The organism is Klebsiella sp. MISC125 (assembly GCF_051131775.1).
GTDB lineage: Bacteria > Pseudomonadota > Gammaproteobacteria > Enterobacterales > Enterobacteriaceae > Klebsiella.
The window spans coordinates 1887937-2003279 of sequence record NZ_CP180448.1 but is presented as its reverse complement, the minus strand read 5'-3'; the positions used below and the strand labels follow the sequence as shown (position 1 = coordinate 2003279).

Below are 115343 nucleotides of genomic sequence, written 5' to 3'. Positions count from 1 at the left end.
GTGTTGGGCACCGCCAAGTACTACCGCACCGGCGTCATCAATCAATATTATCGCTACCGAATTCAGGGCGCGCTGAACGCCTACAACAGCGGCAAGGTGAACTATCTGCTGCTGAGCGGCGATAACGCGTTGCAGAGCTATAACGAGCCAATGACCATGCGCCGCGATTTGATTAAAGCAGGCGTCGATCCGGCGGATATCGTGCTGGATTACGCCGGTTTCCGCACGCTCGATTCGATTGTGCGCACCCGTAAGGTCTTCGACACTAACGACTTTATTATTATTACTCAGCGTTTCCACTGCGAGCGGGCGCTGTTTATCGCCCTGCATATGGGGATTCAGGCGCAGTGCTATGCGGTGCCGTCACCGAAAGATATGTGGAGCGTGCGACTGCGCGAGTTCGGCGCTCGCTTCGGCGCGCTGGCGGACCTCTATCTTTTTAAACGCGAACCGCGCTTTTTAGGCCCACTGATCCCTATCCCCGCCCAGCAGGAAGTCCCGGAAGACGCGCAGTCTTATCCGGCGGTCACGCCGCAGCAGCTGCTGGAATTGCAGAAAAAAGAGAAGTGATGTTGCTATCCGATGAAATATCGACTCTCAATATGCAATAACAATGACCGATGCTGAAAAGCACATCGGTCATTTATAGAAAGCCCCTATTGCAAATCTTTACCGTATTTTGGCGAGCGAGGACCGTAGAGGATACCATCTGGTGCCCGTGGGGTGAGTAGGCGCGTGTCAGCAATGCCTGCAATCTTATAGCTTCTGTCAGTCATTGTATTCACTATCTGGTCAACCGCTGCCTGAATAAGCATGCCTAAAATCGAACCTCCGCTGCCATCATTTTCGGTGCTGGAAGCCACCGCACTACCATTCCATAGCAATTTTCCGGTACGAAGATCCACAAGCTCTCCAGAAACGGAGACTCGCGTATCACTATTGATGACCTGGTACGAAGTTCCATATTCCGTTACCTTAAGATAAAGCACCGCATCGGCACCAAATATCTCTCTAAGCTTTTGGTGGCTGACACTATGCATTTCCTCGCCATTTACAACCCCGTTTTGTTTAAAGGTGTTCTCTACCACAGCAACAGGAAAAACATAATATCCAGACTCAGCAAGCGGCAACGTAACCTGAGAAAGTACGCCATAGCCTGCTTTGACGTCTGGTGATTCGTTTTTCGGCAACAGCACCAGAATACTCTTCGGCTTACTTTGCCTGAATGCCGTGTAGTCATAGGATTTTTTAGGTGCACAGCCGCTCAGCAACAGGGACAACAATAGACCTGCGCACAAAACATATAACTTTTTCATACTTTGCCTCCCTGCATTTTCTTCAACAGAAAATCCATAAACTGGGTGGATTCAGGAAACAGCCGTTTCTCCTGTTCAAATTCTGTCTTCGCCAGTTCCGGATGGCCTGTATTGATATATAACATCCCAAGATGAGCATGCAGCCCTGGAGGTACAGGAAGGGCCTTCGCGCGCGCTTTCTCAATGTCTTTTTTTAATATCTCAATTTGCTCTTGTGGCCCCATATCCAGAGCGTAATATTCATAAACCACAGGCTGGTATTCATTCCAGCTATAGAGTGGCTTTGGTCCGCTGGCGCAGCCATTCAATATGGTTACTACAAGCAATATAAAAACAGAGCGAATCATATTCATCTTTAACATCCATATTATTGCTTACAGCGATATTTCACCGTGTAAAAACGAGAAATATCGCAATCAGAGCCGTTATTTTGCCGGCGTCCACGCACCGCTTTCAATACCCGCAACCAGGTTATTCACGGCTTCGCGAATCGCGAGATCCAACACTTTTCCATTGAGGGTCGAGTCATAGCTCGCAGTACCGCCAAATCCAATCACTTCACGGTTAGAAAGCTCAAACTCCCCTGCCCCCTGGGATGAAAAAACAACTTCGGAAGTCTGAACATTCACAATATTCAGATTCACTTTGGCATAAGCGATTTGGCTCTTTCCTCTCCCCAAAATACCAAACAGTTGATGATCGCCGACTTCTTTTCGCCCAAACTCAGTAACATCGCCGGTAACCACATAGTCAGCGCCTTTCAGCGTCTGGCTGGTTCCCTTGATACTGGCTTCATTCTGTAATTCGGCCATGTTGCTACGGTCCAGAACATTGAACCGGCCAGTTTGTTGCAAATGTGTTATGAGAATGGTTTTTGACTGATTGCCCAAACGGTCAACCCCATCGGAGAATATACCGTTCATATAGTTGGAACGGTTATCAAATTTACCGACAGAAATTGGGCTGCGAGCGCCATGGTAGGGGGTATTCCAGGTAGCAACTTTAGCGACTTCAAGAGAGCGGGATGATTCTTTCGCACAACCGCTTAATAAGATGAGGCTTCCCAAGCCTACCGCGGCTATCATTTTCTTTAACATTTATGAGGTCCTTTCCATCATCAATAAAACAAACGAGTATAATATCCCTAGCTTGAGGAAAAATATATAAACATATGTTTACATTTTGCCAAAAATATTAATGTATTTCTGAGATGAAAAAACCAATAGCTACTTTCACAGCAATATCATCTTTCGTGATCCAGACCCGCAAAAAGTAAAAAGCTGCCCAAAGGCAGCTTTCATCAGGCCAGGAACTTATTTCTTCCGCGCGTACTTCAGTGAATCCAGCGCCACTGCGAAGATAATAATCGCCCCTTTAATAATGTACTGCCAGTATGGGTTAACGCCGATATAGGTCAGACCGTAGTTGATGACGGTGAAGATGATGACCCCGGTCACCACGCCGAATACGGTGCCGACACCACCGCTGAACGAAACACCACCCACCACGCAGGCCGCAATCGCGTCCAGTTCGTACATAAAGCCGAGGTTGTTGGTCGCCGAGCCGATGCGTCCTGCCTCCAGTAATCCGCCGAACGCGTAGAACACGCCGGACAGGGCATAAATCATCAGCAGGTTCAGGGCGACGTTAACACCGGAAACTTTCGCTGCTTCCGGGTTGCCGCCGATAGCAAAGATGTTTTTACCAAAGCGGGTCTTGTTCCACAGGATCCACACGAAGAAAACGGCAATCAGCGCATAGAAGGTGATATACGACAGGCGGAAGGTCCCTAACGCGATAAATCCCTGGGCAAACTGTGAGAAGTGGCTATCGAAACCAGAAATCGGCGATGCGCCCACGAAGTCGTAATACAGTGAGTTGATACCATAAACGATGATCATCGTGCCAAGAGTGGTAATAAACGGCGTTACGTTCAGATACGCAATAATAATGCCGTTGATAAGGCCAATCACTGCGCCAATCGCACAGACCAGCAGGATAACCAGCGGAATCGGCATCGTGGCCATTTCCGGGAACACCTTGTTGGCATTGTCCACCGCCTGCAGCATCGTCGCAGCGATAACCGCCGCCAGCCCAACCTGACGCCCTGCGGAAAGGTCTGTCCCCTGGGTAACAATAAGCCCGGCAACGCCGAGGGCAATAATTATACGCACTGAAGACTGAGTCAGAATATTACTTAGGTTCAGCAAACTTAAGAAAGTCGGGTCCTGGAAAATAATAATAGCCAGTAACACTAAAAGAACTACATAAATCCCGCCATCTTTCAGATAGGTGAGAAAACTCTTTTTATTTAACGCACTCATGGGAAGCCCCTGATCTTAAAGATGCAACGACGCAAGACGGAGAATTTCGTTTTGCGTAGTGGTTTTAGTCTCAACAATTCCGGCAACAAGACCATTGCTCATTACCAGAATACGGTCAGTAATACCCAGCAGCTCCGGCATCTCGGAGGAAATAATAATGATCCCTTTTTCTTTTTTTGCCAGCTCAGCGATCAGCTGATAAATCTCGAACTTCGCACCAACATCAATTCCGCGCGTCGGCTCATCGAGCATCAGAATTTCCGGCTGAGTTAATAGCCAGCGACCGATAATCACCTTTTGTTGGTTACCACCGGACAACGAACCAATTTGCGTATGCTGCCCTGGGGTTTTCACGCGCATCGAGTCAATAACCCACTGGGTATCGCTTTTCATGCGCGAGTTATCCAGTAGTCCGACCTTATTTTTATATTTTTTAATATTGGAGATCAGCGAGTTAAAACCGATATCCAAATAGGCGTAAATTCCCGTTGAACGGCGTTCTTCGGTAACCAACGCAAAACCATGGTTAATCGCTTCATTGGCGCTATGGTTATTAATTTTCTTGCCGTGCAGTTTAATGGTGCCGCTGGCTTTCTCGCGAATACCAAATAAGGTCTCAACGATATCGGTACGCTTAGCGCCGACCAGTCCGGCGATACCCAGAATTTCGCCTTTGTGCAGGTCGAAAGAGATATCACGGATTGACGGCTGGCGTAGCGAGGTCAAATTACGCACCTCGAGAATCACCTCACCCGGCGTATTCTCACGGCTCGGGAAGCGCTGGTTCAGGGAGCGACCAACCATCATGGCGATGATCTTATCCATATCCAGCCCTTCCAGCGGCTGGGTGGCGATCCACTGACCATCGCGCAGAATAGTAATTTCATCGCACAGCTGAAAAATTTCTTCCATCTTGTGGGAAATATAAACAATACCGCAGCCGCGATCTTTCAGCTTACGGATAATTTTAAACAGATGATTGACCTCTTTTTCGGTCAACGAAGACGTCGGCTCGTCCATAATTACGATTTTAGCGTTATAGGAAAACGCCTTCGCAATTTCAATCATCTGCATTTGTGATACTGATAATGTCCCCACGCGCGCCCGCGGGTCGATATCAATATCCAGTTCATCAAAGATAGCCTTGGTATCGCGATACATTTTGTCCTGATCGACAAACATACCTTTGGTGGGATAGCGCCCCAGCCACATGTTATCCATCACCGAACGTTGCAATACCAGGTTTAATTCCTGGTGAACCATTGAAATCCCGTTTTCCAGGGCTTCTTTCGCCGAATGGAAATCGATCTCTTTTCCCTGAAAAAGAATACTACCGGAATCTTTTTGATAGATCCCAAAAAGGCATTTTAATAATGTGGATTTGCCCGCGCCGTTCTCCCCCATTAATGCATGAATAGAGTGGGGACGAACCTTGAGGTTCACATTATCGAGAGCCTTGACGCCAGGAAACGATTTGTTGATGTCGCTCATTTCCAACAAATATTCGCCTGACCGTTCGCTATTATTGCTGACCATAGTTATACCTGGCTGCGTGCGTGCATACCCCAGCCGACGAATTAACGGCGCGCAGGGACGAGTTCTGTATCAGGAATAATCGGGCGTACAACACGTACGCCCGCAATTTATTAATCTACTATTTGCTGGTGAATTCGCTCAGATTATCTTTATCAACACCGACGTACGGTACGCGGACAATCTTATTCTCAATTTTCCAGTTAGTACCAGCAGCCGGTTCTTTACCGTCCGCCAGGTTTTTCGCCAGATCGAAGGTTGCTTTCGCCTGGTTGTTAGCATCGTTCAGCACGGTACCGGCCATCGCGCCAGATTTAACCAGTGCCAGCGCTTCAGGCAGCGCATCGACGCCGAATACCGGAATGCTGCTCTTATTGTGGGCTTTCAGCGCTTCTACCGCGCCCATCGCCATCGCATCGTTGTTGGCGATAACGACTTCAATTTTGTTAGCATTCGGGCCAGACAGCCAGGCATCCATCTTATCTTTGGCCTGAGCGGTGTCCCACATTGCGGTATCTAACGCCAGTTGCTGAGTTTTAAAGCCCTTGTCGTTCAGCTCTTTAATCACGTAGGTGGTACGCGCTTCAGCATCCGGGTGGCCCGGCTCGCCTTTCAGCAGAACAAACTGAATCTGACCGTCTTTATTCAGATCCCAATTCGGATTTGCTTTCCAGTGTTTAGCAATCAGGTCGCCCTGAATCACGCCGGACTCTTTTGAGTCGGTACCGACGTAATACGCTTTATCGTAGCTATCCAGAGCCTTACGGGAAGGTTCTTTATTAAAGAATACCACCGGCACGTTCTGGCCACGGGCTTTATCAATAACCGTGCCTGCTGCTGCCGGGTCAACCAAGTTAATAGCCAGCGCTTTCACGCCTTTTGCCAGCAGGACATCAATCTGATCGTTCTGTTTGGACTGGTCGTTTTGCGAGTCATTCATCAGTAGCTGGACGTCTGGCGCTGATTTGCCGTCTTTTTCGATTGCCTTACGCACCACCGACATAAAGTTGTCGTCATATTTATAAATCGTCACGCCGATACGGGTATCTGCTGCGTGTGCCGCGGCGCCAAATAACATGCTAGCCATTACAGCAGACAGGGTTAACACCTTCTTATTCATGGAATCTCCGGTTTTATTATGCAGGGTCTTTGGTGTGAAAATGGCTGGCGGGAGTGTTACATTGATGTTACCGCACAGCGACATTCACGACTGTAATTCGGTCTTCCGTGTAGGGTAACGCTCCTGAAAAACGGCTTTATCTATCGTTTAACTGCCGATGACTACTGTAAAAGTGATTAATCACCGTGACATAGTATGTTCAGACTCGTAAACGCAGCAATCATAGTCAGCTTAATGTTAACAAACTGTGAAATCACTCACAGATTGAAAGCGGTTACATCAGGCAGATAATTAGTTAGTGATCGAACCCACAATTTGCCTCTGCGCCACCGAATGTCGACGCACCAACGTCGGCATAAAGCAGTGGCTAGCCTCACGATCAAGCTTTCCAGCCGCACCCTGGAGCGCCAGCTCGGTCGCCAGTTTCGCCATCGACATAATGGGGTAGCGCACCGTCGTCAGCTGCGGGTCGGTGTAACGGGAAATCGGGATATCATCAAAACCGATCAGCGAGAGATGCTGCGGCACAGCAATGCCATTGTCTTTCAGGGTAGTCAATGCACCAGCCGCCATGCTGTCGTTGTAGGCAAAGACGGCGGTCAAACCAAGATTACGCCCCAGCAGTTCAACCATTGCGGCTTCTCCGCCCTGCATATCCGGCGACCCCGAACCGACCCAGCTATCGGGAGCGGTAATGCCCTGCTCATGTAACGCCCTGAGCCACCCTTCCCGACGCATATCATCATCTTCAATACCGTGATTGGAAGAGAGGTAGCCAATGCGCTGGTGACCATGATTGAGCAGCATTCGGGTTGCCATCAACGCGCCGCTAACGTTATCCAGCCCGACGCAGCGATGGGCATATCCCGGCACAATGCGGTTAATCAGCACCATTCCCGGCATATGTTCCATAAAATCACCCAGTTCCGCGTCGCTCAGCGCTTTGGAGTGGACAATCAGCGCCGAGCAGCGCTGGCGAATCAGCACTTCAATGGCGTTGCGCTCTTTTTCCGCTTCATGGTAGCTATTGCCGATCAGCACATATTTCTGATGCTGCTGGGCGACGGTATCCACGGCTTTGACCAGTGCGCCAAAAAAGGCATCCGATACGTCCATTACCACCACGCCGATGGTATCGCTGACCTGCGTCGCCAGCGCCTGAGCGTTGGCATTGGGCCGATAACCCAACTGCGTGACCGCTTTCATTACCGCTTCTCGCGTATCCGGACTCACCAGCGCACTGTTATTGAGCACACGCGAGACCGTCGCGACGGAAACACCCGCCTGACGGGCGACATCACGAATGGTGATCATACTCACCGACCTTTAGAGAATTGCAGTACGTCACACTCACCTCCTGTGTTCAGCAAGGTGGCTATTCTGGCAGCGACGCGCTGCACGCTACGTGAGTGATGTCACAAGGATGGAAACGGTTACATCCATTTTGTTAATGATTGTGATCCAGATCGTTATCTTGATGTATCTTTTAATGATGTCCCTGACGCACGCAGGGTTAATTGACGCCATAGCCACTCAACGGGGCCCTGACGGAAATGACGCAGCCAAAGCCACGAGAAGATAAGATTTACCGCCCACACCGGCGGCACGAAGGCTAACAGCTGTAAGCGGTCAAACTTCATAAACAGGCCAAAGCGGTAAAACAGCGTAGTGCAAATCAGCGTTTGCAAAAGGTAATTGCTGAGCGCTATGCGCCCAACGCAGGCTATTGCCCCCACCAGCCGCAGTTTACACAGCTGCGGCCAAAAGCCCCAGACCAGCGCCGCGTAGCCAATGGTTTGCAGCGGCGCGCTCAGCTCGCGAGGCGCCTGTAACAAGAATGCACACCAGCGGTAGTCCCAGCCAAGATGCCACTGGGCAAGAATAGAGGGCAAATTGACCGCCATTCCGGCAGCAATCAACAGCGCGCCAGTACGACGGTAGTGACGAAGGCTGAACTGCCCTTTGAGCCAACCGCTGCGCATCAGCGCCGCCCCCATCAGCATCATGCCCGCCAGCTGCCAGCCGTACTGCGCACCCAGCGCCAGCAGGTTGTCCGACAGCATATCGGCACGGTTGCTCACCGCTTCAAAACCGCCCTTCAGCTTCCAGAACTGCTCATACTGCAAATTCGCGGCATCGGGCATCCACGAACGATTGGGCGTATTGCCGGAAATCAGTCCCAGCAGCAGAAGCACCGCAATGCCGATGACGTACAGCACCACGCCGGTATTAAAGAGGGATTTAACATCATGGGCGTCGCGCACCATCCGCCAGCTCACCAGTCCCACCAAAGCGTAGGCCAGCAGAATATCGCCGTCCCAGAAAAACAGACCATGGATGAAGCCGAGCAGCGCCAGCAGCGTCAGGCGCGATTGGATCCAGCGCTTGCCGCGCGGCAGCAGAAGCTGAAGGCCTGCGCCAAATAGCAGTGCGAACAGAGTCAGAAATTTAACCTGCGCAAACAGATCGAGAATTGCCCAGGTCCAGGCGTCACTAGCAGAAATGCTCCCGGACCACGCCGGGTTGAGGTAAGCGGCCTTCGGCAAACCGAAGGCGCTAATATTCAGTAGCAGGATACCGAGGATGGCGACGCCGCGGACAAAGTCCAGCGTGACATTTCTCTCCATGTACCCTGCTCCGTTTTAGTTGTGGTGGCGTACGGCGCGCAGGAACTCCTGGCGGGTATTCTGGCTGGATTTAAACAGGCCGCCCAGCGATGTGGTGGTGGTGGCGCTGGTCGCGTCGCGGATACCGCGCGCTTTTACACAGTAGTGAACCGCATCGATCGAGACCGCGACGTTGCTGGTGCCCAGCAGCGTTTGCAGCGCGGTGAGGATCTGCTGCGTCAGTCGCTCCTGCACCTGCGGGCGCTGGGAGAAAAACTGCACAATACGGTTGATTTTCGACAGGCCAATCACCGAATCTTTCGGGATATAGGCCACCGTCGCTTTACCGTCAATCGTCACAAAATGGTGTTCACAGGTACTGGTCAGGGTGATATCACGCACGGTCACCATTTCATCAACCTGCATCTTATTTTCGATGACGGTGATTTTGGGAAAGCGGGCGTAATCCAGGCCGGAGAAGATCTCATCAACGTACATTTTTGCGATGCGATGCGGCGTCTCCATCAGGCTGTCATCACTTAGATCAAGGTTTAACAGCTGCATAATCTCGGTCATGTGTCCGGCGATCAGACGTTTACGAGTTTCATTATCAATTTCTTGCACTGGCGGACGCAGCGGCGTCTCCAGCCCACGAGCGACCAGCGCTTCATGAACGAGTACGGCTTCTTTACTCAGTGATGACATTTTTGTTCTCCTGCAGGTGTGGCGCTCTTTGCTCTTCTGAGGGCAAAGTTTGTATTCATTGTGCGTGAGGTGACGCACAGAATCCAGTAGCCGCATCGATAATTGTTGAAATTGGCGTCACCTCTCGTTCCACGCCGCCAGACCGGCGTATTCCGATGCGTCACGCAACGCCTTACTCCCATTGCCGCAACCAACACAATACCAGGCACATAGCGCAATTCCTGACGCGATGGCAACTTCAGTATGTTGGTTAAAAGTTGCATTAATGATGCAATACGTTCCGAAAAGGAGAAAGTGAAAGTTACTCACGGGCGAATGAAATATCTGTATTATGGAAAATTACGCGCATAACCCATAAGGAGCCCTGCATGGAACTGCTCGAAGAGCACCGCTGTTATGAAGGTCGGCAGCAACGCTGGCGGCACGACTCCACGACGCTGAACTGCGCCATGACGTTCAGCATCTTTCTCCCCCCATCTCGCACAGATACGCCGCCGCCGGTTCTCTACTGGCTTTCCGGGCTGACCTGTAACGATGAAAACTTTACCACCAAAGCGGGCGCACAGCGGGTCGCCGCCGAACTGGGCATTGCGCTGGTGATGCCGGATACCAGCCCGCGTGGCGATAGCGTTGCTGACGATAGCGCCTACGATCTGGGCAAAGGCGCAGGCTTTTATCTCAATGCCACCCAGGCGCCGTGGTCCGCACATTTTCGCATGTACGATTATCTTCGCGACGAACTGCCGCAACTTATCGCCAGCGAGTTCAAAGTCAGCGAGCGCTGCGCTATCAGCGGGCATTCGATGGGTGGTCACGGCGCGCTGGTTATGGCGTTGAAAAACCCGGGTCGTTTCACCAGCGTGTCGGCTTTCGCGCCAATCGTTAACCCGACTCAGGTTCCATGGGGTAAAAAAGCGTTTACCGCTTATCTGGGAACCGATGAAGCAGCGTGGCAGGCGTGGGATAGCTGCGCCTTAATGCGAGCCAGCCAGGAAGAGAATGCTATCCCAACACTGATTGACCAAGGCGATAGCGATTCATTCCTCGCTGAGCAGTTGCAACCGGCAGTACTGGCGGAAACCGCGCGGCAGAAAAGCTGGCCGTTAACCCTGCGTATTCAGCCCGGTTACGATCACAGCTACTATTTTATTGCCTCATTTATTGAGGATCACCTGCGCTTCCATGCCCAACACCTCTTTAAATAATCTTTTCAATACGCCGTGAAAAACGTTCACGGCGTATTCATATGCAAGATCCCTCACCATCAAATAGTCATAAAAACTAATATATACAGAGAGATAGTGTATTTTCTGGATTCGAGGCGTATGATTTTTAGCGGCGCTTGAGGCTTTCGCCTCATGGCAATATTGAGCTTTATCGCTGTACTGAGGCAGAAAGAAGAAAGCCCCGAAGGTAATATACTCACCCACGAGGCTATCTGCATGCTTAGACAACATCAGGTTAGTCTCTTACCCGCCGAAAGGCAAGGAGAACAAGCCATGAAGGTGCCACACAACGCCCTGATCTGGTGTCTGCTAATCGTGTGTATCACGCTATTAGTTTTCACCCTGATGGTAAGAAAATCGCTCTGCGAAATTCGTTACCGTGATATGAACAGGGAGGTGGCTGCTTTTATGGCTTACGAACCCGGTAAGTAGCAACCTGGAGCGGTGGGATTTCCCACCGCTTTTCAGGCCTGAAGCTGTCCGGCTTCGCCACAAGCGCCTTTAGCGAGGGCTGACAGGGAAACTTGCCAGCCCTCTTTTATTGGCCTAATCAGAAGCGGTAATCGACGGCCATAAAGTAACGGCGGCCTTCTTCGGTGTAACTGTAATCGTCTCTGTTCAGATCTTTATCGCCGACGTTAAGCACGCCGGAGCGCAGTTTGACGTTTTTAGTCACGTTCCACGCCGCACCGATATCAAACATAGTGTAGCCACCCGGCGTTTTGCCCGTAGAGCTGACCGCACGCTGCTCGCCGGTATAGTTGGCGGTCACGTAGAAGGACCAGTCGTCCAGCGGTTTCCAGTCGAGGGTGCCGTTGGCAGTATGGAACGGCAGCGTTTGCAGCGGTTTATCGCCGCCGTTACTCAGGTCGCGACCATCGTTATAGGTGTAGTTCACCGTCAGCTTCCATTCGTCACCAAACGGCACTTTCACTTCGGTTTCAACCCCTTTGATACGGGCCTTATTGACGTTGAAGTAGCGGAAGACCGGCACCCGCTTGCCGTTGACCGTTTTCCAGCCGACAAAGTTCGGGTAGCCCGGCGCTTCGCTAGCGCTGGAGGTACGCAGGATATCAATCATATCATCAACGTTGTTCTGGAAAGTCGTGACGCTCCCTTCTACACCTTCCAGCAAGCCCTCTTCGCCACGGTAGTAAAGACCGAGCTCGAAGCTTTCGCTGGTTTCCGGTTTCAGATCCGGGTTACCGATAATACTGCATGAACCACGGCAGGAGTTGGTGGTCCAGTCTGGATTCAACTGCAGCAGGGATGGCGCTTTGAATGCCGTCGCCCAGCCGCCCTTCACGGTCACGGTATCGGTGGCGGTATAGACCAGGTAAGCACGCGGGCTCCAGTGATCGCCATAAGTCTGGTGATCGTCCATACGAATACCGGTGGTTAACGCCAGCGGCTCGATGATTCGCCATTCATCTTCAAGGAACAGTGCGTACTGGCTGGCGGAGGTAGATTTACCGCCGCTGCTCAGGTTAACCGGATCTTTGAGCTTGTCATGACGCCATTCACCACCGAAGGTCAGGAGCTGGTTAATCATTCCTAGCGGCAGGACGTATTTACCATCTACGGAGTTGCTTTCAGAAGTGATCGTCCCGGCCTGGCCTGGGTTTTTATTATCGACTTTCTCACCGTAGAATTTCAGCTCGCTGTTGCCAACATCCCAGCGGCCATTGTGGCTTAGGGAGTAGTTCTGCCGCTCAAGGCGGTTACGGTCAAGAGAGTCAGAGTCACGATCCTGGCGATCGAAACCGTAGCCCGCGGTAATATCCTGATTGTCCGTTGGGGTCCAGGCAAATTCGACGTTACCGTCGCGGCTGGTGAAGCCTTCAATGCGCGGCGTTTCGCCTGCAGCATTGCTGGAAGCCTGCTGATCGTCTTTGGCGCGTTTCGCCAGGCTGCCGTAAGCTTTCATACCCAGCACGCCGTCAATTAGCGGGCCGCTGGTGAAGAACTGACCGTTATAAGTATCACCGCGATCGCGATGTTCCTGAATGGTGGTGTCAGCGCTCAGGGTACCGGTCCACTGTTGGCCGACTTTTTTGGTGATGATGTTCACCACGCCGCCAAGGGCATCGGAGCCATAAAGTGAAGACATCGGTCCGCGCACAACTTCGATACGTTCAATCGCATCAACCGGGATCCAGTTGAGGTCGAAATCGTTGTGGCGGAACACGGCGTTGCGCGAGTTAACGCGTTTACCGTCAATGAGGATCAGCGTATAGCTGCTATCAAGACCGCGGATACTGACGCCTTTGCGGTTATCCCCTTCGTTAGTAAGCTGCACGCCGGGAACATCTCGCAGAACATCCTTCAGATTCTGAACCGGTTTACGCTGCAAATCCTGTTGGGTGATAACGCTAATACTGGCAGGAGCATCTTTTACGCTCTGTTCAGTTGCCGCAGCGGTGACGACCAGCGTTTCTTCGTTAACGGCGGCAAGCGCCGGAAACGCCAGTGATACGACGGACGCGCATAATCCGGCCCGGACAAAAGGGTTTAACCTGAACATTCCATATCTCCATGAGGTGTACTACAAAACAAACAAAAGGGTGCTGCTCACAGGTACTGTCGGCCTATCGCTCTATCGGCGATATGCGCGTAATTTTTTACAGTAGATGTGGCTGGTCGCCCCTTGTCAGTCTGACCGTCTGCAAGATATGGGGATTGGCTTCATCCTGAATTTGGTGTAAATGATAAGGATAATGATTCCAATTATCAATACAATTATGGAGAAATGTATCAATTTGTAATGGATTCAGACATAAAAAAACCCTCTTAAAAAGAGGGTTTTAACTATTATGGTCGCTCGCCTTAGCCCTTAAAACGCTCCGGGAACTTCATTTCGCTGTAGCGGACAAAACGCGTCCCCTTCGCCAGCTTGTAACCAAACCAGATAACCAGGAACAGCGGAATACCAATATAGGTTGCCGCGACGCCGCCCCAGTCGATGGTGTCTTTAAGGAACGCTTCATAGTTCTGGCCAAGCGTAATAATCAGGCACAGAACAAAGGCGAAGATCGGTCCCAGCGGGAAGAAACCTGAACGATACGGCAAATTATTCAGATCGTGCCCTTGCAGCACGTAGCCACGACGGAAACGATAGTGGCTAATGGCAATCCCCAGCCAGGCAATAAAACCGGTCATCCCGGAGGTGTTCAGCAACCACAGGTAAACGGTCTGATTACCGAACATCGAGCTCAGGAAACACAGTGCCGCAATCACGGTTGTGGCATACAGCGCATTACGCGGCACACCGCCTTTTGACAACTTAGAGAAAATGCGCGGCGCTTTGCCATCACAGGCCAGGGTGTAGAGCATACGCGTGGAGGCATACATCCCGGAGTTACCCGCTGACAGCACCGCCGTCAAAATAACCGCGTTCATAATCGCCGCCGCCGACAGCAGACCCGCATGCTGGAACACCAGCGTAAACGGACTCACGGAAATATCTTTCACGTCGTTACGCAGCAGGCTCGGATCGGTATACGGAATGATCAGGCTGATAATCAAAATCGCAAACACATAGAACAGCAAGATACGCCAGAATACCTGACGCACGGCGCGTGGAATATTCTTCTCCGGGTTTTCTGACTCGCCCGCCGCAATACCGATAAGCTCGGTTCCCTGGAACGAGAAGCCGACGATCATCGCCACGCCAATCATCGCCGAGAAACCACCGGCGAATGGCGCATCGTCAATACCCCAGTTGCTCCAACCTGCGGGCTGTGCCCCTTTAAAGATACCGAGGATCATCATCACGCCGACAATAATAAAGATAATGACGGTGGCGACTTTAATCAGCGAGAACCAGTATTCCGCTTCGCCGAACCCTTTTACCGAGATCCAGTTCAGCAGGAACATGATACCCAGGAACAGCGCGCTCCAGATCCAGCCGGGCGCATCAGGGAACCAGTAGGTCATCACCAGCTGTGAGGCGACGAGGTCAACGGCGATGGTTACCGCCCAGTTGTACCAGTAGTTCCAGCCCAGCGCGAAGCCGAAGCCTTCCTCGACATAATTTTGCCCATAGGTGGCAAAAGAGCCGGATACCGGCATAAACGCCGCCAACTCGCCGAGGCTGGTCATCAGGAAGTAGACCATCAGACCAATAAGAATATAAGAAAGCAGCGCGCCGCCTGGGCCCGCCTGAGATATGGTTGCGCCAGAGGCAACAAAAAGACCTGTACCGATGGAACCGCCAATAGCGATCATGGTCAAGTGGCGCGCCTTCAGTTCACGACGTAAACCGGGCGCTTCTGTGGTTTTAGTATCCGAAACCATGTGAAAATGCTATCCATCCAAAAAACGAGGCGAGATTGTAGCAGAGTGTCTGTGATCCATCCGATACAAATACAAAGTTATAAGAGAGCTTCATGATCGAGCATGGATTATTAGTAAAGCATTAAATCCAGGAAATGCCAGCGCTGGTTCTACACTTCGCAATAATGCAGAAAACGTTGTAATGCCTTAGAAATATGCTTCTGCCGGTGATGAATACGCCACAACGTTCGGGTCAGGCGCGGTAATGGGATAGACAGTTCCACCAGCGATCCCACCTCAAGCTGTTCCGCCACCACTCTTCGTGACAGGCAGCTAATCCCTAAACCATGACGCACCGCATGCTTAATGGCTTCAGAGTTGCCCAACTCCATCCCCAGATGAAACGCCGGTAAATGCGACAATAATAAGTAGTCGACAATTTCTCGGGTTCCGGATCCGTGTTCGCGCAAGATCCACGGCGCTTCCGCCAGCCATTGCAGCGTCACCTCTCCCTCAAGGAGCGGCGAATCTGGCGGTGCGAAAACCACCAGTTCATCTTCCAGCCACGGCTCGGCAATGATATCTGCTGCGTGACAAGGGCCTTCAATCAGCCCGATATCCACTCGCAGATCAGCCACCGCATTAATGACGTCCTGGCTATTCCCCACGCTTAGTTCCAGCGGTAAATCCGGGAGATCGCGTCGATAGCGCGCAATGATTTCCGGCAGAATATAGTTGCCGATGGTGCTGCTGGCGGAAACGCGAATCGCGCCGTTGTCGCCGCGAAACAGCTGTTCTATCTCCAGCGCGCGCTCCAGCAGCGCCAGCGCTCGCGGATAAAGCAGCCTGCCATGTTCATTAACTACCAGTCGCTTGCCGACACGATCAAACAACTGCACGCCCAACTGGCCTTCCAGATCGGTCAACGCCGCGCTGACTGCCGATTGCGAAAGCGCCAGCATTTGCGATGCCTGCGTTGTAGAGCCGCTCTTTAAAACTTCAGCAAAAACTTCCAGCTGTCGTAGCGTGATATGCATAGCCTTTCCTGCCTTCATTTATATACAGCGTGGCTCTCCGATAGCTCGATGTTTGTGGAACAACGCCCAAAACCACGAAACAGCTCGTATACCACTTATTTCGATTAATTATAAATATATAATCAATTTTATATTTAAACCAGCGAGTCGTATGCTTTTCCCAGACAAAGGAGAAGGTTATGACAGCACTCACTTTACCGACTAAACATCGCCCATTGTGGCACTTTGCACCTGGACTGGCGCTGACAGCCGTATTAACTGGCGCTGCACTGTGGGCCGGTAGTTTTCCGGCAATCTCTGGCGCAGGCTTCAGCGCACTCACGCTGGCTATTTTGTTCGGCATGGTGATCGGTAATACGATTTACCCCAAAATATGGCAGTCCTGTGACGGCGGCGTAATCTTTGCCAAACAGCATCTGCTGCGTCTGGGCATTATTTTATACGGCTTTCGCCTGACGTTCGCCCAGATTGCCGATGTTGGCGTGAGCGGTATCGTCATTGACGTTCTGACGCTTTCCAGCACCTTTTTTATCGCCTGTTTTTTAGGGCAAAAGGTTTTCGGCCTGGATAAACATACCAGTTGGCTGATTGGTGCCGGCAGCAGTATCTGCGGCGCAGCAGCGGTACTTGCCACCGAACCGGTGGTGAAAGCGGAAGCCAGTAAAGTCACGGTAGCCGTCGCGACGGTGGTGATTTTCGGGACCATTGCTATCTTCCTCTACCCGGCAATCTACCCTTTCCTAGCGCACTGGTTTACCCCGGAAGCCTACGGCATCTATATGGGTTCCACCATGCATGAAGTTGCCCAGGTTGTGGCAGCCGGTCATGCCGTCAGCCCGGATGCGGAAAACGCAGCGGTCATCGCCAAAATGCTGCGCGTCATGATGCTGGCTCCGTTCCTGCTGTTCCTGGCCGCTCGCGTTAAGCAGTTAACTCCGGCGGGAAGCGGTGAAAAAAGCAAAATCACCATTCCGTGGTTTGCGATCCTGTTTATTGTGGTGGCGGTGTTTAACTCTTTCCACCTGCTGCCGAAAGCGGTTGTCGATATGCTGGTGACTCTGGATACCGTGCTGCTGGCAATGGCGATGGCTGCCCTGGGCCTGACCACTCACGTCAGCGCGCTGAAAAAAGCCGGTGCCAAACCGCTGCTGATGGCGCTAATGCTCTTCGTCTGGCTGATTGTCGGCGGCGGTGCGATTAACCTGGCCATTCACAGCCTGCTGGCCTGACTCCCACTCAATACCGAAGCTTTATTAAGGATGATGTAACTCTCCGGCTAAGCCGCTATCATTACCCTCCAACCAGCGGCTTAACTGGAGTTTTTTATGAAATATATTGGAGCGCACGTCAGCGCCTCCGGCGGAGTGGCCAATGCCGCCATTCGCGCAGCCGAAATCGGCGCGACCGCCTTCGCCCTCTTTACCAAAAACCAGCGCCAGTGGCGCGCCGCTCCGCTGAGCGACGAGACCATTGCTGAATTTAAAGCCGCCTGCGAAAAGTATCATTTCGGACCCGGACAAATTCTGCCCCACGACAGCTATCTGATAAACCTCGGCCACCCGGTTGAGGACGCGCTGGAAAAATCCCGCGATGCCTTTATTGATGAACTCTCCCGTTGTCAGCAGTTGGGCTTGACGTTGCTCAACTTCCATCCGGGTAGTCATTTACAGCAGATCCCCGAAGACCAGTGCCTGGCGCGCATCGCTGAATCCATCAATATCGCGTTGGCAAAAACCGAAGGCGTGACGGCAGTGATTGAAAATACCGCCGGTCAGGGCAGCAATCTGGGCTTTAAGTTTGAGCATCTGGCCGCCATCATCGACGGCGTGGAAGATAAATCCCGCGTGGGCGTGTGCATTGATACCTGCCACGCTTTTGCCGCTGGTTACGACCTGCGTAGCGCCGAAGAGTGTGAGAAAACCTTCGCTGATTTCGAACGCATTGTCGGTTTTCAGTATCTGCGCGGTATGCACCTGAACGATGCGAAAAGCACCTTCGGCAGCCGCGTTGACCGTCACCATAGCCTGGGCGAAGGTAATATCGGTCACGATGCTTTCCGCTGGATAATGCAGGCCCCCCGTTTTGACGGCATCCCGCTAATTCTGGAAACCGTTAACCCGGATATCTGGGCAGAAGAAATCGCCTGGCTGCGGGCCCAGCAAACAGAAGAGGCCGTGGTCTGATATGAACGATAGGGAAAAGCAGATCCTTAAAATGTTGCGGCGTAACCCGCTCATTCAGCAGCACGAGATTGCCGACATTCTGCAGATTAGTCGTTCCCGCGTAGCCGCACACATCATGGATCTCACGCGCAAAGGGGCTATTAAGGGAAAAGGCTACATCCTGACCGAGCAGGAGTATTGCGTCTCTCTGGGTGCGGTCAATATGGATATTCGCGGGATTGCCGATATTCATTATCCGCAGCCGGTTTCAAACCCGGGTAATATCCAGTGTTCCGCTGGCGGCGTAGCGCGCAATATTGCACATAATCTGGCGCTGCTGGGCCGCGATGTGCATTTGATTTCCGCCGTTGGCAGCGATTTTTACGGTGAAACGTTGCTGGAACAAACCCGCCAGGCCGGGGTTAACGTGCAGAGTTGCATCCGCCTTCACGGTCATAATACCGCCACCTATTTATCCATCGCTAATCCACAGGAAGAGACGGTTCTGGCGATCAATGATACCCATATTTTACAGTCGCTTACCCCACAGCTACTCAATCAGTACCGGGATCTGCTGACCCATTCAGGCGTGGTTCTGGTGGACTGTAATTTAACGGAACAGGCGCTGGAGTGGGTATTTACTCTGGCCAACACTATTCCGGTATTTGTTGATACGGTGTCGGAATTTAAAGCGCACCGTATTCGCCCGTGGCTGGCAAAGATCCACACGCTGAAGCCCACGCTGCGTGAATTACAGATCCTCTGGGGACAGACGATCGCCAACGATGCGGATCGCGATCGTGCACTGTCGTGGCTGCACGAACAGGGGACTCAACGCGTTGTCCTTTATGCAGAAGATGACACCATTTTCTGTAGCGAGATCGGAGGTGAACGCTTCCGGATGGGTCTACCGAACCATACGATGGTCGACAGTTTCGGGGCCGATGATGGGTTAATGGCCGGGCTGCTGTATAGCTATCTTGATGGTAGCGATTTTAAAGAGAGCGCCGCTTTTGCCATGGCTTGCACCGCCCTCACCCGCGCCAGTGACAGTATCAACAACCCTTCTTTATCCGTCGATAACGCACTCAATTTACTTTCAGGCGTATAACGCCGTGCACCGCAGAGGCGATGCACGGTTAACGCTATGCGAGTCCAATAAAGAACCCGGCGATGGTCGCGCTCATCAGGTTAGAGAGCGTTGCCGCCGCCAGGGCGCGCATTCCGAGCTGAGCAATTTCTGGCGCGCGCTGAGGGGAAATGGCGGAGAACGCTCCGACCACCACGCCAATTGAGCCAAAGTTAGCAAACCCGCACAGCGCAAACGAGATAATCGCGATGGTCTTCACATCCAGCGTGCCGCCGGTTTGCAGGTAGGGCGAGAAGTTGAGATAGGCGACGAATTCGTTGATCGCCAGTTTCTGCCCAATCAGGCTGCCAGCCAGGGTCGCATCGCTCCAGTCAACGCCCATAATCCACGCCAGAGGCGCAAGGATATAACCGAAGATCCCCTCCAGAGTGGCGTGACCAAAACCAAACCAACCGCCAATTCCACCGATAATGCCGTTCAACAAGGCGATAATCGCCACAAACGCCATGACTACCGTTGCTACCCCTGCGGCAATTTTCAGCCCGGTCATCGCCCCGGATGCCGCCGCTTCGATAATGCTTTTCGGCGGCGTTTCGGTGAAAGAGAGATTCTCAAAAGTCACCTGCGACGCTTCGGTTGCCGGGCTGAGCATACGAGCAAACAGGATCCCACCGGGAATAGCCATCAACGATGCAGCCAACAGGTAGTCGATCGGTACGCCCATACCGGCATAACCAATCATCATCGACCCGGCGATTGAGGCCATCCCGCTACAAATCGCGGTAAACAGTTCGTTGCGGTTAAGCTTGTCGATAAACGGTTTGACGATCGCCGGGATCTCGTTCTGCCCCAGAAAAATGGTGGTCACGGCAACAAACGATTCAATTTTGCTGATATTCAGCGCTTTCTGGAAGATTCCTCCCAAAATGCGGATCAGCAACCCCATCACGCCGAGATAGTAAAGTAGGCTTATCAGCGCGGTAACGAAAATAATGGCCGGCAGAACGCGAAAGGCAAACACAAACCCCGCACCGTCAAACAGCACATCCATTTTCGGGCCAACCAGCGAGCCAAAAATAAACGCGCTCCCGGCATCGCTATAGGACATGACTTTATGTACCCCAAGCGCCGCCTGTTCGACCAGCCATTTACCCGGCGGAAAATAGAGCATCACCCCGCCGATGACGATTTGCAGCAACAGCGCTGCGCCTACTGTTCTGATACTGATGCGTTTTTTATTCACTGACAGCACAAAGGCAATGGCCAGTAACACCACCATCCCCAAAAGACTTCTCATGATGTCCATAATGATATCCTTACCTGGTGGAAAACCCGGCTTCAGGCCAGGTTTTCGGTACATTTGATATCGGGGCGGGCAACCGCAAACAGCCCGCAGTTATCGTTACGCGATCTGCTGATACTCTTTGGCAATCTCGCAGGCCAGGATGGCGTTGTTAAAGACCAGCTGAATATTGGATTTCAGGCTGTCTCCACCGGTCAGTTCCGCGACGCGGGCCAACAGGAACGGCGTACTCTCTTTGCCCACCACGCCCTGCTCTTCGGCTTCTCTTACTGCCTGATCAATGGCGGCGTTGATTTTCGCTTCCGGCATCGCGAACTGCTCAGGGATAGGATTCGCTACCACCATGCCGCCCTTCAGGCTCGACTGCCATTTCACCGCCATCGCTTTGGCGATTTCTTTGGCGCTGTTAAGCCGAATGCTGACGTCAAACGGGCTGGTACGGCAGAAGAATGCCGGGAGCACCGAGGTTTGATAACCAATAAGCGGAACACCGAAAGTTTCTAAATATTCGGTCGTCAGGCCCAGGTCGAGAATAGATTTCGCACCGGCACAAACTACGGTGACATTCGTATTTGCCAGTTCCTGAAGATCGGCGGAAATATCAAATGTTTGCTCCGCTCCACGATGCACACCGCCAATACCGCCGGTGGCAAAGACTTTAATTCCGGCCATCGCTGCGATGATCATGGTGGACGCTACGGTGGTCGCACCATTTAATCCCGCAGCAACCACAAACGGTAAGTCCCGACGGCTAACTTTAGTGACGTTATGCCCTTCACGGCCAAGAAGTTCTATTTCCTCTCGACTTAAACCGACCTTCATTACCCCATGGATAATCGCAATCGTTGCCGGAACGGCCCCCTGCCGACGAATAGTTTCTTCCACTTCCAGCGCCGTTTGCGCATTTTCAGGGAATGGCATACCGTGAGAAATAATGGTTGATTCAAGTGCCACGATTGGCTGGTTATTTTTCAATGCTTGCTGTACTTCCGCAGAGACCTGTAATAATTCAGAGGAAATATTTAATTCAGACATAATCTTTCTCCACTAACTTTTTTACGTTTGCGTAAGATAATTCAGGATTATTGGTAAATTCCGATGAGAGCGCGAGGGAAGAGCACCCTTGAGCGAACTGCACCGCTTGAGAAAATGAACAACCGTCCAGCCAACAGGAAGCAAGACCGGCCATCATGGCATCACCCGCGCCAGTCACATTCACTACCTGGGTTTTCAGCGGTGCCGACCAGCCGTGTTCGCCATCCTTTTCGCTGTAGTAAACGCCATCTCCACCCATGCTCAGTACCAGGCGCTTCAGGCCATGCTGGTGAAACCAATCGGCAACGCGAGCCACATCATCGGTGCCGGACAGCGAGATTCCGCTGAGGGTTTCCGCCTCGATGCGATTCGGTTTCAGGGTATGGATTCGCCCCAGATGTTGGCGAACTTTAACGCATTTCCAGGCGGAAACCGGGTCAACGAAAATGGGCGTTGAACCAGTATTTTCCATCAACCAGGCCAGCGCTGCCTCACTGATATTACAATCAACAACAATCACCGTGGCTTCACAGATAAAGGCCTGATGCTGGCTTAGAAATTCCGCCGTAATATGCTCAGTAATGCTCATATCATTTATCGCCACCAGCATTTCACCGGTATTATCAAGCAACGATAAATAGCTGGATGTGCCCTCCCCTTTGATGACCTGACATTTATCGACATGCACCCCTGATTGTGCAGTCTGAGCCAGCAAAGAATGGCCATAAAAATCATCGCCAACGACGGATAATAACCATGAAGATTTATTCAATAAGGCAATATTTTGCGCTATGTTTCTACCTACCCCACCGGGCGTATACTTTATTTTTCCAGGATTTGAATCAGCATAGTTCAGCGACATATTAGAATAACCAGCAACATCCATATTTGCTGAACCAATAATCACAACATAATCATTTTCAGGCATATAAATACCTCCAGCACAGGATGCTGTAAAAATAGAATTATTTAATACAAAGAAATAGGCCTTCCTCTATTCAGATTAACCCAACAAAACACATGTTTGGTTATGAACATGTGTTTATAATAAGCAATGAACTTTTAAAGTAAAGGGGATGTAAATAGGATTTTCATATGAACATGAACCCAATCACAGATTTCGGTCAGTATGGTTTTTAAACAGTTTAAAAATGCGAAGGAGAGCACATATGACGAGATTGACGCAAGGTCCCGGCTGTATACAGGAACGCTAACCGTTCACGCTATGAGGGGATTTTCTGATGAGAAAGGACCTGGGCTTAATTATTCTGCACTCCAAAGGTTGTCATTCGTTCCTGATGAGCGAGTAATCGCTTGCTTATAGCCCTGCGCCGCATCGCTATTATTTGGAGCCAGCCGCCAGGCGTTGGCATACGCCTGAGTCGCCATATCGACATTTCCTGATGCCATCCCGAGTCGACCAAGAATAACCCAGCCTTCTACACTACCAGGATCGCTATGCAAACGTGTACGTAAACCCAGAGCCAGGCGCGCCATCTCCTCTTGATTGAGCGGTTTTTCTTTCGGATACAGGACTCGTTTCAATAGCGTTGGCAGCTGCGCCGTCGCCTGCTGCCAGATTTTTACTTGCTTGTAGCTACCGGTCTGGTAATAGCTGAGGGTCGCGACGACCAGCGCAATAGCGATCCCCGGAATATAAATGGCAACTCCACCCTGTTTACCCTCCGTGTGAATGTCGTCAGGAAATGCTTCCTGCTTCAGCCGCACGCGGCGGTGCGAACGGGCAAAAATAATCCAGCCGCCAGTGGCGACAGCGGCAACCGGTAGCACCCACAGCAGAATAGTCAGCGGGGTTAATGGCGGATCGTAGGTGACGAAGTTGCCGTAGCGCGCCACCATATAATCGATGATCTCCTGCTTACTTTTCCCCTCCTGCATCAGCTCATAAACCTTCTGCCGCAGGTCAGTGGCAATCATCGAGCTGGAATCAGCGATACTGTTGTTCTGGCATTTTGGGCAGCGCAGCTGCTCAGTAAGCTGGCGAAACCGCTGCTCCTGAGCTTCATCCTTAAACGGCATGACGTCGATGGCGGCCAGCGCCGACCCGGAAACAATCAGCATCAGCACGCCCAGTAACACCCTCATTGCGCAGCCTCCCTGCTGTATTGCTCCCAAAGTGACCTGAATTCACACTCCCACACCCGCTCGTTGAGATCGCCCGCATGGCGATAACGAATAAATCCTTTTCCATCGATCAGGAAGGTTTCCGGTGCGCCGGAAACCCCCAGATCCAGCCCCATCCTCCCATCGCCATCAAACAGGCTCAACGCGTAAGGATTTCCCAATACTTTCAGCCAGGTCATCGCTTTCTGCCGCTCGTCTTTATAGTTCATCCCCACCACGCGGATCCCCTGCACCGCGAGCTGATTCAGATACTGATGCTCGGCGCGGCAGGTCGGGCACCAGGTCGCCCAGACGTTGAGCAGCAGCGGTTTGCCTTGGATTAGCGCATCTGCCTGATAGTACTGCCCGGGATTCTCCAGCGACTCAAGACGAAAGGTCGGCACCGGTTTACCGATCAACGCCGACTCCAGGATGATCGGGTCATCCCCTTCAGCATTGCGCGCCAGCTGCCACAGCATCAGCGCGGCGATGACCACAAAGATCATCAACGGGATCAACCGTAAACTGTGCTTCATGCGGCCTCCGGCACGGACTGGCGATAGCGTGGATCGCACAGACACAGCAGCCCACCCAGCGCCATTAATAAACCACCCGCCCAAATCCAGCGAATAAACGGTTTGTAATACAGCCGCACAGCCCACGCGCCGTTGTCCAGCTCTTCACCAAGGGCAGCATACAGATCACGAGTGAATCCACCGTCAACCGCCGCTTCGGTCATCACTGAGCGGGTACTGTTATAAAAACGTTTTTCTGCATGCAGTACCGCTTCCGCTTTGCCATTTCGCGTGACGCCAATCATAGCCACGCCGCCGCGATAGTTCGGCCCGGTCACCTTTTTGACTTCACGGAAGATGAAGCGATAATTATGAATTTCGATACTATCGCCAGCCTTCATTCGCACATTGCGCTCCACGCTGTAGTTCTGGCTGAAAGCAATACCGACAACCGTCACTGCCACACCGACATGACCGGCGACCATCCCCCAGTAACTGAGGGTCATCTTTGCGCCGCGTGAAATACGCAAAGCGACTTCCGCCATCGCCAGTACAAAGACCCAGCAGGCCATCGCCAGCCCGACCACCGTCATGGCGACAACCTTGCTTTCAAATAGCCACGGCAGGAGCAGAGACAGCGCCAGGGTGCTCCCCACGGCGATAATCAGTAGACGCTGCAGCTTGCGTGGACGATCGCGTCCCCAGCGCACCAACGGGCCGATGCCCAGCAGTAGCGCAAACGGTGCCATCAGCCAGCTGAACATGGTATTAAAGAACGGCTCACCAATGGAAATGCTGCCCATTCCCAACTGTTTATGCACCAGCGGCAGCAGCGTCCCCAACAGCACCACCAGCATGGCGGTAACCAACAGGACGTTGTTACCAAGCAGCAGCGACTCCCGTGACCAGAGAGCGTTATTCACTCGCGATCGCACCCTGTGCCCGCGGATAGCGAACAACAGCAGCGAGCCACCGATAACTAACACCATAAACGCAAGAATAAACATCCCGCGCGACGGATCAGAAGCAAAAGCGTGAACCGAAACCAGCACGCCGGAACGCACGAGGAAGGTTCCCAGCAGGCATAGCGAAAACGCGCAAATAGCGAGCAGTAGCGTCCAGGCTTTAAAACTGGCACGCTGCTCCGTTACAGCCAACGAATGCACCAGCGCGGTACCAACCAGCCACGGCATCAACGAGGCGTTTTCCACGGGATCCCAGAACCACCAGCCGCCCCAGCCCAGCTCGTAATAGGCCCAAACCGAGCCCAACACAATGCCCAGCGTCAGAAAGGCCCACGCCGCCAGCGTCCAGGGACGAGAAAAACGCACAAAGGTGCTGTCCAGCCGCCCGCTCAGTAGGGTAGCAATCGCAAAGGCAAAAGCCACCGAGAAGCCGACATAGCCCATATACAGCAGCGGCGGATGGAAAATTAGCCCCGGATCTTGCAACAGCGGATTCAGGTCGCGTCCTTCAATCGGGAACTCCGGCAGCGTGCGGGTAAACGGGTTGGAGGTAAACAGGATAAACAGCAGGAAGCCGACGCTTATCATCCCCATTATCGCCAGCACGCGGGCGACGATATCGAGCGGCATGCGCTGACTGAACAGCGCCACAGCGAACGTCCAGCCGCTCATCAACAGCATCCACAGCAGTAACGACCCTTCATGCGCGCCCCAGGCTGCCGCCACGCGATACCACACCGGTAACTGGGTGTGAGAATTGCTGGTAACGTAATTCAGCGTAAAGTCGTTCACCACGAAGGCGTTGATCAGCACCATAAAAGCGCCCATTACGAGGAAAAACAACAGCCAGGAGAAGAGCCGGGAAGATGCCATCATTCGCCTATCGCCACGCACAACGCCCCACAGCGGGTAGATGGAGAGCAATAGCGCGATGCCGAGCGCCATGCACAGCAGTCCGTTACCGATTTCAGGCATCATGATGACTTGCTCTCCGGGCGACGATGGTGCTCCTGAATCGCTTTTTTCACTTCCGGCGGGGTGTAGTTTTCATCATGCTTAGCGAGTACTTCTTTCGCCAGCAGATGATTTTTCTCGCCCAGTTCCCCCTGCACCACCACGCCCTGCCCTTCGCGGAACAGATCCGGCAGAATGCCTTCATAACTGACGTCCACCGAGCCTTCAGCGTCGTAGATGCTGAAATTAACCTTCAGTGAATTTGGGTCGCGCCTGACGCTGCCGGGCATCACCATTCCACCAACGCGCAGGCGCTGGCCCACCATCGGCCGTTGCTGTGTTTCGCGCTTGCCATAAAGGATTTCACCTGGCGTATAAAACAGGTCGATGCTAGAGCGCAGCGCGTAGAGCACCAGCGTGATGGTCAGCGTTAACCCCGCCAGTATCGCGAGGGCCACCCACAGACGGTTGTTAAGCCGAATATTCATACTGCCTCCCGCGCCGCGCGCATGCGGGCTTCGCGGGCTTGCTGTTGCGCCACGCTACGTAAAATCGAACGATGTTGTCTCGTCGTGTGTAGAACCAGCACCGCCAGCGGGATAACCGTCATCACTACTGCCAGCCAGATGTAAAAGGCATAACCGCCCATGGCGAAGAAATCACCCCAGGTTGCAAATGCATTGCTCATCGGCGACCTCTGTTTAAAATCAGCTCACCCACCCACGGGCGACGTTTTTCCATTAGCAAAATCAGGTTGCACATGCGCATCAGCGCCAGCGAAATAAACAGCAGCAGGTAGCCGATAATCGCCAGGCGCAGCGGCGTACGCATCGCCGGGTCAATGCTTTGCTGCATGTTGGTTGATCCCTGATGCAGAGTGTTCCACCACTCCACCGAGTAGTGAATAATCGGCAGGTTAACCACACCTATCAGCACCAGAATGCCCACCGCACGCCCGGCCAGACACCGATCGTTAAAGCCGTGCCACAGGGCAATCACGCCGACGTAAAGAAACAGCAGCACCAGTTCGGAAGTCAGCCTGGCGTCCCACACCCACCAGGTACCCCACATTGGTTTCCCCCACGCGGAACCGGTCGCCAGCGCAATAAAGGTAAAAACCGCGCCAACCGGTGCCATCGCCATCAGTGCCAGGTTGGCCATTTTCATCTGCCAGACCAGGCCTATAAACGCCGCAATTGCCATCAGCGCATAAATCCCCATCGACCACATCGCAGCCGGTACGTGCAGATAGATAATGCGGTAGCTGTCTCCCTGCTGGTAATCCGCAGGCGCAAAGCCGAATCCCCAGACCCAGCCCACAGTCAGCAACAGCGCACTGGCAATGCCCAGCCACGGGACCAGCCTGCCGCAGAGCAGATAAAGCTGCGGGGGATTCGCTAGTTGATAGAGTGTTTTCCACATAATTGAGTCACCAGAGCAGAAAATAATGAGTGCGTTGATAAAACTTTTACCGGATGGCGGCGCAAACGCCTTATCCGGCCTGCAAGCTAATACGTAGCGCAGCCGCCGTCGCAAAGGGGCTCAACGTTGCGCTGCCCGCCAGCAACGCGCCCAGAATCGCCATGTAATCCTTAACAGGCAGATGCATAGCAGCCGCCTCCATCGCGGCGGTCGCAAAAATCAGTAACGGAATGGTCAGCGGCAGCACCAGCACGCTCAGTAGCACGCCTCCGCGCTTTAGCCCGATGGTCAACCCAACGCCCGGCGCGCCGAGAAAACTCAGCGTCGGCGTTCCCAGCAGCAGGGTCAGTGCCATGATTTGCCAGCCGTAAACGTCCATTCCTAACAGCAGCGCCACCAGTGGTGAGAGGATAAGCAGCGGCAGGCCGGTCACCACCCAGTGGGCCATTACCTTCGCCAGCACCACCGCTGATAACGGCAGCGGCAGCAGCATCAGCTGTTCGAGGCTTCCGTCCTGTAAGTCGTCGCGAAACAGGCGCTCCAGCGCCAGCAGCGAGGAAAGCAGCGCGGCGACCCAGATAATCCCGGGGGCGATGCGCGCCAAAAGCTGCGGCTCAGAGCCAACACTCAGTGGGAACAACGTAATAACAATCAGGAAGAACCACAGCGGATTGGCGATTTCCGCACGATGGCGAAACGCCACCCGCAGCTCAAGACGAAAAATCCGCCACATCATCACCCAGCCTCCTCGCCGCTCAGCGCAATGCGGCGAATCTTATCGGTCGCCATGTTTATGGGCTGATGGGTGGTGAGAATGACAATGCCGCCCCGCTCGGTGTGCTGCGCCATTCGTTGCGTCAGGCGCTCCACGCCGTTCATATCAATGGCGGTAAAAGGTTCGTCGAGGATCCAGAGCGTAGCGCGCGTCAGCCAGAGTCGCGCCAGGGCAACCCGGCGCTGCTGCCCGGCGGAGAGTTGATTAACGGGAATATCTTCGTATCCGGCAAGACCCGCCTGAGCCAGCGCGTTCATACATTGAGCTGCGTCACCGTCATGATGGAAAAAACGCAGGTTCTCTAGCGCCGAAAGCCGGGTTTTAATCCCTGGCTGATGGCCAATCCACAGCAGGTTTTGTTGATAGCTGTCGCGCACACGGTGCAGCGGCTGCGCCTGCCAGTACACTCCCCCGACGTCAGGGCGAGCCAGTCCACTGAGCAACCGTAGCAAAGTCGTTTTCCCCACGCCGTTGCCCCCGGTAATTTGTATCCACTCCCCCGCTTTCACCTGGAATGATAAATCGCTAAACAAGATTCGTTCATCTCGCTCGCAGCGGAGCTGTCTGGCTTCAAGCATATTACCCACTCTCTCTCGCTTATTTCGGCGAACGTCTCTTCATTAGTCGTAAAACCCATAGCAATCCCAGCATCACGGAGAGGTAGCCCATGACGTAAATTCCCTGCTTTTTTCGCGCCCAGAGATCCGGGTCCGCAGCCCATGCCAGAAAGGCGGTGACATCCTGAGCATACTGCTCTTCTGTTTCGGCTATCTGTGACGCCGTTTGCCAATGAATTTCGCCATCCGTAAGCGGCTTTGGCATATTAATCACGCCACCAGGAAAGTAGCGATTAGCCTTCATTTCAGGATCATTGGGCCGGTAACCGGTTAATAGTGCGAAGACATAATCCGCCCCCTGTTCCGTGTAGGGTAAAAAGGCATCAAACAGGAATTGCGGAAATCCGCGATCATATGAGCGGGCCCGGACGATATAGCTCAGGTCAACGGGTTCGGCACCATTGTTAAGGTATCGCGCTTCCTGAACGTTAAGATATGGCGATATAAAACTGTCATTTAGCGTACCGTCCCGCTCGCCAACCTGGCCGTCATCCTGTATGTCAGGGAACTGATAGCCGCTGGCGATACTTTTTGCTTCTTCGAGCGTGAGTTCCGGGCCGCCGGGTCTGGTCAGGGTGCGAAAAGTGAGGTATTTCATACCGTGACAGGCGCGACACTTCTCTTCATAAACCTGCATGCCGCGCCGAAGCTGATCTTTATCATACTGGCCCGTGATGCCGCTAAAGCTCCAGTCCTGCCGCACAGGCGTGGGCTCTTTCGCCCAAGTAGAACCCAGCTCTAAAAGTGACAGACACAAAACGCTGAATTTCAATAATCGCGTCATCTTCAGTCCTGTTTTTCCAGAAAACGGCGGCAGGGCAGCACGATTAAAAACCAGGCAAACCAAATCAGCGTTGAAAGCTGCGACGCCGCGCGGATCCAGCCCTCTTGATTGCGGAAACCGTCAATAAGGTCAGGTCCCACCAGCGCTTTTGTTCCCAGCCAGCCTAAAAAGCAGGCATTGATAACCCACAGCCAAAAGCCGAACTTAACCAGCTTGCTGTAGTGGCGAAAACGGGCCCGAGAGGAATCAAGCCAGGGCAAGAAATAGAAAATCAATACCGAGCCGCACATCGCGACTAACCCGGCGAATTCATTCGGAAAACATCGAAGCATCGAGAAGAAAGGAAGAAAGTACCATTCAGGTGCCACAATCGCTGGCGTAACCGTTGGATCAGCTGGGATAAAGTTATCTGCGCTGCTCAGGTAGTGCGGCGCGAAGAATAAAAACCAGGCGAAGAGCATCAAAAACAGAGTGATTTTGATGGCATCAAGATCGGTGATTTTATAATCAAACAAAAGCTTTCTGGACTCTTTCTCACTAAAGGTCTTCTTCATCGCCTGCGCAAAAGCAGACTGGACACTACGAACGTGGAAGATCGTCGCGACAACAATTGCGAAGGGAAGCATAAAGTGCAGAACAAAAAAACGGCCAAGCATCGGGGTACCTGGCGTATAGCCGCCGACCAGAAACGCATACAACGTATCGCCCACCAGCGGGATCGCCTGTGCAAAACGGGTAATAACGGTTGCCGCCCAGTAGCTTTTTTGCCCCCAGATGAGGCTATAGCCAAGAAGTGCGGTAATCATCAGCAAGACGTATAGCGTTACGCTAATCATCCACATTGCAACCCACGGCTTGCGATATACGTTGTAGTACATGCCGCGAAAAATATGTAGATAGCAGGCGAAGAAAAAAAGCGATGCGCCAGTGGCGTGCAGATTACGCAGCAGTTCTCCGTGGCTTACCGTGCGCATAATATGCATGATGGAATCAAATGCCAGCTCAGCCGTCGGCACGTAAAACATCGCCAGTACAATACCGGTAAGGATCTGCACGCCGAGCATGACCAGCAGAATAGCGCCGATAGCAAATACCCAGAGTCCGGCAACCGATCGGGGAAAAGGGATACGCCAACGGAGCGAATAAGCACGCGCGGTCGTCATCTCAGACTTCCTTAGCGCCGATGCGCACGGTCAGACCATCGGGATGAAAAGTAAAGTCGGGAACGGCCAGATTCGCGGTCGCCGGTCCGCGGGTAACGCGTCCGGAGGCATCGAATTCAGACCCGTGGCACGGACAAACCCAGCCCTGTCCGCCAGCTCTGGCGTTTGGCACGCACCCGGCATGAGGGCAATATCCCTGAACAACAAGCCATTGGGGATAATCGGCATTAACCCTTTCGTTGTCTGCCTGTGGGTCAATGAGTTTATGGCTTTCGACATCCCGGGCGGCAGCTATCTCATCTGCAGTCCGATGGTGAATAAGAATGAGCTTGCCTTGCCAGACACGCCTAACGGTTTGACCGACAGCCACACCAGCAAGGGAGACATCGATCGGTTCATTTTCTCCGGCCGTCTTTTCATCCGGGCCCAGAGCGGATACCAGCGGCCAAACGGCAGCGGCAACGCCTGCAGCGCCAACGAATTTTGTCAGCCTGCACAAGCAGTCGCGGCGCTGCTCCTGAATTTCATCACCGGTATGTTTGTTATCCGCCACAGCGCAATTCTCCCTGAGTGTCGCGAGCTACTGCTTGTCGATACGTGAGTAGATATCCTGGAAGCGTTTATCGGCAATTCCCGGTGCTTTAAACGCGCGATAGCTGTCCGGCAGAGTGGCATCACCAACCTTAATCAACATCACCATGCCCTGCGCGTAGTGTGGTGTGCATTTGACGCCGTAAAATCCGGCATTGTCATATTTCACTTCGATCTCTTCATCAATTTTGCCCATAAACCCCGGATAATCCGCCGGAGACAGTTCCGCGATGGAGGCCGCGTTATGGCTTTTATGCTTACGGATAAACTTCACCGTATCACCAGGTTGGATCTCCAGGTAATCCGGCTCATAGATCATTGGCCCTGCCGTCCCGCGATTTTTCATTAATACTTCATGAGTTTGCGCGAAGACTGAAGAAGTGAAGGCCAGTAAACATAAAACTTTCAGGCTCTGTTTGAGGTATTTCATCGATTCTTCCTTAGAATTCATCAGGTCTCTGATAACGAATAAAGCAGCTTGTACCGCCTGGTTCGCGTTCAACAATGGCGTCAATGCCAAACCAGGTGCTGAGGTGTTCCCGGGTAAAAATGGTGCCTGGAGCGCCCTGCATCACCATGCGTCCAGACTTCATCACGATGATGCGATCGCAAAACATCGCGGCATGATTCAGGTCGTGCAGGGCGGCAATTACCGTGAGCTTTTCACGTTTAACCAGGCTAAGCAGGCCAATCTGATGTTGAATGTCGAGGTGGTTGGTAGGTTCATCCATTAGCAACAACTGCGGCTGCTGTGCCAGCGCCCGGGCGATATGCAGGCGCTGTTTCTCTCCCCCAGAAAAGGTATGCCAGCAACGGTGCTGTAATTCGCGGAGATCGACCTTCCTCAGCATCGTTTGCACGATATCGTCATCTTTAGCGGACCAGGGCGAGAGCAGGCTAAGCCAGGGGGTCCGTCCCAGCGAAACGGCCTGCAAAGCGGTAATACGTTCACCTGTCTCAGCCTGTTGTTCGACCAGCGCCACCTGCTGTGCAAGATGGCGACGTGAGTAATGATGGAGTGCTTTGTGCTGTAGCGTGATGCGTCCAGACGTGGGTTTCAACAAACCTGCTAACAACGAAATGAGTGATGTTTTACCCGACCCGTTGGGGCCAATAATTCCGACAAACTCGCCGGGAGCCACCCTGAGCGAGACATCATCAACGATCGCTTTGCCTTTTACCTTCCAGCGCAGGTTACACGCCTCGATAACGACTTCAGCCGAGGCTAAAGGAGGCAGTACAGGATTGACGGTCATTTGGCCTTATTTCCTCTGATCAGGATGATTGAAAACGCGGGCGCGCCGACCAGAGCCGTGATCACACCTATAGGTAATACCTGTCCGGGCAGTAATGTGCGGGAGATAACATCGGCAATGATGAGAAAAATCGCCCCAATCAGTGCGCTAACTGGCAACAGGCGATGGTGTTGGTTACCAACCAACATACGGGCAGCGTGGGGGATAACCAGACCAACAAAGCCAATGGCACCGACGATGGAGACCATAATCGCCGTCATACCGGTGACAGCGGCAATAAGTACCGCACGGGTGCGTTTGACAGGAATTCCTAACGATGCCGCAGACTCAGCGCCAAAGGAAAAAGCATCGAGATGGCGGGCATAACAGAAGCACAGCGCGACACCGACCAGGGCAGTAGGAATGGCTAATACAACATCGGGCCAGCGCACGCCGCTCAGGTTACCCAACAGCCAGAACATAATACCGCGCGCCTGTTCGGCGTTTGCTGAGCGGGTGATGATCAGTGAAGTAATAGCATTGAATAGCTGCGAACTGGCGATCCCAGCAAGAATGATTTGGGTTGTGATGCCACCACCTTGCCTGCCGCCTGCAGCCATCGCCAGCAGAGCGACGAACAGAAATGCCGCCAGCGCACCAATGAAAGCGCCAAATGACATACTGATGATCCCGGCCCCCAGACCGGTGAGTGCAACCAGTACTGCACCGGTAGAAGCCCCGGCGGAAATGCCCAGCAGATAGGGCTCAGCAAGCGCATTACGCAGTATCGACTGTAGCACTACCCCGGACACCGCGAGGCACGCGCCGCAGCAGGCAGAAACCAGGGCTCGCGTCAGGCGATAGTTCCAGATGATCCCGGCATCCAGCGCATCGACTGGATAGTCAGTATCAAGCAGACGATTTGCCAGCGTACTGAGTACATGCTGCCAGGGGATAAGCGTTTCGCCAATGGAGATCCCCGCCAGCAGTACGCAGCACATCAGCACACTAACCCAAATGGCATGTCCACCAACTCTTACCGCAAGCTGACCAACAGCGCGACGCATCCTGCGAGAATCACTCATGATTATATCTGCGTTCCTGAGTAACGGAGATGCGCTATGCCGGGCAAGGACATAGCGCAAAACGTAGATTAATGAGAGGCCTGCGGATGCGCTAAGCCATATTCAACCAGGGCATCAGCCAGTTTTTCTAGCCCATCAATAGTTCTGATGCCGGCGTTCATTGTTTGTACGTCAATGACAGGCAGATGATTTTCCTTCACTGCAGGAAGTAGTTTGGCGACTGGGTCGGACTTGAGGTAATCCATCTTGACCTGCCAGTCATCGGCCGGGAAGCGGCGACGACTCATCTCACCGAGTACAATGACCGAAGGATTGGCTTTGGCAATGGTCTCCCAGCCTACCGTTGGCCACTCTTCGGCTGAATCAATAACGTTTTTCACGCCTAGCTTCTGAGCAATCCATGCGGCTGGACCAAACTTCCCTGCCACATATGGATCAAGCTGCAGGTCGGCACTGGAGAACCAGAATACTGCTGAGACATTTTTATCCATGCCGGAAATTTTATTTATCGCTGCTGCTTCACGTGCTTTAAGACTGGCAATCAGCGCATCGCCTTTGTCCTGAACGTCGAAGATTTTTGCCAGATCAGCGACTTCCTGATACACCATGGCAATATCAAACATACCTTTACGGACGCCATCACCGCCATCTTCGTTATCTTTCGCGCAGTCGGCAGGTGCGGTGTAGACCGGAACGTTCAGTTCACTAAACTGCTCGTAAGAGGCAACCGTACCCGCAGGACCGATTTGCCACTCAAACTGGCTGGCAACCAGCTCCGGTTTTTTAGCAATAATCCCTTCGAAGCTGGGAATATTTTGCGCAATGACGTCTACTTTCTCGTTTGCCGCTTTATACGCATCAGGTACAGGACCAAACCACAGCGAAGTACCCACAACGCGATCGGCAAGCCCGAGCGAATAGAGAATTTCAGTGCTGTTCTGACCCACCGTCGCCACACGTTTAGGGGCCTGATTGAAGGTGATGTCGCGGCCGCAGTTTTTAATCGTTAAGGGATATTCAGTTTTTGCCGCACTGGCGACACTGGAGTTGAGTAGTAGAGTTGCGCCTGCAATAATCAGAAGCGTTTTTTTAGAAGTGAAAGAAGTAAAATTAGCGTGCATTATCATCGTCCCGTTGATGCCAGATCTGAAGGTCTGGTCATGGCTCATTTCGTTCCATATATCGGGAGGAGACATGAAGATAGATGACATTGAATCGTGAAATTTAAGAATAAAGATATGCAAAAAATGCAAATAAGCCTTACTTAGCCAAAATTTTATTCATAAATACACTACTGCCTGCGTCAAATAATTCATCCCATGGACCATCCCGTCCACTCAATGGTATACAACATTATTGACAGCAGGTCTCCTGACTCACGGTAACCAGAATATCAGCCTTCCCATAAAGACAAACTTTACAGTGACCAGCGGTTAATTAACCGCACAAGGATATTCTGCATCCGCCTACAGTTGCGGGGGCAGTTATGGCATTGAATTTAACAATTCGCACCATATTCCTATTCAAATACAAAAATGTAATGAAATGCTGTCGAAAGCGACTCTAGCGGCAATTGTAAACAAGGTCAACCGTATGACGAAACGATTAAAACGTCATACCAATATAAAAATAGCAATAAAATACAATTATTTACAACAAAATCACTTACCAGAAAGTTATGCTTGAAAATAATCATAAAAAGCTAAATGAGAATTAATTGACACTGATCAAACTATATACTCGGTTTGCTTACCTCAAATTAAATATATTGATCGCTATCAACAATGCGTCCAATTAGCGTTGGGTTCATTTATTAATGTGATCTCTCCATATGAACCAACTGCCATTTATCCTGCATATCCATCACAACGCTAAAATGATTACGCAACCAGAAATGATAGCCTCCAGGCAAAAAATGATGCGTGTGAAGATATAAGGTTTTATATTGTTGCTGCCGACAGAATTCCTCAGCAAAAGCGATCAACTGACTACCAATGCCCTGTCTGCGATAGCGCTTATCCACATAACAGCGGCAAATTTCTGCGGTTTCAGACAAATTATAACGCCCGCGCAACTCAGCGAGCCTGTCATCATATTGACATACTGCCAGTGTAGCGATTAACTCCTGTTTTTCATCCCATGCACAAAGCAGCAAATTCCTTTCCTGCGAAATATACTGCTGTTCGAGATTAAAAATATCCTCATCGGCAGAAGGTATTGATCTACCAGCGTTGAAGAACAGATTGAGGTGCTGAACAAGGAACGACTGAACTGCGGGAATATCAGCGTGAGTCATTTCACGAAGCGTAAATGGAAACATAGTATGGCTGGCCCAAACTAGACAAGGAAAAAGAATAATAACAATTCAGGCAGGGAAAACCACTAGCGTCAGAAACAATAAAAAAGGGCAGAGAAAACTCTGCCCTTAATGAAGATATTACAAGGTCTATCAGGCTGCTTTTTCTTCCACCTGAACTTCAGGACGTTTCAGCACCGCGTAGGAGAGACCTGCGACCAGCGTACCGACAACAATCGCCATCAGGTAGCCGAGAACCGGCGTAATCGCACCAGGAATCAGCAGAACAAACAGACCGCCATGCGGTGCCATCAATTTGGCGCCAACCCACATGGACATCGCGCCGGTCACCGCACCACCAACGATACAGCAAGGCAGGACGCGCATCGGGTCACGAGCAGCGAATGGAATCGCCCCTTCAGTGATAAAGCACAGACCGAGGACCAGCGCGGCTTTGCCACCTTCTTGCTGCGCTTTGTCGAACTTTTTACGCGCAACCAGCGTTGCCAGACCCAGCGCCAGCGGTGGAACCATACCCGCCGCCATAATCGCCGCCATCGGCGCATAGGTTTGGGTACTCAGCAGGCCAACACCAAACGCATAGGCTGCTTTATTCACCGGACCGCCCATATCGGTACACATCATACCGCCGAGGATCGCGCCGAGCAGAACCGCATTCGCCGTACCCATGGTTTGCAGCCAGTGGGTCAGACCTTCGAGGATCCCGGCAACAGGTTTACCAATCAGGTAAATCATCGCCAGACCGACGATCAGGCTGGAAACCAGCGGAATGATCAGAATCGGTTTCAGCGCTTCCATACTTTGCGGCAATTTCAGCTTCGTACTAATCGCTTTCGCCACATAACCAGCAAGGAAACCAGCGATAATACCGCCGATAAACCCAGACCCGGTGCTCACTGCCAGCATACCGCCGATAAGACCAGGGGTCAGGCCCGGACGGTCAGCAATAGAGAAGGCAATGAAGCCCGCCAGCACCGGAACCATCAGCGCAAAGGCTGAGCCACCGCCGATTTGCATCAGCGCCGCTGCCAGAGTATCCGGGACCTCAAAAGCTTTAATACCAAAGGCAAAGGAGAGCGCAATACACAGGCCGCCCGCAACAACCATTGGCAGCATATATGAAACGCCGGTCAGCAGGTGACGGTATGCCCCCGCAGACTCTTTTTTCCCCTCCGTTGCCGCCTGGGATTTACCTGAAGGCTGGTACGGTTTCGCCTCAACGACAGCTTTATCCAGCTCCTGAGCGGTTTTCTTCAGCGCCAGGCCGGTGGTGGTGCGATACATCGGCTTACCAGCAAATTTCGCCAGATCGACTTCGATATCAGCAGCAACCACCACCAGATCCGCTTGTTCCACTTCTTCTGGGGTGATCGCGTTGCCCGCGCCCACGGAGCCACGAGTTTCAACTTTCACCCACCAGCCGCGTTTTTTGGCTTCGGTTTCAATCGCTTCCGCCGCCATAAACGTATGCGCTACGCCAGTCGGACAAGCGGTTACCGCCACAATGCGTTTCGGGCCGTTGGTCGCAGCCGGTAAAGCAACCGCCGCCGGAGCGGTGTAAGGCGTCGCGTGGCTTTTGGCTTCACTGAGGAACAGTTCCGGGTGAGCCACGGCGCGGTTAATGTCGCCGAGATAAACCTTCTTGCCGTTCAGCGCGCTATCAGCAGGCAGCGTCGCGCCCAGCACGATCGCCAGTTCAGCGTCGTTCGGGTTATCAATCAGTTCGAGTTGCGCTTTTTGCGCCGCAGTGCTCAACAGGGTCTTCGCCATATAGGCGCGAGCCTGTCCAAGCCCGGCATCAATAATCAGCAGCGTTTTCATTATGCCTCTCCTGCTGTTAATTAAAGGGTTGTAAGTCGACGCGCGCCATCATTGCGGCCAACTGGGTACGATCGGTAATACCGACATTGCTTTGACTCACCGCCAGCGCGGCAACCGCCGTCGCCAGACGCAGCGTATGCTCGCTGGACTCGCGCATTAGCAGACCGTAAATCAGGCCGCCAACCATAGAGTCCCCCGCACCAACGGTGCTAATCACTTCGACTGAAGGCGGCTTAGCAATCCACTCTCCGGATGCGTTAACCCACAGAGCGCCTTCTTCGCCAAGGGAGATAACCACGTGGGCAATCCCCTGTTCACGCAGCGCGTGGGCGGCTTCAATCACATCTTTCATTTCAGGCAGCTTACGACCCGCCCAGATTTCCAGCTCGCGACGGTTAGGTTTCACCAACCATGGAGCCGCTTTCAGGCCAGCAACCAGTGCTTCGCGGCTGCTGTCAAAAATGATGCATGGGCACTGACTACGCAGACGGGTCATCCAGTCGGTGAACGCTTCCGGGCTCACACCGGATGGCAAGCTACCGCTCACGCAAACCATATCGAACTGACCTAACCAGCTCAGGGAATCATTAACAAAACGTTCCCAGTCGCCAGGCGTCACTTCAAAGCCAGAGAAGTTGAAATCGGTCACTTCACTGTCTTTTTCCGTCAGTTTGACGTTGATACGAGTACGACCCTGCACAACCTGAAAACGGTTCGCGATGCCCAGTTCGCTGAACAGCTGCTGAAATCCATCCTGGTTGTCTTTACCCAGGAAGCCACCCACGGTGACGTCGATGCCGAGATCTTTCAGCACTTTTGCAACGTTGATCCCTTTCCCGGCAGCATGTAAGCCGGTGGTACGCACGAGGTTAACCTCACCGCGTTCAATTTCCGGGGTAAACCCCACCAGGTCATAGGCCGGGTTTAAAGTAATCGTTGCGACACGTCTGCTCATTTATGCGCCCTCCCCAAGGCCTGCGGCGATAGCTTCGCCAATCGCATCCAGCGCCTGTTGCGCATCCTCACCTTGCGCGGTAAAGCGCAGACGGTGACCTTTCTTCACACCCAGCGCCACGACTTTCATCAGGCTGCGGCCATTGGCCGGTTTACCCGAACCATCAAGGTTGGTGACGGTAATGTCGCTGGAGAATTGTTTAATGGTATTAACCAGCATAGTGCCTGGACGCGCGTGCAGCCCGTGCTCATTGCGGATCACATATTCAGCGCTCAGCACGTCCTCAGCGATGGCATCATCGCTGGTCAGCAACGCCAGCAGCGTAGCGCCATCAGCTTTCAGCAAACGGTCAGCTTTTTTGTCGAGCAGTAAATTGGTCAGGCGATTAAGTACCGCTGTCGGCTGGTCATCAGCCATCGCTACGGTAATCAGCAGGGAAACCGGCTGCTCATCGCGGATAAAAGCGGTTGCTGCACGGCTGACCGCAACAGCGCTGCGCAGGTTACCTTCAGTGCTGTCGTTCAGCCAGATGCCCTGACCGAGGTTCAGCGGTTGTTCATTAATCGTTTTGCTGACAAAGGAAGCATCAACGGCACCAGCTTCTTTCAATCGCGCGGCGTTCAGCGCCTGCAGAGTCAGCAGATCGCTGGCGACAACGTCCAGGCTCAGCGTGTCATTGTCCAGCTTCAGCACTTCACTCTGCTTTTCACCCATCAGCAGAGCACGCAGTTCTTCAGCAGTGGTCGCGGATTTAAGCTGTTCAGCAACGGAATCATCGCTCAGTACATGGGTCAGCTGACGCAGCAGTCCCAGATGTTCATCCGAGCTGGCGGCGATACCGATGGCGACGTAAGCGGTCTGCCCTTCGCCCCAGGTCACGCCCTGCGGGAACTGATAAACCTGAACGCCGGTTTTCAGCACCTGGTCGCGGGTGTCGGTAGTGCCGTGCGGAATGGCAATGCCGTTACCCAGGAAAGTGGAGGTTTGCTGCTCGCGAGCCAGCATCCCGTTAATGTAGCCATCCGCCACGTTGCCCGCACTGACCAGCGCGGAAGCAACCTGACGAATTGCCTCTTCTTTATTACCGGCCTGCTGACCGGGATGAATATCCTGCACAGATAACTGGAACATGGTTCTCCTCTCCTGCTGAATTGAATCGTTTCAGCTACTTTGAGAAAAAATGCGTCATCTACCTGCTGGAGAATCTCCCGATGACGCTGAAACGTTTCAAGGAGTCTGTACCTTTATTAGTCATCGCGCAAGAAAACTTAGCAACCTGATAACAGAAGTTAGAGATACTGCACACTTTTGCTGAAGTGCAGGTGACGAATACCTTTCTGGTTCAGCTTTTTGCTGAAGTTGAAAATTTGAAACGTCTTTTTGATTTATTCGTGCCATGCCACTGTTCATTTTCTGACTGGCGGCGTAAACTCCGCGATTCCTGAAACCACAGAACATCGACATGCAAAACAGTAGCGCCGCCTTCCCACGACGCGGGTTTGATTTAACCTCCTCCGCCTTCCTGATCGTCGCCTTCCTGACGGGCATTGCCGGGGCGCTGCAAACGCCTACCCTGAGCCTGTTTTTAACTAACGAAGTGCATGTGCGACCGGCGATGGTCGGCTTCTTTTTTACTGGTAGCGCGGTGATCGGCATTCTGGTGAGCCAGTTTCTTGCCGGACGTTCGGATCGCAAAGGCGACCGCAAACAGCTGATTGTCTTTTGCTGTCTGATGGGCGTGCTGGCCTGCGTGCTATTCGCCTGGAACCGTAACTACTTTATTTTGCTGTTTGTCGGCGTGTTTCTAAGCAGCTTTGGTTCCACTGCGAACCCGCAAATGTTCGCCCTCGCCCGCGAACATGCGGACAAAACGGGCCGCGAGGCGGTCATGTTTAGCTCGATTCTGCGCGCACAGGTTTCGCTGGCGTGGGTTATCGGGCCACCGTTGGCTTATGCGTTAGCGATGGGATTTGGCTTTACGGTGATGTATCTCAGCGCGGCGATTGCCTTCGTGGTCTGCGGCGCGATGGTCTGGTTTTTCCTTCCCAGCATGCGTAAAGAGCCAAAAACGGCTACAGGCCATCTTCAAGCACCGCGAACCAACCGTCGCGATGCGCTGCTGCTGTTTATCATCTGTACGCTAATGTGGGGAATCAACAGCCTGTACATCATTAATATGCCGCTGTTCATTATTAATGAGCTGCATTTACCCGAGAAACTGGCTGGATTAATGATGGGGACCGCCGCCGGGCTGGAAATCCCGACCATGCTGATTGCAGGCTACTACGCCAAACGTTTCGGCAAGCGTTTCCTGATGCAGATCTCTGCAATTGCCGGAGTGCTGTTTTATGTCGGCATGCTAACCGTACACACCCCCGTGCTGCTGCTGGCCCTGCAGGTGCTGAATGCTATTTTTATCGGCATTCTGGCCGGTATCGGTATGCTCTATTTTCAGGACCTGATGCCAGGCCAGGCCGGGGCGGCCACGACCCTCTATACCAATACCATTCGCGTCGGCTGGATTATTGCCGGTTCGCTGGCGGGTGTTGTTGCAGAAGTCTGGAGCTATCACGCCGTATTCTGGATTGCGCTAGTCATGGGCGTGGCTACCCAGGCCTGCCTGTGGCGTATTAAAGACGTGTAAAGCAGCGGTGTGCCGCATCAGCGGCACACCAGAGTATTACGCCAGGCCAATAAAAAACCCGGCAATTGTTGCGCTCATTAAGTTTGACAGCGTTGCCGCAGCCAGCGCCCTCATCCCTAGTTGGGCAATTTCAGACGCACGCTGGGGTGCAATTGCCGAGAATGCGCCAACCACCACGCCAATGGAACCAAAGTTGGCGAAACCGCATAGCGCAAACGAAATAATGGCGATAGTTTTCACATCCAGCGATCCCGGCGTTTGCAGGAATGGCGAGAAGTTGAGGTAGGCCACGAACTCGTTAATCGCCAGCTTCTGGCCAATCAGGCTGCCCGCCAGCGTCGCATCACTCCAGTCAACGCCCATTAACCATGCCAGCGGTGCCAGGACATAACCAAAAATCCCCTCCAGAGTCGCGTGACCAAAACCGAACCAACCGCCGATACCGCCAATCACGCCGTTGATCAGAGCGATAATTGCCACAAACGCCATCACTACCGTCGCCACGCCCACGGCAATTTTCACCCCAGCCATCGCGCCGCTAGCCGCGGCTTCAATAAAACTTTTCGGCGGCGTTTCGGTGAAGGAGAGGTTTTCGAAAGTCACCTGCGATGCTTCAGTCGCCGGGCTAAGAAGACGGGCAAACAGAATACCGCCGGGAATCGCCATCAACGATGCCGCCAGCAGATAATCAATCGGCACGCCCAGCCCGGCATAGCCAATCATCGTCGACCCGGCGATAGAAGCCATCCCGCTGCAAATCGCGGTAAATAACTCATTACGATTTAGCTTGTTAATAAAGGGCTTAACGATCGCCGGGATCTCATTTTGCCCAAGGAAAATGGTGGTAACGGCAACAAATGACTCAATCTTGCTAATATTCAGCGCTTTCTGGAAAATTCCGCCAAGAATTCGGATCAGTATTCCCATTACGCCAATATAATAAAGCGGTGATGCTTCCAATTAGTAGAACATGTGTTTTTCAATAAACGTCCCGATGACTTTTTCGTGGATCTCTACTGAACGCGAGAAGCAGATTGTTTTACGAGCCAAGCGCTTAATGCGGGTGCGCAGCGTCAGGTTATTGCGCTCAATCCGTTGGGTGAATATTTTTCCGGTCAGATGCTTATCCTTCGGCACCTCCCGGCCATAGCTGCCCCAGTCGTCGCTGGTGATCATGCCGATGTTGAATGGCGTAAGCAGTGCCAGTAGTTCCCGGCAGGTTTCATCGGTACGGGGACCAAAAGTGTAGGCCAGTACACCCCCTGTTTTGGTGTTATACGCGTACCAGAGCCAGTGTTGCCGGGCTTTACTGCCAACGAAACTCCATTGCTCATCAAGTTCGCAGATAAGCGCCACATCAGCATGAGCAACGGGCGAAGACGTTATTCGCTTTGGCGTGAGTTTTTTAAAGTCCGGATGACGGTGTTAATGCCAATTTTCAGTGTTCTGGCGGTATCGCGAACCCCGGCGCCATTGAAGGCCATTTCAGTGATCAGCTCTTTAATGCCCGGCTTACGGGCCTCATAAGTGTAAGTGAGCTGAAAAACGCGGTGGCAGTCACGGCAGCGAAATCTGTCATGGCCTTTAGGGTTCTGACCATGGCGGTAGACCTGTGCAGACTGACAACGAGGACAATGAATGTTAACGCTGGCCATGAAAGAACCTCAAAAGCCCGCATTATACATCAGATTCAACTAATTAGAGGCATCACCATTATCGCAATAGCATCATCGTGACCTGGATCGCAGTCGAGTATAATTTTTCTTTTTTCCATTTTTATTTCCTCTTTTCGCTTTTACGCCATTTTTATGTTATTACAGCAGGATTAAACTGGTATCGGATTAACGTTTGCAGCATACCAGGCGAAAACTGATACTGAATATGAGAAATCTCATACCGGGAAGCGACCGTGAAAGAAATCCAAAATGAAAATCTCAAGCAGCAATTGATAAGCGACTCGGGGTACCTGGGAAAGTTTTCCGTCGATGTTGTGCGGGATACACGATTGTTCCACGTTGTGGCAGGGGATTATATTGTCAAAGAGGGGGCTCAACCTGCGCACCTTTTTTACCTCGCACGCGGCCGGGCTAAGCTTTACACCACATCAGCTAATGGTCGGGTCTCGCTGATCGACTTCTTTGGCGCGCCCTGCTTTATCGGCGAGATAGAACTCATTGATAAACATCACGATCCGCGTGGCGTTCAGGCCATCGAAGAGTGCTGGTGCCTGGCGCTGCCCATTGCTTCATTCCGCCCGTTGTTGCTGAACGACGTCATTTTCCTGCGTAATCTCTGTATCGCGTTAAGCCAAAAAAACTATCGTAACATCGTTTCGCTCACCCAAAATCAATCTTTTCCGCTGGTGAATCGTCTGGCAGCATTTATTTTATTAACTCAGCATTGTGATATTTATCACGAAAAACATACCCCGGCGGCGGAATATATGGGCGTGTCGTATCGTCATTTATTATATGTGATCGCACAATTCTGCCAGGAAGGCCTGCTGGTTAAACAAAAATCCGGCTACGCTCTTGGTAATAAGCAAAAACTGATCGCCCTCGCGCGGGAGATGGATCCGGATAATAATTTTGCTGATTTATTATATTGAGATCCCGAAAAGCAGTTCATGGCTTCAAGACGTGCTCTGTTCAAGATGAAGAAGCCAGGTCATCGCGTCATCGCGATTCGCCGCGCACATCTCCACTTCAGGCTTCAGGCTGCCGCACACTTTAGGCCTTAGCGGTGAACCAAAAATGTTGCACAGGTTGTTTTCCGAGAGCTGTATACAACGGGTGTTTGCCGGTTTACCGTGCGGCATTCCCGGGATGGGGCTGGAGATAGAAGGAGCGACACAGCAAGCTCCGCAGTCAGGGCGGCATTCCATAATCGACTCTTCTGATAACGCTTTTGGCGGCCCAGACTAAACGTTTTACCTGAAGATAGCAAAACACACGAATTCCACTTGCCTGAAAGGCCCGGCGCGAGTAGTTTTACGCGATATTTTTGACCCTTTATGTGACAGGATTACCGCAATGCCAAGAGCGAATGAAATTAAAAAAGGTATGGTGCTGAATTACAACGGCAAACTGCTGATTGTTAAAAACATTGATATTCAGTCACCCAGCGCCCGTGGCGCCGCAACGCTGTACAAAATGCGTTTCTCTGACGTACGTACCGGCCTGAAAGTGGAAGAGCGCTTTAAAGGCGATGATATCGTCGATACCGTGACCCTGACCCGTCGTTTCGTTGACTTCTCCTATATTGATGGCAACGAATACGTCTTTATGGATAAAGAAGACTACACCCCGTATATCTTTACTAAAGAGCAGATTGAAGAAGAACTGCTGTTTATTCCTGAAGGCGGGATGCCGGACATGCAGGTTCTGACCTGGGACGGTCAGCTGCTGGCCCTTGAACTACCGCAGACCGTTGACCTGGAAATCGTCGAAACGGCGCCGGGCATCAAAGGTGCATCCGCAAGCGCCCGTAACAAACCGGCGACCCTGAGCACCGGCCTGGTGGTTCAGGTTCCTGAATACCTGAGCGCAGGCGAGCGCATTCGTATCCATATCGAAGAGAGCCGCTATATGGGCCGCGCGGACTAAGTCCTGCTTTTTCTGCCAAAATGAAACACAGAGGACAGCGCCAGGCTGTCCTTTTTTGTTCGTACCTTATCCTTATCTGGTATCGCAGGTCATTTGGTTCATACCAACTCAAGGTTACAACCGTCGCGCTCCTCGCCAAAGTTATTATACCAATAATGTGTTATTTACTGCTACGCTATGGTCATCGCTCTCAAGCCTGACGAGATAGACCGCTTGGCTGATTGATCAAGTTCACACAAAGTGGATAAATTCGGCTCACCAATTTAATTTGTTGTCATATAACTTTACACTAATGAATGTTAATCGTCAGTTAATCAGGTGTATGAATAATGACTACCATTGCTACAGCTACGCTGCCGGAAGGCGTGCAGCTCCCTCAGTACGATCGCAACCAACTGCGTTCGCGTATTGTGCATTTCGGTTTCGGCGCGTTTCATCGCGCGCACCAGGCCCTACTCACCGACAGGGTGCTCAACGCCAGCGGTGGGGACTGGGGAATTTGCGAGATTAGCCTGTTCAGCGGCGATCGGCTTATGAGCCAGCTTCGCCAACAAGATCATCTGTTTACCGTGCTGGAGAAAGGGGCCGAGGGTAATCAGCCGATCGTTGTCGGCGCAGTGCATGAATGTCTGAACGCCAAACTTGATTCGCTGGCTGCCATTATTGAGAAATTTTGCGAACCGCAGGTCGCCATTGTTTCTCTAACCATTACCGAGAAAGGCTACTGCATTGACCCTGCCAGCGGCCTGCTGGACATGACGCAGCCACGCATTATTCATGACCTGGAAAACCCTACGCAGCCGCAATCGGTACCCGGTATTCTGGTCGAAACGCTGGCGCGCCGCCGCCAACGTGGACTGGCGCCGTTTACCGTTCTCTCCTGCGATAATATTCCCAACAATGGGCATGTGGTGAAAAACGCCGTGCTGGGAATGGCTGAAAAACGCGATTCGGAGCTGGCGCAGTGGATTGCTGAACACGTCAGCTTTCCCGGCACGATGGTGGACCGCATTGTGCCAGCCGCCACCGATGAGTCGCTGGCGGAGATTAGCGCCGTGCTGGGAGTGGAAGACCCCTGCGCGATTAGCTGCGAGCCGTTTATTCAATGGGTTGTCGAAGATAACTTTGTTGCCGGTCGCCCGGACTGGGAAGCGGCTGGCGTACAGATGACGGATGATGTACTGCCGTGGGAACAGATGAAGCTGCGGATGCTCAACGGCAGCCATTCGTTTCTCGCCTGGCTGGGCTATCTGGCGGGCCACGAACATGTCAGCGACTGTATGCAGGACCCGGTTTTCCGCAGCGCCGCTTACCGTTTGATGCTTGATGAACAGGCACCAACACTCTCAATCACCGGTGTCGACCTGACGGCCTATGCTGACAGCCTCATCGAGCGTTTCAGCAACCCCTCGCTGAAGCATCGCACCTGGCAAATTGCTATGGACGGTAGCCAGAAGCTGCCGCAGCGTATGCTTGACGGTATCCGTATCCACCTTGCTCGCGACAGCCAGTGGCCGCTGCTGGCGCTGGGTGTGGCGGGCTGGATGCGCTATGTCAGTGGCATTGACGATGCTGGAAATAAGATTGATATCCGCGACCCGCTGGCGGATAAAATTGGAAATATTGTATCCGCCAGCAATGAACAACAGCGCGTTAGCGCCCTACTCTCCCTGGAAGAAATTTTTGGCTGCGACCTTTCGCAAAATCCGCAGTTCGTCGCCAACGTCACCGCCGCATGGCATCAGCTAATGACCGCTGGCACTCGCCAGGCGATTAGCGCCGCACTGAATTCTTAACAATTTCTGCCTTTAAGCGGACAGAGAACCTTTCTGTCCGCGGTAAGACTTCTCTTTTCACTTTTTTTTCGTCAGGATAGTCTCAACTGTTACAACATTACATTTATCCTGGAGAAAAGGTGACCAAAACTAACTTGATCACGGGATTTCTCGGCAGTGGCAAAACGACCTCGATTTTGCATCTGCTGGCCCATAAGCCCGCGGATGAAAAATGGGCCGTGCTGGTCAACGAATTTGGCGAAGTGGGCATCGACGGCGCACTGCTGGCCGAGAGCGGAGCCCTGCTTAAAGAAATCCCCGGCGGCTGCATGTGCTGCGTCAACGGCCTGCCAATGCAGGTTGGGCTCAATACGCTGCTGCGCCAGGGAAAACCTGACCGCTTGTTAATAGAGCCAACCGGTCTTGGCCATCCCAAACAGATCCTCGATATTCTGACCGCCACCGTATACGAGCCGTGGATCGACCTGCGTGCGACGCTATGCGTGCTGGACCCGCGTCAGTTGCTCGACGAAAAGGTGGTGACCAACGAAAACTTTCGCGACCAGTTAGCCGCCGCCGATATTGTCATCACCAATAAAGCGGACCGCACGACCAGCGAAAGCCAACTGGCCTTTGCAACATGGTGGCAGACCTATGCCGGAGAGCGTCAGCACGTCAGCGCCACCCAGGGCAATATTGACCCGGTATGGCTTGATTTGCCGCGCCGCAACGTCACGCCGCTACCTGAAAGCGCTGAACACGCGCATAGCCACGGGCAAAAACCAGGTCTGGCGGCGCTTAATCTCCCTACCCACCAGCGCTGGCGCCGCAGTCTTAATAGCGGTCAGGGCTATCAGGCCTGCGGCTGGATTTTTGACGCCGAGACCATTTTTGACACCGTTGGCCTGCTCGAATGGGCGCGACTGGCGCCGGTCGGGCGCGTTAAAGGCGTGATGCGTATTGCCGAAGGACTGGTGCGTATCAATCGCCAGCAGCTTGACCTGCATATTGAGACGCAGAACGTTGCGCCGCCGGATAGCCGCATTGAGCTGATCGCTGATTCCGATACCGACTGGAACGCGCTACAGGCCTCCTTGTTGAAGCTTCGTTTAAGTTAAGGCGGCTATGGTTGCCGTCGTTTTACACAACACGCGATAATTATGATTAAAAATCGAATTCCCCTTATCCTGCTGCTGAACGCGGCGGGTATAGCGCTATTTTGCTCGTGGTACTTTCCTGTTAACCATGGTTTCTGGAATCCGCTGGATTCCGCTATCTTCTATTTTTTTAACCACCTGGTTGGAGTGAGCCCTGCTTACACCTGGCTGCTGGCAATTATCAACAACCGCGCATTCGACGCCTGCTCGCTGCTGGCAATGGGCAGCCTGATGCTGAGCTTCTGGTTTAAAGAACAGAGCGCCGGACGCCGCCGGGTGATTATCATCGGCCTGGTAATGCTGCTCGCCGCCGTCGTCATCAATCAGTTGGCTCAGCATCTGATGCCGGTCAAACGCGCCAGCCCCTCGCTCTCTTTCACCGACATTACTAAAGTGAGTGATGTGATCTCATTTCCCACTAAAGATGCCTCTAAGGATAGCTTCCCGGGCGATCACGGCATGATGCTGCTGATTTTTGCCGCCTTTATGTGGCGCTATTTTGGTCATCGCGCGTTGACTATTGCGCTGGTCATATTTGTGGTCTTCGCGTTCCCGCGCGTAATGATTGGCGCTCACTGGTTTACCGATATTGCCGTCGGTTCATTAACTGCCGTATTGATTGGCGCGCCCTGGGTGTTGATGACCCCACTGAGTGATAAAGTGATATCTTTATTTGAACGTTATCTACCCAGCGGAAAAACAAAAAATTAAACTCCGCCTTACAAATGATTAATATCATTCATAAGGGATCGTTCTGGGTCCCTTTTCTCTCAGCTCATTTTTTCTCATCCCTCCATCATCTTCCCGTCACATTAATCATTATAGAAATGAGTGGATTGCATATTTTTTACCCACAATTGACGCTATTTTACCCTTTCCCGATGATTCACTTTTTGTCGCAAAAATACTTATAAGAAATTGCGCAAAACCGCTCGCCATCCCTTGTTTGATCGGGTAATCTCGATCTCGTTTTGCCTTTCCAGCGACATCAATTCAGAGAATGAATAAATTTGTGCGTTAGGCCACAATTTTATGCTTACGGAATTGTCTCATTGCGACCAGGTAATTAGGCTCTAACACGTTTGGCATTTTTTATAACGACATTGTCGTTAAGGACAACAAGGGATAACACACAGCATGGTCAAATCTCAGCCGATTTTGAGATATATCTTGCGGGTCGCCCCCGCGATTGCAGTTGCGGTTCTGCTTTCCGCGTGTAGTTCAAATAGTACCGCCAGAAATATGCATTCTGAGACGCTTGCTGTGGGTAGTGGCGATTTATCATCACTGCAAGCCTCTCAGGATGAATTTGAAACAATGGTTCGCAATCTGGACGTTAAGTCCCGTTTGATGGATCAATATGCCAGCTGGAAGGGTGTGCGTTACCGCCTCGGCGGCAGCACTCGTAAAGGCATTGATTGTTCTGCCTTTGTGCAACGTACTTTCCGTGAACAGTTTGGTCTGGAACTGCCGCGCTCAACTTCTGAGCAGCAGGATTCAGGTAAATCCATTACGCGTTCTCAACTGCGTACTGGTGATTTAGTTCTGTTCCGTGCAGGTTCTACAGGTCGACATGTTGGCATCTATATCGGCAACAACCAGTTTGTTCATGCATCCACCAGCAGCGGTGTGACGATTTCAAGCATGGATGAGCCGTACTGGAAAAAGCGCTATAACGAAGCGCGACGAGTTCTGAGCCGCTCGTAAACTCTTCTGATATTGGTTATCCCTTGGCCAATGCCAGAAAAAGGAAAACACTGCCGAGGCAGTGTTTTTTTTTGCTCGTCAGCGAATGAACCTGGCAATATAAGCTATGTCTTTAAGTGGGGATGGAAAAAAACGACTTCTATGACCCCCTGGCGCAAATCAATAACACGGACTGATATAGCCTATGCCTACCCGTCACTTCTCTCCTCGGCGTAAAATCTGGCTAACCAGCTTATGTATCGGAATCGCCGTCGCCCTGCTGGCCGGTAGCATTCAGTTTATGGTGATTTATCACAATCGGGCAGAGCGTTTCGACGTCATCATTGATAATGTTCATGCGTATCTAAAGAGCTACTTCCACGATTTAAATCAGACCATTGATGGCCTGCAACCACTAGTCGATCAGCCCTGTGAAAATGTCGATTCTGGATTAACCGCCCATGCTGCATTCAGCCCAAACGTGCGTGCGCTCCTGCTGGTTAAAAATGGTTTCGCGTTTTGTTCTTCCGCCACCGGGGCAATGAATACGCCTTTAACCCAGCTCATCCCCCAGCTCGATATCTCTAAAGCGGTCGATATGGCCATTCTCCCCGGGACGCCCATGATGCCGCAAAGCGCCGCGCTGGCGATGTGGGTCCGCAGCCCGCACGGTGGAGAAGACGGTGTTTTTGTCTCGATTAATGCCAACCTGACGCCCTATATTCTCTACTCTGCCCGGCAGAACGATTTCAGCGGCCTTGCCCTGGCCATTAACCACACTGCCATCTCCACCTTCAGCAATAAACTTATCGACCCGCAAACGCTACTCTCGCCACCAATCCGCCAGGTGCAAATTGACGGTTTGCCGCTCAAAGTTTATCTCTACGCCAACAGCTGGCTGGCAGAAAATACCCAATTTGCCCTGCTGCTTGGCGTGGTATGCGGCCTGCTGGCAGGGTTTTTGAGCTATTACGTCCTGACTATCAAATCTGACCCGCGCAAAGAACTGCTGTTGGCGATCAAAAACGATCAGTTTTACGTGGTTTACCAACCGGTAGTGAAATCCGACACGCTGCAAATTAGCGGTATTGAGGTACTGATGCGCTGGCGGCACCCGACCGCCGGGGAGATCCCTCCCGACGTGTTTATCACCCTGGCTGAAGCCCAGCAGATGATTATCCCTCTCACCCGCCATCTGTTAAAACTGATAGCCCATGATGCGGTGACTCTGCAAAGCCTTCTGCCCGCCGGTAGCAAGCTTGGGATAAATATTTCACCCGCCCACCTGCATGCCGACAGTTTTCAGCAGGATCTTCAACATTTCGCGACAACTATGCCTTCTGGCCATTTTAGCGTGGTGCTGGAGATTACCGAGCGCGCGATGATCGATAAAAGCCGATCGTTGGAGAATTTCGATTGGCTACATGAGCAAGGCTTTGAAATTGCGATTGATGATTTTGGCACCGGGCATAGTGCGCTTATCTATCTGGAGCGCTATAACTTCGACTATCTGAAGATTGACCGCGGCTTCGTGCAAGCTATCGGCACCGAAACCGTGACATCACCGGTTCTGGATGCCGTGATCTCGCTGAGCCGCCGTCTGAAGCTCACCACGGTCGCCGAAGGTGTGGAAACGCAGGAACAGGCCGAATGGCTATGCCAGCACGGAGTGAACTATCTGCAGGGTTACTGGTTAAGCCGACCGCTGACCCTGGAAGCGCTGGTCGCCGCCTACAATGAACCCGCGAAATATTTCACAACCCGCTGAGTCTCCTTTATCATTCGCTATCAGAGGTCAGGCCACCTCAGGCCTGTCATTGGAGGACGATATCCTGGTTATGTTTGTACGCATCAGCCTGATACTGCTGACCTTATTTAGCCTGCAGAGCCAGGCGCAAGCGATTAAAGAGAGCAATACGTTCGCCATTATCGGCGAGCCTAAATACGTCGCTGGCTTTGACCACTACGATTATGCCAACCCCGCCGCGCCGAAAGGCGGTGCGATTACCCTTGCGGCCATTGGCACCTTTGATAACTTCAATCGCTACGCACTGCGCGGCAACCCGGGCATACGTACCGAAACGCTGTATGACTCCTTGTTTACTACCTCTGATGACGAACCCGGCAGCTACTATCCGCTGATTGCCGAAAGCGCTCGCTATGACGAAGCATTTTCGTGGATGGAGATAACCCTCAATCCACACGCCCGCTACCATGACGGCAGCCCAATAACCGCCAGCGATGTCGCGTTTACTTTTCAAAAGTTTATGACCGAAGGGGTGCCGCAATTTCGCCTCTATTATAAAGGCACCACCGTTAAAGCGATCGCCCCGCTAACCGTTCGCATTGAGCTGGCAAAACCGGGCAAAGAGAATATGCTCAGCCTGTTCTCCCTGCCAGTGATGCCGGAAAAATTCTGGCGTAACCATAAGCTCAGCGACCCGCTCTCTTCACCACCGTTAGCTAGCGGTCCGTACCGCGTAACCGCCTGGCGTATGGGTCAGTACATTACCTACTCGCGAGTAAAAGACTACTGGGCCGCTGATTTACCGGTTAATCGCGGGCGCTGGAATTTCGACACCTTGCGCTACGATTACTATCTGGATGACAACGTCGCCTTTGAAGCCTTCAAAGCCGGAGCCGTTGACCGACGCGAAGAGAATATCGCCAAGAACTGGGCCACCCGCTATGTGGGGCGCAATTTTACCCATGGCTACATCGTCAAAGATGAATATACCAACACCTCGGCGCAGAATACCCAGTGGCTGGCTTTCAACATCCAGCGCCCGGTATTTACCGACCGGCGGGTACGCGAAGCCATAACTCTCGCGTTTGATTTTGAATGGATGAATAAGGCGCTGTTTTATAACTCTTACAGCCGCGCCAATAGCTTTTTTCAGAATACCGAATACGCAGCGCGTGATTATCCAGATGCCGAAGAGCTTGCTCTGCTGACGCCGCTGAAAAAAGAGATCCCAGCCGAAGTTTTCACGCAGATCTACCTGCCCCCGGTCTCCAGCGGCGACGGTTTCGAGCGCGCAAACCTGCTCAAAGCAGATGCCATCCTTAACCAGGCGGGATGGGTGGTGAAAAACCAGCGGCGGGTTAACGCGAAAAGCGGCAAACCGTTACGCTTTGAGCTGCTACTTCCTTCCGGGAGCAGCGATCGCTGGGTTCTGCCCTTTCAGCACAACCTTCAGCGGCTCGGGATTGCGATGGATATTCGCCAGGTCGACAACTCCCAGTACAGCAACCGCAAGCGCAGCCGCGATTACGACATGATGCCCAACGTCTGGCGCGCCACGCCCTGGCCCGGTACTGACCTGCAAATCTCCTGGGACTCTGAATATATTGACTCCAGCTACAACGCTTCCGGTGTACAAAGCCCGGCCGTCGACCAGCTGATTGCCCAAATTATTCGCTGGCAGGGCAATAAGGAGAAGCTGCTGCCGCTGGGCCGGGCTCTCGACCGCGTGCTGACGTGGAACTATTACATGCTGCCGATGTGGTATATGGCGCAGGACCGAACCGCATACTGGGATAAATTCTCTTTCCCGCAGACCCGCGCGGTCTACTCTTCTGGTTTTGAAAACTGGTGGTACGACGCACGCAAAGCCGCCAGGCTCCCCGCGGACAGACGTTAAGGAATTAAGATGGGTGCATATCTGCTCCGCCGACTACTGCTGATCATCCCAACGCTATGGGCGATCATCACCATTAACTTTTTTATTGTGCAAATCGCGCCCGGCGGCCCGGTCGATCAGGCGATTGCAGCCATTGAGTTTGGCGATCGCGGCAGTTTGCCCGGGGCCGGAGAAAGCGGAATGAGCGCCAGCCATGCGCGTACCGGCGTCAGTAACATTAGCGACGGACACTATCGCGGCGGGCGCGGGCTCGACCCGGAGGTCATAGCTGAAATAACCCACCGCTACGGCTTTGATAAACCGCTGCACGAGCGCTATTTTAAAATGCTCGGCGATTATCTACGCTTTGATTTTGGCGATAGCCTGTTCCGCAGCTCGTCGGTACTACAGCTGATTAAAGACAGCCTGCCGGTCTCCATCACCCTCGGTTTGTGGAGCACGTTGATTATTTATCTGGTGTCGATTCCATTGGGGATCCGCAAAGCAGTCAGCAACGGCAGCCATTTTGACGTCTGGAGCAGCACGCTGATTATTATCGGCTATGCGATCCCGGCATTCCTGTTCGCGATTTTGCTGATCGTTATCTTTGCCGGAGGGAGCTATTTCGATCTCTTCCCGCTACGCGGGCTGGTTTCCGCCAACTTCGATAGCCTGCCGTGGTATCAAAAAATCCTCGACTATCTCTGGCACATTACGCTCCCCGTGCTGGCGACGGTGATCGGCGGTTTCGCGGCCCTCACCATGCTGACCAAAAACAGCTTTCTTGATGAGATCCGCAAGCAGTACGTGGTCACTGCCCGTGCCAAAGGAGTGAGTGAAAAGCAGATCCTCTGGGGTCATATTTTTCGCAACGCCATGCTGCTGGTGATTGCTGGCTTTCCGGCCACCTTTATCAGCATGTTCTTTACCGGCTCACTGCTCATTGAGGTGATGTTCTCGCTAAACGGACTGGGGCTGCTGGGCTATGAAGCCACCGTTTCCCGCGATTACCCGGTGATGTTCGGCACGCTGTATATTTTTACCCTGATTGGCCTGCTGCTGAATATCATCAGCGATATCAGCTATACGCTGGTCGATCCGCGTATCGATTTTGAGGGCCGCTAATGTCTTTTTTTAGTCCCGTCAATCAGGCCCGCTGGGCGCGCTTTCGCCACAACCGTCGCGGCTACTGGTCCCTGTGGATCTTTTTGGTGCTTTTCGCCTGTAGTCTGTGCGCCGAGCTTATCGCCAACGATAAACCTCTGCTGGTGCAGTACCGCGGCAGCCTCTACGTTCCACTATTAAAAAACTACAGCGAGACCACCTTCGGCGGCAGCTTTGCTACCGCCGCCGACTATCAGGATCCGTGGCTGCAAAAGCAGCTGGACGATAACGGCTGGGCCCTGTGGGCGCCGGTACGTTTTGGTGCGACGACCATTAACTTCGCCAGCGACAGCCCCTTTCCGTCTCCGCCGTCAAAGCTGAACTGGCTGGGCACCGATGCTAACGGCGGTGATGTGCTGGCGCGAATCCTCTATGGGACGCGAATTTCTATTCTCTTCGGTCTATTGCTGACCTTCTTCTCCAGCGTGCTGGGGGTAATGGCTGGCGCAATCCAGGGATATTACGGTGGAAAAGTCGACCTCTGGGGACAGCGATTCATCGAAGTGTGGTCAGGGATGCCAACTCTATTTCTGATTATCCTGCTCTCAAGCGTGGTCCAGGCCAATTTCTGGTGGCTGCTGGCGATTACCGTACTGTTCGGCTGGATGACGCTGGTGGGCGTCGTCCGCGCTGAATTCCTGCGCACCCGCAACTATGACTATATTCGCGCCGCGCAGGCGCTCGGCGTTAGCGATCGGGCGATTATTCTGCGCCATATGCTCCCTAATGCCATGGTCGCCACCCTCACCTTCCTGCCGTTTATTTTGTGTAGTTCGATAACCACCCTGACCTCGCTGGACTTTCTCGGCTTCGGTCTGCCGCTGGGCTCCCCGTCGCTGGGCGAGCTGCTGTTGCAGGGGAAAAACAACCTTCAGGCTCCGTGGCTGGGCATCGCCGCTTTTCTGTCGGTGGCAGTGCTGCTGACGTTGTTGATTTTTATCGGTGAAGCGGTTCGCGACGCCTTCGACCCAAGCAAGGCGGTGTAGCATGACGCAACCTCTGTTAGATATCGATAACCTCTCCATCGCCTTCCGCCAGCAGGGTGAAACCACCACCGTCGTCAGCGAGCTGTCGCTGCAAATCGCGGCGGGCGAAACCCTGGCGCTGGTGGGCGAATCCGGTTCCGGCAAAAGCGTTTCGGCGCTGTCGGTGCTACGCCTGCTGCCCTCTCCGCCGGTCAGCTATCCCAGCGGCGATATCCGTTTTCACGGCCAATCGCTGCTGCACGCTGATGAACACACCTTGCGCGGCGTGCGCGGTAACCGCATCGCGATGATCTTTCAGGAGCCGATGGTTTCGCTAAACCCGTTACATAACCTCGAAAAGCAGCTGTACGAAGTGCTCTCTTTGCACCGTGGTATGCGTAAAGAGGCGGCGCGCGGGGAGATCCTCGACTGTCTTGATCGCGTGGGGATCCGCAATGCGTCGCGGCGACTAGGCGATTATCCACATCAGCTTTCCGGCGGCGAGCGCCAGCGGGTGATGATAGCCATGGCGCTGCTGACGCGCCCTGAGTTGCTTATTGCCGATGAACCCACTACCGCGCTGGATGTGTCGGTTCAAGCGCAAATCCTCGCGCTGCTGCGCGAACTCAAGCAAGAACTCAACATGGGGCTGCTATTTATCACCCATAATCTGAGTATCGTGCGTCAGCTCGCCGATCGCGTGGCGGTGATGCAAAACGGCCGCTGCGTCGAGCAAAATAGCTGTCAGGCGCTATTCTCTGCGCCTGAGCATCCTTATACTCGCCGCCTGCTGGATAGCGAGCCGTCGGGCGATCCGGTGCCGCTGGCTCCCGATGCGCCGGAGCTGCTGCGGGCAGAAAACTTGAGTATCGCTTTTCCTATACGTAAGGGGCTCCTGCGCCGGGTCGTCGATCATAATCGGGTGGTTAACGCCCTCAGCTTTCATTTACGCGCCGGAGAAACCCTTGGTCTGGTCGGCGAATCTGGCTCTGGTAAAAGTACCACCGGGCTGGCGCTTCTGCGCCTGATTCACTCTGAGGGAACGATTAATTTTGATGGTGAGGCACTTCAGGGGCGCAATCGTCGTCAGATGCTGCCGCTACGCCGTCGTATGCAGGTTGTTTTTCAGGACCCTAACTCATCGCTGAATCCACGGCTCAATGTCCTGCAAATCATTGAAGAAGGGTTGCGCGTGCATCAGCCGACGCTCACCCCTGCCGAGAGGGAGCAGGCGGTGATACAGGCGATGCAGGAGGTAGGACTGGACCCGCAATCTCGTCATCGCTATCCAGCCGCCTTTTCCGGTGGTCAGCGTCAGCGCATCGCTATCGCCAGGGCATTAGTCGTTAAGCCTCAGCTCATCGTGCTGGATGAACCGACCTCGTCGCTGGATAAGACCGTACAGGCGCAAATTCTGGCCTTGCTGAAGGCGTTACAGCAAAAGCATCAGTTGGCCTATATTTTTATCAGCCACGACTTACGCGTAGTGCGGGCACTGTGTCATCAAGTCATGGTACTGCGGCAGGGAGAGGTTATCGAGCAGGGGGAGTGCGAGCGCGTTTTTACCGCTCCGCAACAGGAGTATACCCGCCAGCTGCTGGCGCTAAGCTGACGGTCAGAATGGATTATTACCAGAGAAAGGTTCAGCAATCGCCACGCCGAAATTTTTCAGGCGACAGGTTGCAGCAAACTCGTCCTGGCGATTAACAAACAGGCACGGTTCCCCTTCGCATTCAACAATAGAGCTATCTACTTCGATGTCGCTGAGCGCCTGGCTAAGCTTATGCATGACCGACCATGCATTTTGGCCATCCGGACTCAGCAATTTCAAAGCAACAAGGCTGTTTTCACTCTGCGCGCCGTTTTGCGGAATCGGTTCAACTCTTGAACCTGCAAAACCGGCCAGCCAGCGATAGCTCTGCGGCAGACGGTGTACGATAGAGAGTTGCAGTGTATTCACGTGTTTTCCCCGGAAGCAAAATACTTCACAATAATTTCACATCAATGCTAACACATTATTGACAAATAGTCCTGATTCCGCACGGAAAACGCTTACACCGGTATAATATCTGTGTTATTGGGTTGTAATGTAAAAGTTTAAAATCGTGCAGATGGAACATCTTCGGGCTATATGTACCCGTTTCTGTGATCTAAAACAACTTTTTTATCGCAACAATGCGACTTTTTAAGCGATCTGATTTTACATAAAAGAAACAAATTGCTAAACCGAGAAGCGAGTTTCGGTTGATATGCATCAAAAAAGGGGCGAAATCGCCCCCTCGATGTAGCTCAACGTGCGGCTTTTCGCCGTCGGCTGGCATAGAGATAAAAGAGAATGGAGCTGCTGGCACAGACGGCGATAGAAATCAGCATCGGCCAGGCGGTGGTAAAGGTCGCCATTGAGAGGAGTGCACCGACAATCGCCCCAATCCCGAAGCGGAAGGTTCCCGCCAGCGAAGAGGCCGTCCCTGCCATATGCGGAAATTCATCAAGAATAACCGCCATCGCGTTTGAAGAAACCATGGAAACGCAGCCGATAAACGCGGCAACGCCAAACACTAACGCCCAAAAACCAACATCAAACAGCGCACAGACCACCATCCACACGGCCATCGCGAACTGGATCCACAGCCCGGCGCGGAACATGTTTACCGCCCCAACCCGCCGCACAAACCGGCTATTGATAATGGTCATAACGAACAGGAAAACGACGTTCAGCGCAAAATAGTAGCCAAAGTGCTGCGGTGAAACGTGGTTGATATTGATATAGACAAACGGACCCGCACTCAAAAACGAGAACATCCCGGCAAAGCTAAAACCGCTCGCCAGCATATAGCTCAGCACTCGTTTGTGGCGGAATAGGGTAGCAAAATTGCCAAGCGTAGTGCGGATATGAAACTTTTGTCGCCGCTCTGGCGGCAGGGTTTCGCTAATGAAGAAAGCGATCATCGCCGACGCTAACAGCGCCGCCACCGCCAGGATCCAGAAAATCGCATGCCAGCTGAACCACACCAGCACCGCCCCGCCAACCATCGGCGCCACCAGCGGTGCAACGGTGGTCACCAGCATGACGAACGACATCATCCGCGAGAACTCTTCTTTTGGATAGATATCGCGCATCAGGGCGTTAATCACCACGCTTGCCGCCGCAGCCGCCAGGCCGTGGAAGAAGCGCATCGTAATCAACATATCGATAGTCTGCGACAGCGCGCAGGCCACCGCCGCCGCCGCGAAAACCAGCGTTCCGCCGAGAATAACCGGTTTACGCCCGATACTGTCAGCCATCGGGCCATATAAAAGCTGACCCACAGCAAAGCCCAGAATATAGGTGCTGAGCGTCATCTGCGCGCTGCCATCAGGCACATTAAACTGCGCCGAAATCACCGGTAGCGCCGGGAGATACATATCAATCGACAGCGGCATCAACATGGCCAGCAGGCCAAGAATAAACACAATTCCTAATGACGAATTCTTCTTTGCCGTCACGTTTTACTCCGCGCATGTTGGCCGCCGACGCTGGCTATTTCAGCTTCCGTCAGCGGACGATATTCACCAGGGGCCAGCGACTCATCAAGGGCAATGTCGCCAATACGTTCGCGGTGTAACTCCACTACGTGGTTACCGACAGCGGCAAACATCCGCTTAACCTGATGGTAACGCCCTTCGCTAATGGTCAGGCGGACTTCGGTCGGCGTTACCACTTCCAGCACCGCTGGTTTGGTCAGCTCTTTCTCATTGTGCAGTTGAACGCCTTTAGCAAACTGCTCGGCGGTGGTTTCATCAACCGGGTTTTCCAGCTCCACCAGATAGGTTTTTTCACAGTGATGGCGCGGGGAAGTAATGCGGTGAGACCACTGACCATCATCGGTCATCAGCACCAGGCCGGTGGTGTCGATATCCAGACGTCCTGCCGCGTGCAGCTTGTGGGCCACCGGCTCATCGAGGAAATAGAGTACCGTCGGATGATCCGGATCGTCGGTAGAACAAACGTACCCCTGCGGCTTGTTGAGCATAAAGTAGCGCGGGCCGTTTTGTTGAGTCAGCGTATTGCCGTCATACTCGACATCATGCTCCGGTAGAAGCTTGAAGGAAGAGTCTTTTACAATTTCGCCATCCACGGTAACGCGGCTGCCGCGGATTTCACGCCCGGCAATAGCCCGACTAACGCCAAGTTGCTGAGCGATAAACTTATCAAGTCGCATGAGATTTTTTTAGCCTGTAAAGAGTGCTGGAGCGGGCAACTCGCCCGAAAAAGAAGAATATCACGGGTTAGTATAACGAGCTCTTAACACCACTCAAGGGAAAAGATTCGTGGCATACTATTCGCGAGTTAATTAACCGCCATAAATTCATGACTTTTACATTACGCCCCTACCAAAAAGAGGCGGTCGACGCCACGCTCGCCTGGTTTCGCCGCCACCATGAACCTGCCGCCATCGTCTTACCGACCGGCGCAGGTAAAAGCCTGGTCATCGCCGAACTGGCGCGGCTGGCGCGCGGTCGCGTGCTGGTACTCGCACACGTCAAAGAGCTGGTGGCGCAGAACCACGCAAAGTATCGCGCACTCGGCCTGGAAGCGGATATCTTCGCCGCAGGCCTGAAGCGTAAAGAGAGCCACGGAAAAGTGGTGTTTGGCAGCGTGCAATCGGTGGCCCGTAATCTTGACCAGTTTCAGGGCGAGTTTTCGTTGCTGATCGTCGATGAGTGCCACCGCATCAGCGACGACGATGACAGCCAGTATCAGCAGATCATCAGCCACCTTCAGCAGGTCAATCCGCATCTACGTCTGCTCGGGCTAACCGCCACCCCTTTTCGTCTTGGTAAAGGCTGGATTTACCAGTTTCATTATCACGGCATGGTACGTGGCGATGAAAAAGCGCTGTTTCGCGACTGCATCTACGAGCTGCCGCTGCGCTATATGATTAAGAACGGCTACCTGACGCCACCAGAGCGGCTGGATATGCCGGTGGTGCAGTATGACTTCAGCCGCCTCCAGGCACAAAGTAACGGCCTGTTTAGCGAGGCCGACCTGAACGTTGAGCTGAAAAAACAGCAGCGCGTCACGCCGCATATCGTCAGCCAAATCGTTGAATTTGCCCAAACGCGCAAAGGGGTGATGATTTTCGCCGCCACCGTCGAACATGCAAGCGAAGTAACTGGCTTGCTCCCGAGCGGTGAAGCAGCATTGATCACCGGCGAAACGCCGGGACCGGAGCGTGACCGAATTATTGAAGCGTTTAAGGCCCAGCAGTATCGCTATCTGGTCAACGTCGCGGTCCTGACCACCGGCTTTGATGCGCCGCATGTCGATCTGATCGCCATTCTGCGCCCTACCGAGTCGGTGAGTCTTTACCAACAAATCGTCGGTCGCGGCCTGCGCCTGTCGCCGGGCAAAACCGACTGTCTGATTCTCGACTACGCTGGTAACCCGCATGACCTGTACGCGCCGGAAGTGGGCGCGCCTAAAGGGAAAAGCGATAACGTGCCGGTGCAAGTTTTCTGCCCAGCCTGCGGTTTCGCTAATACCTTCTGGGGAAAAACCACCGCCGATGGCACGCTGATTGAGCACTTTGGCCGCCGCTGCCAGGGCTGGTTTGAGGATGACGAAGGCCATCGCGAACAGTGCGACTTTCGTTTCCGCTTTAAAAACTGCCCGCAGTGTAATGCGGAAAACGATATCGCCGCCCGCCGCTGCCGCGAATGCGACACTATTCTGGTCGACCCGGATGACATGCTCAAAGCGGCGCTGAAGCTGAAGGATGCGCTGGTATTGCGCTGTAGCGGTATGGACCTTCAGCACGGAGCGGATGACAAAGGCGCGTGGTTGAAAATCACCTATCATGATGAGGATGGCGCGGACGTAAGTGAGCGCTTCCGTCTGCATACACCTGCCCAGCGCATGGCCTTTGAACAGCTATTTATCCGCCCCCACACCCGCACGCCTGGCGTGCCGCTGCGCTGGATAACGCCTGCTGACATCCTCACCCAGCAAGCACTTCTGCGCCATCCGGATTTTGTTGTGGCGCGTATGAAGGGGCAATACTGGCAGGTACGGGAAAAAGTGTTCGATTATCAAGGGCGCTTTCGCCGGGCCAATGAGCTGCGCTAATCGCCCTAATGGCTGAGGTTTTCATTGCCGTAAAAACGTTTGGCGGCTATAATGCCGCCCGCTTTTGTATTCGCAAAAGCAGATAATCTGCCTGCTGCTGGGTCGCCTGTGGCAGGATTTATATATAGAGAGACGTCAATGTTTACTATCAACGCAGAAGTACGTAAAGAGCAGGGTAAGGGTGCGAGCCGCCGCCTGCGTGCAGCTAACAAATTCCCAGCCATCATCTATGGCGGCGAAGCTGCTCCAGTAGCGATTGAAATGGATCAAGACAAAGTGTGGAACATGCAGACCAATGCTGAGTTCTACAGCGAAGTCCTGACCATCGTTATCGATGGCAAAGAAGAGAAAGTTAAAGCTCAGGCTGTTCAGCGTCACCCGTTCAAGCCAAAACTGTCTCACATCGACTTCGTTCGCGCTTAATCGCCGACTGAACGTTGTATGGCAAACGCCCCGGCCCGCAAGGTCCGGGGCGTTTTGTTTATAGAGTTAACAGCGTTGACGTATTCAGCGCCAGATGCTGCAACAGCATAATCGTTTTCGCATCGACGATCTCACCATTGCGGATAGCCTCCAGAGCCTGCTCAAGCGGCCACTCCAGCACCTCAATATCCTCCCCTTCCGCAGCCAGTCCCCCACCATCGCTACGCCTGTCGTCCGAGGAGTATTCCGCAATAAAAAAGTAGAGCTTTTCCGTCACCGACCCGGGGCTCATATAGGCCGTAAATACCGGTTCAATACGCGTGACGCGAAAACCGGTCTCCTCTTCAGCCTCGGCGATGATCCGCTCCTCTGGCGAGACATTATCCAGTAGTCCGGCGGCAGCTTCGATCAAAAAACCGTCATGACCGTTAATCCACACCGGAAAGCGAAACTGACGAACCAGCACCACCGTTTGCTTTTCCCGGTTGTAGAGCAAAATCACCGCGCCATTACCGCGATCGTAGGCTTCCCGACTCTGCTCCTGCCAGCGCCCGTCCCGGCGCAGTAACTCAAACGTGTAGGTTTTCAGCGTGTACCAGTTGTCCGATAATAGCGTTTCGCGGATATGGCGAACGCGCGGCGCATCAGCGTGCATGTTTTTCCCCTTTTAGGTGACAGCGAGCACCATAACATGCATAATCGTGCACAAACAAGATCACTCATGAAGGTATTTTCGATGCTTGCCAGCCAGAGAAAACAGCAGATTTTGCATATCCTCGCCGAGGAAAAACAGGTGATGTCAGGCGATCTCAGCCAGCGTTTTAGCGTTTCAGAGGACTCCATTCGCCGGGATCTGCGAGAACTGGCTGCGGAAGGTAAATTGCAGCGGGTGCACGGCGGCGCGCTGCCGGTTTCCGCGGCAATCGCGCCTATTGAAACAAGAAAAAACGTGCAAATCCCTTCAAAGCAGGTAATCGCTCAACGCGCAGTGGAGCTTATTCAACCCGGTCAGGTGGTGATTATCGACGGCGGAACCACGACCGGAGAGATGGCGCGCCTGCTGCCGAATGACCTGGCGTGTACAGTGGTGACTCATAGCCCGGGGATCGCCGTCGAACTGGTGGAAAAACCGCTGATAGAAGTGATTTTGATTGGCGGTCGGCTATTCAAACATTCGGTAGTTAGCGTGGGCGCAAACGCGCTGGAAAGTATTTCCCGCATCAATGCCGACCTGTTTTTTATGGGCGTCACAGGCGTACATCATCGAACCGGATTAACCACGGGTGACTATGAAGAAGCGGGGATTAAGCGCGCGCTCGCGGCACGAGCAGCCGAAACGGTGGTGATGGCATCACAAGAAAAGCTCAACTCCGCTTCGGCCTTTACCATCGGCGAATTGAGCCTCGCTAGCACACTGATTGTGGATACGCCGTTAGATGATGTACTACGCCAGCAATTAGCCATTGATGGAGTAGAAATCCTTTACACCTTCTAGTTGACCGCTTTCAGGCCAGAGTCCTGAAGTAAAAATCCCGACTCTGCGCCGGGATTTTTGTCATTTACTTTCCGCCAGAGGTTCGGCGCTGCAGCTGATCGCGCAAGTTTGGCGGGGTGCCTTTAATGGTTAAGGTATCCGTTGCCGGATCCCAGAACACACGCTCACCCAGCAACATGGCATCAAAGTTGATGGTTAACCCGCCGCCGCTGCCAGCAAACTTAGTTAACTGACGTAAAGTGCTGCGGTCTGCCGGGAAGCTCTCTTCCAGTTCATAGCCTTGTTCGGCGGTAAACTCCTGGAAGGTCTTCTCGCTGACGCCCGCCAGCTCTTTGGACAGCGACTCCAGCTCGATTTCCTCACCGGCCTGCAGCTGTTCGTTGCAATAGCTATATACCTGCTGGCGCACATTCTGGCGCTCAGATTTATCCAGTTGCGCATCGGCGGCGAAATCATCCAGCGCCTGCAGCAAGCCACGGTTCTGCGCTTTTGCGTTCAACCCTTCGCTGGCACCGAGGAAATCCATAAAGAAGTCGGCAACTTTACGCCCTACCCGGCCTTTTAAGAAGGTTAGATAACGGGTGGACTCCGGATTAGTTTCCCATTCGGTTAAATCAATACGCGCAACAATATCGGCGTGATTGATATCCAGATAGTGGGTGGAACTGATATCGAGCTCTTCATTAACGCGCATGCTACTTAAGTTATTCAGCACGGCTACCAGCAAATATTCGACCGCCAGATAACGATACTGACAAAACAGGACAATACCGCCTTCAGCAAAAGGATATTTCGCTAATTCGTCACGCAGGCGACCGGTCGCCGCTCGGCTAAATGGCAGAAACTCCTCTTCACCCTGACGCTGCTGGCGCAGGGACTGAGCCAACTCGCTCTCTTCGGTGAACAAACCGTAGGCTTTATTTTTTGCGCTGTAGACACGATGCAGTTCGGCCATCATCTCCACAACCGTCGCAGTCGGTTCCAGCAATGACTCGCGCAGCACCAGTTCCAGATTTTGTTCATCACGTTTGATTAACTGATGCAGGGCAATCTGGTCGATATCCAGACTCATGTTAAACTCTCCTTTTAGACTGGGAAGTATTCAACCACTGCAGGGACGACGACGCAACCAGCACGTCGCTCTTTACGAGCGAAGCCGCGCGCTTTTACGCCATGGTGAAAAAATGCGGAAAAAAAGCCGCTGCTACGGTAATATGTTGCCCTTTCACGAACAGACAGATTTTGAGTTTATGCCGCAAATATCCCGCTATAGCGATGAACAAGTCGAACAGCTGCTCAGCGAGCTGACGAGCGTTCTGGAAACACACAAAGCCCCCGTTGACCTTTCACTGATGGTGCTGGGCAATATGGTGACCAACCTGATCAATAGTAGCGTCGCGCCGGCGCAGCGTCAGGCTATCGCCCGTTCTTTTGCCCAGGCGTTGCAGTCATCTATCAACGACGATCCGGCGCACTAAGGATAACGAACAACAGTATATGGTGACTCTACGTCAGCCCTACCGAGAAAAAGTCTCCCAGATGGTCAGTTGGGGACACTGGTTCGCCCTGTTCAACATGTTGTTGGCAATGGCGCTCGGCAGTCGCTATCTTTTTGTCGCCGACTGGCCAACGACGCTTGCTGGACGTATTTTCTCGTACGTCAGCCTCGTTGGTCACTTCAGCTTTCTGGTTTTTACCAGCTATGTACTGATTCTTTTCCCACTGACTTTTATCGTCATCTCGCAGCGTTTAATGCGTTTTATCTCGGTCATTCTGGCGACCGCAGGCATGACGCTGCTGCTGATCGATAGCGAAGTTTTCACCCGCTTCCACCTGCATCTCAACCCCTTTGTCTGGGAACTGGTGATTAACCCCGATCAGAACGAGATGGCCCGTGACTGGCAGCTGATGTTTATCAGCGTGCCCGTTATCTTCCTGCTGGAAATGCTCTTTGCAACCTGGAGCTGGCAGAAGCTACGCAGCCTGACGCGCCGCCGCCACTACGCCCGTCCGGTTGCCTGGTTCTTCTTTATCTCTTTTATTAGCAGCCACCTGGTCTATATCTGGGCGGATGCGAATTTCTATCGCCCGATAACCATGCAGCGGGCGAATCTGCCGCTTTCCTATCCGATGACGGCCCGCCGCTTCCTGGAAAAACACGGTTTACTTGACGCACAGGACTATCAGCGCCGTCTGGTAGAGCAAGGCGCACCGGAAGCGGTCTCGGTACAGTATCCGCTGAGCGATCTGCATTATCGCGATCTCGGCGCCGGTTATAACGTGTTGCTTATCACCGTTGATAACCTTAACTACTCCCGCTTTGAGAAAAACATGCCAGTGCTGGCCGGTTTCGCGAAAGAAAGCGTCAACTTCACCCAGCATATGAGCTCTGGTAACACCGCCGACAGCGGCTTCTTTGGCCTGTTCTACGGGATTTCTCCAGGCTATATGGATGGCGTATTGTCAGCCCGTATCCCTGCGGCGCTGATTACCTCACTGAATCAGCAGGGCTATCAGTTGGGGCTGTTCTCGTCAGACGGTTTTAGCAGCCCGCTTTATCGCCAGGCGCTGCTCTCAGACTTCTCGCTGCCGGTCGCGAAAACGCAAAGCGATGAGCAAACAGCAAGCCAGTGGATTAACTGGCTGGATCGCTACGCCCAGGATGAAAACCGCTGGTTCTCATGGGTTTCGCTCAACGGCACTACCTTCGATAACGGCCAGCAGCAAAACTTTGTTCGCCGCTACAGCCGCGCCGCTGGCGATGTCGACACGCAAATTGGCCGGGTACTGAACGCGCTGCGCGAATCAGGCAAGCTGGACAACACGGTGGTTATCGTGACGGCAGGCCATGGTATGCCGCTGAATCCTCAGCATGAGCAGTTTGGCTGGTCTCGTGAGCAACTGCAGGTTCCATTAGTGATTCACTGGCCCGGCACACCGGCACAGGAAATTACTACGTTGACGGATAACAAAGACGTGATGACGACGTTGATGCAACGTCTGCTGCACGTTTCCACTCCGGCAAACGAGTATTCCCAGGGTGAAGACCTATTTAGCGCCGCCCGTCGTCGCGCCTGGGTGACCGCAGCCAACAGTGATACGCTGGCAATTACTACGCCAAGAGTCACCGTCGTGCTCAATCACAACGGGACTTACAATACCTGGAACAGCGAAGGTGAGAAGGTTAAGGCTCAAAAACCGCAGCTCAGCTTACTACTGCAGGTGCTGACCGATGAAAAACGCTTCATCGCTAACTGATTGATTATTTATGAATCAATCAGTCATATCCCGGCTTGCATTCAGTTGGGGAACGGGTAATATTGTTCCCCACAAATCGGCACGTAGCGCAGCCTGGTAGCGCATCGTCATGGGGTGGCGAGGGTCGAGAGTTCGAATCTCTCCGTGCCGACCAAATCATTCATCGGTAAGTTGTTTCAACGACCGGTACCCCCTTAAGAACCCGCATTCTCTTTGAGTTTGCGGGTTTTTTAATGCTCAATGATCCCATCTGTTTTTATCAAGAAACCGCCACCACTCCGATTGTAAATCGAGGAAAAACTTCTATTATTTTATTGTATACGTCATTTCCCTGAAGGATTTACATGAGAGTTAATGGACTTACAAAAGGATTTTTCATCCTGATTCTGCTGATCGTCACCCTCGCGTTTTTCGACGTTCTTTCCCCTTATTATTCAGCTATTTTATGGGCGGCGATTCTGGCGGTCATCTTCAACCCCGTTAAGAACAAACTGCGTAGCCGCCTGAATGAGCGCAACGGGCTGGCGTCACTGCTTACCGTCGTCATTATTTGTCTGATCGTCTTCACCCCTCTGGCGATTATTCTCTCGTCGCTGGCCTTTGAATTGAATGTGGTTTACACCAAGCTACAGCACAACGACACTCAGTTTCCGACGGTAGTCGCCAGCCTGTTTGCCCACCTGCCGGAATGGGCCCGCAGCTTCCTCTCTGAGCATAACCTGGATAGCGCTGACCAAATTCAGCAGCAGCTTTCTGACGTTGCCCTAAAAGGGGGTCAGTATCTTGCCGGAAGCGCATTCCTGATTGGCAAAGGTACCTTCGGTTTTACCGTCAGCTTCGGCATCATGCTCTATTTACTGTTTTTCCTGCTGAAAGATGGTCCGCAGCTGGTGAGGCAAATTCTTGAGTCTTTGCCACTGTCAAATCACGTTAAACAGCACCTGTTCGCCAAATTTGCCGCCGTCGCGCGGGCAACGGTAAAAGGAACCGTCGCGGTGGCGATTGCCCAGGGCGCGCTTGGCGGACTGGCATTCTGGATTGTCGGTATTGATGGCAGCATCTTGTGGGGTGCGCTGATGGCATTTCTGTCGCTTATCCCGGCGGTGGGCTCCGCGATTATCTGGGTCCCGGCGGCTATCTATCTTTTTGCCACCGGACAGATATGGCAAGGTGCCTTTATCGTTGGCTTCTTCGTGATAGTGGTAGGTCTGGTGGATAACATCCTCCGCCCTCTGCTGGTGGGCAAAGATACCAAAATGCCGGACTATCTGATCCTGATATCTACCCTTGGTGGGATGGAAATCTATGGTATCAATGGCTTTGTTATCGGCCCGCTGATTGCCGCGCTGTTTATCGCTTGCTGGAACCTTCTCTCCGGGCGCGATCACGCCGGGAATATCGATGAGATCGATGAGGATTTTTTGGAAGAGGGAAAAAACCACGAGGAGTAGCGAACTCCCATCACAAACAGGGGGAAATTTCCCCCTGTTTGACATCATGACTTAACTGATTACTTGGCATAGCCCTTAAACACGCCATCCTGAGTCACAGCAATCTTACCATTGGCGTAGACGATAAAATTATAAAGCCCCTGCTGATAAACGGTTGCGTCTTTATTCTTCTCGATAACTGCCGCCGGTTTACCATCAATGCTCAAGCCAGTACTGGTGCCTTTGACCTCCATACCGGCAAAATGCTTCGTTTTCGCCTTCGCGCTTTGGCCATGCTGCACCGCAGCGGCGGCGTTTTCTAACGCCTGCTTTTCATAGGCCGCATTCATAGTAGCCTGGCGGTTTTGTTCCGCTAAATAGCAGCTGTCTTTGGAAATACCTTTGGCTTCGCAGTTTGCCAGCCGCTGAGACTCGGAGGTACACCCCATCAAGACTGAAGAGACACCCAGCACAACAACCAGTAAAACTTTATTCACTTTCATCTACCATCACTCATATCAATTAGTCACATAAAATAACAATTCCATTTTTATTAATTCCCTTTATTAATCATTTTAGTTTATTGCCGAGGAAAATATCGAATGAAATAATTTCATAGGTTAATTAATTCATTTTTTGACTACAATCAACGTAAAAATCCCACTCGTCAATAATAGCTTCAACGCATGGAGTCCAGAGTGCTAAAAATAGTGTGGTACGCCCATAAAACCAAAAGCAGAATTTATAACTAGTAATTATGAAAATTTTGGTAAATAACACTTACCATTCAGCGCAGTGATGCTACTCTTATCCCGTTGAGGATTGATAACAAAGGATTACTCACGTGAAAAAAATCACTACGTTCGCCGTTTCCCTGCTGGCCGTTGCCTGCATTTCCACCAGCGCCATGGCCGCAGAACAGCCGCTGGAAAAAATCGCCCCCTACCCGCAGGCTGAAAAAGGGATGAAGCGTCAGGTGATTCAGCTCCCGCAACAGCAGGATGAATCGGTGTTGAAAGTTGAGCTGATGATTGGCCAAACGCTGGAAGTCGACTGCAATCGTCACCGCCTGGGCGGTCAACTAGAAAGCAAAACCCTTGAAGGCTGGGGCTACGACTACTACGTATTTGATAAAGTGACCTCGCCGGTCTCAACAATGATGGCCTGCCCGGACGGTAAAAAAGAGCAGCAATTTGTGACCGCAGGGCTGGGTGATGCAGGAATGCTACGCTACAACAGCAAACTGCCTATCGTGGTGTATACCCCGGCTAACATTGAAGTGAAATATCGTATCTGGAGAGCGGACGAGACCATCGGCAATGCCGTTGAACGTTAATGCCTGAGGATAGAATCCGGCGGCCTGAGCCGCCGGACAATGGGTTACAGCGCAATATCAGCAATAGGTTTGCCTTCCGGCAGCGGCTTCAGCTCCGCCTGCGGAACATCATCAGCCACGGTAATCGGCTCATAGTGTAACTCCAGCACTTCACTGGTCCACGCCAGCGCCTTTTCGATTTCTGCCGCATTGCCATCCAGACGCGTACCGTAGCTCGGCACTATCTCTTTCAGCTTCGCCTGCCAGGCTGCTGAATCGACCTTGTCCTTAAACACTTTTTCCATCAGCTGCAGCATAATCGGCGCGGCGGTAGAAGCCCCTGGCGATGCCCCCAGCAGCGCTGCCACGGTCCCTTCATCATCGCTGACCACTTCGGTTCCGAGACGCAGAACGCCGCCTATCTTCTTATCGCGTTTGATAATCTGCACGCGCTGACCTGCCTGCCATAAGCGCCAGTCTTCTTTGCGCGCCTCAGGATAGTACTCGCACAGCGCCGCATGGCGATCTTTGTCTTTTTGCAGCACCTGGCTAATCAGGTATTTCACCAGATCGAAGTTATCCAGGCCCACGTTGAGCATCGGCATGATGTTCGAGGTATTAGTGGAGGCCAGCAGATCCCACAGTGAGCCGTTTTTCAGGAAACGCGTTGAGAAGGTGGCAAACGGCCCAAACAACACCACGCGTTTACCGTCGATAATACGGGTGTCGATATGCGGAACCGACATCGGCGGCGCGCCCACCTCTGCCTGACCATAGACTTTCGCCAGGTGATGCTCGACCACTTCCGGGTTCTCGCACACCAGGAACTGCCCGCCGACCGGGAAGCCCGCATACTCTTTGGCCTGCGCAATACCGGTCTCCTGCAACAGGGTCAGGGCTGCACCACCAGCACCGATAAAGATAAATTTGGCTTTGATGACGCGTTTCTGATGACGATTGTTGGCATCCGCCAGCGTCACGGTCCAGCTCTTGTCGGCATTGCGCTTAAAGCGGCGCACCACCGTTCCCAGTTGAAGAGAGAAATTTTCATGAGTTTTCAGCCCGGCAATCAGCTGACGGGTAATTTCACCGTAGTTGACGTCGGTGCCCATTTCCGTGCGGGTGGCGGCCACTTTCTGCTGCGGATCGCGCCCTTCCATCACCAGCGGAGCCCATTGTTTAATTTGTTGATGATCTTCAGAGTAGCGAATGCCGCGGAACAGTTCGCTTTGCTGCAAAGCCGCGTAGCGAGCGCGCAGGAAGTTGACGTTATCCTCTCCCCACACAAAGCTCATGTGCGGCACGCTGTTAATAAAGGATTTCGGCTTATTGAGAATGCCGCGCGTCACCTGGTGGGCCCAAAACTGACGAGAAATCTGGAAGGATTCGTTGATATCAACCGCTTTATCGATATTAATTCCGTTAGCAGTTTGCGGCGTATAGTTCAGCTCCATCAGCGCGGCATGTCCGGTACCCGCGTTGTTCCAGCCGTTCGAGCTCTCTTCAGCGACGCTGGACATCTGCTCGACCATGGTAATAGACCAATCTGGTTCCAGTTCCTGGAGCCAGGTTCCCAACGTGGCGCTCATGATGCCGCCGCCGATCAACAATACATCCGTCTCTTGCTCATGGCGGGTGTTGGTCCGAGTGTTATTGGAACCAACCGCCTGTGAGCTGGGTACGGCCATCTTTTTCTTCATCGAATTTGAGCCTTACTTTTACTCGCTTTTGTTATATAGCGCAGGTGAAACGATTCTCGGCTTCAAAGGTAACACTGAAGAAAAAAAATTTAAATATTGTTTAAATTTTAAGTTTAGTTTTGAGATCTGTTATAAAAATGTTTAATAAATGTGTATCACAAATCACATTTTGTACTGGTGTGAAGTCTATTTCCGCGCTATCATCCCCGGTTTTGTGACAGACCGCACGAAAGCATCGGCTGATACCACATCCGTTTTTTTTATAATCTGCGAACTTTTTTTATGCCCCCTGTTTCTGATTCCGCTACCATCGGCAACGCTGGCACATTAAGCCAGATACTGCGTTCGCCCGCGCTACTGACGCGCGAAACCTTGGCAGGCGTGCTGACCGCACTAGCCCTGATCCCCGAGGTTATCTCCTTCTCCGTTATTGCTGGCGTTGACCCAAAGGTTAGCCTGGTCGCTTCTGTGGTGCTGTGTCTTGCGATGTCGGTACTGGGCGGTAGACCGGCCATGGTCACCGCCGCTGCCGGTTCAGTCGCGCTGGTCATCGGGCCAATGGTGCACCAACATGGCGTTGGCTATATTCTGCCTGCGGTCATTCTTGCGGGGATGATTCAAATTTTGTTTGGTGTATGCGGTATGGCGCGCCTGATGCGCTTTATTCCGCAGGCGGTGATGACCGGTTTCGTCAATGCGCTAGGGATCCTGATTTTTTTCGCCCAGGTACCGCATTTCTGGAGCAAGCAACCGCTGATTATCGGCTTGTTTGTTTTAACGCTGTTGATTGTGCTGTGGGCACCGCGCTATATCAAGGCCATCCCCTCGCCGCTGATTGCTATCGTTCTGCTGACTCTGTTTACCGTTTTCAGCGGCCAACTGCTGCCTACCGTTGGCGATGAGGGCCCGATGGGCGGCGGATTACCCGGATTGACCAGCCTGATAGTGCCGCTGGACTTAACAACGCTGCAAATTATCTGGCCCTGCGCGCTCAGTATCGCCTTTGTCGGCCTGATGGAGTCGCTGCTGACGGCTAAATTAGTCGATGACCTGACCCATACCCCTTCCAGTAAATCGCGTGAGAGCGCTGGTCTGGGGATTGCCAATATTCTTGCCGGGTTTTATGGCGGCATTGCCGGATGCGCGATGATCGGTCAGACCATTGTTAACGTCGAAATGGGCAAAGCCCGCAGCCGCGTCTCCACGATTGCCGCTGCCCTGGTGCTATTGCTGTTAGTGACCGCATTAAGCGAAGTGATGGCAAAAATTCCGATGGCCGTTCTCGCCGGGGTGATGGTGATTGTGGCGGTGAAAACCTTTAGCTGGCACAGTATTCGTCCGACGGAGCTGGCGCATAATCCCTGGCCGGAAACGCTGGTGATGCTGGTGACCGTCGGCGCGACCGTCGGCACCAGCAATCTGGCGATTGGCGTTCTGGCGGGTCTGGTCTCAATGGCCCTGATCCCCCGCCGCCTGCGCAATAAACCGCAGGCTACATCAGAAAAATCGTCGCCAGCCCAAGAAAAATAAAGAATCCACCGGTGTCGGTGATAGCGGTAATCATTACGCTGGAGCCGACCGCCGGATCGCGCCCCAGCTTAACCATCACCATCGGGATAATCACGCCCATCATCGCCGCCATCAGCAGGTTCAGCATCATTGCCAGCGTCATCACGCCACCAAGCTGCGGATCGTCGTACAGCCACCAGGTTATGGCGCCCATGATCCCGCCCCAAACGATCCCGTTGATCAGCGCAACGCCCATTTCGCGCAGAATCAGAAAGGTGAAACTTCCCGGCTGAATATGCTGCAACGCCATTGCACGGACGATCATGGTGATTGTCTGATTACCGGTGTTGCCGCCGATCCCAGCGACAATCGGCATCAGCGAGGCCAGCGCGACCAATTGCGAAATAGTATGTTCAAAACCATCAATAACGCGGGAGGCGATAAACGCGGTGCACAAATTCACCGCCAGCCAGGCCCAGCGGGTTTTCACCGCTTTGCTCACCGGGGCAAACACGTCGTCATCGTTACTCAAACCACCCATTCGGCGTAAATCGTTGTCGGTCTCTTCGTAGACCACATCGACGATCTCATCGATGGTCAAACGCCCCATTAACTTGCCGTCAGCATCAATAACGGCGGCGCTAAGTAAGTCATCACGTTCAAACGTTCGCGCCACTTTTTCTGCATCTTCATGCGGCTGGAAGGTGACCGGATCGCCCTCCATCACTTCCCCTACCCGCTTCTGCGCATTGTTAAGCAGGATGGTTTGTAATTCCAGTTCGCCCAGCAGCAGCTTGTTGCGGGTGGTCACAAACAGCTTATCGGTGTTTTCCGGCATTTTGCCTAGCCGCCGCAGGTAGCGCTGTACCGCCGCAAGCGTCGCTTCCGGGCGAACGGTGATGACCTCGAATTCCATGATCGCGCCGACGGTATTATCGGCGTAGCGCATCATCTGGCGAATACGTGCACGCTTATCCGCAGGCAGCGTCGCCAGCAGGCGTCCGGTCAGATCACGCGGTAAGTGTTGCAGCAGGTAGACCTGTTCATCAATATCGAGATTTTGCAGCGCAAACAGCAGGTCATGGTCGCTCATCTCTTCGATGAGATCGCCCCAGACGCTTTCCGATGCTTCGAGCAGCACCTCGCCGCGTTTATCATCGGCTACCAGCCGCCAGAGCGCGTTACGTGCGTCGTAAGGCAACGCTTCGAGCGCATCGGCAAGGTCCGGAGGCGGAAGGTGAGAAACCAGCACTTCCACTTCGGCCAGATCATCAGCCAACGTGCCTTCATCGTAGCGTTCAGCCAGGGTTAATTTACCCAGCAATGAGGAAGTGACGGCTTTATCGGTGCTCAGCAACCAAATGAGACGGGCGCGCTCTTCGTCGCGCAATCTGGCGCTTTTTTTATGCAAAACGGACATCGGTCAGTCAATCCTTGTAACGATATTTGGCCGACCAGCAGGCCGGAAGCCTTAAGCATAGCGCGAGGAGGCGGAAATAATAACCGCTATGAATTCAGTCGATGGAAAAAACAGCAGTTGGTGGGATTCCCGGAGGTCGGCGAGCGCCTCCGGGATAGATCTCAATCAGGCGGTACGAGCAACCGCATCGCGGGTTGCCAGCACGCGCTCTTCTCCCGTCAGTTCCGATAGCTGGCCGCCGCGCATTTCCAGGAGCCTGTCGGCATGCTGGAAATAGTGATCATCGTGGCTGATGGCAAAAACGGTTTTTCCCATTTGCTGCATGAGCGGCAGCAACACCTGGTAGAATTCACGGCGGAAATGTGGATCCTGATCCGCCGCCCACTCATCCAGCATGATAATATCCCGCTCTTCCGCCAGCGCCAGCAGCAGCGCTACGCGCTTTTTCTGCCCTTTTGATAGCTTCAGGTCGAGAATTTTACCGTTATCCAGCTCAAGCTTGTGACTCATTTTCAGATAACCCAGCCACTTGTCTACCAGCGCTGAATCCGCCGCTTTCCCTTCCGGACCCAGCAGCCTGTCGAACAGCCAGACATCGGTAAATACCGCCGAAAACAGCTTACGATAATCTTCCGGTTTATCTGCCGCCATCGGCTGACCGTCGAGCAAAATTTGTCCGGAAACTGGCTGATATAAACCGGTCAGCAACATGGCTAACGTCGATTTGCCACTGCCGTTACCGCCAATCAGGAACACCAGCTCACCGCGCTTGAGGGTCATATTAATCGGCCCCACGGAAAAGCTGTTATCAGGATAATGAAACGCGACATCGCGCAATTCCAGAGTCTGCCAGTGGGGATGCGCCTGGGGCTGCGGGAATTCAGCGCGATACGGCGCAAGGGAAAACTTATGCAGCTTATTGAAGGCAACCTGGGCGCTGAGCAGCGTTGGCAGTGCGCCAACCGCGGAAAGCAGCGGCGTGCGCAGAAATAACAGCGTCAGAGAGTAGGTTGCCGCCACGGCAGTATCGGCCCACCCGAGGCTATTGGCCATCCAGAAGACCAGGCCAATTGCGCCCAGCATCATAATATTCGACCAGTTCACCGCGCTCAGGTGGAAGGTGTCGGCGCGAACAATATGGTGACGATATTCACGCGCATCCGGAAGATACAGCTGGTTAAACACATATTCAGCGCGTTCGCGATTAAGGGTCAGCTCTTTACGCCCCTCGAGAACCGTCTGGTAATCGTGATACAGCTTGTCTTCGGTTTCACGCAGCGAGGCCATATGTTTATAGACCCGCGACACCAGCATAAAGCCGCCCCAGATGGTTAACGCCATCCACAGCGCAGTGATCAGCATCATTTTTCCCGACAGCCAGGCAAGGTAAGCGGCGGAACCGAAGGTCAGAATAATCCCCTGCACCAGCTCTGGCAGGCGCACAAAAGCAATAGTGATATTGCGAATATCGCTGGTTAAACCGGCCAGCAGCGACGCGCTGCCGATTTTCTCAATCTTCTCGATTTGGGTATCAAGAATACGCTTAATAAATTCGCCGCGCAGACGATAGACGAAGTGGTGCCCAAGCGTCGTCAACGCCAGTTGTGAGCCAAGCGTGACCGCCATCAGCAGCAACAGTAGGCCCAAAAATTCCGGCAACACCGTCAGCGAGGTATCGGCAATAGTCATCAGACGCAAGTTTATAAAGGCGATGAGCCCGATCCCCAGCGCCGCGCTGAGCAGACTTAAAGCAATGACGGAGATAAACGGCCAACGATACTGACGCCAGACAAGAAGAAGAAGTTCCATAAGACAACCCGGGCAAGCAAAAACAGCCAGCAGTTTAAACTGCTCGCCGATGACAGCAAGAATAATTCTTATTTTTATTCTTTATTGCCTGCCAGACGAAAAGTGAGATTATAGCGGCAGCTACCAGTGTCGGGATGAGTCCCCTCTTTCAGCGGCTGAATACCATGGTAAAACAGCCGTGATTCACCGCCCCAAACCACCACATCGCCGTGCTCCAGCAGCACCCGACTGAGCGGATCGTTACGCTGTTTACCGCCAAACTGAAACACTGCCGGGAGCCCCAGTGAGACAGAGACAATAGGCGCGCGCAGATCGTGCTCGTCTTTATCCTGATGCAGCGACAGCTTCGTCCCCGGTTGATAGCGGTTGATAAGACAAGCATCAGGCGCAAATCTCTCATAACCGCACGCAGAAGCGGCCTCTGCGGCCAGCTCGCGGAAAATCCGCGGCATCGGCGGCCAGCATTTGCCTGTCAGCGGATCCTCGGGAGAGTATAGATATCCGTGCTGATTGGTAGTCCAGCCCAATTCGCCGCAGTTAGTCATCGCGACCGACATCGTATAGCCGCCGGGCGTCACCATCTGACGAAAAGGCGAACGGCTGGCAATATCAGTAATGGTCAGCAACAAGGCCGGGGCGCGTTCGCGAGCATAGCGGCGTAAAATTACCGCCCCCGGTGCCAGCGGCTCTTGCCAGGGCGGCGTATCGGCAAAAAGATCGAGCATCAGTTCTCCTCATTTTGCGCTTCGCGCGCGAGCAGTAATGCTTTACGCGCGACTCCCCAACGATAGCCGGACAGAGCCCCGCCCTCGCGAACCACCCGATGGCACGGGATAACCATTGCCAGTTTGTTGGCGGCACAGGCGCTTGCCACCGCCCTGACCGCGCGGGGACGGTCAATACTTTGCGCCACCTGGCGATAGCTACGCGTTTCTCCCGCCGGGATCTGCCGCAGAGCCTGCCAGACCTGAAGCTGGAAAGCGGTGCCGCGAAGATCCAGCGGCAAAGAGATTAGCTGGCGATGGTCGTTAAGATGCGCAAATACCTGAGCGACTCGCTGATGAAAAACGTCATCGCCAGGCTGCAGACGTGCATTGGGGAATATTTTGCCTAATTCCTCATGTAGCGACGTATCGTCATCACCCGGCAGCACGGCGCATATACCCCGTTCACTTTCAGCCACCAGGCAGCGTCCCAGCGGGCCGTCGTCACATACCCAGGTAATATCGGTATCATCGCCGCCGCGGCGAAACTGGCTGGCGGTCATTCCCAGCGCGGCATCAGCCTGCTGATAGTAGCTCCTGGTATCCGGAAAACCGGCGGCCAAAGCAGCGTCCGTAACCGTCCGCCCCTGACCCAACGCCTCGCGTAAACGGCGCGCGCGCCAGGCCTGTTGCCAGGCTTTGGGCGTCATTCCGGTAACGGATTTAAAGAGACGGTGAAAATGAAAGGGGCTGACCGCAAGTTCACGGGACAGCGCTTCGAGGGTTATCGGCGTTTCCTGCTCCAGCAGACGACAGGCGGCGGCCACTTTTTCCACTTTCTGCTGCTGTGGATCGGTTTTATCCGGCTGGCAGCGTTTGCACGGGCGGAACCCTGCCGCCAGCGCGGCTTCAACGGTGGGGTAAAAACGCACATTCTCCCGCAGCGCCCGCCGTGAACGGCAGGACGGACGACAGCAAATGCCGGTGGTCAGCACGGCAAAAAAGAACTGGCCATCGGCACGAACATCGCGCTCGCATACAGCCTGCCAGCGACGCTCATCGGTATTGATCATCATCGGTTTCATAACGGACTCCTGCAGTAAGTGTATCTTCAGTCTGGGCCGAAGTCCGTTAGCAAAAACCCGAAATCTTGCGGTTTAATTTTTCTCGCCGACGAGGAACGCGCGGAACTGCGGCGACATCCAGGTTTTAAACCCTTCACCTTCTTTGATAATCATATACACTGCCAGTCCCTGTTCACGCACCACGTCCTGCGCCCTCTTCGGTCCTAACACCATCAGTCCGGTATCCCAGCCGTCGGCTTCCAGCGCCGTTGGGGCGATAACCGTCACCGAAACCAGCTTATGATCGATCGGTCGCCCGGTTTGCGGATCGATAACGTGCGAGATGCGCTTACCGTCCAGCTCATAGTAGTTGCGATAGCTGCCGGAGGTGCTGATACCATGGCCGTTAATATCAACGATCGCCTGAACGGCGTTTTCGCGGTCGGTCGGCTTCTGGATCGCCACCCGCCACGGCTGCCCTTCGGCATTCATTCCGCGACTCACCAGCGCGCCACCTACGGAAACCAGGTAACGTGAGATCCCTTCTTGTTCCATCAGGCGCGCTAAGTGATCGGCAGCGTATCCTTCACCTACGGTGGAAAGATCGACGAACAGATCCGGAATGTCTTTTTGCAAAAACTGCTTGTCAGCCTGGTTAATGACCGTCAGATGCTGTAACCCACTGCGTGCTTTTGCCGCGGCAATTTGCTGCGCATCCGGCGTTTTTACCGGCTGTTTATCCGGGCCAAAACCCCATAAATTGACCAATGGTCCGACGGTAATATCCATCGCACCATGGGTTTTAGCTCCAATGCGCAGCGATAGGGTGACGATATCCGCCATCGCCTCGCTGACCGGCCAGGGGGTGCTGCTCGGTGAATGGTTGAAACGCATCAGCGCCGAATCGTTTTTCCATGTTGAGAGCAGACGATCGTCGGCATCCAGCTGAGCCTGCACCTTCTGGCGCAGCTCCTGGGCCTTTGCTTCATCAACATTGATCACGCTGACTCGCCAGAACGTGCCCATGGTTTTACCATCCAGCACGGTCGCAGCAGATTTTGGTGACTCTGAAGTGGTGGCTGAGTCACAGCCCGAGAGTAGTACGCAAATCCCGAGCAGGGCGGTGCGGAAAAAAGTGATATCCATAAAAATTGGCTTCCTCTTGCTAAGGCCCAAAGAGTACACCAGCAAGAGTAAACGGGGCATAAAAAAAGGCGCCATCGGCGCCTTTTTCGAAACTTCAGCGTGCTTAGAACTGGTAAACCAGACCCAGAGCAACGATGTCGTCGGTAGAAATACCGGCGTTACGAGTGAAGTTGTTTTCGTCCAGCAGGTTGATTTTGTAGTCGACGTAGGTGGACATGTTTTTGTTGAAGTAGTAGGTCGCGCCTACATCAACATATTTCAGGATGTCCTGGTCGCCGTAGCTACGGTTAGTTCCGTTAATATACAGGTCCTTACCTTTAGACTGCAGGTAAGCAACGGACGGACGCAGACCGAAATCGAACTGGTACTGAGCAACAACTTCGAAGTTCTGCGCTTTGTTAGCAAAGCCCAGAGAACCAGCGCGAGTTGCGTTGTAGGTCTGGGTGTACTGAGTCGCCAGGTAGATATTGTTGGCGTCATATTTCAGACCACCAGTGTAGGTTTCAGCGTTGTCGCCCTGGCCCAGATCCAGTCTGCTATTCTGATCGCCATTCCGTTTAGAATTGGAGTACGCGAAACCTGCGCTGATACCGTCGTAGATATCATAGGTCAGGGAGGTACCGTAACCATCGCCGTTCTGTTTCAGAGGGTCACGACCGTTGTTAGTCGGAGAAGTACCTTCACCGCTGACGCTGCCGTTTTTACCCTGGTACTGCAGAGCAAAGTTCAGGCCGTCAACCAGACCGAAGAAGTCGGAGTTACGGTAAGTTGCAACGCCGTTAGCGCGAGACTGCAGGAAGTTGTCGGAACCGTAGGTGTCGCCGCCGAATTCCGGCAGAACGTCAGTCCAGGAAGTTACGTCGTAAACAACGCCGTAGTTACGACCGTAGTCGAAAGAACCCGCGTCGCCGAATTTCAGACCTGCAAATGCCAGACGAGTCCAGGATTGATCGCCAGTGCTCTCAGTGTTGTTCGCCTGAACGTTGTATTCCCACTGGCCGTAACCGGTCAGCTGGTCGTTGATCTGAGTTTCGCCTTTGATGCCCAGACGCATGTAGGTCTGGTCGCCATCTTGACCTTTGTCGTCAGAGAAATAGTGCAGACCGTCGATTTTACCGTACAGGTCTAATTTGTTGCCATCTTTGTTATAGACTTCAGCCGCATTTGCTGCGCCCGCTACCAGCAGAGCTGGTACCAGGAGGGACAGTACTTTAACTTTCATGTTATTAACCCTCTGTTTGTTATATGCCTTTTATTATTGCCACTGCTTACTGATTACCCTTCTAATCAGTCGGCTATTTCATTGTGCTGCAAAATACAGAATAATCCAACAAGAATATGATACTAAAACTTCTAAAATGTTTCCAAATGCGCACAAGATGTTTCAATTTGTAAATTGAAGGGAACTTTTTTTATCTCCATACAGACCATTTAAATAAGCACTAATAATCAAAAAATTAAAATTACCAATCAATATCAGTGCGTTACACATTAACATTCCTATAGCACTGAATGGTAAAACAAAAATCTCAACTGAGACTAAAATTAATCCCGCTATCATCATTAACTTTATTTATTACCGTCATTCAGTTCTGAATGTCTGTTTACCCCTATTTCTACCGGATGCCTCGCATCCGGTTTTTTTTACCCTTCTTTACACATCTTTAATTATTCCCATCCTGGCACAACAAAAAATAACGGTTATTAATCAAACAACTTACGCGCAGAACTAAGGTTATTCGCACAATTTCTTGTTAATTAGTGCTATTTAATTTGAAAAATCAGTAAGTAATTGTACAAAAACAATCGCACTGTTCATGTTTGTCTGCCGCCGCGGATCTAAGATGAATCTCAAGGCAAATAAAACAATGTATGATATTCAGTTGTATGGATTTACGGCATTAGCCTTTATACTGGCTATAGCATCCGTCCTGCTCCCAGTTACCCGGGCGCAACATTCCGTTTACAAACACTGATGAGTCATACTCTCACACGATGACCCCGAAAAAATTTTCCCTGATCCCCGGCAACATTACCCGTTTCTTCATTTTAATGGTCATCGTCCTGCTGGCGACGATGGGGGTCATGATTCAAAGCGCCGTCAACGCATGGCTGAAAGACAAAAGTTATCAGGTTGTCGATGTCAGCTATGACTTGCATAAGCGTATTGATACCTGGCGCTACGCCACCTGGCAAATATATGACAACATCGCGGCAACCTCTCCCGGCGCAACCGGAGAGAGCGGTTTACAAGAAACGCGTTTGAAACAGGATGTTTACTACCTGGAGAAACCCAGGCGCAAAACAGAAGCGCTGATTTTTGGCTCTCATGACAGCTCAACGCTGGAAATGACGCAAAAAATCACCAACTATCTCGACATCTTATGGGGCGCGGAGACCATTCCCTGGTCGATGTATTACCTTAACGGACTCGATAACAGCCTTATTTTAGTTTCAACGCTGCCGTTAAAAGATCTCTCCTCCAGCTTTAAAGAGTCAACCATCAGCAGCGTCGTGGAGTCCCGACGGGCCGAAATGTTGCTCCAGGCAAATACATTAGATGAACGTGAGACATTTTCGTCACTGCGTCATCTCGCATGGCAGAACGGTTACTACTTTACTTTACGCACCACTTTTAACCAGCCGGGTCACCTGGCGACCGTTGTGGCTTTCGATCTCCCCATTAACGATCTCATTCCTCCCAGTATGTCGCTGGAGAGCTTCCGTCTTGAACCCGATCCGTCGCAAAGCATCAGCAACAATCCGGACAAAGAAGCCACCGATATCGTCAGCATCAACTTTAATGGCCCGCGGATTGAAATTACCACCACCATTAATACCACCGGTATGCGGCTGGTTTGGATGGTGCCCTTCAGCGAGCTGATCCTGGAGTCCTTACAGAATATTTTGCTGCCGCTGCTGTTGAATATCGGCCTGCTGGCGCTGACGCTGTTCGGTTTCACGACCTTTCGCCACTACAGCGGCCGTAAAAACGTGGTCAGCACAGCGGTATCTTCGGCTGCCAATAGCGAATTACGCGCCCAACGCGCAATCCATGAAGAGATAGTCTCGCTACTGCCATTGGGGCTGTTGGTTCATGACCAGGAGGCTAATCGTACGATCATCAGCAATCCTATCGCCGATCATCTGCTGCCGCATTTGAACCTGCAGAATATTATCAATATGGCCGATCAGCACCAGGGCGTCATTCAGGCCACGGTGAATAATGAATTGTATGAAATCCGCCAGTTCCGCAGCCAGGTCTCACCGCGTACGCAAATCTTCATCATTCGCGATCAGGATCGTGAAGTTCTGGTCGCCAGGAAACTCAAACAGGCTCAACGTCTGTACGAGAAAAACCAGCAAGGCCGCGCTGCCTTTATGCAGCATATCGGCGCTGCGCTAAAACAACCTGCGCAAACGCTGGCAGAAGAAGCGGCGGCGCTCGGTATTGCTGAAAGCCATAAGCTGGCCCAGCATGCAGATGAACTGGTACAGCTGGTGGATGAGATTCAACTGGCAAACCTCCTTGAGAGCGACAGCTGGAAAAGCGCCCAGGGCCTGTTCTCCATTCAGGAACTCATAGATGAAGTGGTACCTGAAGTCTTACCGATCATCAAACGCAAAGGGTTGCAGCTACTGATTAACAATGCACTACCGGCAAATGAGCAACGTTACGGCGATCGCGATGCGTTGCGCCGCACGCTTTTACTGTTAATTCAGTACTCGGTCACCACGACTCAGATTGGCAAAATCACTCTGGAAGTGAGTAAAGATGAGTCGGCAGACGATCGCCTGACCTTCCGTATTCTTGATACCGGTAATGGAGTTTCCAGTGACGAAATCGATAATATGCACTTCCCGTTCCTCAACGAGACGCAGTCAGACCTCTATGGTAAAGCTAACGCCCTTACCTTCTGGCTCTGCGATCGCCTAACCCGCAAGCTCGGTGGACAGTTGAATATCAAAGCCCGCGAGTCTCTGGGTACCCGCTATTCCCTGCATCTTAAAATGGCGGCCAGTGAAGAAGAGAGTGATTCAGGGGAACATCTACTGGATGATGTTGTGGTATTGCTTGATGTTACCTCTAATGAGGTGCGCCGTATCGTTACGCGTCAGCTCGAAAGCTGGGGCGCGACCTGCATCTCGCCGGATGATAGAATAACAAGTCAACAATATGATCTCTTTTTAACGGATAATCCGTCTAATCTTACTGCTTCAGGCTTGCTTTTAAGCGATGATGAAGTCGGGATTCATAAGATTAGTCCAGGTCAGCTCCGCGTCAATTTTAATATCAGCACCGCGATGCAGGAAGCTATTCTTCAGCTGATAGAGCAGCAACTGGCTGATGAAGAGGGGCAGCCCTCTCCCCCTGAAAGCGTGAGTAACGCCGAACTGCATGCCAGCGGCTATTACGCGCTGTTTGCCGACACGGTACCAGATGATGTTAAGAGGCTGTATAATGAACTGGCAACGAGCGATTTAGCCGCGCTGGCGCAAACCGCTCACCGCCTCAAAGGGGCGTTTGCTATGCTTAATCTGGTACCCGGCAAGCAATTATGTGAAACGCTTGAGCATCTGATTCGTGAAAAAGATACTCAAGGCATAGAAAAATATATCAGCGACATTGACGTCTACGTCAAGAGCTTGCTGTAGCAAGGTAGCCTAATACATGAACAATATGAACGTAATTATTGCCGATGACCATCCGATCGTACTGTTCGGTATTCGTAAGTCACTTGAGCAAATCGAGTGGGTGAACGTTGTTGGCGAGTTTGAAGACTCCACGGCATTAATCAACAATCTTCCTAAGCTGGACGCTCACGTCCTGATTAGCGACCTATCCATGCCCGGTGACAAGTACGGTGATGGAATTACGCTTATCAAATATATCAAGCGTCATTTCCCGGATCTGTCGATCATTGTTCTCACGATGAATAACAACCCGGCGATCCTTAGCGCGGTACTGGATCTGGATATCGAAGGGATCGTACTGAAACAGGGCGCACCGACCGATCTGCCGAAAGCGCTGGCCGCATTGCAGAAAGGCAAGAAATTCACCCCGGAAAGCGTTTCGCGTCTGCTGGAAAAAATCAGCGCCGGTGGTTACGGTGACAAACGCCTGTCGCCAAAAGAGAGTGAAGTATTGCGCTTGTTCGCCGAAGGCTTCCTGGTTACCGAGATCGCCAAAAAGCTGAACCGCAGTATCAAAACCATCAGTAGCCAGAAAAAATCGGCGATGATGAAACTCGGCGTGGAAAACGATATCGCCCTGCTGAACTACCTCTCTTCCGTTTCTCTGAGTTCTACGGACAAAGACTAACCTCTCTCTTCCCGGATAGCGCCGCGCTATCCGGGAAAATCCCTTACGCCCTTCCCTTGCGCACCCGTGTGGCATAGACCGTCAATGTTTGTTTGATAATATCGAGGGTTACCGGCTTGGATAAACAGCTATCCATACCGGACTCCAGACAGCGCTGCTTCTCTTCGGCCAGCGCATTAGCGGTCACGCCAATTACCGGCAACGTCAATCCCAGTTGACGAATGCGCTGAGTCAGTCGATAACCATCCATATTCGGCATGTTGACGTCACTGAGCACAATATCAATGTGCTGTTTACTCAGTACGTTAAGCGCATCGACCCCGTCGTTTGCGGTGACGCACTGATAGCCCAGAGATCCCAGCTGATCGGCCAAAAGACGCCGGTTGATTGGATGATCATCCACCACCAGAATCATCATGTCATCATTGTCGGCAGTTTGCGTTTCTGGCGCGGATAGCACGGGGCCATTTTCCGCGCTATCGACGGCGATATGGAAGATGCGTCCGAGCAGCGGCAGCAGTTCATGCGGCGTCGTGACGCTATGCAACCACTCACCCGGCGCTCGCTCTAGCGGAATACCGATATGCCGACGGCAGAAGATAATCACGGCGCTTCCTGGCCATGCCGCATTAGTCTCGCTATCGGTCAACAAAATATCATCCGCTCCCGGCGCTTGCCCTTCAAAACGACGGGCAGGAATACCGCGGTATTTCAGCAAAGACTCGACAAACAGCGCCAAAGAGGTGTTATCAATCGCCAGCCAACAGCATTTGTCAGACAGGCTATCAATAATCAGCGGCGGCGTATTTTGTACGCCATACAGTGGAATTCGAATAGTGAACCGGCTACCCATGCCCGGTTCCGTTTCGACGGCGATATCGCCATCCATCATACTGATAAGCTTTTCACAAATCGCCAGACCGAGACCGGTTCCCTGGAAGTTACGCTGCACGCCGGTACCGACCTGGAAGAACGGGTCGAACAGACGCACGACTTCTTTTGCCGGGATCCCTTCTCCGGTGTCGCGCACGCTAATTTGTAGGTAGTCGCCCGCCCGCTCTACATGCAGGATAATGCAGCCGGTATCAGTAAACTTAATCGCGTTACTCAGCAGGTTTGAAATAACCTGCTGCAAGCGCATCGGATCACCGGACATCAGCTGCGGCACGTCGGGTTCAATAAAGCAGTACAGCCCAAGCTGTTTGCGCACCACCAACGGCAGGTAGTTAGCGGAAATGTGGTTCATCACTTCACGGGGCGAAAACTCCCGTGGTTCAATTTTGAGCTGCTCGGACTCAATTTTCGAGAAATCAAGGATATCGCTGATAATTTTCAGCAGCAGGCTGGAGGAGTTATTCATCGCCGTCACCAGGCGATCAACGCCCTTCGGCAGTTCTTTCGTCTGCAGCAAATCGAGATTGCCGATAATCCCGTACAACGGCGTGCGCAGTTCGTGACTAACGGTGGCAAGGAACATCGATTTCGACTGGCTGGCCTGTTCTGCGGCCTGGGCCATCTCCTGCAGCGACTCCTCCATTTTGACGCGCGCCGAGACATCCACCAGCACGCAAATCGCCACGTTTTCGTTACGATAGCGCGAGTGAACGAAGCTGATTTGCAGATTGGTATTATTACTGGTCAGCACGTCAACAAAGTTCACCTGCTGACCGCAGATGATCTGCGTTAACCGCTGCCGGTCCTCATGCGTCAACATGTTGAGATAGTTATGCGCCAGCTCGTTACTCAAGATATTAGTTCCGTCGAGCGTACGTAAAATACAGATCCCTACCGGCGCGGAAGCCACAATTTTTCGGTTGAACTGCTCATGCTCTTCCAGGCGTTGGGCGTCATTTTCTGCCGGAATAAAAATCCGCCGCTCATACATCCGGGCCAGCGCAAAGAGGATAACCCCAGTCAGGATATTGAGCACAATGGCGTTAAGGATCAGCATCCGGATGCGTTCTAACACCTGTTCCACCGACACTGAATAGACGATGCTCAAAGATGACGGTGGCAGGCTTTTTTTCATCGCCAGTTCGCGAAAGCCCGAGGTATAGCCAAACCATAACCGTTCCTGCATCCACTTCGCGTCAGGTTTAATATTGCTGTCTGACCCGGCGAGCGAAATGAGTGACTGACCGTTATCGTCAAGAATAGTGACGTTCATCGGCAAACTACCCGGAGTAAAGAAACTTTCCATGCGGATAGTTTGTTCCACGCCAAGCATCGCCTGCAGCCGGTTAGCCATATATATCGGCGTCAGCGCGTAAAAATACCCAACGCCTGGACGCACGCCCTGGCTTATCCAGAACAGGTTGTTGCCACGTTCGTTTTGTGGAGCATTATGATATTGCTCGATACGTTGATGTAAAACTTTAAGCGCCTGATCTCGCTCCAGCGGTACATCCCGCAGGCCGAAGTTAGCCATACAGAGATTATCACTGCCAATCAAAAAGATACGGTTGAGATCATACGCCGTAGAGAAGTTGTCGCGCCAATAGCGCATGAACCACGCCAGCGACTGCAGAGAGTTACGCCAGGTAGTGCTCATTAGCGCGCAGTCGGAATCAGGGTATAGCGGTTCAAAATTAGGGATCGCAATATCGCCACTCTGTACTGGCGCATCACCGCCTTCACTGCCGTTCATTGGCCGATTACCCGCGACGTATTTCAGCTCTTTGATAACGTCTGCCGTACGCTGAATATAACGCTGCGCCTGATCGGCATTCAGATTAAATTCCTGACGAATTTCCGATTCCCGATCATGCAGGGCATTAACGATGTAAAACACCGAGACAAAAGCGATCAGCATCCACAGCAGTACCGCCAGCGCTCTGAACAGGTAGCGTGAAACCTTTAACGTCGTATGGAAAGAAGCTAGATATTTCAATGTGGCGATGCTCGGCCGTCAGGGACTCAACAGAATGGGTTAAGGTAACGATAAAATAACAGTCCCGCAACGGGGAAACAAAAAGGGCCGGGGATAACCCCGACCCTTTCAGAACAATTACCGCAGAGAATTACTCTTCATCTTCGGCGATATCATCGTCAGTGTCCGCTTCCGGCGCGATATCCTCATCGCCTTCCGCTACGCTGCCGTCGATGGCATCCAGTTCTTCATCATCAACCGGCTCAGCAACACGCTGCAGGCCCACCACGTTTTCATCTTCCGCGGTGCGGATGAGGATAACGCCCTGGGTGTTACGCCCTACCACGCTGACTTCCGATACGCGGGTGCGCACCAGCGTGCCCGCATCGGTGATCATCATGATCTGGTCGGTATCAGTTACCTGCACCGCTCCCACCACGGAACCGTTACGCTCGGTCACTTTGATCGAGATAACGCCCTGCGTCGCACGAGATTTGGTCGGATACTCTTCAGCCGCAGTACGTTTGCCGTAGCCATTCTGCGTCACGGTCAGGATAGCCCCTTCGCCACGCGGAATAATCAGCGAAACGACTTTATCCTCGCCTGCGAGCTTGATACCGCGCACGCCGGTCGCGGTACGACCCATCGCACGAACAGCATCTTCTTTAAAGCGCACAACTTTACCGGCAGCAGAGAACAGCATGACTTCATCCTGACCCGAGGTCAGATCGACGCCAATCAGCTCATCGCCTTCGTTGAGGTTAACCGCAATAATACCGGCTGAACGCGGACGGCTGAACTCGGTCAGCGCCGTTTTCTTCACGGTACCGCTGGCGGTGGCCATAAAGACGTTCACGCCCTCTTCGTACTCGCGCACCGGCAGAATAGCGGTGATACGTTCGTTGGCTTCCAGCGGCAGCAGGTTGACGATCGGACGTCCACGCGCGCCACGGCTCGCTTCCGGCAGCTGATAAACCTTCATCCAGTACAGACGACCACGGCTGGAGAAGCACAGGATCGTGTCATGGGTGTTGGCCACCAGCAGACGATCGATAAAGTCTTCTTCTTTAATACGTGCCGCAGATTTACCTTTACCACCACGACGCTGAGCTTCGTAATCGGTTAACGGCTGATACTTCACGTAGCCCTGATGGGACAGAGTCACCACAACATCTTCCTGGTTGATCAGGTCTTCGATGTTGATATCGGCGCTGTTGGCAGTAATTTCAGTACGGCGCGCATCGCCAAACTGTTCACGAACCAGCTCCAGCTCTTCGCGGATGACTTCCATCAGGCGATCGGCGCTGCCCAGAATGTGCAGCAGTTCAGCGATCTGTTCCAGCAGCTCTTTGTACTCGTCGAGCAGTTTTTCGTGCTCAAGACCGGTCAGTTTCTGCAAACGCAGATCCAGAATCGCCTGGGCCTGCTGTTCGGTCAGATAATACTGACCATCACGCACGCCAAATTCTGGTTCCAGCCATTCCGGACGCGCGGCGTCATCACCGGCACGTTCCAGCATCGCGGAAACGTTGCCCAGATCCCATGAACGCGCGATTAAGCCAGCTTTTGCTTCAGCCGGGGTCGGCGCACGGCGGATCAGCTCGATAATCGGGTCGATGTTGGCCAGAGCAATCGCCAGCGCTTCGAGGATATGTGCGCGGTCACGCGCTTTACGCAGTTCGAAAATAGTACGACGCGTCACCACTTCACGACGGTGGCGCACAAACGCAGCAATAATTTCTTTCAGGTTCATGATCTTCGGCTGACCATGGTGCAATGCAACCATGTTGATACCGAAGGAGACCTGCAACTGGGTCTGGGAGTAGAGGTTGTTGAGAACCACTTCACCCACCGCGTCGCGTTTCACTTCAATCACGATGCGCATACCGTCTTTATCAGACTCGTCACGCAGCGCGCTAATGCCTTCAACGCGTTTGTCTTTTACCAGCTCGGCGATTTTCTCAATCAGGCGCGCTTTGTTCACCTGATACGGAATTTCGTGGACGATAATAGTTTCACGACCGGTTTTCGCGTCAGCTTCCACTTCCGCGCGGGCGCGAATGTATACTTTGCCGCGACCGGTGCGGTAGGCTTCTTCAATGCCACGACGACCGTTGATGATCGCAGCGGTCGGGAAGTCCGGACCAGGAATGTGTTCCATCAGCCCTTCAATGCTGATGTCTTCGTTGTCAACGTAGGCCAGGCAACCGTTGATCACTTCGGTCAGGTTGTGCGGCGGAATGTTAGTCGCCATACCCACCGCGATGCCGGACGAACCGTTAACTAACAGGTTCGGGATCTTAGTCGGCATAACATCTGGAATTCTTTCGGTGCCGTCGTAGTTATCGACGAAATCTACCGTCTCTTTTTCCAGGTCGGCCATCAGCTCGTGGGCGATCTTCGACATACGGATTTCCGTATAACGCATCGCTGCAGCGGAGTCCCCATCGACAGAACCAAAGTTACCCTGGCCATCTACCAGCATGTAACGCAAGGAGAATGGCTGCGCCATACGAACAATGGTGTCATAAACGGCGGTATCACCATGCGGGTGGTATTTACCGATGACGTCACCCACGACACGGGCAGATTTTTTATAGGCTTTGTTCCAGTCATTGCCCAATACGTTCATGGCGTATAGTACGCGACGGTGTACCGGCTTAAGGCCATCTCGGACGTCCGGAAGCGCGCGGCCAACAATGACCGACATCGCATAATCCAGATACGAGCTCTTCAGCTCTTCCTCAATGTTGACCGGTGTAATTTCTCTCGCAAGGTCGCTCATCTAACCGCTATCCCTCTACTGTATCCCGGATTCAAAGGTCGCAAATTATAACACAGCCGCGGTGATACGGGTAAACCTATACCCAATGAATTTCGTGCTGCATCAAGGCGGCAAACGTAGGAGTCCCGATGAGCTTACTGCAGTAAGTGATTCGGGTGAGTGCGTGAAGCCAACGAAGAGGTAGTACGAAAGGCGACGGGTATATACGGTTTATTCATAGCGGTCTGCTGATATACTCGCGGGTCTGAACTGAAAAGGAGTAAAAGCGCCCATGAATGCCGAAAAACCGTCGGTGGCCCCCAACGTTGATCATAATGAAATCGCCAAATTTGAAGCTGTCGCATCGCGCTGGTGGGATTTAGAGGGCGAGTTCAAGCCATTACATCGCATCAACCCCCTGCGTCTTGGCTATATAGCAGAGCGTTCCGGCGGCCTGTTCGGCAAAAAAGTGCTCGATGTCGGCTGCGGTGGCGGCATCCTTGCAGAGAGCATGGCGCGCGAAGGCGCAACGGTGACCGGCCTGGATATGGGTTTTGAACCGCTACAGGTCGCCAAACTGCATGCGCTGGAGAGCGGAATTCAGGTCACCTATGTCCAGGAAACGGTTGAAGAGCACGCGGCGAAGCACGCTCAGCAGTATGACGTCGTCACCTGTATGGAGATGCTGGAGCATGTCCCTGATCCGCAATCCGTAGTTCACGCCTGCGCGCGATTAGTAAAACCAGGCGGCCAGGTCTTCTTCTCCACGATTAACCGTAACGGTAAAGCTTGGCTAATGGCGGTGGTAGGTGCTGAGTACGTTATGAAGATGGTGCCAAAAGGGACCCATGACGTGAAGAAATTCATTAAACCTGCGGAGCTAATTGGTTGGATTGATCAGACTATTCTGAAAGAGCAGCATATTACCGGCCTGCATTACAATCCACTGACCAACACCTTCAAGCTGGCACCCGGCGTTGATGTTAACTATATGTTGCATACAACAGCCAAAAGCGCATAACGTCAGCAGCTTTTCTTATGATGATTGCGCGGCATCAAGCCGCGTGATTTTTTCTTGCGATGAAGAAATCAGCACTCGATCAAATTTTCATTTTTTTTTCTGATTTATTGACATCTCTTCCAGGCCTTATGTGGCGTGGACTTAGCGATCATTACGCTTCCGCAACCTCAATTTAACCTCAAAATCAACTCTTGTACTCAAAAGAATCCTTACTAGAATACTCACCATATAGCGTTTCTTTTATCGACCACCCCCTACATATAGTATTTATCCACAGAGTTAGTCACAACGGCTATCTGTGGATAAGTGGGGGATATTTTCTTTCACGGACAGGTATAATCCACATGAATCAGAGTCTGCTGGTGACAAAGCGTGACGGTAGCACCGAGCGCATCAATCTCGACAAAATCCACCGCGTGCTGGATTGGGCGGCAGAAGGACTGAATAACGTTTCGATTTCTCAGGTAGAACTGCGTTCACACATTCAGTTCTATGACGGCATCAAAACCGCCGATATTCACGAAACTATTATTAAAGCCGCTGCGGACCTTATCTCCCGCGAGGCACCGGATTACCAGTATCTCGCCGCACGTCTGGCGATTTTCCATCTGCGTAAAAAAGCCTACGGCCAGTTTGAGCCGCCAGCGCTGTTCGATCACGTGTCAAAGATGGTGAAAAACGGCAAATACGATACTCATCTGCTGGAAGACTACACGGAAGAAGAGTTCAAGCAGATGGATTCGTTCATCGAGCACGATCGTGATATGACCTTCTCCTATGCTGCAGTTAAGCAACTGGAAGGGAAATACCTGGTGCAGAACCGCGTCACCGGCGAGATCTACGAAAGCGCGCAGTTCCTGTACATTTTGGTCGCCGCGTGCCTGTTCTCTAACTATCCGCGCGCAACCCGTCTGGACTACGTGAAGCGTTTCTATGATGCGGTGTCGACCTTTAAAATCTCGCTGCCCACGCCGATTATGTCCGGCGTGCGCACCCCAACTCGCCAGTTCAGCTCCTGCGTTCTGATCGAGTGCGGTGACAGCCTGGATTCCATCAATGCCACCTCCAGCGCGATTGTGAAATACGTTTCTCAGCGTGCGGGTATCGGTATTAACGCTGGCCGCATTCGTGCGCTGGGCAGCCCGATCCGCGGCGGCGAAGCGTTCCACACCGGCTGTATCCCATTCTATAAACACTTCCAGACGGCAGTGAAATCCTGCTCTCAGGGCGGCGTGCGCGGCGGTGCGGCAACCCTCTTCTACCCGATGTGGCATCTGGAAGTCGAAAGCCTGCTGGTACTGAAAAATAACCGTGGTACCGACGCTAACCGCGTTCGTCACATGGACTACGGCGTGCAGATCAACAAGCTGATGTACACCCGCTTGCTGAAAGGCGGAGATATCACCCTGTTCAGCCCATCCGACGTTCCGGGTCTGTACGACGCGTTCTTCGCCGATCAGGACGAGTTCGAGCGCCTGTACACCCAATATGAGCAGGACACCAGCATCCGCAAACAGCGGATCAAAGCCGTTGAACTGTTCTCACTGATGATGCAGGAACGAGCTTCTACTGGCCGTATCTATATTCAGAACGTTGATCACTGCAACACCCATAGCCCGTTTGACCCGACTGTCGCGCCGGTGCGTCAATCCAACCTGTGCCTGGAAATCGCTCTGCCGACCAAGCCGCTGGAAGACGTTAACGACGAAAATGGCGAAATCGCGCTGTGCACCCTGTCCGCTTTCAACCTTGGCGTAATTGATAGCCTCGATGAGCTGGAAGATCTGGCGGTGCTGGCGGTTCGCGCCCTGGATGCCCTGCTTGATTATCAGGACTACCCGATCCCGGCAGCCAAACGCGGCGCCATGGGTCGTCGTACGCTGGGCATTGGCGTGATTAACTTCGCCTACTATCTGGCGAAGCACGGCAAACGCTATTCCGACGGCAGCGCCAACAACCTGACGCACAAAACGTTCGAAGCCATTCAGTATTACCTGCTGAAAGCTTCTAACGAGCTGGCTATCGAGCAAGGCGCATGTCCGTGGTTTAACGAAACCACCTATGCGAAAGGCATTCTGCCGATCGATACCTATAAAAAAGATCTCGATGCTATCGTCAGCGAATCCCTGCACTACGACTGGGAAGCCCTGCGCGAATCGATCAAAACGCACGGCCTGCGTAACTCCACGCTCTCCGCGCTGATGCCGTCCGAGACCTCTTCGCAGATCTCCAACGCCACTAACGGCATTGAACCGCCGCGCGGCCACGTCAGCATCAAAGCGTCGAAAGACGGTATCCTGCGTCAGGTGGTGCCGGACTACGAAAAACTACAGAACGGCTACGAGCTGCTGTGGGAAATGCCGGGCAACGATGGTTATTTACAGCTGGTGGGTATCATGCAGAAGTTTATCGACCAGTCGATTTCTGCCAACACCAACTACGATCCGACGCGTTTCCCATCCGGGAAAGTGCCGATGCAGCAGTTGCTGAAAGACTTGCTCAATGCCTATAAATTCGGCGTGAAAACTCTGTACTATCACAACACCCGTGATGGCGCGGAAGATGCCCAGGATGACCTGGCGCCGTCCATTCAGGACGATGGCTGCGAAAGCGGCGCATGTAAGATCTAAGTTATTTTGCCGGGTGGCGTTACGCTTACCCGGCATACGGTTTTGTAGGCCCGGCAAACGAAGTGCCGCCGGGTGATACAATCTCAACAGGACTCACTTCAATGGCATATACCACTTTCTCACAGACTAAAAACGATCAGTTGCTTGAGCCGATGTTTTTTGGTCAACCGGTGAACGTCGCCCGCTACGATCAGCAAAAATATGACATCTTCGAAAAGCTGATTGAAAAGCAGCTCTCCTTCTTCTGGCGTCCGGAAGAAGTTGACGTTTCCCGCGACCGTATCGACTACCAGGCGCTGCCGGAGCATGAAAAACATATCTTCATCAGCAACCTGAAGTATCAGACGCTGCTCGACTCCATCCAGGGCCGCAGCCCGAACGTCGCTCTGCTGCCGCTGATTTCAATTCCGGAACTGGAAACCTGGGTTGAAACCTGGGCGTTTTCGGAAACGATCCACTCGCGCTCCTACACCCACATCATCCGTAATATCGTCAACGATCCGGCGGTGGTGTTTGACGATATCGTCACCAACGAGCAGATTCAGAAACGCGCGGAAGGGATCTCCAGCTATTACGATGAATTGATCGAGCTAACCAGCTACTGGCATCTGCTGGGCGAAGGTACGCACAGCGTTAACGGTAAAACCATCACCGTTAATCTGCGCGAACTGAAAAAGAAACTCTATATCTGCCTGATGAGCGTTAACGCGCTGGAAGCCATCCGCTTCTACGTCAGCTTCGCCTGCTCATTCGCCTTCGCCGAGCGCAAGCTGATGGAAGGGAATGCCAAGATTATCCGCCTGATTGCCCGTGACGAAGCGCTGCACCTGACCGGCACCCAGCATATGCTGAACCTGCTGCGTTCTGGCGTCGATGACCCGGAAATGGCGGAAATCGCCGAAGAGTGCAAGCAGGAGTGCTATGACCTGTTTGTCCTGGCGGCCCAGCAGGAGAAAGAGTGGGCAGATTATCTGTTCCGCGACGGTTCGATGATCGGCCTGAATAAAGATATTCTGTGCCAGTACGTCGAATACATCACCAACATTCGCATGCAGGCGGTCGGTCTCGATCTGCCGTTCCAGACCCGCTCCAACCCGATCCCGTGGATCAACACCTGGCTGGTGTCCGATAACGTACAGGTTGCCCCGCAGGAAGTAGAAGTCAGTTCTTATCTGGTCGGACAAATCGACGCAGAAGTCGATGCTGACGATCTGAGCAACTTCCAGCTCTGATGAAACGCATTTTTTTGAAGATTTCTGACACTCGCCTTGAGTGTCAGGATGAACACCCCTCCCTGCTGGCAGCCCTGGAATCGCATAACATCGACGTGGAGTATCAGTGCCGCGAAGGTTACTGCGGTTCCTGCCGCACGCGGCTGGTTGCCGGTCAGGTTGACTGGCTAACCGAGCCGCTGGCGTTTATCCAGCCGGGAGAGATTTTGCCCTGCTGCTGCCGGGCAAAAGGGGACATTGAAATTGAGATGTAATATTTAATGTACTTCGTGCGCGGAGACCAGCTTAACGTCACCGCGTTTTTTCATCTGCAGGATATACAGCGCGCCGGCAAGCACCACCAGCACCGCCCCCATCAGATAAATTGAACGATAGCCCACGCCATCCACCATCAAGCCCATAACAAAAGCACCCAGCGCCAGTCCCGCATCCATCGCATTAAAAAACAGTGAGTTCGCCACGCCGATTTTATGCGGCTCTACCGAACTGATGATCTGCGTCTGGAATATTGGCGTAACGGAACCGTAGCCAATGCCAATCAGCGCTCCAGATAAAACCATGGTGATGCTGCCATGGGTATAGCCCAGTACCACCAGGCCTACAGTGAATGCGAACAGGCAGGGATAAACCACATACTTCGGCCCCTTTTTATCACAGACGTTACCGGTGAAGGCACGGCAGATCATCAGAAATATGGCATAGCACAGCAGAAAATTACTCGCTGCGGCCATCAGATCTAATTCGCGGGCATACAGGGCAAGGAAAGCAGAAACGCCAGCATAGGCAAAGGTCATAAAGAAGGTGACCAGGGCAAACGGCATGGCTGCGCGATCGAGCATAGCAGCAAAACCCAGCTTCGGTTTTGAACCGTCGGCATGGCGAATCACCGGCGGCACGGCCACAATCAGCGCCAGCACGATGCTGACAATCGAGACGCCGGTGCACAACCAGAACGCTTCAATATACGCGCTATGCCGCGCCATATTCAGACCGATCCACGGTCCCACCACCATCGCCAGCCCCATCGCTAATGAGAAAAAACTGATGCCCTCTCCACGTCGGGAGGCCGGTATTAACCGCGCAGAAATCGTCCCCTTCACCGTTGTTATCACCCCAAAGGTGATCCCATGAAGCACGCGAATAAATAGCAATGCTTCGATAGAATGGCAAAGCGGATATAACGCAGTCACTACCAAAAAGGCCAGAGAAGAAAGCATCAGAACCGTTTTATTCGAATATTTCCCTACCCACTGCCCGGCAAACGGGCGAATAATAATCGCCGCGATCAGAAAACAGGTTACCAGCAGTCCGGCTTTGTCAGCGGTGGCATGCAAATTGTCGGCAATATAAATAGGAAGCAGCGTTAGCTGTACATAGAAAACAAAGAAGATAATAAAACTAATAATAGTTATTGCCCAAAAATCTTTCGTCCATAATTTCTCTTTCATCGATAAGCACCCTGTTTATACGGCGCGTAGCATCACATTCATCATCGATATCTAACGGATAAGTAGACTATCGACACAGATGATTGCGTACGTGATTTTGTGATTAAGCCTGTTGAAAAATTATATGAAAACACATTACATTAGTAAAATTAATCCTATTAATGACTTTGATTAGAAATCACTAATGACACTAACACAGATAAACGCTCTACTCATGGTGCTTGAATGCGGCGGGTTTACCGAGGCGGGAAAACGCCTGTACATGACCCAATCAGCCGTCAGTCAGGCGATTAATGCACTGGAAGAGGAGCTGGGAGTCGTAATTGTAGTACGCGAGCGGCGAAAGGCCATCACGCTAACGGCAGTCGGTGAACGGATTGTCTCCCATCTGCGACGGCTGGCGCATGAGGTCAACGCGGTGAAAGAAATCGCCGAACAGGAAAAACAGTCACCGTTACGATTACTGCGTATTGGCTGCTTCCCCAGTATTTGCGCCTGCATTTTACCGCAGGTGGTACGCTATTTTGAAACATACTACCCGCAGATTAAAATTATTCCCCACGAAGCCAACAGTACGGAAATTATTGAATCCCTGCGCCAGGATAAAATTGATATTGGTTTTGTTCACTCTCCGGTACCCAATATGTATTCCCTTCCGGTCTACAAAGATAAATTCACCGTCGTGGTTCCGGAAAACCACCCGTTTGCACAGCGCGACTCCGTAAAGCTTGAAGATCTCTTCAGCGAGCCGTTAATTACCAGTACAGGCCGCTATGAGCTAAGTATTATGGCGTTATTTAAAGAGCACAATATTACGCCCGAGATTAAATATGAATTCAACCACCCGGCAACGGCCATCAGTTTTATCCGCCAGGGACTGGGCATCGCGCTGCTCCCCGAACTGACGCTCAAAGCGCTGGAGCATCCGCTGCGTTCCGTGGCCCTGGAGCCAGCCTTTTATCGACATATTTCTCTTATTGCCAACCACCCTCCAGTAACGGGCAGCCCCTTGCAGATACTCAATGAGTGCCTCCATCAACTGGTCACAGAAGGTAAAATTTAAACGATCCGCTGCACAAAACGGCAAAAGATTTTCGTTTTGAGTTCGAATATGCTCGATATCAAACAAAAATAAATAAATACGTGCCTTAATGATGTAAAACGAACATCGGGGGCACAGAATGAATTCTGCCAACTCAGACTTCGAGGTCATTATCATTGGCGGCGGCGCAACGGGTGCCGGAATTGCGCGCGACTGCGCGCTGCGCGGACTGAAGGTGGCGCTGGTTGAGCGTTATGATATCGCCACCGGCGCAACCGGCCGCAACCATGGATTGCTGCATAGCGGCGCGCGCTATGCGGTCACCGATAGCGAATCAGCGCGGGAGTGCATCAGCGAAAACCGCATTTTACGCCGCATCGCCCGCCACTGTATTGAACCGACCAGCGGATTGTTTATCACTCTTCCCGAAGACGACCTGGCCTACCAGCAAACCTTTATTACCGCCTGTCAACAAGCGGGTATCGATGCCAATCCTCTGACGCCTTCCGAGGCGCTGCGCATTGAGCCTGCGGTCAACCCAACGCTGCTCGGCGCGGTGCAGGTTCCTGACGGCACCGTCGACCCGTTCCGCCTCACTGCCGCCAATATGCTGGATGCTCGCGAGCATGGCGCCTTGATTTATACCGGCTGCGAAGTGACAAGTCTGCTGCGCAATGGCGATACCGTCAGTGGCGTACAGCTCTACAACCACTCACAGCGTCAGACGCAGACTCTACGCGCCAGCGTGGTGGTTAACGCTGCCGGGATCTGGGGGCAGCGCATCGCCGAATATGCCGACCTGCGCGTCGCCATGTTCCCGGCTAAGGGCTCGCTGCTCATCCTCGACCATCGCATTAACCAGCAGGTTATCAACCGCTGCCGTAAACCTGCCGATGCCGATATCCTGGTCCCCGGCGATACCATCTCGCTGATTGGTACCACCTCAACGCACATCGCTTACGATGAGATTGATGACAATCGGGTCACCGCCGCCGAAGTTGATATTCTACTGCGCGAAGGCGAAAAGCTGGCCCCGGTACTGGGCCGCACTCGGGTACTGCGCGCCTACTCCGGCGTGCGCCCGCTGGTCGCCAGCGATGACGACCCGAGCGGACGTAGCGTCAGCCGCGGCATCGTTCTGCTCGACCACGCCGAGCGCGACGGTCTGAAAGGCTTTATTACCATTACCGGCGGCAAGCTGATGACCTATCGCCTGATGGCGGAATGGGCCACCAATGCCGTATGCCGCAAGCTCGGTAACGCCGTCGCCTGCACCACCGCCGACACGCCGCTGCCGGGCTCGCAAGAACCGACGGAAACCACCCTGCGCAAAATTATCTCTTTACCCGCGCCGCTACGCGGGTCGGCTATTTACCGCCACGGCGACCGCACCCCGGCATGGCTTGGCGATAGCCGTCAGCACCGCAGCCTGATCTGCGAATGCGAGGCGGTCACCGCCGGAGAAGTTCAGTACGCGGTAGAAAATCTGGCGGTAAATAACCTGCTCGATTTACGCCGCCGTACCCGGATTGGCATGGGAACCTGCCAGGGCGAGCTTTGCGCCTGCCGCGCCGCCGGACTGCTCCAGCGTTTCAACGTCACCACCTCCGCCCGCTCGCTAACGCAGCTGTCCGAATTTCTCAACGAACGCTGGAAAGGCGTGCAGCCCGTGGCCTGGGGCGATGCGCTACGCGAAAGCGAATTCACCCGCTGGGTCTATCTCGGCCTGTGCGGGCTAGAAAAGGAGCATCAGGATGAAGTTTGATTGCGCGATTATCGGCGGCGGACTCGCCGGACTCCTGTGCGGACTGGCGCTAAACCAACGAGGCCTGCGCAGCGTGATTATCAGCCGTGGTCAGAGTGCACTGCACTTCTCTTCCGCCTCGTTGGATTTACTCTCCGCGCTGCCGAACGGCGAAACCGTCACCGATGTCGCTCACGGTATCGGCCAGTTAACAAATCAGCTTCCCGAACACCCTTATGCCAGACTTGGCGTTGAACAGGTCATGGCGTACGCCGCGCAAACCCAGAGTCTGCTCGCTTCTTGCAATATCGCTATGCAGGGAGATGCCAGCCAGCCGCATCTGCGGGTCACACCGTTAGGCACGCTACGCGCGGCCTGGCTTTCACCGCAGGAGATCGCCACCGCGCCGCTGCCAGCCCGTCAGGTTGGCCTGGTCGGCATCAGCGGTTTTGCCGATTTTCAACCGCATCTGGCCGCCGCCTCCCTGAATCAGAACGGCATCAGCGCCACTGCGCAAGAGATTGATTTACCGCTGCTCGACGTCCTGCGCGATAACCCGTCCGAATTTCGCGCCGCCAATATTGCCCGCCTGCTGGATGATGAAACCCACTGGCCCGCGCTGCTGACGGCGCTTCGTCCGCTGGCGCAACAACACGACCTGCTAATCATGCCCGCCTGCTTCGGCCTCGCCGACGACCGCTTGTATCGCTGGCTCCAACAGCGTCTGCCCTGCCCGCTTCGCCTGCTGCCCACTCTGCCGCCGTCGGTGCCAGGCATGCGTCTGCACGCTCAGCTCCAGCGTCATTTTATCCGTAGCGGCGGCATCTGGCTTACCGGCGACGAAGCGGTCAATATCAGCCACCAGGACGGCCTTGTTAACGCAGTCTGGACGCGCAACCACGGCGATATCCCACTGCGCCCGCGCTTCACGGTGCTGGCCAGCGGCAGCTTTTTTAGCAATGGGCTGGTCGCCGAACGAAACGGCGTGCGGGAGCCGATTCTTGGCCTCGACCTTCAGCAGACGCTGCCGCGCGAAAGCTGGTATCAACGGGACTTTTTTGCCTCGCAACCGTGGCAGCGCTTCGGCCTGAAAACGGATGCCACCCTGCGCCCGCAGCTTCAGGGTGAGCCGCTGAAAAACCTGTTCGCCATTGGCTCTGTGCTCGGTGGTTTTGATGCTATCGAGCTGGGATGCGGCGGCGGCGTCTGTGCGGTGACGGCGCTACACGCCGCGAAGCTAATCAGCGAGCTTGCCGGAGGTGAATCATGAACGACACCCGATTCGAACACTGTATTAAATGCACCGTTTGCACCACGACCTGTCCGGTCAGTCGGGTCAATCCGCGCTATCCGGGGCCAAAACAGGCCGGCCCGGACGGCGAACGCCTGCGACTGAAAGACGGGGCGCTTTACGACGAAGCGTTAAAATATTGCATCAACTGCAAACGCTGCGAGGTGGCCTGCCCTTCAGATGTCAAAATCGGCGATATTATCCAGCGGGCACGCATCCAATACAGCCAGCAAAAGCCGACATTACGCGATGCGATCCTCAGTCATACCGATCTAATGGGGACACTCTCCACGCCGTTTGCTCCACTGGTCAACGCCGCCACCGGGCTGATGCCGGTACGCCGGATTCTGGATGCGGCGCTCAAAATTGACCATCGCCGCACGCTGCCCAAATATGGCTTTGGCACCTTCCGCCACGCCTTTCGTCAACTGGCCGCCCAACAGGCGCAGTACAGCGAGCAGGTGGCGTTCTTTCACGGCTGCTATGTGAACTACAACTATCCTCAGCTCGGCAAAGATCTGGTTCATGTACTGAATGCGATGGGCATCGGCGTTCAACTGCTCAGCAAAGAGAAGTGCTGCGGCGTGCCGCTGATTGCCAACGGTTTTTTTGCTAAAGCGCGTAAACAGGCGCTGAGCAACGTCACCGCGATGCGGGAAAATAGCCTGCCGATTGTCGCCACGTCATCAACCTGCACCTTTACCCTGCGCGATGAATATCCGCACGTGCTTGATATCGACAACCACGACATTCGCGATCGAGTCGAGCTGGCAACCCGCTGGATCTGGCGTCAACTGGATGCGGGTCGGCCTCTGAAGTTAAAACCGCTGCCGCTGAAGGTGGTTTACCACACGCCTTGTCATATGGAGAAAATGGGCTGGTCGCTGTATACCCTTGAGCTGCTGCGGCTAATCCCCGGATTGCAGCTTGAAGTGCTCGACTCCCAGTGCTGCGGGATCGCCGGAACCTACGGGTTTAAGTCGGAGAACTACGACTCATCGCAGGCGATTGGCGCACCGTTGTTTCGGCAAATTGAAGAGAGCGGCGCTGACCTGGTGGTAACCGATTGCGAAACCTGCAAGTGGCAAATTGAGATGTCCACCAGCAAACGCTGCGAACATCCCATCACCCTACTGGCGCAGGCGCTGGCCTGAGGTCAGCGCCTGCGGTGGGGAGACTAGTAGCTCCCCTTTCCCTCCGCCTGTTCAGATACCGGTTTGAACATCGCCAGGCGCTTATCCAGTGCGCTGGTATAGAGGTTGGTATCGACGCCCACGGCAACAAAATTTGCCCCCCAGGCCAGCGCTTTGTGCGCCATCTCCGGGTCGACGGCCAGGAATCCGGCTGCTTTTCCGGCCTCGCGAATACGCCGGATGCTCTGCTCAATGATCCGCTGCACCTCCGGGTGACCGGCGTTATCCGGATACCCCAGCGAGGCCGATAAATCCGCCGGGCCGATAAACACGCCGTCAATGCCTTCCACTTCGAGGATCGCATCCAGATTATCGAGCGCCGTTTTGCTCTCCACCTGAATCAGCAAACACAGCTCATCGTTAGCCTGCGCCATATAGTTTTCCACTCGCCCCCAGCGCGCTGCACGAGCGACCCCGGCCCCTACTCCGCGCGTACCCACCGGCGGATAGCGAGTTGCCGAAACAATATCTCGCGCCTGTTCGGCGGTATCGACCATCGGGATCAATAGCGTTCTGGCACCAATATCCAGTACCTGTTTAATCAGGCTACGATTGCCCTCTACCGGGCGAATCACCGGCTGGCTGGCGTAGGGGGCGACCGCCTGTAGCTGGTGGTAGAGATCCTGAATGGTATTTGGCGCATGTTCACCATCAATCAGCAGCCAGTCGTAACCCGAGGTGGCGGCGATCTCTGCCATATAGGAAGAGGTCGAGCTCAGCCACAGGCCAATTTGCGTTTCTCCCTTCAATAATCCCGCTTTAAATGGGTTCGATAAAATTGCGTTCATAGTTCTCCCTTAAATTAATGCTGTACGCTGCCAGCCTGCGGCACCGTGCGATTAACGCGCAGTGAAAAGATAATAACAACCCCAACAATCGCCACGCAGGCGAGCGTCAATAATCCGGCAGAATTGCTGGCAAAAATCGTTTCGGCCTGGACGCGAATAATCGGCGCCAGGAAACCACCAATCGCACCGAACAGGTTCACGAAGCCGATGCCTGCGGCCAACGCGGTGCCGGACAACAATTGCGTCGGCATGGTCCAGAAAACCGGCTGCACGGCAATCACGCCGACCGCCGCCACGCACAGCGCGATAATCGCCAGTACCGGTGACACCAGCCCGGAGACCGCAATACCGATCGCCGCCGCCAACAGGGTGAATGCCGCGATGTTACGGCGCTCTCCGGTGCGGTCGGAGTAACGCGGGATAAACCAGGTGCCAAACAATGCCGCAACCCACGGAATCGCCGTCACCACCGAGGCAAAGAATCCCACTTTGGTGCCCAGCAGAGCGGCAACCTGAGTCGGCAGAAAGAAAATCAGACCATACACCGCCACCTGAATCGTCAGGTAGATAATGGCGAGCTGCCAGACGCGTCCATTGCGCAGCGCATCGGACAGCCGCGACGTGACCTTTTTCTCCTCTTCGCTGGCAAGCTGGCTAATCAACGCCTGCTTTTCAGCGGCAGTCAGAAAACGTGCGCTTTGCGGCGTATCATCAAGCCAAAAGAAGGTAAAGAACCCGGCGCCAACCGCCAGCAGCCCTTCGATAACAAACATCCAGAACCAGCCGGGGTGCCCCATAAAACCGTGCATTTCCAGCAGCGCGCCGGAGAGCGGTGAGCCCAGCGTTAACGCCAACGGTGCGCCCATATAAAACAGCCCCATAATGCTGGCGCGGTTTTGCTGAGGGAACCATTGCGAAGTCAGATAGATCATGCCAGGGAAGAAGCCCGCCTCGGCGGCACCGAGTAAAGTGCGCACCAGCAGAAATTTCGTTTCCGTATCCGCCCAGGCCATCGCCGCAGACAGAACGCCCCACAGCAGCGTGGTGCAGCCGATCCACTTTTTCGCGCCGAATTTACGCATCAACAGGTTAGCGGGTACCCCCAAAAAGGCGTACACCACAAAGAAAATCCCCGCTCCCAGCGCATAGGCTTCGTTGCTTAGCCCGGTATCCAACTGGTAGGTCTCTTTGGCAAAGCCAATATTCGAACGGTCAAGAAATGCGAGCACGTAAAGCGCCAGCATAAAGGGAATCAAACGGGCGCGGCTTTTCTTCACCACGCTCTCAAGCAAGGTGTTGCTCATCGTAATATCCTCAAAAATGGGCCGCACATCAGCGCTGTGCGGCACGGCGGGATCAGTGGCTATAAGGACGTTGCAGATTGCAGTCGCGGTTCAGCTCAACGCCAAAACCCGGTTTATCCAGCACAGATTTATGAATGCGTCCATTTTCCGGTACTGGTTCACCCAGCAGAATCGGGTCAAACTGCGGGCGCATCGTTGAGCAATCCGGGCTGGTCATCAGGAATTCGCTGAACGGCGTGTTGGTAAAGGTGATGACCGCGTGGTGCGAATAGACCGATGACCCGTGTGGGACCACCAGTTGACCGCGCGCTTTGGCGATTGCGGCAATCTCCACCAGCGTAGTCAGGCCGCCGCACCAGCCCACATCAGGCTGCATAATATCGATGCCGGTTTCCGACAGCGTGCGGAATGATTGCAGCGTGCCGTGGTGCTCGCCGCTGGTGACCATCATCCCGGCTGGCGCATTGCGTTTGAGTTCACGATAGCCTTCGTACTGCTGCGGCGGCAGACACTCTTCAATCCACTTAAGGTTATGAGGCGCGCAGGCGTGAGCCAGCTTAGTGGCGTAGTTAACGTCCTGGCTCATCCAGCAATCCAGCATCAGCCAGAAATCCGGACCGCATTTTTCGCGCATGCCAGCGACCATCGCGGCATCTTTGCGGATCCCCGCATCGCCATCGTGCGGCCCCCAGTGAGTCGGCATTTTGCCGCCGATAAAGCCCATCTCTTTCGCCAGGTCCGGACGCGCGCCGGTCGCATAGAACTGAATTTCATCGCGCACCGCGCCACCCAGCAGTTTATACACCGGCAGGCCAACCACTTTGCCGAACAGATCCCACAGCGCCAGATCGATACAGGAGATAGTGTTCATCACCAGGCCGCCGGAGCCGGAGTAGTACATGGTCGCGTTGAGCATCTGATCGTGGATCAGTTTGATATCGCTGACGCATTTGCCTTCGATAAAGCGGTTCAGGTGCTTTTCAACGATAAAGCAGCCCATTTCACCCGCCGTTGACACCGCAAACCCGGTCTGCCCATTCTCCGCTTCGACCTCGACAATCAGCGTACCCAACACGTTGATGCCAAAAGACTGGCGGGACTGCTCATACTGTTTGTATTTGCTCATCGGGGTCGCGATGTGGTCATCAATCCAGTGGTTCGCTCCCTGATCGTGATAATCGCCGCCGCCAGCGCCTTTCTCTGCGGTAGCACCGCCGATGAACCAAGCGCGGACGTGTTTAATTTTCGGTAAGGTCATGATGTTCTCCTTGTTATGAAGCTTGTTGTTCGAAGGGGCTCTTCCACCCCAACAGACGGGAAATATCTTTGGCGCAGGCAATCGCCTTACCGGCGAGGTAATCACGATTGTCTTCATTGATTTGCAGGCGCGTGCCGACCACCGAGATAGCGGCGGTCAGTTCGTTATTGGCGTTAAACACCGGCGCGGCCACGCAGCGCACGTCGGGATAGTCTTCGCCGTTATCAAAGCTCCAGCCCCGAGCGCGAATACGCCCCAGTTCATCGCGAAGCTGCTGAGCATCAGTGATAGTGGTTGGCGTGGCTCGTTCCCAGCGCAGTTCGCTGATAATTGACTCCTGAACTCGTTCCGGCTGCCAGGCCAGCAGGCATTTACCAATACCGGAACGATAAAGCGATAGGCTCTTACCTTCGTGCGAACGTACGCTAATGGTGGCCGGGGATTCGACCTTCAGAATGTAGTAGGCGTTACCGTTATCGATGATGCCCAGGTGACAGAGCAGACCGCACTGATCCATCAGCTGCGTCAGGCGCGAACGCGCCAGTTCGCGCAGGTCCATTTTGCTCAGCGCATGTCCGGCCAGCTCAACCAGCTTGGTCCACAGGCAGTAATTGTCCTGATTATCCATGCTAAGAAAGCGCTGTTTTCTCAGTTCACCTAACAGCAGATAGGCAGTGCTTTTCGGAATACCCAGTTCATCAATAATGGTCGCTGCGCTACAGGGGCCGATACGGGCGATCAAATTGAGAATATCAATGGCGCGGGTCAGCGCCGGGACCTTGCTTGATTCCAACATACTGGACTCCAATCCTGAATACTGGAATCAGTGTTACGGTTGTCGGGGAAGTAAATTGTGAGCAACTTCAAATGACGGGGCGATTCCAGAAGGGTGGACATTCAGAGGTATCAAAATGGGAGATGACGCACAGAATATTTAAAACGAAGTACAGCAGGCTGGACGAATACCACGCCGGGAAGGGATCCCGACGCGGTGACCTTATTAAACCGTGAGAGATTCGACGACGTTAATCCAGCCATGTTCACCGGCTATCGGCTCACCGTTCAGCCAACGACGCAGCATATTCAGGGCCATCATCGCGCAGACTTCCTGACGCACCTGCACGCTGTGACGATTGGTACTAAATTTCACTCGCAGCGCGTGAGTGCCTTCCGGCGTTGAGAGCGCAAAGTTCAGGTGATCGCTCTCCTGACCGCTGACCGCCAGCGCCAGACCGGCAAAGTGTTTCACCCGCCGCTCCGCCGCCCAGCGCGCCGCCTGCGCTAACGTCTCTTCCTGTGCCGGAATCACTTCGCTCGCCAACAGCGGCGCGTTAACGCGTGAAAGCTGTAGCGCCAGCAGGCCGCCGGTAAACTGCTCGCTTAGCGTCAAGCTCAGCTGGCGCTCTTGCAGGCGTCGGGCAATCTGCGCCGGTAGACCTTCAGTGCCTTCGAAGATCACGCTTTCACCGGCCACTTTCTGCACTTCCGGCCACAGCGCCAGCATCGCTTCGCGCTGCTCAGAAGGCCCGGTCAGCTTGAGTTCAATAATCGGCATTGAGGAGCGATAGCCCATCACCACGCCCGGTGGCAGCTGAAGATGGTCAAGGCTCTGCGCCAACTCGCTCTCCGAGCGACCAAAGGTGGTCAAACGCAGACACAGCGGCGGAGCCGGCAGCGGGAAACGTTCGCGCAAGCGCGGTAAGATTTCCTGCTCAACCATCACTTTGAATTCCGAAGGCACGCCGGGGGTGAAAAACATCAGGCAGCGATTGAGCTGCACGGCGAAACCGCAAGCGGTCCCGACCGGGTTGTTGATCATCTCGGCGCTTTGCGGAATTTCCGCCTGTTTACGGTTGCTGGCGGCCATTGGCCTTCCGCGCTCGGCAAAAAAGCGCGTCATCACATCCAGCCACTCTTCGTGCAAAATCAACCCTTCGCCTTTGGCCGTTGCCGCAGCCAGCGCGCTGAGATCGTCGCTGGTTGGCCCCAGGCCGCCGTTAACGATCAGCACGTCGGCGTGCTCGCTACGTTCGCGTAAAATCGCCACCAGAGCGTCAAGATCGTCGCCCACGGTATTGCGACGCTTTAAGGGTAATCCTTGATTAAAAAAGAAATCCGCCAGCCACGCGGCATTAGTATCGACGATTTGCCCATGCAGCACTTCGTCGCCGGTGGACAGCATTTCCACGTTTAGCATTGTGAACTCCAGCCTGATAAGTCGGAATACTATAGCGCAAAGCGGCTGGGAGAATGACTGAAAATCAGGCGCGGCAGAATACCGCGCCAGGGAGAATCAGAAGCTGGCGTTGACGCCGACGTACGGGCCGTCCGCAACGGTGTTATCGCGGTTGCCTTCTTTGCCTGCCAGGTTGAGGTAACGATAACCGGCTTCAATGCTCAGAGGACGCATAATGGTAAAGCGCGCGCCAGCATTGGCTTCCTGATAGCTGTCGATACCGCTGGAGAGTGAATCCGGGGAGTAATAATATTCGCCGAACAGGCGGAAACGGTCGCCGATTTTCCACTGCAGGCCGCCGCCTACCGCCGCCGCATAACCTTCATCACCGGCTTTTGGATTGGTGTAAACGCCTTTACCGCCAACGGTCGCTAGGAACGGACCTAAAGGAAGGTTCAGACCCAGGCCTAAGCCCGCCGCATCACCATCATCATCGTTGTGCAGCCAGTTACCGGATATCGCCAGCCCGGTGGATTCGGTACCAAAACCAACCCCAAGGTTGGTGTAGTGCTCACCGGCCTGCCCGCTGACGCTGATCGCATTTGCCGCCGTCGAGACGAACATCATGCCAGCGAGGGCCAAAAATATACTTTTTTTCATTTTTTACTCTATCCAGAAAACAAGAATTTAAAAGTCCCGAAAAACCGCGAAATTGTACTGCTGAATGCTAAGGAATCAATGCGCTAAAGCGACCTTTACCATTGTGATTGTAACCAGTTGCTACCGAATATTTGCCAACGGTCGCGGATATCAAATCGATAGCCAGAGCCAGATTGCCCGCACTGACTATTTATTCTACAAATAGCGCTCAGCTTATTTCGTCCCTTCAGGGAAATGAATAAGTTACATAAAACTTTGTCAGGAGATAAAGATGAGCAAGAAAGGATTAACGACCGGATCCGGCGCGCCGGTTGTCGATAACAATAATGTCGCCACCGCAGGCCCACGCGGCCCCATGCTGCTGCAGGATGTCTGGTTTCTTGAAAAACTAGCCCACTTTGACCGGGAAGTTATCCCGGAACGCCGTATGCACGCAAAAGGTTCCGGCGCCTACGGCAAACTGACCGTCACCCACGATATCACCCGCTATACGCGCGCAAAACTCTTCTCTGGAATCGGCAAAACCACCGACCTGTTTCTGCGCTTCTCGACCGTTGCCGGAGAGCGCGGCGCCGCTGACGCCGAGCGCGATATTCGCGGCTTTTCCATCAAGTTCTATACCGAAGAGGGTAACTGGGATCTGGTGGGCAACAACACGCCGATTTTCTACCTTCGCGACCCGCTAAAATTCCCGGATCTCAATCACGTCGTGAAGCGCGATCCGCGAACCAATCTGCGCAACCCAACCTGGAAATGGGACTTTTTCTCCCTGCTACCGGAAACGCTGCATCAGTTAACGATTGATTTCAGCGACCGCGGCATCCCGCGTTCTTATCGTCATATGCACGGTTTTGGCAGCCACGCGTTCAGCTTTATCAATGCCGACAACGAGCGTTTTTGGGTGAAGTTCCACTTCAAATCCCAGCAGGGGATCGCCAACCTGATGGATGATGAGGCCAAACGCCTGGTAGCTGAAGACCGCGAAAGCTCTCAGCGCGATCTCTATGAGTCAATTGAAAAAGGCGATTTTCCGCGCTGGACCTTCTACGTGCAGATAATGCCGGAAGCGGAGGCCAGCCAGGTCCCTTATAACCCATTTGACCTGACCAAAATCTGGCCGCATAGCGATTATCCGTTAATTGAAGTTGGGGTGCTGGAGCTAAACCGCAACCCGGACAACTACTTCGCGGAAGTTGAGCAGGTAGCCATGAACCCGGCAAACGTGGTGCCCGGGGTAAGTTTCTCTCCGGACCGTATGCTGCAAGGACGACTGTTCTCCTATGGCGACACTCAGCGTTATCGTTTAGGGGTTAATCATCATCAGATCCCGGTAAACGCTCCGCGCTGTCCGTTCCATAACTATCACCGCGACGGCGCGATGCGCGTAGATGGCAACAGCGGCAACGGTGCGACCTACGAGCCCAACAGCTTTGGCGTCTTTCAGGAGCAACCGGACTTTAGCGAGCCGCCGTTAAACCTTGAAGGCGCGGCCGCTCACTGGGATCATCGGGAAGATGGCGACTATTTTAGCCAGCCGCGAAAGCTGTTTGAGCTATTAAGCGAAGATGAGCATCAGCGTATGTTTCAGCGGATAGCCGGTGATATGCGAGATATCCCCGAATTTATTCAGCAACGGCAGATTGGACTATTCAGCGAAGTCCATCCCGACTACGGCGCGGGCGTAGCGGCGGCATTGAAAGCTTTGCAACACGCCAAATAAACGCTTACGGCAGCCAATATAGCTGCCGTTTTCGCTGCAAAGAAGAATTTAGTGCTGGAGTTTATCAAGCTGGCGCAGTGACAAACCGGTCAGCTTTGCGACCTGAGACGGCTCCTGCCCATCCTCCAGCATCGCCCGGGCAATGCGTTCAGCCGCCTCCTGCTGCCCTTCACCCCGGCCTTCTTGCCGACCTTCCTGCCAGCCCTTACGACGACCTTTTTCTATTCCCGCCTTCATTCCCTGAAGGACTCCCTGTTTGCGGCCACGCTCTTCCAGAAACTGAGCAATATTCATTAGCGTCTCCTTATGCTGCTTAAGCGGTACCTTTTGCGCTAATTTGCGTAAAAAGGCCACGGGATCGGCGGCGTTACCCGCCTGAATCATATAATTCAGCAACGTTTTAAACTGCCGACGGTTAGTGTATCCCAACGACAATATGCTGACCAGTTGCTCTGAAATTTCCATCATATCCCGCTGCCGGATATGTTTTTGTAGCAGCTCCAGCATGGCGACTCGTCGGTGCTGTATGAGCTGCTCATCCGGGATCGTCGTAATATCCACCAGTTGAAAATTCTGGCTATATAGCCTCTCAGCCACCTCTGGCTGCGAAAAACCGTCCAGCCAACGCATTGAGTGCGGGCAGGGGCTGGTCTTGCCGTGATAAAAAAGCAGGGGAATGACCAATGGTAACTGGTGATACCCTTTATCCAGATGACGCTGCATCGCGGCAATGGCATAGCGCATCAGGCGAAACGCCATATGCCGGTCGGGTGAGCTTTGATGCTCAATCAGCACATAAATATATCCCTCGCCGGTCTGTGTTTTGAGCGAATAGAGGATATCCGAATGGCTGGCACGCAGATCTTCTTCGATAAAGCTACCGGATTCCAGCTGAAGCGTTCGCAGATCGCATAGCATCCGCAGATGCTCCGGCAAATGAATAAGTAAAAAATCGCGCGCCGTTGCCCGATGGGACAAAATATGTTTAAAAACCGCATCATGCGGTGAGTGGCTTGCTATCGGTTCCATGATGGCCTCTGATCAATAAACTTGCGGCCACCCTATCACCTCTCGCTTCCGCCGCGCGTTTTCGCTTGCTGTTTGCCGAGTCGACTCGCAAACTGGGCTATCTCAATGTTTACCCACGTCATCATTAAGGAAAAACCATGCGTCAAAGGACTATCGTTTGCCCGCTCATTCAACATGAAGGCCACTACCTGCTGTGCAAAATGGCCGACGATCGCGGCGTGTTTCCCGGCCAGTGGGCGCTCTCCGGCGGCGGCGTGGAGCCTGGCGAACGTATCGAAGAGGCTCTGCGACGAGAGGTTCGCGAAGAGCTGGGCGAAAAACTACAGCTAACCCAGATTACACCATGGACCTTTAGCGACGATATCCGGGTTAAAACCTATGCTGATGGCCGCCAGGAAGAAATTTATATGATCTACCTGATTTTCGATTGCGTTAGCGCCAATCGCGAAGTGACGATCAACGAAGAGTTTCAGGATTACGCGTGGGTGAAACCGGAAGATCTTGCCCATTATGATCTGAACGTAGCGACCCGTAAGACGCTGAGTCTGAAAGGCTTACTCTGAACGAGCGATCAAAAAGCGCAGCCTGACCTTCAGCCCGCCCAACGTTTCGCTGCGCAGCAGTTGCGGATGGCTGCGGTGCAGGCGTGCAATATCGCTAACCAGCGCCAGCCCGAGCCCAGCGCCGGGATTATCACCAACATTTTCCAGGCGATGAAACGGCATTAACGCCAGCAGAATCTGCGTATCATCGATCCCCGGGCCGCTATCCTCGACGTCCAGCAGCACCGCGTTCCCCTCTCGATGCAGGCTTAACGTCACGATCCCGCCCTGCGGCGTATAGCGAATTGCGTTATCCAGCAGATTCGCACACAGCTCGCTCAACAGCACGCAATCTCCGGCTATCATCACCGCCGATGGCTCGCCCTCATAACCAAGATCGATAGCTTTGCTCCGCGCCTGCACAAGCCGGGAAAAACAGCTGTTCTGAACAATCTCATGGAGATCAACCGGTGAAAAGGCATGCTCCCCCTGCTCTTTACGTTTGATAGTCGCCAGTTGCAGCAGGCGCTCAGTTAATAGAATCGTGCCATCCAGGGTGCTGCTCATCGCCGCCAGGCTCTCTCGCCAAAGTTTAGGATCATCACTGGCCAGCGCCACCGAGGCCTGAGTTTTCAACACCGCCAGCGGGGTTTTAAGTTGATGAGAAGCGTCGGCGCTAAAACGTTCCTGGCGTGAAATCATCACCCGCAACCGATCGATATAGCGGTTAAAAGCAACGATTAACAGACGGGTTTCCGACCACGGCAGCAGCTCCGGTAGCGGCGTCAGCAGACCGGGTTCGCGGCGCACCATCAGCGCCGAAAGCTGGCGCATCGGTCGCAGCACGCGGCGCAGCAGCCAGCCGGTGAACACCAGGGTTAACAACACCAACAGCCCTTGCGATATCCACGACGAGAACAGCAACTGTCCAGCCAACCATCGCCGCGACTCCAGCGTTTCGGCGATGTAGATTTCCGCCATTCCGGCAATACCACCTTCATTCACTGGCTGCAGCAGGCGCGCCACGCGGATGGCCTGACCACGATATTCGGTATGATAGAACCACGCCAGCGCCGGATAGAGTTGAGTACGAGAAGTCGATGGCGGCATCGCCGGAAGGTCGTCATAACCGGAAATCACCTGCCCCTCGGGGTCGAGAACTTTATAGTACAGGCGATCGTTCATATTCAGTTCAAAGCTATCCAGCACCACCCACGGCACATTCACCTCAAGCTTACCATGGCGCACCACCAGGCGTTCGGCTACGGTTCGGGCGGACGAGAGCAGCGTACGATCGTACGCCTGCGTCGCCGCCTGTAGCGCACTGACGTAGCTATTGAAGGCCGACAGCCCCCACAGTAAAACCAGCGGCAGGCCGAGAAACAACAGCAGTTGAGCAAAGAGCGACTGCGGTTTAGCCCACCTCATGGGCCAATTCCAGCACGTAGCCCAATCCGCGCAAGGTAACGATCCGCACGTTGCTCTCCTGAAGCTTTTTCCGTAAACGATGAATATACAACTCGATACTTTCCGGGCTAACGTCATCGCTCAGGCTGAAAACCTGCTCGAAAAGCTGCTGACGAGACACCGGGCGCGTGCGGCGAAACATCAACACCGTCAGCAGCGCCTGCTCGCGTGGAGTTAACGACAGCATCTGCCCACGCAGCAAAAAATAGCCTTCATCACGATATTCCAGTTCGCCCATCTGCTGGATCTCGTGCACTTGACCTTCGCTACGCCGCAGCAGCGCCCGCAGCCTGGCATCCAGTTCTTCAAGCTCAAAAGGTTTTGGCAAATAGTCATCGGCCCCCACGTTCAGTCCTTTCACCCGATCCGCCACCGCACTGCGGGCGGTCAGCAGCAACACGGGAAGCGTCTGTCCACGTTTTCGCAGACGCTGCACCACTTCCAGCCCATCGAACCCCGGCATACCGATATCCAACACTGCCAGCGCATATTTTTCGCTTTGCAGCAGATGGTCAGCCGCCCGTCCGTCAAGTACGCAGTCTACGGCAAACCCGCTCTGCACCAGCGCTTTCTCCAGCCAGTGAGCCAGCTCACGGTTATCTTCAGCCAATAAGAGACGCATATCACATCCTGTAAAGTTGCTGCTGCATTGAAAGGGAAATGAAAGGTAACTGTTTTAACAATCACGCAACTGAACTACTACATGTCGGTTCACATAATCAGAAAAAACGTTCCCTGTACCCTACCGAGGAAGCCTATGAACATCTCACTCCTTCGCCATTTTAGTGCCATCGCTTTATGCCTGTGTACCGCCTCGGCTTATGCCACCGAGGCCCCATCCCGCACCGAATGTATCGCGCCCGCCAAACCCGGCGGCGGCTTCGATCTGACCTGCAAGCTGCTTCAGGTCAGCCTGATGGAGACCGGCGCTATCAAAAAACCGATGCGCGTCACCTACATGCCCGGTGGCGTAGGCGCGGTGGCCTATAACGCCATTGTTGCCCAGCGCCCCGGTGAACCCGGCACCGTAGTCGCCTTCTCCGGCGGCTCGCTGCTCAACCTGTCGCAGGGAAAGTTTGGCCGCTATGGCGTCGATGATGTCCGCTGGCTGGCCAGCGTCGGCACTGATTACGGCATGATCGCCGTGCGCACTGACTCCCCGTGGAAAAACCTGGCATCGTTTATGGCGGCGATGGAAAAAAATCCCGCCAGCATTGTCATCGGTGCTGGCGCGTCCATCGGCAGCCAGGACTGGATGAAAGCGGCGCTGCTGGCGCAAAAAGCCAACGTCGACCCGCACAACATGCGCTACGTGGCGTTTGAAGGCGGCGGCGAGCCGGTCACCGCGCTGCTCGGCAATCATGTGCAGGCAGTCTCCGGCGATCTGAGCGAAATGGTGCCTTATCTCCAGGGCAATAAAATTCGCGTGCTGGCGGTCTTCTCCAACGAAAGATTGCCAGGCGCTCTCGCCAACGTACCCACCGCCAAAGAGCAAGGTTACGATCTGGTCTGGCCGATTATTCGCGGCTTCTTTGTTGGTCCAAAAGTCAGCGATGCCGACTATCAGTGGTGGGTGGAGGAGTTCAGCAAATTGCAGCAGACCGATGCGTTTAAAAAGCAGCGCGAACTCCGGGGCCTGTTTGAGTTCAACGTGAATGGCAAGAAGCTCGACGCGTACGTCAAAAAACAGGTGGAAGACTATCGCCAACAGGCAAAAGCCTTTGGCCTGGCCAAATAATCAATGGAGGTTGCGATGAGCGATCGTATTTTTGCCGGAGTATGGCTGCTGCTCTGCGTGGGTGGAATGTTTATCGCCTGGCAAATCCACAGCGAGTACGCCTATGAACCCGTCGGCCCCCGCCCTTTTCCGGTGGGTATTATCGGCCTGATGCTGCTGTGCTCTGTGCTGCTGCTCCTGCGTCGGCCCGATGTCATCACATGGCCGGGGCGTCTGGTTTTACAACGTTTACTGACGATGGTGGTGGCACTGGTGGTCTATGCGTGGGGCTTTGAGTGGCTGGGTTTTCCCTTGTCAACCGCGCTGCTGACCGCCGTTTTCGGCCTGCTGTTTGGCGCGACCCTACCCGCGGCTGGCGTTGCTGGCATCATCATGGGCATCGCGCTGTGGTACATCTTTGACGCCCTGCTTGATGTCACCCTGCCGCTCGGCATCTGGCTAATTTAACGGAGGAGTTTATGGATATCTGGATTTATCTGTCGCAAGGCTTCGCCGTCGCCATGACGCCGGGCAACCTGATGATTGCGCTGATCGGCTGCTTCGTTGGCACTATCGTCGGCCTGCTGCCGGGCCTGGGGCCAATTAACGGCGTGGCGATTTTACTGCCGCTGGCTTTTGCCCTGCACCTGCCTGCGGAGTCAGCGTTGATCCTGCTGGCGACGGTCTATATTGGTTGTGAATATGGCGGGCGCATTTCGTCGATTCTGCTCAATGTTCCCGGCGATGCCGCCGCCATTATGACCGCCATCGACGGCTACCCTATGGCGCAGCAGGGGCGCGGCGGCGTGGCGTTGTCCATCTCGGCGGTGAGCTCGTTTGTCGGTTCACTTATCGCGATTATCGGGATGATTTTATTTGCCCCGCTACTGGCCCAGTGGTCGCTGGCGTTCGGCCCGGCGGAATATTTCGCGCTGATGACTTTTGCCATCGCCTGCCTTGGCAGCATGATGGCGCAGAATCCGCTGAAGTCGTTCCTCGCCGCGTTAATCGGTTTGGGGTTGGCGACGGTAGGCGTTGATGCCAACACTGGCGTCTATCGCTTCACCTT

General features: G+C 53.3%; 101 protein-coding genes, 1 tRNA gene, 3 pseudogenes and 1 riboswitch (2 of these 106 only partly in view). Of the genes and pseudogenes, 42 read left to right on the top strand and 63 right to left on the bottom strand.

All coding sequences use genetic code 11. From position 1 onward, the window contains the following. Positions 1–570 carry the 3' portion of an outer membrane permeability protein SanA gene (sanA, locus tag ACMYSL_RS09545; RefSeq protein WP_182239957.1) on the top strand. It extends 147 nt beyond the left edge of the window, so 570 of the gene's 717 nt are visible here — the last part of the coding sequence; its start codon lies beyond the left edge, outside the window; the stop codon is at positions 568–570. An 86-nt stretch (positions 571–656) separates the two neighbouring features. Here sanA and ACMYSL_RS09540 read toward each other — a convergent pair whose 3' ends face one another. The 9 genes from ACMYSL_RS09540 to folE form a co-directional block, all read right to left on the bottom strand. After that, a complete protein-coding gene (locus ACMYSL_RS09540; RefSeq protein ID WP_182207382.1) occupies positions 657–1316 on the bottom strand; it encodes a DUF799 domain-containing protein in 660 nt (219 codons plus the stop codon). Next, on the bottom strand, positions 1313–1669 hold the full coding sequence (locus tag ACMYSL_RS09535) for a DUF4810 domain-containing protein (RefSeq protein WP_182207383.1): 357 nt from the start codon (positions 1667–1669) through the stop codon (positions 1313–1315). The genes ACMYSL_RS09540 and ACMYSL_RS09535 overlap by 4 nt, the downstream gene beginning before the upstream one ends. Before the next feature lie 72 nt (positions 1670–1741). Next, a complete protein-coding gene (locus ACMYSL_RS09530; RefSeq protein WP_182207384.1) occupies positions 1742–2413 on the bottom strand; it encodes a CsgG/HfaB family protein in 672 nt (223 codons plus the stop codon). 216 nt (positions 2414–2629) lie between these two features. After that, complete coding sequence (gene mglC / locus ACMYSL_RS09525) at positions 2630–3640, bottom strand: galactose/methyl galactoside ABC transporter permease MglC (RefSeq protein WP_434662381.1); 1011 nt, start codon at positions 3638–3640, stop codon at positions 2630–2632. Between the two features lie 15 nt (positions 3641–3655). Beyond that, entirely contained in the window at positions 3656–5176 is a 1521-nt protein-coding gene (gene mglA, locus ACMYSL_RS09520; RefSeq protein WP_110272399.1) for a galactose/methyl galactoside ABC transporter ATP-binding protein MglA, read from the bottom strand. A 118-nt stretch (positions 5177–5294) separates the two neighbouring features. Next, positions 5295–6293, bottom strand: coding sequence for a galactose/glucose ABC transporter substrate-binding protein MglB (gene mglB / locus ACMYSL_RS09515; RefSeq protein ID WP_110272398.1), 999 nt, complete (start codon positions 6291–6293; stop codon positions 5295–5297). A gap of 291 nt (positions 6294–6584) precedes the next feature. After that, on the bottom strand, positions 6585–7607 hold the full coding sequence (gene galS, locus ACMYSL_RS09510; RefSeq protein ID WP_112213092.1) for an HTH-type transcriptional regulator GalS: 1023 nt from the start codon (positions 7605–7607) through the stop codon (positions 6585–6587). A 155-nt stretch (positions 7608–7762) separates the two neighbouring features. Beyond that, positions 7763–8920, bottom strand: coding sequence for a DUF418 domain-containing protein YeiB (yeiB, locus tag ACMYSL_RS09505; protein WP_434662379.1), 1158 nt, complete (start codon positions 8918–8920; stop codon positions 7763–7765). A 15-nt stretch (positions 8921–8935) separates the two neighbouring features. Beyond that, a complete protein-coding gene (folE, locus tag ACMYSL_RS09500; RefSeq protein WP_110272395.1) occupies positions 8936–9604 on the bottom strand; it encodes a GTP cyclohydrolase I FolE in 669 nt (222 codons plus the stop codon). Between the two features lie 368 nt (positions 9605–9972). Between folE and fghA the strand changes: the two genes are divergently transcribed. Both fghA and ACMYSL_RS09490 read left to right on the top strand, forming a co-directional pair. After that, a complete protein-coding gene (gene fghA / locus ACMYSL_RS09495; RefSeq protein WP_434662375.1) occupies positions 9973–10809 on the top strand; it encodes an S-formylglutathione hydrolase in 837 nt (278 codons plus the stop codon). A gap of 336 nt (positions 10810–11145) precedes the next feature. Then, positions 11146–11262 (top strand): Hok/Gef family protein, encoded by a 117-nt coding sequence (locus ACMYSL_RS09490; RefSeq protein ID WP_434663993.1) that lies wholly within the window; start codon positions 11146–11148, stop codon positions 11260–11262. 118 nt (positions 11263–11380) lie between these two features. On the opposite strand, the gene cirA is transcribed toward ACMYSL_RS09490, so the two are convergent. From cirA to yieE, 3 genes are all read right to left on the bottom strand, one after another. Next, a complete protein-coding gene (gene cirA / locus ACMYSL_RS09485) occupies positions 11381–13354 on the bottom strand; it encodes a catecholate siderophore receptor CirA (RefSeq protein ID WP_182239965.1) in 1974 nt (657 codons plus the stop codon). A 302-nt stretch (positions 13355–13656) separates the two neighbouring features. Next, a complete protein-coding gene (locus ACMYSL_RS09480) occupies positions 13657–15126 on the bottom strand; it encodes an amino acid permease (protein ID WP_304260602.1) in 1470 nt (489 codons plus the stop codon). A 149-nt stretch (positions 15127–15275) separates the two neighbouring features. Next, positions 15276–16142: a DNA-binding transcriptional regulator YeiE gene (yieE, locus tag ACMYSL_RS09475; protein WP_434662372.1), complete on the bottom strand. Its 867-nt coding sequence runs from the start codon at positions 16140–16142 to the stop codon at positions 15276–15278. Positions 16143–16321: 179 nt separating this feature from the next. Between yieE and ACMYSL_RS09470 the strand changes: the two genes are divergently transcribed. The 3 genes from ACMYSL_RS09470 to ACMYSL_RS09460 all read left to right on the top strand — a co-directional run bounded on the left by ACMYSL_RS09470 (position 16322) and on the right by ACMYSL_RS09460 (position 19415). After that, complete coding sequence (locus ACMYSL_RS09470) at positions 16322–17371, top strand: YeiH family protein (RefSeq protein ID WP_182239970.1); 1050 nt, start codon at positions 16322–16324, stop codon at positions 17369–17371. A gap of 96 nt (positions 17372–17467) precedes the next feature. Continuing rightward, positions 17468–18325 carry a deoxyribonuclease IV gene (gene nfo, locus ACMYSL_RS09465; protein ID WP_434662370.1) on the top strand — a complete coding sequence of 286 codons (858 nt, stop codon included), beginning with the start codon at positions 17468–17470 and terminating at the stop codon, positions 18323–18325. A 1-nt stretch (position 18326) separates the two neighbouring features. After that, entirely contained in the window at positions 18327–19415 is a 1089-nt protein-coding gene (locus ACMYSL_RS09460) for a sugar kinase (protein WP_434662367.1), read from the top strand. A gap of 34 nt (positions 19416–19449) precedes the next feature. Here ACMYSL_RS09460 and ACMYSL_RS09455 read toward each other — a convergent pair whose 3' ends face one another. From ACMYSL_RS09455 to fruB, 22 genes and pseudogenes are all read right to left on the bottom strand, one after another. Further along, a complete protein-coding gene (locus tag ACMYSL_RS09455; RefSeq protein WP_182207393.1) occupies positions 19450–20700 on the bottom strand; it encodes a NupC/NupG family nucleoside CNT transporter in 1251 nt (416 codons plus the stop codon). 96 nt (positions 20701–20796) lie between these two features. Beyond that, on the bottom strand, positions 20797–21732 hold the full coding sequence (locus ACMYSL_RS09450; protein ID WP_434662364.1) for a pseudouridine-5'-phosphate glycosidase: 936 nt from the start codon (positions 21730–21732) through the stop codon (positions 20797–20799). After that, entirely contained in the window at positions 21725–22660 is a 936-nt protein-coding gene (locus tag ACMYSL_RS09445; RefSeq protein ID WP_110272377.1) for a pseudouridine kinase, read from the bottom strand. Before ACMYSL_RS09445 ends, ACMYSL_RS09450 begins: the two co-directional genes overlap by 8 nt. 338 nt (positions 22661–22998) lie before the next feature. After that, positions 22999–23838 (bottom strand): annotated as a pseudogene (locus ACMYSL_RS09440) (cytochrome c-type biogenesis protein CcmH); the annotation flags it as partial. Continuing rightward, the gene (locus ACMYSL_RS09435; RefSeq protein WP_142981968.1) at positions 23835–24392 is read right to left on the bottom strand and encodes a DsbE family thiol:disulfide interchange protein; all 558 of its coding nucleotides are present in this window, start codon (positions 24390–24392) and stop codon (positions 23835–23837) included. The pseudogene ACMYSL_RS09440 and the gene ACMYSL_RS09435, both read right to left, overlap by 4 nt. Then, the gene (locus tag ACMYSL_RS09430; RefSeq protein ID WP_434662361.1) at positions 24389–26314 is read right to left on the bottom strand and encodes a heme lyase CcmF/NrfE family subunit; all 1926 of its coding nucleotides are present in this window, start codon (positions 26312–26314) and stop codon (positions 24389–24391) included. The genes ACMYSL_RS09435 and ACMYSL_RS09430 overlap by 4 nt, the downstream gene beginning before the upstream one ends. Beyond that, on the bottom strand, positions 26311–26778 hold the full coding sequence (gene ccmE / locus ACMYSL_RS09425; RefSeq protein WP_434662359.1) for a cytochrome c maturation protein CcmE: 468 nt from the start codon (positions 26776–26778) through the stop codon (positions 26311–26313). The genes ACMYSL_RS09430 and ccmE overlap by 4 nt, the downstream gene beginning before the upstream one ends. Continuing rightward, positions 26775–26978, bottom strand: a complete 204-nt coding sequence (ccmD, locus tag ACMYSL_RS09420; protein WP_434662358.1) for a heme exporter protein CcmD — start codon at positions 26976–26978, stop codon at positions 26775–26777. Before ccmD ends, ccmE begins: the two co-directional genes overlap by 4 nt. Beyond that, positions 26975–27712, bottom strand: coding sequence for a heme ABC transporter permease (locus tag ACMYSL_RS09415; protein WP_434662356.1), 738 nt, complete (start codon positions 27710–27712; stop codon positions 26975–26977). The genes ccmD and ACMYSL_RS09415 overlap by 4 nt, the downstream gene beginning before the upstream one ends. A gap of 70 nt (positions 27713–27782) precedes the next feature. Beyond that, positions 27783–28451, bottom strand: coding sequence for a heme exporter protein CcmB (gene ccmB / locus ACMYSL_RS09410; protein ID WP_112213073.1), 669 nt, complete (start codon positions 28449–28451; stop codon positions 27783–27785). After that, positions 28448–29065 carry a cytochrome c biogenesis heme-transporting ATPase CcmA gene (gene ccmA / locus ACMYSL_RS09405; RefSeq protein ID WP_434662354.1) on the bottom strand — a complete coding sequence of 206 codons (618 nt, stop codon included), beginning with the start codon at positions 29063–29065 and terminating at the stop codon, positions 28448–28450. The genes ccmB and ccmA overlap by 4 nt, the downstream gene beginning before the upstream one ends. 19 nt (positions 29066–29084) lie before the next feature. Continuing rightward, positions 29085–29888, bottom strand: a complete 804-nt coding sequence (locus tag ACMYSL_RS09400) for a cytochrome c1 (RefSeq protein ID WP_434662351.1) — start codon at positions 29886–29888, stop codon at positions 29085–29087. Positions 29889–29890: 2 nt separating this feature from the next. Further along, positions 29891–31051 (bottom strand): cytochrome b, encoded by a 1161-nt coding sequence (locus ACMYSL_RS09395; protein ID WP_434662349.1) that lies wholly within the window; start codon positions 31049–31051, stop codon positions 29891–29893. A gap of 1 nt (position 31052) precedes the next feature. After that, positions 31053–31604 (bottom strand): ubiquinol-cytochrome c reductase iron-sulfur subunit, encoded by a 552-nt coding sequence (gene petA, locus ACMYSL_RS09390; RefSeq protein ID WP_110272367.1) that lies wholly within the window; start codon positions 31602–31604, stop codon positions 31053–31055. A 27-nt stretch (positions 31605–31631) separates the two neighbouring features. Further along, positions 31632–32072 carry a pseudoazurin gene (locus ACMYSL_RS09385; RefSeq protein WP_110272366.1) on the bottom strand — a complete coding sequence of 147 codons (441 nt, stop codon included), beginning with the start codon at positions 32070–32072 and terminating at the stop codon, positions 31632–31634. 10 nt (positions 32073–32082) lie between these two features. Continuing rightward, on the bottom strand, positions 32083–32898 hold the full coding sequence (locus tag ACMYSL_RS09380; RefSeq protein WP_434662346.1) for an ABC transporter ATP-binding protein: 816 nt from the start codon (positions 32896–32898) through the stop codon (positions 32083–32085). Continuing rightward, positions 32895–33962, bottom strand: a complete 1068-nt coding sequence (locus ACMYSL_RS09375; RefSeq protein WP_142512986.1) for a FecCD family ABC transporter permease — start codon at positions 33960–33962, stop codon at positions 32895–32897. Before ACMYSL_RS09375 ends, ACMYSL_RS09380 begins: the two co-directional genes overlap by 4 nt. A gap of 68 nt (positions 33963–34030) precedes the next feature. Continuing rightward, positions 34031–35083 carry an ABC transporter substrate-binding protein gene (locus tag ACMYSL_RS09370; protein ID WP_110272439.1) on the bottom strand — a complete coding sequence of 351 codons (1053 nt, stop codon included), beginning with the start codon at positions 35081–35083 and terminating at the stop codon, positions 34031–34033. 223 nt (positions 35084–35306) lie between these two features. Continuing rightward, positions 35307–35530, bottom strand: a riboswitch (cobalamin riboswitch). A 245-nt stretch (positions 35531–35775) separates the two neighbouring features. Next, complete coding sequence (locus tag ACMYSL_RS09365) at positions 35776–36258, bottom strand: GNAT family N-acetyltransferase (protein ID WP_110272438.1); 483 nt, start codon at positions 36256–36258, stop codon at positions 35776–35778. Between the two features lie 153 nt (positions 36259–36411). Further along, positions 36412–38100 (bottom strand): PTS fructose transporter subunit IIBC, encoded by a 1689-nt coding sequence (gene fruA, locus ACMYSL_RS09360; RefSeq protein WP_182239993.1) that lies wholly within the window; start codon positions 38098–38100, stop codon positions 36412–36414. A 16-nt stretch (positions 38101–38116) separates the two neighbouring features. Beyond that, positions 38117–39055 (bottom strand): 1-phosphofructokinase, encoded by a 939-nt coding sequence (gene fruK / locus ACMYSL_RS09355; protein WP_110272362.1) that lies wholly within the window; start codon positions 39053–39055, stop codon positions 38117–38119. Beyond that, a complete protein-coding gene (gene fruB / locus ACMYSL_RS09350; protein ID WP_142512989.1) occupies positions 39056–40186 on the bottom strand; it encodes a fused PTS fructose transporter subunit IIA/HPr protein in 1131 nt (376 codons plus the stop codon). It abuts the gene before it with no gap. A 331-nt stretch (positions 40187–40517) separates the two neighbouring features. On the opposite strand from fruB, the gene setB reads away from it, so the two are divergent. Beyond that, complete coding sequence (setB, locus tag ACMYSL_RS09345) at positions 40518–41699, top strand: sugar efflux transporter SetB (RefSeq protein ID WP_182239995.1); 1182 nt, start codon at positions 40518–40520, stop codon at positions 41697–41699. Positions 41700–41735: 36 nt separating this feature from the next. On the opposite strand, the pseudogene ACMYSL_RS09340 reads toward setB, so the two are convergent. From ACMYSL_RS09340 to ACMYSL_RS09330, 3 genes and pseudogenes are all read right to left on the bottom strand, one after another. Continuing rightward, a pseudogene (locus tag ACMYSL_RS09340) lies at positions 41736–42650 on the bottom strand (NupC/NupG family nucleoside CNT transporter); the annotation flags it as partial. 9 nt (positions 42651–42659) lie between these two features. Next, positions 42660–43354, bottom strand: a protein-coding gene (locus tag ACMYSL_RS09335; protein WP_087786203.1) for an IS1-like element IS1N family transposase whose coding sequence is annotated in 2 segments (ribosomal slippage) — positions 42660–43108 and positions 43108–43354 — 696 coding nt in all. Because the reading frame shifts where the segments join, the coding sequence is not laid out codon by codon here. Between the two features lie 53 nt (positions 43355–43407). Next, a pseudogene (locus ACMYSL_RS09330) lies at positions 43408–43473 on the bottom strand (hypothetical protein); the annotation flags it as partial. Positions 43474–43608: 135 nt separating this feature from the next. On the opposite strand from ACMYSL_RS09330, the gene ACMYSL_RS09325 reads away from it, so the two are divergent. Then, on the top strand, positions 43609–44307 hold the full coding sequence (locus tag ACMYSL_RS09325) for a transcriptional regulator YeiL (protein WP_434662343.1): 699 nt from the start codon (positions 43609–43611) through the stop codon (positions 44305–44307). 24 nt (positions 44308–44331) lie between these two features. Here the strand turns inward: ACMYSL_RS09325 and ACMYSL_RS09320 are convergent, their stop codons facing one another. Then, positions 44332–44583 (bottom strand): YkgJ family cysteine cluster protein, encoded by a 252-nt coding sequence (locus ACMYSL_RS09320; RefSeq protein WP_304260653.1) that lies wholly within the window; start codon positions 44581–44583, stop codon positions 44332–44334. 148 nt (positions 44584–44731) lie between these two features. Here ACMYSL_RS09320 and yeiP point away from each other — a divergent pair, with 148 nt between their 5' ends. From yeiP to yejF, 10 genes are all read left to right on the top strand, one after another. Continuing rightward, positions 44732–45304: an elongation factor P-like protein YeiP gene (gene yeiP, locus ACMYSL_RS09315; protein WP_112213059.1), complete on the top strand. Its 573-nt coding sequence runs from the start codon at positions 44732–44734 to the stop codon at positions 45302–45304. Between the two features lie 329 nt (positions 45305–45633). Then, on the top strand, positions 45634–47100 hold the full coding sequence (locus ACMYSL_RS09310) for a mannitol dehydrogenase family protein (RefSeq protein ID WP_434662341.1): 1467 nt from the start codon (positions 45634–45636) through the stop codon (positions 47098–47100). Positions 47101–47219: 119 nt separating this feature from the next. Further along, a complete protein-coding gene (locus ACMYSL_RS09305; protein WP_434662338.1) occupies positions 47220–48197 on the top strand; it encodes a CobW family GTP-binding protein in 978 nt (325 codons plus the stop codon). 36 nt (positions 48198–48233) lie between these two features. After that, positions 48234–48947 (top strand): phosphatase PAP2 family protein, encoded by a 714-nt coding sequence (locus tag ACMYSL_RS09300; RefSeq protein WP_434663989.1) that lies wholly within the window; start codon positions 48234–48236, stop codon positions 48945–48947. Between the two features lie 426 nt (positions 48948–49373). After that, positions 49374–49943: a bifunctional murein DD-endopeptidase/murein LD-carboxypeptidase gene (gene mepS / locus ACMYSL_RS09295; RefSeq protein ID WP_110272352.1), complete on the top strand. Its 570-nt coding sequence runs from the start codon at positions 49374–49376 to the stop codon at positions 49941–49943. A 184-nt stretch (positions 49944–50127) separates the two neighbouring features. Continuing rightward, positions 50128–51690 carry a cyclic di-GMP phosphodiesterase gene (locus ACMYSL_RS09290; protein WP_434662336.1) on the top strand — a complete coding sequence of 521 codons (1563 nt, stop codon included), beginning with the start codon at positions 50128–50130 and terminating at the stop codon, positions 51688–51690. Between the two features lie 70 nt (positions 51691–51760). Continuing rightward, positions 51761–53566, top strand: coding sequence for an extracellular solute-binding protein (locus ACMYSL_RS09285; RefSeq protein ID WP_434662334.1), 1806 nt, complete (start codon positions 51761–51763; stop codon positions 53564–53566). 9 nt (positions 53567–53575) lie between these two features. Next, positions 53576–54670: a microcin C ABC transporter permease YejB gene (locus ACMYSL_RS09280; protein ID WP_112213053.1), complete on the top strand. Its 1095-nt coding sequence runs from the start codon at positions 53576–53578 to the stop codon at positions 54668–54670. Then, on the top strand, positions 54670–55695 hold the full coding sequence (locus tag ACMYSL_RS09275) for a microcin C ABC transporter permease (protein ID WP_434662331.1): 1026 nt from the start codon (positions 54670–54672) through the stop codon (positions 55693–55695). Before ACMYSL_RS09280 ends, ACMYSL_RS09275 begins: the two co-directional genes overlap by 1 nt. 1 nt (position 55696) lies before the next feature. Beyond that, entirely contained in the window at positions 55697–57286 is a 1590-nt protein-coding gene (yejF, locus tag ACMYSL_RS09270) for a microcin C ABC transporter ATP-binding protein YejF (protein WP_434662328.1), read from the top strand. Between the two features lie 3 nt (positions 57287–57289). On the opposite strand, the gene ACMYSL_RS09265 is transcribed toward yejF, so the two are convergent. The 3 genes from ACMYSL_RS09265 to rsuA form a co-directional block, all read right to left on the bottom strand. Next, positions 57290–57634: a YejG family protein gene (locus ACMYSL_RS09265; protein WP_182240018.1), complete on the bottom strand. Its 345-nt coding sequence runs from the start codon at positions 57632–57634 to the stop codon at positions 57290–57292. 329 nt (positions 57635–57963) lie between these two features. After that, positions 57964–59160 carry a Bcr/CflA family multidrug efflux MFS transporter gene (locus ACMYSL_RS09260; RefSeq protein ID WP_182240020.1) on the bottom strand — a complete coding sequence of 399 codons (1197 nt, stop codon included), beginning with the start codon at positions 59158–59160 and terminating at the stop codon, positions 57964–57966. Further along, on the bottom strand, positions 59157–59876 hold the full coding sequence (rsuA, locus tag ACMYSL_RS09255) for a 16S rRNA pseudouridine(516) synthase RsuA (protein WP_110272344.1): 720 nt from the start codon (positions 59874–59876) through the stop codon (positions 59157–59159). Before rsuA ends, ACMYSL_RS09260 begins: the two co-directional genes overlap by 4 nt. A 149-nt stretch (positions 59877–60025) precedes the next feature. On the opposite strand from rsuA, the gene ACMYSL_RS09250 reads away from it, so the two are divergent. Continuing rightward, positions 60026–61783, top strand: a complete 1758-nt coding sequence (locus ACMYSL_RS09250) for a DEAD/DEAH box helicase (protein ID WP_110272343.1) — start codon at positions 60026–60028, stop codon at positions 61781–61783. 138 nt (positions 61784–61921) lie between these two features. Then, on the top strand, positions 61922–62206 hold the full coding sequence (gene rplY, locus ACMYSL_RS09245) for a 50S ribosomal protein L25 (protein ID WP_434662324.1): 285 nt from the start codon (positions 61922–61924) through the stop codon (positions 62204–62206). 58 nt (positions 62207–62264) lie between these two features. On the opposite strand, the gene ACMYSL_RS09240 is transcribed toward rplY, so the two are convergent. Then, positions 62265–62861: an NUDIX domain-containing protein gene (locus ACMYSL_RS09240; RefSeq protein WP_434662322.1), complete on the bottom strand. Its 597-nt coding sequence runs from the start codon at positions 62859–62861 to the stop codon at positions 62265–62267. An 81-nt stretch (positions 62862–62942) separates the two neighbouring features. On the opposite strand from ACMYSL_RS09240, the gene ACMYSL_RS09235 reads away from it, so the two are divergent. Continuing rightward, positions 62943–63701: a DeoR/GlpR family DNA-binding transcription regulator gene (locus tag ACMYSL_RS09235; protein ID WP_182240863.1), complete on the top strand. Its 759-nt coding sequence runs from the start codon at positions 62943–62945 to the stop codon at positions 63699–63701. Between the two features lie 64 nt (positions 63702–63765). Here ACMYSL_RS09235 and yejK read toward each other — a convergent pair whose 3' ends face one another. Further along, positions 63766–64773 carry a nucleoid-associated protein YejK gene (yejK, locus tag ACMYSL_RS09230; protein WP_112213043.1) on the bottom strand — a complete coding sequence of 336 codons (1008 nt, stop codon included), beginning with the start codon at positions 64771–64773 and terminating at the stop codon, positions 63766–63768. Between the two features lie 178 nt (positions 64774–64951). Here yejK and ACMYSL_RS09225 point away from each other — a divergent pair, with 178 nt between their 5' ends. The 4 genes from ACMYSL_RS09225 (at position 64952) to ACMYSL_RS09210 (ending at position 68410) form a co-directional block, all read left to right on the top strand. Further along, entirely contained in the window at positions 64952–65179 is a 228-nt protein-coding gene (locus ACMYSL_RS09225; RefSeq protein ID WP_112213214.1) for a YejL family protein, read from the top strand. Positions 65180–65198: 19 nt separating this feature from the next. Further along, positions 65199–66959, top strand: coding sequence for an LPS biosynthesis-modulating metalloenzyme YejM (yejM, locus tag ACMYSL_RS09220; RefSeq protein ID WP_434662320.1), 1761 nt, complete (start codon positions 65199–65201; stop codon positions 66957–66959). Positions 66960–67036: 77 nt separating this feature from the next. Then, a tRNA-Pro gene (locus ACMYSL_RS09215) sits at positions 67037–67113 on the top strand. 190 nt (positions 67114–67303) lie between these two features. Continuing rightward, positions 67304–68410 carry an AI-2E family transporter gene (locus ACMYSL_RS09210; RefSeq protein WP_434662317.1) on the top strand — a complete coding sequence of 369 codons (1107 nt, stop codon included), beginning with the start codon at positions 67304–67306 and terminating at the stop codon, positions 68408–68410. 59 nt (positions 68411–68469) lie between these two features. Here the strand turns inward: ACMYSL_RS09210 and ACMYSL_RS09205 are convergent, their stop codons facing one another. Then, entirely contained in the window at positions 68470–68892 is a 423-nt protein-coding gene (locus ACMYSL_RS09205; protein ID WP_434662315.1) for a hypothetical protein, read from the bottom strand. A gap of 341 nt (positions 68893–69233) precedes the next feature. Between ACMYSL_RS09205 and eco the strand changes: the two genes are divergently transcribed. Next, positions 69234–69725 carry a serine protease inhibitor ecotin gene (gene eco, locus ACMYSL_RS09200; RefSeq protein ID WP_434662313.1) on the top strand — a complete coding sequence of 164 codons (492 nt, stop codon included), beginning with the start codon at positions 69234–69236 and terminating at the stop codon, positions 69723–69725. Between the two features lie 44 nt (positions 69726–69769). Here the strand turns inward: eco and mqo are convergent, their stop codons facing one another. After that, positions 69770–71404, bottom strand: a complete 1635-nt coding sequence (gene mqo, locus ACMYSL_RS09195) for a malate dehydrogenase (quinone) (RefSeq protein WP_182240032.1) — start codon at positions 71402–71404, stop codon at positions 69770–69772. A 282-nt stretch (positions 71405–71686) separates the two neighbouring features. On the opposite strand from mqo, the gene ACMYSL_RS09190 reads away from it, so the two are divergent. Next, a complete protein-coding gene (locus ACMYSL_RS09190; RefSeq protein WP_142512997.1) occupies positions 71687–72934 on the top strand; it encodes a SulP family inorganic anion transporter in 1248 nt (415 codons plus the stop codon). Here ACMYSL_RS09190 and mgtE read toward each other — a convergent pair. The 6 genes from mgtE to ACMYSL_RS09160 form a co-directional block, all read right to left on the bottom strand. After that, complete coding sequence (gene mgtE / locus ACMYSL_RS09185) at positions 72897–74333, bottom strand: magnesium transporter (protein ID WP_110272333.1); 1437 nt, start codon at positions 74331–74333, stop codon at positions 72897–72899. The two genes, ACMYSL_RS09190 and mgtE, sit on opposite strands and share 38 nt — an antisense overlap. A 165-nt stretch (positions 74334–74498) precedes the next feature. Then, positions 74499–76142 (bottom strand): multidrug ABC transporter permease/ATP-binding protein, encoded by a 1644-nt coding sequence (locus ACMYSL_RS09180; RefSeq protein ID WP_434662310.1) that lies wholly within the window; start codon positions 76140–76142, stop codon positions 74499–74501. Positions 76143–76216: 74 nt separating this feature from the next. Then, a complete protein-coding gene (gene alkB, locus ACMYSL_RS09175; protein ID WP_434662308.1) occupies positions 76217–76867 on the bottom strand; it encodes a DNA oxidative demethylase AlkB in 651 nt (216 codons plus the stop codon). After that, positions 76867–77931 carry a bifunctional DNA-binding transcriptional regulator/O6-methylguanine-DNA methyltransferase Ada gene (ada, locus tag ACMYSL_RS09170; protein ID WP_434662307.1) on the bottom strand — a complete coding sequence of 355 codons (1065 nt, stop codon included), beginning with the start codon at positions 77929–77931 and terminating at the stop codon, positions 76867–76869. The genes alkB and ada overlap by 1 nt, the downstream gene beginning before the upstream one ends. 72 nt (positions 77932–78003) lie before the next feature. Continuing rightward, positions 78004–79056, bottom strand: a complete 1053-nt coding sequence (gene apbE / locus ACMYSL_RS09165) for an FAD:protein FMN transferase ApbE (protein ID WP_434662305.1) — start codon at positions 79054–79056, stop codon at positions 78004–78006. A 103-nt stretch (positions 79057–79159) separates the two neighbouring features. After that, a complete protein-coding gene (locus ACMYSL_RS09160) occupies positions 79160–80278 on the bottom strand; it encodes a porin OmpC (RefSeq protein WP_434662303.1) in 1119 nt (372 codons plus the stop codon). Between the two features lie 773 nt (positions 80279–81051). On the opposite strand from ACMYSL_RS09160, the gene rcsD reads away from it, so the two are divergent. Continuing rightward, positions 81052–83712 (top strand): phosphotransferase RcsD, encoded by a 2661-nt coding sequence (rcsD, locus tag ACMYSL_RS09155; RefSeq protein ID WP_434662302.1) that lies wholly within the window; start codon positions 81052–81054, stop codon positions 83710–83712. Positions 83713–83728: 16 nt separating this feature from the next. Then, a complete protein-coding gene (gene rcsB, locus ACMYSL_RS09150; protein ID WP_110272326.1) occupies positions 83729–84379 on the top strand; it encodes a response regulator transcription factor RcsB in 651 nt (216 codons plus the stop codon). Positions 84380–84422: 43 nt separating this feature from the next. Here rcsB and rcsC read toward each other — a convergent pair whose 3' ends face one another. Both rcsC and gyrA read right to left on the bottom strand, forming a co-directional pair. Beyond that, complete coding sequence (gene rcsC, locus ACMYSL_RS09145) at positions 84423–87269, bottom strand: two-component system sensor histidine kinase RcsC (protein ID WP_434662301.1); 2847 nt, start codon at positions 87267–87269, stop codon at positions 84423–84425. A gap of 130 nt (positions 87270–87399) precedes the next feature. Next, the gene (gene gyrA / locus ACMYSL_RS09140) at positions 87400–90033 is read right to left on the bottom strand and encodes a DNA topoisomerase (ATP-hydrolyzing) subunit A (RefSeq protein ID WP_304260695.1); all 2634 of its coding nucleotides are present in this window, start codon (positions 90031–90033) and stop codon (positions 87400–87402) included. A 271-nt stretch (positions 90034–90304) separates the two neighbouring features. Here gyrA and ubiG point away from each other — a divergent pair, with 271 nt between their 5' ends. The 4 genes from ubiG (at position 90305) to yfaE (ending at position 95149) form a co-directional block, all read left to right on the top strand. Continuing rightward, positions 90305–91033, top strand: a complete 729-nt coding sequence (ubiG, locus tag ACMYSL_RS09135) for a bifunctional 2-polyprenyl-6-hydroxyphenol methylase/3-demethylubiquinol 3-O-methyltransferase UbiG (protein ID WP_434662298.1) — start codon at positions 90305–90307, stop codon at positions 91031–91033. Between the two features lie 344 nt (positions 91034–91377). Then, complete coding sequence (gene nrdA / locus ACMYSL_RS09130; RefSeq protein ID WP_181485520.1) at positions 91378–93663, top strand: class 1a ribonucleoside-diphosphate reductase subunit alpha; 2286 nt, start codon at positions 91378–91380, stop codon at positions 93661–93663. A 101-nt stretch (positions 93664–93764) separates the two neighbouring features. Continuing rightward, positions 93765–94895 (top strand): class Ia ribonucleoside-diphosphate reductase subunit beta, encoded by a 1131-nt coding sequence (nrdB, locus tag ACMYSL_RS09125; protein WP_110272321.1) that lies wholly within the window; start codon positions 93765–93767, stop codon positions 94893–94895. After that, on the top strand, positions 94895–95149 hold the full coding sequence (yfaE, locus tag ACMYSL_RS09120; protein ID WP_110272320.1) for a class I ribonucleotide reductase maintenance protein YfaE: 255 nt from the start codon (positions 94895–94897) through the stop codon (positions 95147–95149). Before nrdB ends, yfaE begins: the two co-directional genes overlap by 1 nt. Before the next feature lie 3 nt (positions 95150–95152). On the opposite strand, the gene ACMYSL_RS09115 is transcribed toward yfaE, so the two are convergent. Continuing rightward, the gene (locus ACMYSL_RS09115; protein WP_434662295.1) at positions 95153–96343 is read right to left on the bottom strand and encodes an MFS transporter; all 1191 of its coding nucleotides are present in this window, start codon (positions 96341–96343) and stop codon (positions 95153–95155) included. 184 nt (positions 96344–96527) lie between these two features. Here ACMYSL_RS09115 and ACMYSL_RS09110 point away from each other — a divergent pair, with 184 nt between their 5' ends. From ACMYSL_RS09110 to glpC, 4 genes are all read left to right on the top strand, one after another. After that, a complete protein-coding gene (locus ACMYSL_RS09110) occupies positions 96528–97406 on the top strand; it encodes a LysR family transcriptional regulator (RefSeq protein WP_434662293.1) in 879 nt (292 codons plus the stop codon). A gap of 118 nt (positions 97407–97524) precedes the next feature. After that, positions 97525–99150, top strand: a complete 1626-nt coding sequence (gene glpA / locus ACMYSL_RS09105; RefSeq protein WP_434662292.1) for an anaerobic glycerol-3-phosphate dehydrogenase subunit A — start codon at positions 97525–97527, stop codon at positions 99148–99150. Beyond that, positions 99140–100399, top strand: coding sequence for a glycerol-3-phosphate dehydrogenase subunit GlpB (glpB, locus tag ACMYSL_RS09100; protein ID WP_434662289.1), 1260 nt, complete (start codon positions 99140–99142; stop codon positions 100397–100399). The genes glpA and glpB overlap by 11 nt, the downstream gene beginning before the upstream one ends. After that, entirely contained in the window at positions 100396–101574 is a 1179-nt protein-coding gene (glpC, locus tag ACMYSL_RS09095) for an anaerobic glycerol-3-phosphate dehydrogenase subunit GlpC (protein WP_434662288.1), read from the top strand. The genes glpB and glpC overlap by 4 nt, the downstream gene beginning before the upstream one ends. Before the next feature lie 23 nt (positions 101575–101597). Here the strand turns inward: glpC and yfaU are convergent, their stop codons facing one another. The 6 genes from yfaU to ACMYSL_RS09065 form a co-directional block, all read right to left on the bottom strand. After that, positions 101598–102401 carry a 2-keto-3-deoxy-L-rhamnonate aldolase gene (yfaU, locus tag ACMYSL_RS09090; RefSeq protein WP_304260716.1) on the bottom strand — a complete coding sequence of 268 codons (804 nt, stop codon included), beginning with the start codon at positions 102399–102401 and terminating at the stop codon, positions 101598–101600. A gap of 14 nt (positions 102402–102415) precedes the next feature. Next, a complete protein-coding gene (locus ACMYSL_RS09085) occupies positions 102416–103705 on the bottom strand; it encodes an MFS transporter (RefSeq protein ID WP_112213022.1) in 1290 nt (429 codons plus the stop codon). 52 nt (positions 103706–103757) lie between these two features. Then, on the bottom strand, positions 103758–104963 hold the full coding sequence (gene rhmD / locus ACMYSL_RS09080) for an L-rhamnonate dehydratase (protein WP_434662285.1): 1206 nt from the start codon (positions 104961–104963) through the stop codon (positions 103758–103760). Positions 104964–104976: 13 nt separating this feature from the next. Then, on the bottom strand, positions 104977–105759 hold the full coding sequence (locus ACMYSL_RS09075; RefSeq protein WP_110272313.1) for an IclR family transcriptional regulator: 783 nt from the start codon (positions 105757–105759) through the stop codon (positions 104977–104979). A gap of 204 nt (positions 105760–105963) precedes the next feature. Beyond that, positions 105964–107160: a nicotinamide mononucleotide deamidase-related protein YfaY gene (locus ACMYSL_RS09070; RefSeq protein WP_182240057.1), complete on the bottom strand. Its 1197-nt coding sequence runs from the start codon at positions 107158–107160 to the stop codon at positions 105964–105966. A gap of 96 nt (positions 107161–107256) precedes the next feature. Further along, entirely contained in the window at positions 107257–107799 is a 543-nt protein-coding gene (locus tag ACMYSL_RS09065) for a YfaZ family outer membrane protein (protein ID WP_181485507.1), read from the bottom strand. A 271-nt stretch (positions 107800–108070) separates the two neighbouring features. Here ACMYSL_RS09065 and ACMYSL_RS09060 point away from each other — a divergent pair, with 271 nt between their 5' ends. After that, a complete protein-coding gene (locus tag ACMYSL_RS09060; RefSeq protein ID WP_434662283.1) occupies positions 108071–109519 on the top strand; it encodes a catalase in 1449 nt (482 codons plus the stop codon). Positions 109520–109567: 48 nt separating this feature from the next. Here ACMYSL_RS09060 and ACMYSL_RS09055 read toward each other — a convergent pair whose 3' ends face one another. Next, positions 109568–110548, bottom strand: a complete 981-nt coding sequence (locus tag ACMYSL_RS09055) for an Rpn family recombination-promoting nuclease/putative transposase (protein ID WP_434662281.1) — start codon at positions 110546–110548, stop codon at positions 109568–109570. A 137-nt stretch (positions 110549–110685) separates the two neighbouring features. Between ACMYSL_RS09055 and nudI the strand changes: the two genes are divergently transcribed. Further along, on the top strand, positions 110686–111111 hold the full coding sequence (gene nudI / locus ACMYSL_RS09050) for a nucleoside triphosphatase NudI (protein ID WP_182240063.1): 426 nt from the start codon (positions 110686–110688) through the stop codon (positions 111109–111111). On the opposite strand, the gene ACMYSL_RS09045 is transcribed toward nudI, so the two are convergent. Together ACMYSL_RS09045 and tctD are read right to left on the bottom strand one after the other, a co-directional pair. After that, positions 111103–112518 carry a sensor histidine kinase gene (locus ACMYSL_RS09045; protein WP_434662279.1) on the bottom strand — a complete coding sequence of 472 codons (1416 nt, stop codon included), beginning with the start codon at positions 112516–112518 and terminating at the stop codon, positions 111103–111105. The two genes, nudI and ACMYSL_RS09045, sit on opposite strands and share 9 nt — an antisense overlap. Beyond that, entirely contained in the window at positions 112505–113179 is a 675-nt protein-coding gene (gene tctD, locus ACMYSL_RS09040; RefSeq protein WP_434662278.1) for a transcriptional regulator TctD, read from the bottom strand. Before tctD ends, ACMYSL_RS09045 begins: the two co-directional genes overlap by 14 nt. 135 nt (positions 113180–113314) lie before the next feature. Between tctD and ACMYSL_RS09035 the strand changes: the two genes are divergently transcribed. The 3 genes in view from ACMYSL_RS09035 to ACMYSL_RS09025 are tightly spaced (at most 15 nt apart) and all read left to right on the top strand, a layout consistent with a single transcriptional unit that may run on beyond the window. Further along, a complete protein-coding gene (locus ACMYSL_RS09035) occupies positions 113315–114295 on the top strand; it encodes a Bug family tripartite tricarboxylate transporter substrate binding protein (protein WP_434662276.1) in 981 nt (326 codons plus the stop codon). Positions 114296–114310: 15 nt separating this feature from the next. Continuing rightward, positions 114311–114742: a tripartite tricarboxylate transporter TctB family protein gene (locus ACMYSL_RS09030; protein WP_110272305.1), complete on the top strand. Its 432-nt coding sequence runs from the start codon at positions 114311–114313 to the stop codon at positions 114740–114742. 11 nt (positions 114743–114753) lie between these two features. Continuing rightward, positions 114754–115343, top strand: partial view of a tripartite tricarboxylate transporter permease gene (locus ACMYSL_RS09025; protein ID WP_434662272.1) — the start only. Its footprint extends 931 nt past the window's final position; only the first 590 of its 1521 coding nucleotides appear in the window; it begins with the start codon at positions 114754–114756; the stop codon falls past the right edge of the window.

What these genes read in the sequence shown, in the direction of transcription:
- rcsB (WP_110272326.1), top strand. Translation starts at nt 83,729, where the DNA reads ATGAACAATATGAACGTAATTATTGCCGATGACCATCCGATCGTACTG.
- yeiP (WP_112213059.1), top strand. Translation starts at nt 44,732, where the DNA reads ATGCCAAGAGCGAATGAAATTAAAAAAGGTATGGTGCTGAATTACAAC.
- ACMYSL_RS09435 (WP_142981968.1), bottom strand. Translation starts at nt 24,392, where the DNA reads ATGAAGCACAGTTTACGGTTGATCCCGTTGATGATCTTTGTGGTCATC.
- ACMYSL_RS09035 (WP_434662276.1), top strand. Translation starts at nt 113,315, where the DNA reads ATGAACATCTCACTCCTTCGCCATTTTAGTGCCATCGCTTTATGCCTG.
- ACMYSL_RS09370 (WP_110272439.1), bottom strand. Translation starts at nt 35,083, where the DNA reads ATGCACGCTAATTTTACTTCTTTCACTTCTAAAAAAACGCTTCTGATT.
- ubiG (WP_434662298.1), top strand. Translation starts at nt 90,305, where the DNA reads ATGAATGCCGAAAAACCGTCGGTGGCCCCCAACGTTGATCATAATGAA.
- ACMYSL_RS09365 (WP_110272438.1), bottom strand. Translation starts at nt 36,258, where the DNA reads ATGACTCACGCTGATATTCCCGCAGTTCAGTCGTTCCTTGTTCAGCAC.
- mglB (WP_110272398.1), bottom strand. Translation starts at nt 6,293, where the DNA reads ATGAATAAGAAGGTGTTAACCCTGTCTGCTGTAATGGCTAGCATGTTA.
- glpC (WP_434662288.1), top strand. Translation starts at nt 100,396, where the DNA reads ATGAACGACACCCGATTCGAACACTGTATTAAATGCACCGTTTGCACC.
- ACMYSL_RS09375 (WP_142512986.1), bottom strand. Translation starts at nt 33,962, where the DNA reads ATGAGTGATTCTCGCAGGATGCGTCGCGCTGTTGGTCAGCTTGCGGTA.
- yieE (WP_434662372.1), bottom strand. Translation starts at nt 16,142, where the DNA reads ATGCATATCACGCTACGACAGCTGGAAGTTTTTGCTGAAGTTTTAAAG.
- ccmE (WP_434662359.1), bottom strand. Translation starts at nt 26,778, where the DNA reads ATGAATATTCGGCTTAACAACCGTCTGTGGGTGGCCCTCGCGATACTG.
- ACMYSL_RS09540 (WP_182207382.1), bottom strand. Translation starts at nt 1,316, where the DNA reads ATGAAAAAGTTATATGTTTTGTGCGCAGGTCTATTGTTGTCCCTGTTG.
- ACMYSL_RS09395 (WP_434662349.1), bottom strand. Translation starts at nt 31,051, where the DNA reads ATGACGACCGCGCGTGCTTATTCGCTCCGTTGGCGTATCCCTTTTCCC.
- apbE (WP_434662305.1), bottom strand. Translation starts at nt 79,056, where the DNA reads ATGGATATCACTTTTTTCCGCACCGCCCTGCTCGGGATTTGCGTACTA.
- ACMYSL_RS09235 (WP_182240863.1), top strand. Translation starts at nt 62,943, where the DNA reads ATGCTTGCCAGCCAGAGAAAACAGCAGATTTTGCATATCCTCGCCGAG.
- ACMYSL_RS09115 (WP_434662295.1), bottom strand. Translation starts at nt 96,343, where the DNA reads ATGAAAGAGAAATTATGGACGAAAGATTTTTGGGCAATAACTATTATT.
- gyrA (WP_304260695.1), bottom strand. Translation starts at nt 90,033, where the DNA reads ATGAGCGACCTTGCGAGAGAAATTACACCGGTCAACATTGAGGAAGAG.
- folE (WP_110272395.1), bottom strand. Translation starts at nt 9,604, where the DNA reads ATGTCATCACTGAGTAAAGAAGCCGTACTCGTTCATGAAGCGCTGGTC.
- ACMYSL_RS09045 (WP_434662279.1), bottom strand. Translation starts at nt 112,518, where the DNA reads ATGAGGTGGGCTAAACCGCAGTCGCTCTTTGCTCAACTGCTGTTGTTT.
- ACMYSL_RS09030 (WP_110272305.1), top strand. Translation starts at nt 114,311, where the DNA reads ATGAGCGATCGTATTTTTGCCGGAGTATGGCTGCTGCTCTGCGTGGGT.
- nudI (WP_182240063.1), top strand. Translation starts at nt 110,686, where the DNA reads ATGCGTCAAAGGACTATCGTTTGCCCGCTCATTCAACATGAAGGCCAC.
- ACMYSL_RS09275 (WP_434662331.1), top strand. Translation starts at nt 54,670, where the DNA reads ATGTCTTTTTTTAGTCCCGTCAATCAGGCCCGCTGGGCGCGCTTTCGC.
- rplY (WP_434662324.1), top strand. Translation starts at nt 61,922, where the DNA reads ATGTTTACTATCAACGCAGAAGTACGTAAAGAGCAGGGTAAGGGTGCG.
- rsuA (WP_110272344.1), bottom strand. Translation starts at nt 59,876, where the DNA reads ATGCGACTTGATAAGTTTATCGCTCAGCAACTTGGCGTTAGTCGGGCT.
- ACMYSL_RS09190 (WP_142512997.1), top strand. Translation starts at nt 71,687, where the DNA reads ATGCCCCCTGTTTCTGATTCCGCTACCATCGGCAACGCTGGCACATTA.
- ACMYSL_RS09205 (WP_434662315.1), bottom strand. Translation starts at nt 68,892, where the DNA reads ATGAAAGTGAATAAAGTTTTACTGGTTGTTGTGCTGGGTGTCTCTTCA.
- mglC (WP_434662381.1), bottom strand. Translation starts at nt 3,640, where the DNA reads ATGAGTGCGTTAAATAAAAAGAGTTTTCTCACCTATCTGAAAGATGGC.
- ACMYSL_RS09250 (WP_110272343.1), top strand. Translation starts at nt 60,026, where the DNA reads ATGACTTTTACATTACGCCCCTACCAAAAAGAGGCGGTCGACGCCACG.
- ACMYSL_RS09290 (WP_434662336.1), top strand. Translation starts at nt 50,128, where the DNA reads ATGCCTACCCGTCACTTCTCTCCTCGGCGTAAAATCTGGCTAACCAGC.
- mqo (WP_182240032.1), bottom strand. Translation starts at nt 71,404, where the DNA reads ATGAAGAAAAAGATGGCCGTACCCAGCTCACAGGCGGTTGGTTCCAAT.
- fruK (WP_110272362.1), bottom strand. Translation starts at nt 39,055, where the DNA reads ATGAGCAGACGTGTCGCAACGATTACTTTAAACCCGGCCTATGACCTG.
- ACMYSL_RS09460 (WP_434662367.1), top strand. Translation starts at nt 18,327, where the DNA reads ATGAACGATAGGGAAAAGCAGATCCTTAAAATGTTGCGGCGTAACCCG.
- fghA (WP_434662375.1), top strand. Translation starts at nt 9,973, where the DNA reads ATGGAACTGCTCGAAGAGCACCGCTGTTATGAAGGTCGGCAGCAACGC.
- nrdA (WP_181485520.1), top strand. Translation starts at nt 91,378, where the DNA reads ATGAATCAGAGTCTGCTGGTGACAAAGCGTGACGGTAGCACCGAGCGC.
- ACMYSL_RS09385 (WP_110272366.1), bottom strand. Translation starts at nt 32,072, where the DNA reads ATGAAATACCTCAAACAGAGCCTGAAAGTTTTATGTTTACTGGCCTTC.
- yfaE (WP_110272320.1), top strand. Translation starts at nt 94,895, where the DNA reads ATGAAACGCATTTTTTTGAAGATTTCTGACACTCGCCTTGAGTGTCAG.
- ACMYSL_RS09320 (WP_304260653.1), bottom strand. Translation starts at nt 44,583, where the DNA reads ATGGAATGCCGCCCTGACTGCGGAGCTTGCTGTGTCGCTCCTTCTATC.
- alkB (WP_434662308.1), bottom strand. Translation starts at nt 76,867, where the DNA reads ATGCTCGATCTTTTTGCCGATACGCCGCCCTGGCAAGAGCCGCTGGCA.
- ACMYSL_RS09085 (WP_112213022.1), bottom strand. Translation starts at nt 103,705, where the DNA reads ATGAGCAACACCTTGCTTGAGAGCGTGGTGAAGAAAAGCCGCGCCCGT.
- ACMYSL_RS09445 (WP_110272377.1), bottom strand. Translation starts at nt 22,660, where the DNA reads ATGCCTGAAAATGATTATGTTGTGATTATTGGTTCAGCAAATATGGAT.
- ACMYSL_RS09180 (WP_434662310.1), bottom strand. Translation starts at nt 76,142, where the DNA reads ATGGAACTTCTTCTTCTTGTCTGGCGTCAGTATCGTTGGCCGTTTATC.
- fruA (WP_182239993.1), bottom strand. Translation starts at nt 38,100, where the DNA reads ATGAAAACGCTGCTGATTATTGATGCCGGGCTTGGACAGGCTCGCGCC.
- ACMYSL_RS09480 (WP_304260602.1), bottom strand. Translation starts at nt 15,126, where the DNA reads ATGGTTTCGGATACTAAAACCACAGAAGCGCCCGGTTTACGTCGTGAA.
- ACMYSL_RS09415 (WP_434662356.1), bottom strand. Translation starts at nt 27,712, where the DNA reads ATGTGGAAAACACTCTATCAACTAGCGAATCCCCCGCAGCTTTATCTG.
- rhmD (WP_434662285.1), bottom strand. Translation starts at nt 104,963, where the DNA reads ATGACCTTACCGAAAATTAAACACGTCCGCGCTTGGTTCATCGGCGGT.
- ada (WP_434662307.1), bottom strand. Translation starts at nt 77,931, where the DNA reads ATGAAACCGATGATGATCAATACCGATGAGCGTCGCTGGCAGGCTGTA.
- ACMYSL_RS09430 (WP_434662361.1), bottom strand. Translation starts at nt 26,314, where the DNA reads ATGATGCCTGAAATCGGTAACGGACTGCTGTGCATGGCGCTCGGCATC.
- rcsD (WP_434662302.1), top strand. Translation starts at nt 81,052, where the DNA reads ATGACCCCGAAAAAATTTTCCCTGATCCCCGGCAACATTACCCGTTTC.
- yejM (WP_434662320.1), top strand. Translation starts at nt 65,199, where the DNA reads ATGGTGACTCTACGTCAGCCCTACCGAGAAAAAGTCTCCCAGATGGTC.
- ACMYSL_RS09400 (WP_434662351.1), bottom strand. Translation starts at nt 29,888, where the DNA reads ATGACGCGATTATTGAAATTCAGCGTTTTGTGTCTGTCACTTTTAGAG.
- ACMYSL_RS09210 (WP_434662317.1), top strand. Translation starts at nt 67,304, where the DNA reads ATGAGAGTTAATGGACTTACAAAAGGATTTTTCATCCTGATTCTGCTG.
- cirA (WP_182239965.1), bottom strand. Translation starts at nt 13,354, where the DNA reads ATGTTCAGGTTAAACCCTTTTGTCCGGGCCGGATTATGCGCGTCCGTC.
- ACMYSL_RS09530 (WP_182207384.1), bottom strand. Translation starts at nt 2,413, where the DNA reads ATGTTAAAGAAAATGATAGCCGCGGTAGGCTTGGGAAGCCTCATCTTA.
- ACMYSL_RS09450 (WP_434662364.1), bottom strand. Translation starts at nt 21,732, where the DNA reads ATGTCTGAATTAAATATTTCCTCTGAATTATTACAGGTCTCTGCGGAA.
- nfo (WP_434662370.1), top strand. Translation starts at nt 17,468, where the DNA reads ATGAAATATATTGGAGCGCACGTCAGCGCCTCCGGCGGAGTGGCCAAT.
- yejK (WP_112213043.1), bottom strand. Translation starts at nt 64,773, where the DNA reads ATGAGTCTGGATATCGACCAGATTGCCCTGCATCAGTTAATCAAACGT.
- ACMYSL_RS09280 (WP_112213053.1), top strand. Translation starts at nt 53,576, where the DNA reads ATGGGTGCATATCTGCTCCGCCGACTACTGCTGATCATCCCAACGCTA.
- ACMYSL_RS09310 (WP_434662341.1), top strand. Translation starts at nt 45,634, where the DNA reads ATGACTACCATTGCTACAGCTACGCTGCCGGAAGGCGTGCAGCTCCCT.
- glpA (WP_434662292.1), top strand. Translation starts at nt 97,525, where the DNA reads ATGAATTCTGCCAACTCAGACTTCGAGGTCATTATCATTGGCGGCGGC.
- ACMYSL_RS09455 (WP_182207393.1), bottom strand. Translation starts at nt 20,700, where the DNA reads ATGGACATCATGAGAAGTCTTTTGGGGATGGTGGTGTTACTGGCCATT.
- nrdB (WP_110272321.1), top strand. Translation starts at nt 93,765, where the DNA reads ATGGCATATACCACTTTCTCACAGACTAAAAACGATCAGTTGCTTGAG.
- ACMYSL_RS09110 (WP_434662293.1), top strand. Translation starts at nt 96,528, where the DNA reads ATGACACTAACACAGATAAACGCTCTACTCATGGTGCTTGAATGCGGC.
- ACMYSL_RS09065 (WP_181485507.1), bottom strand. Translation starts at nt 107,799, where the DNA reads ATGAAAAAAAGTATATTTTTGGCCCTCGCTGGCATGATGTTCGTCTCG.
- setB (WP_182239995.1), top strand. Translation starts at nt 40,518, where the DNA reads ATGCAAAACAGTAGCGCCGCCTTCCCACGACGCGGGTTTGATTTAACC.
- galS (WP_112213092.1), bottom strand. Translation starts at nt 7,607, where the DNA reads ATGATCACCATTCGTGATGTCGCCCGTCAGGCGGGTGTTTCCGTCGCG.
- ACMYSL_RS09470 (WP_182239970.1), top strand. Translation starts at nt 16,322, where the DNA reads ATGACAGCACTCACTTTACCGACTAAACATCGCCCATTGTGGCACTTT.
- ACMYSL_RS09240 (WP_434662322.1), bottom strand. Translation starts at nt 62,861, where the DNA reads ATGCACGCTGATGCGCCGCGCGTTCGCCATATCCGCGAAACGCTATTA.
- ACMYSL_RS09055 (WP_434662281.1), bottom strand. Translation starts at nt 110,548, where the DNA reads ATGGAACCGATAGCAAGCCACTCACCGCATGATGCGGTTTTTAAACAT.
- ACMYSL_RS09380 (WP_434662346.1), bottom strand. Translation starts at nt 32,898, where the DNA reads ATGACCGTCAATCCTGTACTGCCTCCTTTAGCCTCGGCTGAAGTCGTT.
- ACMYSL_RS09535 (WP_182207383.1), bottom strand. Translation starts at nt 1,669, where the DNA reads ATGAATATGATTCGCTCTGTTTTTATATTGCTTGTAGTAACCATATTG.
- glpB (WP_434662289.1), top strand. Translation starts at nt 99,140, where the DNA reads ATGAAGTTTGATTGCGCGATTATCGGCGGCGGACTCGCCGGACTCCTG.
- ccmD (WP_434662358.1), bottom strand. Translation starts at nt 26,978, where the DNA reads ATGAGCAATGCATTTGCAACCTGGGGTGATTTCTTCGCCATGGGCGGT.
- yejF (WP_434662328.1), top strand. Translation starts at nt 55,697, where the DNA reads ATGACGCAACCTCTGTTAGATATCGATAACCTCTCCATCGCCTTCCGC.
- mepS (WP_110272352.1), top strand. Translation starts at nt 49,374, where the DNA reads ATGGTCAAATCTCAGCCGATTTTGAGATATATCTTGCGGGTCGCCCCC.
- ACMYSL_RS09225 (WP_112213214.1), top strand. Translation starts at nt 64,952, where the DNA reads ATGCCGCAAATATCCCGCTATAGCGATGAACAAGTCGAACAGCTGCTC.
- ACMYSL_RS09070 (WP_182240057.1), bottom strand. Translation starts at nt 107,160, where the DNA reads ATGCTAAACGTGGAAATGCTGTCCACCGGCGACGAAGTGCTGCATGGG.
- ACMYSL_RS09060 (WP_434662283.1), top strand. Translation starts at nt 108,071, where the DNA reads ATGAGCAAGAAAGGATTAACGACCGGATCCGGCGCGCCGGTTGTCGAT.
- mglA (WP_110272399.1), bottom strand. Translation starts at nt 5,176, where the DNA reads ATGGTCAGCAATAATAGCGAACGGTCAGGCGAATATTTGTTGGAAATG.
- yfaU (WP_304260716.1), bottom strand. Translation starts at nt 102,401, where the DNA reads ATGAACGCAATTTTATCGAACCCATTTAAAGCGGGATTATTGAAGGGA.
- yeiB (WP_434662379.1), bottom strand. Translation starts at nt 8,920, where the DNA reads ATGGAGAGAAATGTCACGCTGGACTTTGTCCGCGGCGTCGCCATCCTC.
- tctD (WP_434662278.1), bottom strand. Translation starts at nt 113,179, where the DNA reads ATGCGTCTCTTATTGGCTGAAGATAACCGTGAGCTGGCTCACTGGCTG.
- mgtE (WP_110272333.1), bottom strand. Translation starts at nt 74,333, where the DNA reads ATGTCCGTTTTGCATAAAAAAAGCGCCAGATTGCGCGACGAAGAGCGC.
- ccmA (WP_434662354.1), bottom strand. Translation starts at nt 29,065, where the DNA reads ATGCTTGAAGCCAGACAGCTCCGCTGCGAGCGAGATGAACGAATCTTG.
- ACMYSL_RS09075 (WP_110272313.1), bottom strand. Translation starts at nt 105,759, where the DNA reads ATGTTGGAATCAAGCAAGGTCCCGGCGCTGACCCGCGCCATTGATATT.
- ACMYSL_RS09160 (WP_434662303.1), bottom strand. Translation starts at nt 80,278, where the DNA reads ATGAAAGTTAAAGTACTGTCCCTCCTGGTACCAGCTCTGCTGGTAGCG.
- fruB (WP_142512989.1), bottom strand. Translation starts at nt 40,186, where the DNA reads ATGTTCCAGTTATCTGTGCAGGATATTCATCCCGGTCAGCAGGCCGGT.
- ACMYSL_RS09285 (WP_434662334.1), top strand. Translation starts at nt 51,761, where the DNA reads ATGTTTGTACGCATCAGCCTGATACTGCTGACCTTATTTAGCCTGCAG.